The organism is Pseudomonas sp. GOM6 (assembly GCF_029537485.1).
Classification (GTDB): Bacteria; Pseudomonadota; Gammaproteobacteria; order Pseudomonadales; family Pseudomonadaceae; genus Aquipseudomonas.
In genome coordinates this window covers 171,329-279,774 of sequence record NZ_JARPUS010000004.1, presented here as the reverse complement: position 1 = coordinate 279,774, position 108,446 = coordinate 171,329, and the positions used below count along the sequence as shown (strand labels likewise).

Below are 108,446 nucleotides of genomic sequence, written 5' to 3'. Positions count from 1 at the left end.
CACTCATCTAACTCACTGATTAACAAGGAGTTTTCAGATCAGACTGCGCCGGAAGAGGCGCGCATTATAGGCCTTCGAACTTACCCGTCAATGGCTTTTTGAAAAGTTTTTGTCATCTTGGCCCCGGCAACCAACAAACGCCCTGCGAACGAAGGTAGGCGTAGCGACAGCAAGACAACTCCGCAAGCCGCATATAGAGACCATTCAGCAATATCTGAGCGGACAACCCACAACATATGTAGCAGCGCCAACCCAAGAATCACATAGACACTCTTGTGCAGCTGACGCCAGCGAGTCCCCAAGCGTCTCTGGCTATACCGATTTGACGTCAGCGCCAACACGGACAATCCCAGCAACGCTATCACCCCCACAATGATATAGGGGCGCTCACTCAAATCAGCCTGCAACCGCTCCATGTTCAGCCCAAGAATGAACAGCAGGTAGCCCGCCATATGCAGCAGGACATAAGCAAAGCACCACAAGCCCAACTGTCGACGAACAGCCAACCAGCCGGCCCAGCCAGTCAAACGCCGCAATGGCGTCATGCTCAGTGTGAACAACAGCAGAATCAACGCACCCTGCCCCAACCTATCCACAAGGACCTTGCCGGGATCCGGCCCCGTCAACTGCATCACTCCCTGGTAGAGCCAAAACAAAGGGAACGACAATGCCACCAAAAACACAGCCGCCCGCCAGAGCGAATAGCGCATCAGTAATACTTCCGTAAGTCGAGGTCGCCATAGAGTGATGCCACTTCGTCATAGCCATTGAACAGCCGAGTCGGCATTACATTGGGTTTGAACAGGCTATTGGGCAGGCGCCGCTCGGTCGCCTGACTCCAGCGCGGGTGATCCACCTGCGGATTGACGTTGGCATAGAAGCCGTACTCGTCGGGCGCGAGACTCTCCCAAGTCGTCCTGGGTTGCTCCGCCACAAGACTGATACGCACGATGGACTTGATACTCTTGAAGCCATATTTCCATGGCACCACCAAGCGCAACGGCGCACCATTCTGATTAGGCAGAACGCGACCATAGAGCCCCACAGCCATGATCGTCAGAGGGTGCATGGCTTCATCCATGCGCAGACCTTCGACATAAGGCCAGTCAATCAGCGAGAAGCCCGAGCGGACTCCGGCCATCTGCTCTGGCGCCACTCGCGTTTCGAAACGCACGTATTTCGCAGCGCCCGTAGGCTCGGCGTGCTTGATCAACTCGGCCAGCGGAAAGCCTAACCAGGGAATGACCATCGACCAAGCCTCGACACAACGCAATCGGTAGATCCGCTCCTCCAGGCGATGCGGCTGAACCAAATGCTCCAGAGAAACCACGCCCGGCTTGCCGACCTCACCATCGATCATTACCGACCACGGCTCCACCTCCAGCTTGCCTGCATAACGCGCAGGATCACCTTTGTTAGTGCCGAACTCGTAGAAGTTGTTGTAACGGGTAACGTCGGAATACGGCGTCAGCGCCTCGTCACCTGCAGTGACCGCCTGCCAGTGCACCTGGGGTAGCTTGCTGGCGAACCATGCGGGTGAAGCGCCTGCCTCGACATCGGCATAGCGCGACTCATCTGCATAGGCAGTCGTCGCCCCCGCAGCTAGCGCACCAGCAGCTGCAGACAGAAAACGGCGACGAGACAGATAAACAGCTTCGGGGGTGACTTCGGATTCGAGCGCAGCGGAGACGAGAGGAGTCTTGATGAGCATAGCGGGCTCCACAACCTTGACAACTGATGCGCCAATAGACTGCAGAGCCGGGGAAAAATTACATCACTCGACCGATTTGCGGCGACGCATTTGCAGCAGGTATTGCACCGGACCGGATACTGCATAGGCGAGGAAGATCAGCAGCAGGATACGGGGCGGATCGCTGAACACCACTGCAAAGACCAGCACAACCACCAGAATCGCCACGAAGGGTACGCGGCCTTTGAAGTCGAGATCCTTGAAACTGTAGAACTTGATATTGCTGACCATCAAGACACCCGCCATCGCCACCAGCAGCGCATAAAGCATGACCACCGGCACCGGCATATCCACGCCGTCGACACCAAAGTCCTTCAGCGCCCAAACCATGCCGGCCACCACACCAGCCGCCGCGGGACTGGCCAAGCCAACGAACCACTTCTTGTCGACCTTGCCGATCTGGGTATTGAAGCGAGCCAGACGCAGAGCTGCGCAAGCCGTGTAGATGAACGCTACGGTCAGACCGACATTACCGAGCTCGGACAACGCCCACTGGTATGCCAGCAATGCCGGAGCCAGGCCAAAAGCCACCATATCGGACAGCGAGTCGTACTCGGCGCCGAAGGCGCTCTGGGTATTGGTCAGGCGGGCAACTCGCCCGTCCAGACCATCCAGCACCATGGCAATGAAAACCGCGACAGCCGCATATTCGAACTTGCCGTTCATGGCGCTGACGATGGCAAAGAAACCGGCAAACAAATTGCCCGTGGTGAACAGGTTGGGTAGCAGGTAGATCCCCCGATGGCGCACTTTGCGGCCTTCGTCGTCATGCCCTTCTTCGACATGCTCATCGATAGGCAGCAGGCTTTCTTCTTCGGAGCTCTTGGCAGAGTCCTCGGGGCGTTCGTTCATGAGCAATACCTTGCAGCGGTTAAATACGATTACGACCGGCGCCAGCACTCGAGGTTCGCTGGCAACGCCGTTCAGCGAGAAGGCTTTATACCAGAAGCCACCCGACGCATAAAAAAACGCGGCCTAAGCCGCGTTCTTTTCGAGCGTCAGATGACCTTAGTTTTTGGTCTTGTCGACGATCTTGTTGGCAGAGATCCACGGCATCATGGCACGCAGCTTCTCACCGACCACTTCGATGCCGTGTGCGGCATTGTTGCGGCGGTAGGCGGTCATGGACGGGTAGTTGGCAGCGCCTTCGCTGATGAACATCTTGGCGTATTCGCCGTCCTGGATACGCTTCAGCGCGTTGCGCATGGCCTGGCGGGACTCGGCGTTGATCACTTCCGGGCCGGTCACGTACTCGCCGTACTCGGCGTTATTGGAGATCGAGTAGTTCATGTTGGCGATGCCGCCTTCGAACATCAGGTCGACGATCAGCTTCAGCTCGTGCAGGCACTCGAAGTAGGCCATTTCCGGGGCGTAACCGGCTTCGACCAGGGTATCGAAACCGGCCTTGACCAGCTCCACGCAACCACCACAGAGAACAGCCTGCTCACCGAACAGGTCGGTTTCGGTCTCGTCCTTGAAGGTAGTTTCGATGATGCCAGTACGGCCACCGCCGACGCCTGCGGCGTAGGACAGAGCAACGTTCTTGGCGTTGCCGGAAGCGTCCTGATAAACAGCGATCAGGTCAGGGATACCGCCACCCTTGACGAACTCGGAACGCACGGTGTGGCCCGGGGCCTTCGGCGCGATCATGATCACGTCGAGGTCGGCACGCGGAACAACCTGGTTGTAGTGGATGGAGAAGCCGTGGGAGAAGGCCAGGGTGGCGCCCTTCTTGATGTTCGGCTCGATCTCGTCCTTGTACAGGCGGCCCTGGAACTCGTCCGGGGTCAGGATCATGACCAGGTCAGCGTTGGCAACGGCAGTGGCCACGTCGGTGACTTTCAGGCCATGGGCCTCGGCCTTGGCAACGGTAGCGGAGCCTTTGCGCAGACCGATGGTGACGTCCACACCGGAGTCCTTCAGGTTGCACGCCTGGGCGTGGCCCTGGGAGCCGTAACCGATCACGGCGACTTTCTTACCCTGGATGATGGAGAGGTCGCAGTCTTTGTCGTAATAAACTTTCATGTTCTTGGCTCTTGTAGATCGAATGGGGTGAGGTGCACAGCACCGCTACAGAGGCACCTTAAGCGATCACACCTATTGCGTAAAATGATATATTTGCAACACAACATGCCGATATATGAAACACAATGGATAGCCACGCACTCAGACTTTTCCTCGCCCTGGCGGACAACCTGCACTTCGGCAAAACCAGTCGCGAGCAGCATGTCAGCCCTTCGGCGCTCAGCCGCAGCATCAAGCAGCTCGAAGACGAACTTGGCGCCAGGCTGTTTCTGCGCGACAACCGCTCGGTTCGCCTGACCCGGGAAGGGCAGCAGTTCCGCACATACGCCCAGGAAGTCATGAACGGCTGGCAAGCTATCCGTCAGACATTCAAGCAGGATCAGCTGATCCTGCACGGCGAGCTTTCCCTGTATTGCTCGGTCACGGCCAGCTACAGCTTCCTGTACGACATCCTCAGCAGCTTCCGGCAAAACTACCCGCGTATCGAAATGAAGCTGCACACCGGAGATCCGGAAAAGGCGGTTGAACGTGTACAGCAGGGATTGGAAGACCTCGCCATCGGCGCTCGCCCGGAAGCCCTGCCGGCCGACATCGAATTCCAACCCATAGCCCGCTCCGAGTTGCGCTTTATCGGCCCGCAGTCATCCCAACTGCTCAGCGACGAGCAGTTGAAACACCCCAGCGCGGAAAGCTGGCAGGACGTGCCAATGATCCTTTCCGAAGAGGGCCTGGCGCGGGCGCGCACCGACCGCTGGCTGAAGAGCCATAACATCAAGCCGCGTATCTACGCCCAGGTCAGCGGCAACGAGGCCATCGTCAGCATGGTCAGCCTGGGCTTCGGCATCGGCGTGGTACCGCAGATCGTGCTGGACAACAGCCCACTGACCGCACGCATCCGCCTCTACGATATCCAGCCGCCTCTGACCGCCTATGACATCGGCCTGTTTGCCCTACAGAAACGCCTAAAGGACCCGCTGATCGCCGCGTTCTGGAACCGCCAGAAATAAAAAGCCCCGCACTGGGCGGGGCTTTTTCACAACATGCCGATCAGATGCTCAGCACCTTGTCGCCACGCGCGATACCGGTGACACCACTGCGCACGGTTTCCAGAATCGACGCAGTGCCGATGGCCTGGATGAAGCTGTCCAGCTTGTCGCTGGTTCCGGCCAACTGGATGGTGTAGACACTGCTGGTCACGTCGACGATCTGCCCGCGGAAGATGTCGGTGGTTCGCTTGACCTCGGCGCGCTGGGCGCCGGTGGCCTTCACTTTCACCAGCATCAGTTCGCGCTCGATATGGGCACTCTCCGACAGGTTCACCAGCTTGACCACTTCGATCAGCTTGTTGAGGTTCTTGGTGATCTGCTCGATCACATCGTCATGGCCTACGGTGGTCAACGTCAGACGCGAGAGGGTCGGGTCTTCGGTCGGCGCCACGGTCAGGCTTTCGATGTTGTAATTACGCTGAGAGAACAGGCCAACGATGCGCGACAGTGCGCCCGGTTCGTTTTCCAGCAACAGGGAAATGATATGGCGCATGGTCAGGTCCGCTCCGTCTTGCTCAGCCACATGTCACGCATGGCACCGCCGCGAATCTGCATTGGGTACACGTGCTCACTGGTATCCACCGCGATATCGAGGAACACCAGACGGTTCTTCATGGCGAAGGCTTCTTCCATCTTCGGCTTGAGGTCTTTCAGGTCAGTGATGCGGATGCCCACATGACCATAGGCCTCGGCCAGCTTGACGAAGTCAGGCAGCGATTCCATGTAAGAGTGCGAATAACGGCTGCTGTACTGCATGTCCTGCCACTGGCGAACCATGCCCAGCGCGCCGTTGTTCAGGTTGATGATCTTCACCGGCAGGTCGTACTGCAGGCAGGTCGACAGTTCCTGAATGTTCATCTGGATACTGCCCTCACCGGTCACGCACGCCACGTCGGCATCCGGGAAGTTCAGCTTGACGCCCATGGCCGCCGGGAAACCGAAGCCCATGGTGCCCAGACCACCGGAGTTGATCCAGCGGTTAGGCTTGTTGAAGCGGTAATACTGCGCCGCGAACATCTGGTGCTGACCGACATCGGAGGTGATGAAGGCATCGCCCTTGGTCACTTCGCTCAGGGTCTCGATCACGGTTTGCGGCTTGATGATGCTGCCGTCACCCTCGTTGTAGGGGAACAGACGGCCACTGCCGCGCCACTCGTCGATCTGCTTCCACCAGCTGGCAACGGTGTCCTTGTTCGGGGTTTCACCGATTTCCTTGAGGATGGCGACCATCTCGGTCAGCACACTGTCGACCGGGCCAACAATCGGGATGTCGGCCTTGACCGTCTTGGAGATCGATGCCGGGTCGATATCGATGTGGATGATCTTGGCGTTCGGGCAGAACTTGGCACCGGTCTCACCGTTGATCACGCGGTCATCGAAGCGCGCGCCCACCGCCAGGATCACATCGGCGTGGTGCATGGCCAGGTTGGCCGTGTAGCTGCCGTGCATGCCGAGCATGCCAACGAACTGGCGGTCGGTGCCCGGGTAGGCGCCAAGGCCCATCAGGGTGTTGGTCACCGGGATATTGAGCATGCGCGCCAGTTCGGTGAGCTGCTCGGAAGCGCCGCCCATGACCACGCCACCGCCGGAATACATGACCGGGCGCTTGGCCGCCAGCAGCATCTCGGCAGCCTTGCGGATCTGCCCGGAATGGCCACGGGTGGCGGGGCTGTAGGAGCGCAGCTTGACCTTCTTCGGGTAGCTGTACTCGAACTTCTGGGTCGGATCACCCATGTCTTTGGGGATATCCACGACCACCGGACCGGGACGGCCGGACTGGGCGAGATAGAAAGCTTTCTTGATCACTTCGGGGATTTCCGAAGGATGCTTGATGATGAAACTGTGCTTCACGATCGGTCGGGAGATACCGACCATGTCGGTCTCCTGGAAGGCGTCGGTGCCGACCACGGTGCTGGGCACCTGACCGGAAATGACCACCATCGGAATCGAATCCATATAAGCGGTAGCGATGCCGGTGACGGCATTGGTCGCCCCCGGACCGGATGTCACCAGCACCACGCCGGCCTTGCCGGTGGCGCGGGCGTAGCCGTCCGCCATATGGGTAGCAGCCTGCTCGTGACGAACCAGGATGTGGGTCACTTCAGGCTCTTTGAACAGAGCATCGTAGATGTGCAGGAGGGCACCGCCCGGGTACCCGTAGATGTACTTCACGCCTTCGTCACGCAACGAGCGGACGACCATTTCAGCGCCGGATAAAAGCTCCACGTTGTTCACCTCTAAAACGCCAGATTACCACCCGACAACGAGTGGTCCTTGAAGTAGGTCTTACTGGTCGGCAGACGAGCGCGACTGTGGTCGCGAGTAGTGCAGGGGCCTGCTTGACGAGTAGCGGAACGGCCCAATCTTGCGGAGCCTTTCCTTCCCAGCGCGAGGTAACGCGTTGCGGGTGTAACGGGGGTCGGCACGGATAGCGCCTTTTTCCACTGAGCTGAAGGACGCTTGCGGCGGACTCCACTACAGCAGGAAGACGCGATTGTTCGGATTACTGAACGGCAAGTCAAGCTGTAACACGCAGTTTATTGCAATCGCGGCTTGTGACCTGGCGCAGGATGAAGATTCACGGGATTTGGTTATAGTAACCGGCAGGTTTTTGCTGCCGACATCAAGAAGGATATGACATGCGTCGCATGATTCTCGCGTGCAGTGTGCTGCTCGCCCTGAGCACCACCGTTAGTGCTGGCCAGATCTACAAGTGGGTGGACGCGCAGGGCAATGTTCACTTTGGTTCGCAGCCGCCAGAGGGCCAGAAGGCAGCTGAGGTGAACCCAAATATTTCCCAACCCAAGTCACCCGCCCCACAGGTAACCGCCACGCCAGCAGATAGCGAAGACGCCGTGCAAGAAAAGCTCGACCAGCAGGCGCGCGAGGACGCTGCCAAGAATGAAGCAGAGAGAAAAGTCTACTGCGAGCGCATCCGCAAGGACCTGGCACAGATGAAAGCCAACCCGCGGGTTCGCATCGAGGATGGTGGCGAGCTGCGCCGGCTGACCGAAGAAGAGCGCCAGGAACGCATCAGTAAGAGCGAAGCCTCCATCAAGGAAAACTGCCAGTAACCAACCGCTCTACTCAAGAGCGCTCAGTGAGCGCTCTTGATCAGACGATCAAACGTCTCCAGCTCGCGCAACAACCCCAGCACTTCCGCTTCACGACCGCGATAGCGCATATCGGCCATCTCGCGGATCCCCGAAGCCGTCGGCAGAGGGCCTCCCGACTCCAGCAACACCTTCATCCGCGGCAAAAACAGCCACTGCAGCCAGGCCTCGAAACTCATGGTATCGACGCAGAACGGCTGGACACTGGCTAGCGCCTCTGCACTGGGCGCCTCCACAGACCAGAACCCCAGTACACGCAGCTCCCGCTCGATCAGCAGTAACTGATCGGCGAGTGCAGACAGACGCGAGTCCATCAGAGATTGACCCGAGCGCGCTCGCGCGCTTGCGCAGCACCAGCAGGATCACCCTGGCGCTCTCGCGCCTGCGCGATCAGGTCCCACAGACCGGCCTGCAGAGCCGGACGGCCATTGGCGTAAGTCAGACCACGGCGAGCCAACTGCTCGGCCTGGGCGGCATCACCCTGAGCAAGGCGCACCTCGGCCAGACGATAGAGCACCTGGGGCTCACGCGGCGCGATGCGCTGAGCGCGCTCCAGGCTGGACGATGCACCGTCCAGATCACCGCTGCTCTGCTGTTGCTGGGCGCTGGTCAGCAGCGCCAGCACCGGACCATCGAGTTGCTCATCAGCAGCCAGCATGGTGCCACTGGGGATACCACTGGGCGCGCTGGGAGTCATCGGCTGCTGCTGGTAGACATCACCATTGCCAGGCAACGGCGCACTGCTCAGCGGAGCCGGCTCGAAAGTCGAGGGTGTGGCACTGCTGCCATCCGGAAAGGTCTGCAGGGGCGCCGAGCCCGCACCGCCCGGCACCATCACCACGACACCGGAGTCCTGCGGCAGATTCTGCGATTGTGCCTGCGCTGTCGGCGCGGCAGGCGAACCATAACCACCGCCCTGCTCGTCATCGAGCAGACGACCACTGGAGTCCACCACGGGAATGGAGCCCTGCTGCACGCCGGCACAACCCGTCAGCACCGCAGATGCCACTACTACCGCAACCCACCACTTAGCCATGCACATTCACTCCGCAATCAATTGAGCCAACCGCGCACCCAGTCCATGACCGAGTCCGCCGGGACACCCATACCGCAAGGGGCGCCCGCAGCGGGTTCGCTACCCCGTATGTAAGGAATTTGTACCGCATTCGGGCAACCCGCCGCAGAACCCTGGCCACTGGCTGCGTCCACCCAGGCCGACGTCACGTTATCCGGCATCGGCATGTCCAGCGGAAGCGGATCGGCCTTTTTCATGAAGCCGGTCCAAACCTGCAGCGCACCGGTGGCACCGGTCAACGGCGTCTTGCCGTTGTCATCACGACCGAGCCAGACCACCGCCAGCAAATCCTGACTGAAGCCGGCAAACCAGCTATCGCGCGAGTCGTTGCTGGTACCGGTCTTGCCCGCCAAGGTCAGATTGGACGACAACTGGCTGTAAACCGAGCGTCCGGTACCCTCGCGCATCACCCGCTGCATGGCGTTCTGCACCAGATAGATCGCACCAGGGTCGAAGCGCTGCTGAATGCGGAACTGATAGCGCTTCAGCGGCTCGCCTTCGGCGGCCAGCACATTGCGGATACCACGCAGCGGCGTATTGAAGCCACCATTGGCCAGGGTCTGGTACATGGTTGCCACTTCCATCGGGCTCAGGGCACCAGCCCCCAGCAGCATCGAGGGATAAGCCGGCCACTCGCGCTCGACACCCAGGCGCGCAAGGGTTTTGAGTACGTTGGGCACGCCCAGTTCCAGGCCGAGCTTGGCCGTCGACAAATTGTAGGAATTGGCCAGCCCCTGATAGAGATAAATGGTGCCGTGGGCCTTGCGGTCGTAGTTCTGCGGTCGCCAGACCTGGCCATCCTGACCCTTCACGGAGAACGGCGTGTCCTCCAGCCAGCTGGTCAGGGTGTACTGACTGGGTCGCTCCAGCGCTGTCAGATAGATCGCCGGCTTGATCAGCGAGCCGATGGGCCGATTGGCGTCCAGCGCCCGGTTGAAGCCGGCATAACGCGGTTGCCGACTGCCGATCAGCGCCTGCACTTCACCGGTTTCCGGATTGGTGACCACCATGGCCGCCTCGACCTCATCCACACCCTTGCGCCCCGACAAGCGCTTGAGGGTTTCGCCAAGTGCGGCTTCGGCCTTGAGCTGGATGATCGGGTCGAAACTGGTGAAGATACGCAGCCCCTCTTCGGTCAGGTCTTCCTCGCGATAGTCCTGGCGTAGCTGACGCTTGACCAGGTCGAGGAAGCCCGGGAAGGAGCTATCCGCCAGGCTGCCGCGCTTGGTCACGCCCAACGGCTTCTTCTTAGCGGCCTCGCCCTGCTCGGCACTGACCACACCCTGCTGCACCAGTAGATCAAGGACCAGGTTACGGCGCTCCAGCGCACGCTCCGGATTACGTCGTGGGTTGTAATAGGTCGGTCCCTTAACCATACCGACCAGCAACGCCACCTGCTCCAGCTTCAACTCGCCCAGCGGCTGACTGAAGAAATACTGGCTAGCCAGACCGAAGCCATGCACAGCACGCTGGCCATCCTGACCAAGGAACACCTCGTTGAGATAGGCCTCAAGAATTTCCTGCTTGTCGTAGTGCAGCTCCAGCAGCACCGCCATCATGGCCTCGGTGAGCTTACGGGTCAGGCTACGCTCGCTGGTGAGGTAGAAGTTCTTCACCAGCTGCTGCGTCAGGGTACTGCCACCCTGACGCAGCTGACCGGCAGTCGCGTTGATCCACACCGCGCGGGCGATGCCCTTGGGTGATACGCCGAAGTGGTTGAAGAACTCGCGATCCTCAACCGCAACCAGGGTTTCCACCAGGTAAGGCGGCGTCTGATCCAGCTTGATCAGGATGCGATCTTCGTGATGTGCCGGGTACAGACCGCCGATCAACAGCGGCTCCATACGCGCCACAGCCAGATTGCTGCCATTGCCCTGGGTCAGCCCGGCCACGTAGTCACCAGAGAATTTCACCCGCACTCGCTGCGCCGGCTCAACACCCTCATAGAACTGGAAACCGCGCGTATGCAGATCGACCAGGTTGCCGTTGACCGCCGCCGCGCCCGGGCCATTGGCCGCACCCTCGCGGCGATAGCCGAGGGCATCCAGTTCGGTGAGGAAGTCGGTCTTGCTCAGTTTCTGTCCGACGAAGAGTTCCAATGGCCGCGCATAGACCTTGGCCGGGACAGTCCAGCGCTTGCCGGAGAATTTCTCCTGCACCACGGCATCCAGATAAACGGCAAAGCCGGCCAGCAGCACCAGGCCGACCAGCGACAGTTTGAACAGCCAGCCCAGCCAGGAGCGGGAGCTGCCGGAGCGGCGCTTGGCGCCTTTACGGGGAGTACGGGATCGAGTCATGGCGCGGGATTATACGCACTTTGGCAAGCCCAGCCAGGCGCGCTCCGGCGGTTTGCAGAGTGCCGCACAGCGGCCATAATGCCGCCTCTTACCGACTTCAGAATGCAAGGAAAGACCGTGAGCCAAGCCCTGATTGCCGCCCTGCAGAACCCGGCCCTCTACCCCCACCCGGTGGAAGGCTTCCAGGTAATCGAGACGCACATCTCCTGGGTGCTGCTCACCGGCCCCTTCGCCTACAAGATCAAGAAACCGATGAACTTCGGCTTCCTCGACTTCACCACGCTGGAACAGCGCCAGCACTTCTGCGGCGAAGAGCTGCGCCTCAACCAGCGTCTCACCGAGGGGCTGTACCTCGATGTACTGCCGATCACCGGCAGCGAGAGCGCCCCGCAGCTGGGCGGCGACGGCACAACCATCGAGTACGCGCTGAAGATGCGCCAGTTCCCGCAGAGCCAGCTGCTCAGCGCCGTGCAGGCCCGCGGCGAACTGACCCCGGTGCACATCGACGCCCTGGCCCGGCAGATTGCTGACTTCCACGCCCGCACCCCAGCCGTGGCCGCGGATCATCCGCTGTGCTCGGCGCAGGCCATCGTCGCGCCGATGCGCCAGAACTTCGAACAGATCCGCCCACTGCTCAGCGACGCCGCCGACCTGCGCCAGGTCGACGCCCTGGAAGCCTGGACCGAGGCCAACATCACCCGCCTGGAGCCGCTGCTGGCACAGCGCGCCGCCAATGGTTCGATCCGCGAGTGCCACGGCGACATTCATCTGGGCAACGCCACTCTGCTCGACGGTTCCGTGGTGCTGTTCGACTGCATCGAGTTCAATGAGCCGTTCCGCCTGATCGACATCGCCTCGGACGCCGCCTTCCTCGCCATGGACCTGGAAGACCGCGGCCTCAAGGCGCTGTCGCGGCGCTTCGTCAGCGCCTGGCTGGAGCACAGCGGCGACTACGCGGCACTGGAGCTGTTCAACTTCTACAAAGCCTACCGCGCCTTGGTGCGGGCCAAGGTCGCGCTGTTCAGCCTGGCACACCAGAGCGATGCCGTGCAGAAAGCGGCCACCCTGCGCCAATACCGCAACTACGCCAACCTGGCGGAAAGCTACAGCGCCATCCCCTCACCCTTCATGGCCATCACCAGCGGCGTGTCCGCCGTTGGCAAGAGCCATGTTGCGCTGCGCCTGGTCGAGGCTCTGGGGGCTATCCGCATCCGCTCTGATATGGAGCGCAAGCGCCTGTTCGGCGAACAGGCGGAGGCTGACAAAGGCGCCCTGCGTGCCGGCATTTATAGCCCGGAGGCCACTACAGCTACTTACCAACACCTGCACCAACTGGCGGAAAGTGCTCTGCATGCAGGCTTCCCGGTGGTGCTGGACGCCGCCTACCTCAAGCATGCCCAGCGGGCCGCGGCCTGGCAGGTTGCCGAGCAAAACGGTGCACCTTTCCTGATTCTGGATTGCCAAGCCCCTCTGGACGTCATTACCGCCTGGTTGCAGCAGCGCCAGGCCGAGGGCAGCGACCCCTCCGATGCCACCCTGGAAGTGATCGAAGCCCAGCTGGCTGGCCGGGAAGAACTGAGCGCCGACGAACAGGCTCATAGCCGTCGCGTCGACACGCACCAGGCCTCCAGCCTGGACAGCCTGATCGACAGCATTCGCCAACGCCTGCCGGGGCTCTGAAACGTCCTCCCAGGGCCTGTCTATACTGCCGACAGGCCCTGAACGGAGGCACCCCATGAGCCAGCCCCAGCAACTGGATTCGCCGCTGTACCGCCTGCTGCGTAACGAGAAAGTCAGCGAGTTCAACCAGCAGAAGCCCAAGGACGGCAGCATCGACCTGCGCGGAGCAGATTTGCGTGGCCTCGATCTGCGCCAACTGGACGCCAGCCGCATCGACTTTACCGACGCCTATTTCCGCGGTGCCGACCTGCGTGGTCTGGATCTGCGCGAAGCCAATCTGCAGGGCGCGAGCATCGCCCATGCGCAGATCTCCGGGGCTTACTTCCCCGCACAGCTGGGCGCCGATGAAATCCTGCTCTCCATGCAGTTCGGCACGCGCATGCGCTATCGCCCCGCATGAGCGAAGTTGCCCGCCTGTTCGGCAATCGCGCCAGCGCCTACGCCAGTTTCCGCCCCAGCTACCCGGACGCGCTGTTCACCTGGCTAGCCAAGCACAGCCCCGGCCACCAACGCGTACTGGACATTGCCTGCGGCACCGGCCAAGCGACCCGACTGCTGCAGCGCCACTTCGACCGGGTATTGGCCTGCGACGCAAGCCTGGAACAACTGCGTGCCGCTGACCTACAAGGCATCGATAGCTTCGTGGCCGACGCCTGCAAGCAGCCACTGGAAGACAGCAGCCTCGATCTGATCGTCGTGGCCCAAGCCCTGCACTGGTTCGCCACACCCGCTTTTTTTACCGAGGTGCGTCGCCTGCTCAAACCCCACGGACTGTTCTGCGCCTGGTGCTACAACCTGCTACGCATAGATGAAACGCTCGACCCGCTGATTGACGACTTCTACTGGAACACACTCGGCGCCTACTGGCCGAGCGGCCGCGCCAGCGTGGATGCCGGCTACAGCGACATAGAACCACCCTTTGCGCGACTCAATCCACCTGAGCTCGCCATCGAACAGTACTGGAACCTCGATCAACTACTGGGCTACCTGAGCACCTGGTCGGCTGTGCAGAAACTGCACCACGCCAGCGGCCGCGCCCCACTGCAAGAGGTCGCGCCCAAACTGAGCAAGGCCTGGGGCGACGGGCAGCAGAGACGATTTATACGTTGGCCGCTACACTTCCTTGCAGGGACTCCCTGCACACCCATTCGTGACTGCGCAGCAATGCAAGGAAAGGAGGCGCAATGAATGATGAACTGCAACACCTGAGGAATCTGGGCAAGACATCGGCACAATGGTTACATGCCGTGGGTATCCACAACGCCAGCGACCTGCGGCGCCTCGGCTCGGTGGACGCCTACAGAGCGGTCCGCGCGCGAGGTTTTCGCGCCTCCAAGGTACTGCTTTACGCCATAGAGGGCGCGCTGCTCGATGTTCACTGGAACGAACTGTCGCCTGACCTCAAGGCCCAGCTCAATGGTCAACTGGACGAACAGCGGCCAGGCAACAAGAGCTAGCTCACAACCTCCGAGCGGCGGGATTTACCTGCATCGCGCCGCCGCCTATTGTTGCCACTAGCGACGTGCCTTATCGTCAGCCCAGCCAGTTCAAGGAACCAACGTCATGTACCTACTCGGGGAGCAACCGGCCTACGCCGATCAGCTGATCCAACGCCTGCAGAGCATTCCCACCCAGTTACTGGACGGGCTGCAGTCCAGCGGAGCACCGCTGCGCCTCGAGCAGGTTGAAGACCTGGCCAAGATACTGCCTGGCAACCAGCTGTACATCATCGAGAACGGCCTGCTGCATGCTCAGGTCGATGAGCGCCCGCTGTTCTACCTGCAGGAAGGTGACCTGGTCGGTCTGCGCCAGGGCATAGACCTGCCCAGCTGCCGCTACAGCAGCGAGGAACAACTGACCCTGATCCCCTACTCGCGCAGTGAAGTGTTCCAGCACATCTATGCCAGCGAGCAGCGCCAGGAGCTCTTCATCCAGTACCTGATCGGCCATACGGCCCTGCTCTCCGACGCGTTGGCCCGCCTCAAACAGCCGGAAATACGCCCGGCAACCGGTTTTCAACACTTCGCCACCGGTGAAGAGCTGATCCAGCAGGGCGACGATGCAGACCATGTATTCGTGATCATCGAGGGCCATGCCGATGCCTATGTGGATGGGCAAAAAGTCGGCGATGTGCAAAAAGACGAGATCTTCGGCGCCATGGCCGTGTTCACCCGCGAGAAACGCAGCGCCACAGTGATCGCCAGCGAGCCGTGCACTGTCATGGTCATCCCCAAGGATCAGTTCCTCAGCCTGATGCAGAGCAACCCGCGCATCGCTCACAGCCTGATCGAAAGCATGGCGCGCCGCATCGACCTGATGAACAAGGAAGTCACTCAGTTGCGTGCCCAGACGCAAGCGAACTGAGCTCCTGGTCCCGGAAAAACAAACCCCGGCCTGACGCCGGGGTTTGTTTTTGTAGCCGCCTCATCTTTTCGAAAATAATTCTCATCTAACCATTGACTCAAAAATGAGAATTGTTATTATTACCGCAACTGGTCGCGAGATCAGCCGGTAAGCTGAGAGGCCATTCAGTCGGACTCTTCAGATTATCTCCTCATCAGGCTAATCACGGTTATTGACCCGGCACTTTGCCGGGTCTTTTTTTGCCCGAAAGACAATGGCACCTGGCAGGGCATGAAGCCACCAGGTGCCGGAAGAGCTCTACCAACCCACGCCCAGACCAATCAGGTAGCGCCGCTCGTTGGTGTCGCCATACACGCTGGCGACCTTGTCCCACTCTGCCTTGAGGCTCAGTGCAGCCCAACTGTTGAGTTTGTAGCGAATACCCGCCTCGGTATCGATGATGTAATCGATCTCATCGACGAAAGGAGCCCCCACCTCGCCCTGGGTATACAGCTCGAAACTCTTGCCGATCAGGTAACGCTTGTAGTCCCACTCGAGGGCGGCCGAGTTGAAGTGCTCGCTGCTGCCATCGGCAAATACATAATCGTTGCGGTTGAACAACCCGGCCATGGAAAACGCGCCCAGCTCATTGTCCCAGAACTGGTAGCCAGGGCCGGTACCGACGGTGCGCTGGGTTTCCAGATCCTCGATACGGTCGTGGGTGTATTTCAGCTGCCCCTGCCAGAAGAATTGCTGGGTGAGGAAGTAGTCGAGGTCGTAGTTCAGCTCGACACGGTCGGTCTTGCGCTCGCCGTCCTTGGTCTCGTGGTCATACTCGGCCGCAATGCCGTGACGCCAGGCGCCGTGCCGAGCCTTGGTATCAAGGTCGATGTCATAGTCTTCGACATCGTTCTCGGCGCGCTTGTAGTCGGCGGAAAAATCCAGATTGCCCGTCCAGGTCAGGTCTTGTACCAGCGGCTTGGGCGGCAGCATCTGACTGATTGAGGTCAACGCCACCACCTTGGGCTCAGTGCCATTGACCAGTTCGACCTGCCCCTCACCCGCCGCCCGAATCGACTTGGCGTGCTCACCGACGAAGTCGTCCTGCTTGACCAGTAGCGCCTGCTCGCTTTCCAGCGTGGCAATCTTCTTCACATCCAGGGTGATGTTGCCGGCATAGTCGGTTTTGAGCAGCAGCTTGCCGCCATCAAAGAGCACAATGCTGCCAGTCAGTTTGTCACCATTCTTCAGCCAGACCGTATCGGCCAACGCAACAGAAGAGCTGGCGAGAAGCGCCAGATAGAGCAGGGAATGAGAGAATTTCATAGGCATCAGTGGGCTGGTTGCGAACAAAGGCGCGCATTATCCGGATGCGCACCTACGGAGCAAGCACAGACCCCCACACAGCCATGGAGTTCAGGCGATTCGCTTACCAGCCCACGCCAATACCGATCAAATAGTGTTTATCGGAGATAGTCGAACCCAAGCCGCGTAGCTGATTCAACTCATAGAGCAAAGACAGCCGCGCCCACTCGTTGACGCGATAACGCAGCCCCATCTCGCCATCGAGCACGTAGTCAATCTCCTCGATCTGCGGCACCTGCACCTCGGCATTGGTATAGAACTCCAGCCGCGAGCCCCACAGCAGCCGCTTATAGTCCCACTCCAGCGACCAACTATCGAACTCCAGCGCGTCGTAGGAGGTTTCGAGACGCACCCGATTGAGCTGGGTAACCAGGTCGAAGCGCCCCAGCTCGTCATCCCAGAAGCGATAACCGGGCCCGGTGCCAAGCACCCGCTGGCTATTGATCTCCTCGAACTGGTCATCGTGCTGTTCGTAGCCACCTCGCCAGAACCAGTGTTCGCTGAAGAACCGGTCGAGGTCGTATTCCAGCTCCCAGTTGTCCTCGGACTTCTCGCCATTCTCGGTTTCGCGCTCCAACTCACCACGCAACACATGTCGCCATCGACCATGCTCAACCCGAGTGTCGCCCTTGAGCCGCCACTCATCGGTGTGATCCTCGTTGCGCTCCATATCCAGCTTGGCATCCAGGTTGCCTTCCCAGTGTCGATCCTTGAGCACCGGACGCGGTGGCACCAGACGATCGATCTCCGCCATCGCCACCACCTGCTCGCGGCCATTGACCAGGCGAACCATGCCGGAGCCTGCCGGCTTGAGACGTTCGCTCTGCTCGCTGTCGAGGCCGTTGCGCCGTAGCATGAGGGGCTTGTCGGCACTCAGTGTCTCGATATCCTTCCAGTCGATCAGCACACGCCCGGCATACTTGGTTTTCAACACCAGCTTGCCGCCATCGAGCAACAGGATTTCGCCGCTCAGGCGGTCGCCATTGTTCAACCACACGGTATCGGCCTGCGCCGGAAGCCAGTGGGCCGACAACAACACCAGTAGCAGGATGCGCAAAGACATGAGCGGAGCACCACGTAGGCAGGCGAAAAATGAGCCTGAACATGCCCCAGCACTGCCCTCCACGGCAAGCGTCGAAGAGCGACGGGCCGCGCTCTACCTGGTGCTGGCGGCAATTCCGGAAGGCAAAGTGATCGCCTATGGCGAGCTGGCGTTGATGGCCGGCCTGGGCCGTGCCGCACGCTGGGTGGGGCGCACCCTCAGCCAGCTGCCGGAAGATACGCGCCTGCCCTGGCATCGTGTACTCGGCGCTGGCGGCCGCCTGAGCCTACCCGCCGGCAGCGCATCCGGCGCAGAGCAGCGCGCACGCCTGCGCAGTGAGGGGCTGACTATTAACAATGAGCGTGTCGATATGCGCCGCCACGGCTGGCGACCGCATGAGCCCGCAGACAAGTTGGAATAGCGACGACCCGCCCACACAGCTTGCGTAGCAATACCCACAGCCCCTAGAGTGCGCCCTTTGTCCGAGCCCGCAGCAGAACACGCCCATGCCTCGTAAAACCTGGCGCGCCGCCCTTGCCACCTATGCCCACCCGGCGGCCCTGGCCTTGCTGCTGCTCGGGTTCGCGGCCGGCCTACCCTACATGCTGGTGTTTTCCACCCTCTCGGTCTGGCTGCGTGAGGCCGGCGTGGCGCACCAGACCATCGGCTATGCCAGCCTGATCGGCCTGGCCTACGCGTTCAAATGGGTCTGGGCGCCCATGCTCGACCAGTGGCGCCTACCTGTCCTGGGTCGCCTTGGCCGGCGTCGCTCCTGGCTGGTGCTGTCGCAGGTACTGGTCGCCCTTGGCCTGATTGGCATGGCGCTGTGCAACCCGCAGGAACATCTATCCTGGCTGATCGCCGTAGCGGTGGTGGTTGCCTTTGCCTCGGCCACCCAGGACATTGCGGTAGACGCTTACCGTCTGGAAATCGTTGACGACAGCCGTCAGGCCGCCCTGGCCGCCAGCTATATGACTGGCTACCGCGTCGCGGCCCTGCTGGCCACGGCCGGCGCGCTGTATTTCGCTGGCTGGTTCGGCACGCCGGGAACCGGTTACCAGCATGGGGCCTGGGCCAGCACCTATCTGCTGTTTGCCCTGTTGATGCTGCCAGGGGTAATCACCACCCTGTGGATGCGCGAGCCGCCGGTGCCCATGCAGACCCAGATGGCGGCGGCGCGCTACGGCTTATACCGTCAGCTGGCGTCGGTACTGGTACTGATCGTGCTGCTGGTTTCGGTGCCTGCGATGTTCACCCAGCTCTTCCAGAGCGATGCATGGCTGACGCTGCAGGGTGAGACGGGGCTGGTCGAGCTGATTCGCGACGACCGCGCCTTCCTGCGCTTCCTGCTCTACCTGGTACTCACCAGCCTGTGCCTGTCGCGTATGGGCCGTCGCGGCCTGGCTCCGGTACTGACGCCGGTCAACGACTTCATCCTGCGCTACCGCTGGCAGGCGCTCTTGCTGCTGGGTCTGATCGCCACCTATCGCATGTCGGATACGGTGATGGGCGTCATGGCCAACGTGTTCTACATCGACATGGGCTTCGCCAAGAGCCAGATCGCCAGCGTCAGCAAACTGTTCGGCCTGGTGATGACCCTGCTCGGGGCGGCCCTCGGTGGCCTGCTGATCGTGCGCTTCGGCATCCTGCCGATTCTGCTGCTGGGCGGCGCGGCATCTGCGGCCACCAACCTGCTGTTCGCCAGCCTGTCCGGGTTAGGGGTCATCGCCGCCCCCCTCGACTACGCCGAACGCACGGCCTGGGAGCTGATCGAAGCCCTGGACCCGCACATGCTGATGCTGGTGCTGACCATCACCCTGGACAACCTCAGCTCGGGCCTGGCCACGGCGGCTTTCGTCGCCTATCTGTCGAGCCTGACCAACCTGAAGTTCTCCGCCACCCAGTACGCACTGCTCAGCTCCATCATGCTGCTGCTGCCACGCCTGGTCGGCGGATACTCCGGAGTGATGGTGGAAAAGCTGGGCTACGCGCAGTTCTTCCTCGCCACCGCCCTGCTCGGCATCCCCACCCTGCTGCTGATCATCCTGCAGTGGCGGCGCGGCGGCGCGCTGGTGAGCGAGCCGAGCAAGGTGTGATTCAGGCCGAAGCCTCGGAACTGATCATGCGCACCACCCGCTGCGGGAACGGAATGTCGATGCCCGCCTCACGCAGGCCATCGCGCACCCCCTCATTGAGCATGAACATGACGCCCCAATAGTCGCTGTTGTTGACCCACAGGCGCAGCGACAGGGTGATTGCGCTGTCGCCCAGCGAGGTCACCACCACTTCCGGCGCAGGCTCGGCCAGCACCCGCGAATCCCGCGCCAGGCCCAGCAGCACTTCGCGCGCGGCCTGCAGATCAGCGTCGTAGTCCACGCCGATATTGAAGATCACCTTGCGCGTGGCCTGGTGCGAGCTGTTGACGATCGCACCATTGCTCAGCGAACCGTTGGGCAGGATCACGGTCTTGTTATCCACGGTGCGCAGCACGGTGTGGAAGATCTGGATACTGTCGACCGTGCCCGCCACCCCCTGGGCCTCGATCCAGTCGCCAATGCGGAACGGACGGAACAGCAAAATCAGTACACCACCGGCGAAGTTCGCCAGGCTGCCCTGCAACGCCAGGCCGATGGCCAGGCCCGCCGCACCAATCACAGCAATGAAGGAGGCGGTCGAAATACCGATCATCGAGGCAACGCTGACCACCAGCAGCACCTTGAGGCCCATATTGGCCAGGCTGCCGATGAAACTGGTCAGCGCGGCATCCACCCGCCGTCCGCCCATCAAGGCCTGCAGCCTATGGGTCAAACGATTGATCAGCCACCAACCCAGCAGCAGCGTGAACAGCGCCAGAGTCAGCTTGCCGCTGTACTCCAGCACCACCGGCAGCCAGCTTTCGGACAGTTTGATCATCTCGTCGAGATTGAACTCCATGGGGGGTCACTCCTTTTTTCGGACAGCTAAAACGCCACCGCCATGGCGGGCCATGGCGGTGAAGGGTGTTCTATAGGGACGCCGGCAAGGCGTCAGGGTTCCGCCAGGCTGGCTTAGTCGCGGAAGTTGTTGTACTGCAGCGGCATGCCGAACTCCTTGCCACGCAGGGCTGCAATGGCCTCCTGCAGGTCATCGCGCTTCTTACCGGTGACGCGCACCTGCTCGCCCTGGATAGCCGCCTGAACCTTCAGCTTGCTGTCCTTGATATGGGCGACGATCTTCTTCGCCAGCTCCTTGTCGATGCCCTCGCGGAAGGTCACTTCCTGCTTCATCACCTTGCCGGAGGCATAGGCATCCTTGGTCTCCATACACTGGCAATCGATCTTGCGCTTGATCAGACAACTGCGCACGATGTCGAGCATCTGCTCCAGCATGAATTCGGCTTCGGCGGTCAGGGTCAGGCTCTTGTCCTTGCTTTCGATGCTGCACTTGCCGCGCAGGTCGAAGCGTCGTTCGAGCTCCTTGATGGCATTGTCGACCGCATTGGTCAGTTCGTGTTTGTCCAGTTCCGACACGACGTCGAACGAAGGCATGAGCTAGCTCCTGATGGACGGCGCGATCCTCCGCACGGAGTGAGCACGCCTGACTTGACGATAAAAATGGCGCGCCCATTATAACCAGTCTGATACGCACCGTTCGTCGCTGCGCCTTCCCCCTTCTATTTCAGTCGAGCTGCCAGCAATGCCCAACCCCCATCTCAGCATCCTGGTAGTGGACGATGCCAAGTTCTCCAGCGCCATGATCGGCCGCGCCCTGAGCCAGGCCGGCTACCAGGACGTACGCTTCGCCAACAGTGCCGCCGAGGCCCTGCGCCAGCTGGAGAAACGCCCCGCCAGCGTACTGCTGGCCGACTGGCTGATGCCGGAGATGGACGGCCTGGAGCTGACCGGACGCGTACGCCAGCTGGACGAAACCGCCGAGCACTACACCTACGTCATCCTGCTCACCGGCAAGGAAGGTGACAACGTACTGGCCGAGGCCTTCGACCGAGGTGTTGATGACTTCATCAGCAAATCCTCGATGAATGAGCAATTGATGCCCCGGGTGTATGCCGCCGACCGCCTGTGCAACAACCTGCAGCGCCTGCTCAACGAAAACCGCATGCTGACGCAGAACATCGCCAGCCTTGAGCAGCGCAACCTGGTCGACCCGCTGACCGGCCTCGGCAACCCGCGCTACCTGCAACAGAAGCTGGCAGACAGCCTGCGCCAGGTCGAGTCGCGTGGCGGCGCCCTGTGCTACCTGTTGATTGGCCTGCAGGAAGGCGACGCGCTGCGTCGCCAGCACGGCAACGGTTTCTGGAACGAAGTGCTGCATGGCGTCGCCCGGCGCCTGCAACAACTGGTACGGCCGCTGGACGTGCTGACCCGGGTGGACGAAAACCACTTCGGCATCGTCACCCTGATCGAAGACCTGCAGGAGTGCTCGCCAAGCAGCTTCAAGCGCATGCATGACGGCCTCAACCTCAAGGCGTTCAAGACCAGCGAAGGCTTCATCAGCCTCAAGGCCGGCATCGCCCTGGTCGGCCTCGACGCCAGGTCCCTGCCCGTCGAACCGCGCCAACTGTTTGCCGAGGCCACCCGCCTGCTGCCCGAGTCCTACGTCAGCGGCCGAGTCAGCGCGGCGCGCCTGCCGCTGCCACAGTGAATACCTGGTACATCCTCGGTGCCGGCAGCCTGGGTACACTCTGGGCCGCGCGCCTGGCCCGTGCAGGCCTGCCAGTCAAACTGCTCCTGCGTGACAGCACCAGCCTGAGCCGCTACCGCAGTGGCGGTGGCTTGAGCCTGGTGGAAAATAGCCAGACCAGCCTCTACCCCATCCCAGCGGAAACGGCCCAAGGCAGCACACCAATCGGCCGCGTGCTGCTGGCCTGCAAGGCCTACGATGCCGAAGAAGCGGCGGCCAGCCTCGCTCCGCGCCTGAGCCCGGGCGCCGAGATCATCCTGCTGCAGAATGGCCTCGGCAGCCAGCAGGCCGTCGCCGAGCGGCTGCCCAAGGCCCATTGCATCTTTGCCTCGAGCACCGAGGGCGCCTTTCGTGACGGCCCGTTTCGCACGGTTTTCGCCGGCCAGGGCCACACCTGGCTGGGGCAACCCGGCCAATCGGCGGAGCCTGCCTGGCTCAACGAACTGAGCCAGGCAGGCATCCCTCATCAGTGGACTGCGAACATCCTGGGCAAGCTATGGCGCAAGCTGGCGCTGAATTGCGCCATCAATCCACTGACCGTGCTGCACGGTTGCCAAAATGGCGGACTGCGCGACTTTCCCGAAGAAGTCGCCACTCTCTGCCGAGAGCTGAGCGAACTTTTACTGCGCGCGGGGCAGCCCGAGGCCGCCAGCGGCTTGCACGAGCAGGTGCAGGGCGTGATCGAGCACACCGCGGCCAACTACTCCTCCATGTATCAGGACGTTCAGGCTGGGCGGCGCACCGAGATCAGCTTCCTGCTTGGCTATGCCTGTCATGAAGGTGAACGCCTGGGCCTGAGCCTGCCGCAACTTAAGAGCCTGCAGCAGCGTCTGCTGGCCGCACTGCAGGCCCGCGGATTGCCCCTGACCTGAAGCGAGGCTAACCTGCCCTTCCCTCTTGCTTGGAAGCCGCACCCTTGAGCCGTCTTCGCCAGCGCCTCGACAACCTGCCGGTTGGCCGCAAGCTGCTTGCCGCGCTGCTGGTACTGCTGGCCACCGTCATGCTGGTGGCCAACCTGGCCTTCATCAGCGCGGCCTACTGGATCTCCCAGGAAAGTGTCGCACCGCAGGCTCTACAGACACTCGGCAGGCTGATCGCCACTTCGCACATCAGCAACGCCGCCCTGGCCTCGCCGGAGCAAGCCCGGCAACTGCTGGAACACCTGGACAGCTACACCCCACTGCGCGCCGCAGCCCTCTACAACAGCGCCGGCCAACGCCTGGCCGAACTACAACTGGGCAAGCCCCTGCAGTTGCCTGCGCACAGCGAAGATTTAGAGCACTGGCGCCAGGGCGAATTCCGCACCACCCAACTCATCGACCTGCCCCAGGCAGGCAAACCTCCCGGACGCCTGCTGCTGGTCGCCTCCAGCGAACTGCCGGGTGCCTTCTACACCGGCACGCTCACCGCCAGCGGCGTGATTCTGGTCATCAGCGTCATGCTCTGGGCGCTGATCGCGCGCCAGATCAAACGTCTGATCACCCGCCCCATCCGCCAGCTGGAAGAGCTCTCGCGCCAGGTCACCCGCGAGGAGAACTATGCGCTGCGCTCTGCCCGCGGCAACCAGGATGAGATCGGTAGCCTGGCGGACGCCTTCAACACCATGCTCAGCCGTATGGAGGCCCGCGAACAACAGCTCAAGCGTGCCCGTGACGATGCCGAGAGCGCCTTCGCCCAGGCCCAGAGCCTGGCCGAGGAAACTCGCCACTCCAATCGCAAGCTGGAACTGGAGGTGCAGGTACGCAGCAAGATCGAGAAAAAGCTCACCGGCTTCCAGAACTACCTCAACAACATCATCGACTCCATGCCCTCGGCGCTGATCGCCGTCGATGATCAGCTCTACGTCACCCAGTGGAACCAGGAGGCCAGCGCGCTCTCAGGCACGCCACTAAACGCGGCGCTGAACCAGCCGGTGTTTCTCGCCTTTCCACCGCTCAAGCCCTTTCTGCCACAACTCAAGCGAGCCGCCGAGCAGCATCAGGTAGAGAAGGTCGAACGCGTCACCTGGCTGCGTGGAGACGAACCCCATCACTACGCCCTGACCTTCTACCCGCTGATGGGGGCCAGTGGTCGCGGCGCGGTCATCCGTATCGACGACATCACCCAGCGCCTGTCCCTCGAGGAAATGATGGTGCAGTCGGAGAAGATGCTCTCGGTCGGCGGCCTGGCCGCCGGCATGGCCCATGAGATCAACAACCCCCTCGGCGCCATCCTGCACAACGTGCAGAACGTGCGCCGGCGCCTGTCCACCGAGCTGGCAAAGAACCAGGAACAGGCACGCGCCATAGGTATCGCCCTGGACGACGTCAACGCCTACCTGCAGGCGCGGGAGATTCCACAGCTGCTCGATGGCATTCAGCAGGCCGGCTCGCGGGCGGCGAAGATCGTCAGCCACATGCTCGCCTTCAGTCGGCGCAGCAATCGCCAGCTGGCGCCCTGCCAGCTGCCGCAGCTGATCGAGCAGGCCCTGGAAATCGCCGGCAACGACTTCGACCTCACGGAAAGTTTCGACTTCAAGGGGCTGACCATCGTCCGCGACTTCGACCCGCGCCTGGAGCCGGTGCCGGCCACCGCCAACGAACTGGAACAGGTCCTGCTCAACCTGCTGAAGAACGCCGCCCAGGCCATTCACCTGCGCGACGACGACCAGGAGCCGGGTCGCATCATCCTGCGTACCCGGCGCACCCCGCCCTGGGCCGAAATCCAGGTGGAAGACAACGGCGTGGGCATGCCGGAAAGCGTGCGCAAGCGTATCTTCGAGCCCTTCTTCACCACCAAGGAAGTGGGTCAGGGCACCGGCCTGGGCCTGTCCGTGTCGTATTTCATCGTCACCAACAACCACAAGGGCCAGCTGGAGGTGCATTCCACCCCTGGCCAGGGCACCTGCTTCACCCTGCGCCTGCCACTGGCGGCAGCGCCCGAACAGATGAGTCACTGAAATGGGTTACCGACTAAGCAAGATCTACACGAAAACCGGCGACAAGGGCGAGACCGGGCTGGCCGATGGCCGGCGGGTGAGCAAGGACCACCCGCGGATCGAGGCCATGGGCGAGCTGGACAACCTCAATAGCCAGATCGGCCTGCTGCTCGCCGAATTGGCCGAGAAACAGGTCACCTGTCCCGGCCTGGGCGAGATCATCGAAGTCCTGTCGCCCTGTCAGCACCGCCTGTTCGACCTCGGCGGCGAACTGGCGATGCCCGAGTATCAGGCGCTGCAGGAAGACGAGGTGGCGCGTCTGGAAGTGGCCATCGACCAGTGGAACGAGGAAGTCGGCCCGCTCACCAACTTCATCCTGCCCGGTGGTTCGCGACTGATCGCCCAGGCTCACGTCTGCCGCGGCCTGGCGCGCAGCGCCGAGCGCCGTTGCCAGCATCTCAATGCCGTGGAGCCGCTGCGCCCGGTGGGCATGGCTTACGTCAATCGTCTGTCCGACCTGCTGTTCGTCGCCGCGCGCCTGATCGCGCGCCGCCAGGGCATCGCAGAGGTCCTCTGGACGTCGGCAGAGAAGCCCTAGGTTGGGTCGGGCCACGGAGGTTGAGCGCAACGAAGCCCAACAAGCGAGCCAGCAGGTAACTCTGCTGCTGCGCTCAACCCAGCCGACACATCACCTTAAAGCGGCCAGAAGGCGCGGATACCGGCCACGCCCTGAGCGCCGATCTGCCAGGCGCGCTCGCGGTCGTCCGGCCCCACGCCACCCAGCAGATAGGCGGGAATATTGCTCTCGCGCAGCAATTTCGCCGCCTGCTCCCAGCCCAGCGGTGTCGCCTCGGGGTGAGTCTGCGTGGCCTGCAGCGGTGACAGGGTGACGAAGTCGACGCCCATGCGCGCCGCCAGCGCCAGCTCCTCCGCACCGTGACAGGACGCCGCCAGCCAGCGCTGGCCCGGAAAAGGCCGACCGTGGGGCGCGTACTTGCGCAGTTGTTCGGCGGTCAGGTGCCAGCCGGCGGCCGGAAAATCGCCGAGCCACTCCAGCGGCCCCTTGAGCATCAGCTGCGCCTTGCCGGCGCACAGGCCCTGTACGTCCACTGCCAGGTCACGGTACTGCGGGTCGAACATATTCGGCGCGCGCAGCTGGATCAGCTTCGCCCCCGCCGCCAGGGCGGCGCGCACGCCACGCAGCAGCTCGGCCGGCCCGAGGCCGTCCGGGGTAATCAGGTAACTGTCGGGCAGGCGCGCCGCAGCCACTATCGGCTGGTTGGCGGCCGGGAACTCATAGTCGAGCAGCTCACGCTCGCTGGCCCAGGCCAGCGGCTGCCCCTCGGCGCCATGAGGTTCACCGCTGAAGGCACTCACCTCCCAGACATCCAGCAGCACCTGCTTGTCCGGATAGTCGTGGTGCACCTGAATCAGCGGCCGGGCCGCTTCGACGCGAATACCCAGTTCCTCGTGCAGCTCGCGTGTCAGGGCATTGCGCACCTGCTCGCCGGCCTCCACCTTGCCTCCGGGAAACTCCCACAGGCCACCCTGGTGCTGGCTGGCAGCCCGTTTGGCGATCAGTACGCGGTCATCGGCGCCGCGGATCACCGCGGCAGCCACATGCACTCGCTTCATGCTTTGTTCTCCATTTCCTGCAAACCGGCCTGATACCAACGCTGAAAGGCCGACCATTGATAAATTGTCGTCACGTAGGCCTGCGCCTCCTGCGGCAGCACCACCCGGTAACTGCGCAGGCGCGCCGCCACGGGAGCGAAGAAGGCATCGGCGATGCTCGCTTGGCCGAACAGGAAGGCGCCGTCCTGACCGTACTGCTCGCGGCAGCTCTGCCACAGGGCGCAGATGCGCGCGATGTCCGCCTGCACCTCGGCTGGCACCTCGGCCAGGGCCTGATCACGGCTCAGATCCATCGGCAAATGGCTGCGCAGAGCGACGAAGCCGCTGTGCATCTCCGCGCACGCCGAGCGAGCCAGGGCACGGGCCGCCTGACCACGGGGCCACAGGTGCGCCTCGGGGAAACGCTCGGCCAGGTACTCGGCGATGGCCAGTGAGTCCCAGATCACCCCGTCTTCGCTTTTCAGTACCGGCACCTTGCCGGTAGGCGAATGCTGCAGCAAATGCTGCCGGCTCTCGGGGCCATACAGCGAGACCTGGACTTCCTCGTAGGGCGCGCCAGCCAGCTCCAGCGTCAACCAGGCGCGCAGCGACCAGGACGAGTAGTTCTTGTTGCCGATGACCAGGATCAGGGACATGGAGCTCTCCAAATCAGGTGGGTTGAACCGACCTTAAGAGCGCCACAGGCCAATAGCAAATTCCCGGTAGTCATGGGGCCATGACTACCGGGAATCCGGATACCACCCAGCGCTACGCGTGGATCAGGTGCGGTATTCCGCGTTGATCTTCACGTACTCGTGGGAAAGGTCGGTGGTCCAGATGGTTTCGCTGCAGGTGCCGCGACCCAGCTCGATACGGATGGTGATTTCCTCGCGCGCCATCACCGCCGCGCCCTGCGCCTCGGTGTAGGTGGAGGCGCGGCCGCCCTGGCTGGCGATGCACACCTCGCCGAGGAACACGTCGATCTTGCTCACGTCCAGGCTCGGCACGCCGGCATAGCCGACGGCGGCGAGGATGCGCCCCCAGTTGGGATCGGAGGCAAACAGTGCGGTCTTGATCAGCGGCGAGTGAGCCACGGCATAACCGACATCCAGGCACTCCTGGTGGGTGCCACCGCCATTGACCTGCACGGTGACGAACTTGGTCGCGCCCTCGCCATCACGGACGATGGCCTGCGCCACTTCCATGAACACCTCGAACACCGCCTGCTTGAGCTTGGCGAACAGCTCGCCGGAAGCGCTGGTGATTTCCGGCAGCGCCGCCTGGCCGGTGGCGATCAGCATGCAGCAATCGTTGGTCGAGGTATCGCCATCGATGGTGATGCGGTTGAACGACTTGTTCGCCGCATCGCGCACCAGGTCCTGCAGCACGCTGCGCGCCACCTTGGCATCGGTGGCGATGTAGCCGAGCATAGTGGCCATGTTCGGGCGGATCATGCCGGCGCCCTTGCTGATGCCGGTCACGGTCACGGTCACGCCGTCATGCACGAACTGACGGCTGGCGCCCTTGGGCAGGGTATCGGTAGTCATGATGCCGGTAGCCGCTTCGGCCCAATGATTCTCGTCCAGGTCATCCAGCGCGGCCTGCAGGGCGCCTTCGATCTTCTCCACCGGCAGCGGCTCGCCGATCACCCCGGTGGAGAACGGCAACACAGCGCCTTCGGGCACGCCGGTCAGCGCGGCCAGGGCGGCACAGGTGCGGCGGGCATTGGCCAGCCCGTCCGGGCCGGTACCGGCGTTGGCATTGCCGGTGTTGGTCAGCAGGTAACGCACTTCACCCTGCATACGCTCGCGGGTCACCAGCACCGGCGCCGCGCAGAAGGCATTGGTGGTGGTCACCCCGGCCACGCGCGAACCTTCGGCGCAGCGCATCACCACCACGTCCTTGCGCCCGGGGCGCTTGATGCCGGCAGAGGCAATACCGAGTTCGAAACCGGGAACCGGGTGCAGAGTAGGCAGGGGACCAAGACCGACGGCCATGTGGAACGCTCCTTCGAAGGCAGTGCAGATGCCGCGACACGCGGCTGAGGTTGGAAAAACGCCGCGAGCGGCAGAGCCGGTCGCGGCGTTGTCTATATAGCAGGCCCGGCCTGGATCAGCTCAGCTGACCGTGGCAGTGCTTGTACTTCTTGCCGGAGCCGCAGGGGCAGGGCTCGTTGCGACCGATCTTCGGCTCGCTACGTACCGCGCTGGCCACTGCCACGTCGCCCTCGGCCTCCGCTGCTTCGGCTCCTGGCATGGCCGAAGCTTCGGCATGCTGGAACTGCATGCGCTCGGCCATGGCTTCGGCCTCACGACGCAGACGCGCCTCTTCCTCGGCCGGATCCTCGCGACGCACCTGAACATGGGACAGTACGCGAATGGTGTCGCGCTTGATCGAGTCGAGCAGCTCCTGGAACAGGGTGAAGGACTCGCGCTTGTATTCCTGCTTGGGGTTCTTCTGCGCATAGCCGCGCAGGTGAATGCCGTGGCGCAGGTGGTCCATGGTCGCCAGGTGGTCTTTCCACAGGTCGTCGAGCACGCGCAGCAGCATCTGCTTCTCGAAGGTACGCAGGGCCTCGGCACCCGCCAGGGACTCCTTCTCGGCATAGGCGGTCAGCAGCTCCTGGAGAATGCGCTCGCGCAGGGTCTCCTCGTACAGCTTCTCGTCTTCATCGAGCCACTGCTGGATCGGCAGCTGGATGGCGAAATCGCTGTTCAGCGCCGCTTCCAGGCCCTGGATATCCCACTGCTCGGGCAACGACTGCGGAGGGATATGGGCGTCAATGGTGGCGGCCAGCGCTTCTTCGCGGAACTCGATGATGGTTTCGCCAACATCGCTGGACGCCAGTAGGCTGTTGCGCATGTGGTAGATCACCTTGCGCTGCTCGTTGGCCACATCGTCGTATTCGAGCAGTTGCTTGCGCATGTCGAAGTTACGTCCCTCGACCTTGCGCTGGGCCTTCTCGATGGCGTTGGTCACCATGCCGTGCTCGATGGCCTCGCCGGACTGCATACCCAGGGCCTTCATGAAGTTCTTCACCCGGTCGGAGGCGAAGATGCGCATGAGGTTGTCTTCCAGCGACAGGTAGAAGCGACTGGAGCCCGGGTCACCCTGGCGGCCAGCACGGCCACGCAGCTGGTTGTCGATACGGCGCGACTCGTGGCGCTCGGAAGCGATCACATGCAGACCGCCAGCTTCGATGACCTGCTGATGGCGCTTCTGCCACTCGGCCTTGATCTGTGCGATCTGCTCTTCACTCGGGTTCTCCAGGCTGGCCACCTCGGCCTCCCAGTTGCCGCCAAGGAGAATGTCGGTACCGCGGCCGGCCATGTTGGTAGCCAGTGTCACGGCACCTGGACGACCCGCCTGAGCGATGATCTCGGCTTCCTTCTCGTGGTACTTGGCGTTGAGCACCTTGTGCTCGATACCGGCCTGCTCCATGAGCTTGGACACGTACTCGGAAGTCTCGATGGACGCGGTACCGACCAGGATCGGCCGGCCCTGAGCCTGGCTTTCCTTGATGTCGGTGATGATCGCCTGGTACTTCTCTTCCTGGGTCAGGTAGACCAGGTCGTTGTAGTCCTTACGGGCAATCGGACGGTGCGTCGGAATCACCACCACGTCGAGACCATAAATCTGGCGGAACTCGAAAGCTTCGGTGTCGGCAGTACCGGTCATGCCGGCCAGCTTGTTGTACAGGCGGAAATAGTTCTGGAAGGTGGTCGAAGCCAGGGTCTGGCTCTCGGCCTGGATGTTCACACCTTCCTTGGCCTCGATGGCCTGGTGCAGGCCTTCGGACAGACGACGACCGGGCATGGTACGGCCGGTGTGTTCGTCGATCAGGATCACCTGGCCGTTCTGCACGATGTATTCGATATTGCGATGGAACAGCTTGTGCGCCCGTAGGCCGGCATAGACGTGGGTCAGCAGGCTGAGGTTGTGCGCGGAGTACAGGCTCTCGCCCTCGCCCAGCAGGCCGGAGGCGGTGAGCATTTCCTCGACGTACTGGTGGCCGGATTCGTTGAGTTCGACCTGGCGGGCCTTCTCATCGATCTTGTAGTGGCCTTCCTGAGTAACGACGCCCTCCTCTTCCTCGATGTGCTGGGTGAGGCGCGGGATCAGCTTGTTGATCTCCATGTACAGACGCGAACTGTCTTCGGCCTGCCCGGAGATGATCAGCGGGGTACGCGCTTCGTCGATGAGGATGGAGTCCACTTCGTCGACCACGGCGAAATTCAGCTCGCGCTGGAACTTGTCTTCCAGGCTGAACGCCATGTTGTCGCGCAGGTAGTCGAAACCGAATTCGTTGTTGGTACCGTAGGTGATGTCGCTGGCGTAGGCGGCACGTTTCTCTTCCGGCGGCTGGAACGGGGTGACCACGCCGACCGACAGGCCGAGGAACTCATACAGCGGACGCATCCAGTTGGCGTCACGGCGAGCCAGGTAGTCGTTCACCGTGACCACGTGCACCCCCTTGCCGGACAGTGCGTTGAGGTACACCGCCAGGGTGCCCACCAGGGTCTTGCCCTCACCGGTGCGCATCTCGGCGATCTTGCCTTCGTGCAGGGTCATGCCACCGATCAGCTGCACATCGAAGTGGCGCATACCCATCACGCGCTTGCCGGCCTCCCGCGCCACGGCGAACGCTTCCGGCAGCAGCTGATCAAGGGTTTCTCCCTTGGCCAGGCGCGCCTTGAACTCTTCAGTCTTGGCTTTGAGTTGCTCGTCGGAGAGCGACAGCAGCTGCTCTTCCAGGGCGTTGATCGCGGTCACTGTCTTGAGCATGCGTTTGACTTCACGCTCGTTCTTGCTTCCAAAAAGTTTCTTCAACAGTGGCGCAAACATATCGACGGATTCTTCCACGCTGGGGGATGGAGAGCGGTGCCTGAGCACGACCCGGCAGCCAGCTCGGCTGCGTGCGAAAGGGGGCATTCTACCCGGAAACGTTGGTGAGAAAAGGGCGAACTCCCACACCACTGCCGCATACTGCCAGCAGACCGTTCAACTCTATATGGGGACGAGCGCCGACAGCTGCAAGGGCCTTTGCTAAGATGGCGAACATCTCCATCGAGCCCAATCAATGAACCCGCGTCCACCTGTCGCCAAGACTCCCAGCACCCTGCTACGCGAGCACCGCCCGCTGCAGGCGTTGTTCAGCGCCGCCCAGCGTCTGGAAAAGCTACAGGCACTGGTGGAAACGCAGCTGGAACCCGCGGCGCGCGAGCATTGCCTGGTGGCCAGCTGGCAAGCCGGCTGCCTGTTGCTACTGACCAGCAACGGCCACTGGGCGACTCGCCTGCACTATCAGCAGCGCCGGCTACAGCGCGCTCTGCAGCAACTGCCGGAATTCGCTGAACTGCAGAAGATTCAGGTGAAGGTACGCCCCCCAAATACCCAGGTAGCCTACCAGGGGCACACGGTCGAGTTGTCCCAGTCTGCTGCCGAAAGTCTCAACTGCGCAGCCGAAGGCATCCGCGATCCGAAACTACGCGCAGCACTGGAACGCCTGGCCCGTAACGCCAAGTAACGAGAAACGAAAAGGCCACCCGAAGGTGGCCTTTTGGCTACGCGAAAGATACCTGCACTTAGCCGGCCGCAACCGGGCGCATGTAGGAAATCGGCGCAGTGCTGGCGTCATCGAACACCACCACTTCCCAGGCATCCTTCTGCTCCATCAGCGTACGCAACAGGCGGTTGTTCAGCGCGTGCCCGGACTTGAAGCCCTTGAACTCGCCGATCAGGCTGTTGCCCAGCAGATAGAGATCGCCGATGGCGTCGAGGATCTTGTGCTTGACGAACTCGTCCTCGTAACGGAGGCCGTCTTCGTTGAGCACGCGGAACTCGTCCACCACGATGGCGTTATCCACGCTACCACCCAGCGCCAGGTTGTTCGAGCGCAGGAATTCGATGTCGCGCATGAAACCGAAGGTGCGTGCGCGGCTGACTTCCTTGACGAAGGAGGTGCTGGAGAAATCGACGCTGGCGGTCTGGGTACGACCGCGGAACACCGGATGATCGAAATCGATCTCGAAACTCACCTTGAAGCCGTCGAAGGGCAGGAAGGTGGCGCGTTTATCGCCCTCCTCCACGCTCACTTCGCGCAGTACCCGGATGAACTTCTTGGGGGCGTCCTGCTCTTCCAGTCCGGCGGACTGAATCAGGAATACAAAGGGACCGGCGCTGCCGTCCATGATCGGAACTTCGGATGCCGAGAGCTCGACGTAGGCGTTATCGATGCCCAGGCCTGCCATGGCCGAAAGCAAGTGCTCAACGGTATCCACCTTGACGTCACCATTGACCAGCGTGGTCGACATGGTGGTCTCACCGACATTCTCGGCGCGGGCGGGGATTTCCACGACCGGATCCAGATCGGTGCGACGGAACACGATACCGGTATCCACAGGGGCTGGCTTGAGGGTCAGGTACACCTTCTCCCCAGAGTGCAGGCCAACACCGGTGGCGCGGATGATGTTCTTCAGGGTGCGTTGTCTGATCATGGTTTTGGCTGCTTGTGCGCTTGTTGCGAACTGTTTTCAACAATGGGCGGCGATAATAGCAGAACCGCCCTTTGCTGAACACCAATCACCGATATACTCCTGATAGACAGCATCAATCAGCCTGACGACGCAGGAAGGCCGGAATATCGAGATAGTCCAGGTCATCCTGAGTATTCAGCTTGGCTGCTGCGGCACTACCGGCAAGGCTCTGACGCTGAACAGTCGGGCGCTCGTAGTCCTTGTAGTTGACGGCCGGCTGCTCGGCAGCACGCGGTGCGGCAGCGTTCAGGGTAGCGGCGGCAGACGGTGCAGCAGCCTGCACGGTATTGTCGATAACCTTGACCGGCTTCTCGATTCGCGCACCCAGGCCAGTGGCCACCACGGTCACATGCAGTTCGTCGCGCATGTCCGGATCGATCACCGCACCGACCTTCACGGTGGCGGCCTCGGAGGCAAACGCCTCGATGATCTCACCTACGGCGGCGTACTCGCCCAGGGACAGATCCAGACCAGCGGTGATGTTGACCAGGATGCCGCGGGCGCCCTGCAGGTTGACGTCTTCCAGCAGCGGGTTGCGGATGGCCGCTTCGGTGGCTTCACGTGCACGGTTCGGGCCGCTGGCGGCGCCAGTGCCCATCATGGCCATGCCCATCTCGCCCATAACGGTCTTCACGTCAGCGAAGTCGACGTTCATCAGGCCCGGACGCTGCATGATGTCGGAGATACCGCGCACCGCGCCGGAGAGCACGTCGTCAGCCTTGGCGAAGGCGGACAGCAGGCTGGCGTCCTTGCCGAGAATGGTCAGCAGCTTCTCGTTGGGGATGGTGATCAGCGAGTCGACGCACTCGGACAGGGCACGGATACCCTCGTCGGCGACCTGCATGCGCTTGCGACCTTCGAAGGGGAACGGACGGGTCACCACCGCGACGGTGAGGATGCCCATTTCCTTGGCCACTTCGGCAATGATCGGCGCCGCGCCGGTACCGGTACCGCCGCCCATGCCGGTGGTGATGAAGACCATGTCCGCGCCTTGCAGCACTTCGGCGATGCGATCACGGTCTTCCATGGCGGCCTGACGGCCGATTTCCGGGTTGGTGCCGGCGCCCAGGCCCTTGGTCACGCCTGGACCGAGTTGCAGCACACTGCGCGCGCCGACGTTCTTCAACGCCTGCGCATCGGTGTTGGCGCAGATGAACTCCACGCCTTCGACGTTGTTCTTGATCATGTGGTTGACAGCGTTACCGCCGCCGCCGCCCACGCCGATCACCTTGATCACTGCACTTTGAGGCGCGTTATCTACGAGCTCGAACATATCCCCTCTCCTTCCTTTTTAGTTTTATCGCCTACAACTACCGCGGGTTACACATCAGAAATTGCCCTGGACCCAGCGTTTCAGCCGTTCCAGTACAGGTGTCTTGGGTTCATCGCCAAACTGAATACCGGGGGTGTGATAGCCGTCGGCCTGCTTTTGCAGCCCGTACATCAACAGCCCCACGCCAGTGGAATAGATCGGGTTGCGCACTACGTCGGTCAGACCCTTGACGCTGTGCGGCACACCCAGACGCACCGGCATATGGAAAATTTCTTCAGCCAGCTCTACGGCACCTTCCATCTTGGCGGTGCCACCGGTCAGCACGATGCCGGCCGGTATCATGTCTTCGTAGCCACTGCGACGCAGCTCGGCCTGGATCAGGGTGAACAGCTCGTCGTAGCGCGGTTCGACCACTTCGGCCAGGGACTGGCGCGACAGGTCGCGCGGCGCGCGCTCACCGACGCTGGGCACCTTGATGGTCTCGCCGGCGCCAGCCAGCTTGGCCAGGGCGCAGGCGTAACGGATCTTGATCTCTTCGGCGTACTGGGTCGGCGTACGCAGGGCCATGGCGATGTCGTTGGTGACCTGATCGCCGGCAATCGGAATCACCGCCGTATGGCGGATCGCGCCCTCGGTAAAGATGGCGATGTCGGTGGTGCCGCCGCCGATGTCGACCAGACACACGCCCAGTTCCTTCTCGTCCTCGGTCAGTACCGAGTAGGCCGAAGCCAGCTGTTCGAGAATAATGTCGTCCACTTCCAGGCCGCAGCGGCGCACGCACTTCTCGATGTTCTGCGCGGCATTGGTGGCGCAGGTGACCACATGCACCTTGGCCTCCAGGCGCACGCCGGACATGCCCATGGGCTCGCGCACGCCTTCCTGGTTATCGATCACGTAATCCTGCGGCAGGGTGTGCAGTACACGCTGGTCGGCCGGGATGGCCACCGCCTGGGCAGCATCCAGCACGCGCTCGAGGTCGGCCGGGCTGACTTCACGGTCGCGAATGGCAACGATGCCGTGGCTGTTCAGACTGCGGATATGGTTACCGGCAATACCGACGAAAGCGGAGTGGATGCGGCAGCCGGCCATCAGCTGCGCCTCTTCGATGGCGCGCTGGATCGACTGCACGGTGGACTCGATATTGACCACCACGCCTTTCTTCAGGCCGCGCGACGGGCTGGTGCCGATGCCGACGATATCCAGCTCGCCATCGGCCGTCACCTCGCCCACCAGCGCCACCACCTTGGAGGTGCCGATGTCGAGGCCGACGATCATCTTGCCGCTCTGCACGTTTGCCATGACTTAACGTTCTCCTTGATTCATTGTGCGGCCGCGGCAACCGCCGCCGCTGGCGCCACCGGCTCACGCCAGGCCACTGCAAGGCCGTTGGCGTAACGCAGGTCGATGCGCTCGATATTCGTCATCTGCTGCTTCAGCACCTTGTCGTGGATGGCGGCAAAGCGCCGCATCTTGTCCACCAGGTGATCCCGGCCGAGGAGAATCTCCACGCCCTGGGCAGTACTGAGAAACCAGCTACCGTGCTCACGCAGCTCCAGACGGGTGATGGAAAAGCCCATCGGCCGCAGGAGCTGGCTGAGCACCTGATACTGCTGCATCACCTGCTGCTGGGCGCGCTTAGGACCCGACAACAGGGGCAAGTGTTCATAATTGGCCGCCTCGCTCGGACCGAAGGCGCGGCCCTGGTTGTTGAGCAGCGCCTCGGTGCCCCAGCGCGCCACCGGCAACTGCTCCTGCAGGCTGATGGCCACCTGATCCGGCCACACACGACGTACTTCGGCGTGAGCGATCCACGGCATCTGCTCCAGCTCGGCACGCATGCCGGCCAGGTCGACGGTAAAGAAGCTGGCCGATACAAACGGCGCGATGCGTTCCTGTACCGCCTGCTGGCTGATGTAACTCAGTTCACCCTGCACACTGATACGGCTAATCGGACGGTCGGCATAGGGAATCAGGCGCTGTGCCAGCTCATAGGTTCCCATGCCCAGGCCGAGCAGCATCAGCGGCCACAGCAAGCGCTTGAGCCCACTGAAATCCGGCCGCGGCAGACGCGCAGACAGCGGCTGTTTGGGCACCATCCGGCTCGCCCCGCGCGCGGCAATGGGCTGACGCCGAGAAGCGCCTCCCATGGGCTGCGGGTGACGGACAGTGGCAACCATGCTTAACCCCTCGCCTCCACGCTATCGGCCAGGATCGCCAGCACCAGTTGCTGGAAGTCCAGACCCGCCGCACGCGCGGCCATCGGCACCAGGCTGTGATCGGTCATGCCCGGTACGGTGTTGACTTCCAGCAACCAGAACTTGCCGTCGGCATCCTGCATCACATCGGCCCGGGCCCAGCCTTGGGTGCCGACGGCCTCGCAGGCGCGCGCGGTCAATTCTTTCAGTTCAGTTTCCTTCTCGGCCGACAGGCCGCACGGCACGCGGTACTGGGTATCGCAGGCCAGGTACTTGGCGTCGTAGTCGTAGAAGGTGTGCGGTGTGCCCAGGCCGATGGGCGGCAGCACTTCGCCGCGCAGCATGGCGACGGTGTACTCGGGGCCATCGATCATCTGCTCGACCAGCACCTGCGAGTCGAACTGACTGGCGTCCTTCCAGGCAGCAATCAGTGCCTCCACATCGGTCACCTTGGCCATACCGATGCTCGAGCCCTCGTGCGCCGGCTTGACGAACAGCGGGAAGCCCAACTCGGCAGCTGCAGCCCGGCAGTCCTCTTCGCAGGCCAGGGTGGCATGGGCAGGCGTCGGCAAGCCCAGGCTCAGCCAGACGCGCTTGGTCCGCAGCTTGTCCATGGCCAGAGCAGACGCGAGGATACCGCTGCCGGTGTAAGGAATACCGGCGCACTCCAGCAGGCCCTGCATGGAGCCATCCTCACCGCCACGACCGTGCAGCACGATGAAGGCGCGGTCGATCTTCTCGGCGCTCAGGCGCTGCAGGAAGTCGTCTCCCACGTCGATGCCGAACGCGTCCACACCCGCCGCCTGCAAGGCTTCCAGTACGGCAGCGCCGGACTTCAGCGATACCGCACGCTCGGCGCTCTTGCCGCCGAACAGCACGGCAACACGGCCGAAGGCCTTGGGATCGAGGGTGGAATGCAGACTCATTTCGACTCACCTTGAACAGCAAACAGCGGGTGCTTGATCAGTTGCGGGGCCACGCCGCCGATATCGCCGGCGCCCTGGCACAGCAGGATGTCACCGGCGCGCAGCAGCGGCTTGATGATCGGGGCCAGATCGGCACCACGCTCGACGTAGATCGGATCGAGCTGGCCGCGCTGGCGGATGCTGTGGGCCAGCTGGCGGCTGTCGGCGCCGGGGATCGGCTCTTCGCCGGCCGGGTAGACCTCCATCAACAGCAACACGTTGGCGTCGCCCAGCACCTGGACGAAGTCGTCGTAAAGGTCGCGGGTACGACTGAAACGGTGCGGCTGGTACAGGATCACCAGGCGGCGCTCCGGCCAGCCGCCACGTACCGCCTTGATCACCGCTGCCACTTCGCGCGGGTGGTGACCGTAATCATCGACCAGCATCACGCTGCCACCGTCGACCGGCAGCTCGCCGTAGACCTGGAAGCGTCGGCCGACCCCCTGGAAGCCCGACAGGCCCTGGACGATGGCGGCATCTTCGATGCCTTCGTCGCTGGCGATGGCGATGGTGGCCAGCGCGTTCAACACGTTGTGATTGCCCGGCATGTTCACCGACACATCCAGCGGCTCACGGCCCGGACGCAGCACGGTGAAGAAGGTCTGCATGCCCTGCTGGCGCACGTTGATGGCGCGCACGTCGGCATCTTCGGCAAAACCGTAGGTCACGGTCGGGCGGGCCACCTGCGGCAGCAGCTCACGCACCACAGGGTCATCCACGCAGAGCACGGCCAGGCCGTAGAACGGCAGGTTGTGCAGGAATTCGATGAAGGTCTTCTTCAGGACGTTGAAGTCGCCGCCATAGGTGCTCATGTGGTCGGCGTCGATGTTGGTGACCACCGAGACCATCGGCTGCAGGTGCAGGAAGCTGGCGTCGCTCTCGTCGGCCTCGGCGATCAGGAAGCGGCTGCCACCCAGCTGGGCGTTGGTGCCGGCAGCGTTCAACCGGCCACCAATGACGAAGGTCGGGTCCAGGCCGCCAGCGGCGAATACTGAGGCCAGCAGGCTGGTGGTGGTGGTCTTGCCGTGGGTACCGGCAACGGCAATGCCGTGGCGGTAGCGCATCAGTTCGGCCAGCATCTCGGCGCGCGGCACCACCGGAATACGGCGTTCCAGGGCAGTAGCCACTTCCGGGTTGGCGGTGTTGATGGCGCTGGACACCACCAGCACGTCGGCCTGCTCGGCGTTCTCGGCACGGTGGCCAATGAAGATATGCGCGCCGAACTTTTCCAGACGCTCGGTCACGGCCGAGGCCTTGAGGTCAGAGCCGGACACTTCATAGCCCAGGTTGAGCAGCACCTCGGCGATGCCGCACATGCCGGCACCGCCGATACCGACGAAGTGGATGCGGCGAATCCGGCGCATACGGCGGATTTCGGAGCGGGCAGCAGCGGGAGACTTAGCCACGGGCCACCTCCAGGCAGATTTCCACCACCGTGCGGGTGGCATCGGGCTTGGCCAGGCTGCGCGCGGTGCGGCCCATGGCTTGGAGTTTTTCTGGGTGCATCAGAACCTCGGTCAACTGCGCGGCGAGTTTGTCCGCGTCAGTGGCATGTTGCGGCAGAAGGATGGCGGCGCCCTCCTTCGCCAGATAGTCGGCATTGCGGCTCTGGTGATCGTCGATCGCGTGCGGCAGCGGCACGAGGAAGGACGGCAGGCCGGCGGCGGCCAGTTCGCTGACGGTCAGCGCGCCAGCGCGGCAGATCACCAGATCGGCCCAAGCGTAAGCACGGGCCATGTCCTTGATGAAAGGTGCAACCTCGGCTTCGACCGCCACTTCGCGATAACGCTCCGCCGTGATCGCATCGTGTTGCTTGCCCGCCTGATGGAACACCTGCGGGCGCAGCTCGACCGGCAGCTTGGCCAGGGCGGCGGGGATCAACTTGTTCAACGGCTCGGCCCCCAGGCTGCCGCCCAGCACCAGCAGACGCGGCTTGCGGCCGGCCAGGGCGTCGCGCGGGGTTTCCAGGAACAGCTCCTCGCGCACCGGATTGCCAGTGGTGCGCAGCTTGGCGCGCCGGCCGAAGGTATTCGGGAAGGCTTCACAGACACGGGCGGCGAACGGCACCAGGCTGCGGTTGGCGGTGCCGGCCACGGCGTTCTGCTCGTGGATCACCAGCGGCGCGCCGTTCAGGCGTGCCGCCAGGCCACCCGGCCCGGTGACGAAACCGCCCATGCCCAGTACGCAGACCGGCTGCAGTTCGCGCATCACCCTGCGGGCCTGCCACAGAGCGCGTACCAGCTGGAACGGTGCCTTGAACAGGGCCAGCTTGCTCTTGCCACGCAGACCGGTCACCTGAATGTGGTGCAATGGCAGATCCGCTGCCGGCACCAATTCGTTCTCGATGCCGCGCGGCGTGCCCAGCCAGTGCACGGCATAGCCACGGGCCTTGAACTCGCGGGCACAAGCCAGTGCCGGGAACACGTGGCCGCCAGTGCCGCCAGCCATGATCAGGACGTTACCGCGCATGCTTGACCTCCTCGGTGTCGAAGAAGTCCGACTCGCTGAATTCGATTTCCTCGCTGCCCAGCGAGGTACGGCGCTCCCACTCGATGCGCAGGAGCATGGCCAGGGACACGCAGCAGATGATCAGCGAGCTGCCGCCGTAGCTGAGGAACGGCAGGGTCAGGCCCTTGGTCGGCAGCAGGCCGACGTTCACACCGATATTGATCAGCACCTGGCCGATCCACTGCATGGCGATGCCGTAGGCCACATAGGCCGAGAAGAACTGCTTGGCCTTCTCCGCCCACAAGCCGATGTACAGCGCGCGCACGGCAACGAACACGAACAGGCCGACGGTGACCAGCGCCCCGATCATGCCCAGCTCCTCGGCCAGCACGGCGAAGACGAAGTCGGTATGCGCTTCGGGCAGGTAGAACTGCTTCTGGATGCTGTTGCCCAGCCCCACGCCGAACCACTCGCCACGGCCGAAGGCGATCAGCGCCTGGCTCAGCTGGTAACCGGCACCGTACTGGTCGGCCCAGGGATCGACGAAGTTGGTCAGGCGCTCCAGGCGATAGGCCTGGCTGGTCATCACCAGGACACCAGCAGCCAGCACCACACCGACCAGAGGAATGAAGCGCAGCAGGTTGATGCCACCGAGGAACAACATGGCGATGCACGAGCCGACCAGCACCACAGTTGCGCCGAAGTCCGGCTCGGCCAGCAGCAGGGCGGCCATCGGACCGAGTACCAGCATTGGTTTGAGGAAGCCGGACAGCTTTTCGCGCACTTCTTCCTGGCGACGTACCAAGTAGCCGGCGATGAACAGTACAGTGAACAGCTTGGCCAGCTCGGAGGGCTGTACGTTGAACATACCGAAGCCGATCCAACGCTTGGCGCCGTTGACCTCACGACCGATCCCCGGGATCAGCACCATGATCAGCAGGGCGAAGGCGATCAACAGCAGGCTGGCGCCATAGCGCTGCCAGAAGGCCATGGGAATCATCAGCGTAACGACCGCCGCGCTGATGCCGATGGCCAGATAAATCAGATGGCGGATCATGTGATACAGCGGGTTGCCCGAGAGCATCGCGGCCACTTCCGAACTGGCCGAGGTGATCATCACCAGGCCCAGGCCGAGCAGGGCCAGACAGCCGGCCAGCAGCGGGAAGTCGAGGTCGACGCCGCGCGAGGTGCGCAGCGGCGACGGGGCGGCGAGCAAGCGGGCGATCAGGCTCATTGCAGGGCCTCCGCCGCCTGGGCGAACAGGCGCCCACGCTCTTCGAAATTCTTGAACATGTCCAGACTGGCGCAGGCTGGCGACAGCAGCACGGCGTCGCCCGATTCGGCCAACTCGGCACTGCGCTGCACGGCCTCGTCCAGGGTCTGCACCCGCAGCAGTGGCGCGGCATCGCCCAGGGCGGCGGCGAGCAGCTCGGCATCGCGCCCCAGCAGCACCACGGCGCGGCAGAACTTGGCCACCGGCGCCTTCAGCGCGGAGAAGTCGGCACCCTTGCCATCGCCGCCGGCGATCAGCACCAGCTTGCCGGCGATATCGGCGCCCAGGCCTTCGATCGCAGCCAGGGCGGCGCCGACGTTGGTGGCCTTGGAATCATCGTAGTAACTCACGCCACGCAGCTCGCGCACCCACTGGCAGCGGTGCGGCAGGCCGGCGAAACCGCGCAGGGTATCGAGCATGGCGGCAAAGGGCAGGCCGACGGCATGGCCCAGGGCCAGGGCCGCCAGGGCGTTGGACTGGTTGTGCGCGCCACGGATCTTCAGTTCGGCGGTCGGCATCAGCGCCTCGAACTGGAAGGCCAGCTGCTTCTCACCGTGCTCTTCGATCAGACCGAAACGTTTGAAGTCCGGCTTGCCCAGCCCGAAGCTCCAGCACGGCACCTGGTCGGCGATCAGCGGACGCGACAGGGCATCGTCGCGATTCACCACGACCTGACGGGCGCCGCGGAAGATGCGGTGCTTGGCCAGGTGGTACTGGGCCATGCCATCGTAGCGATCCATATGGTCTTCGCTGATATTCAGGCAGGTGGCGACCTCGGCGCCAAGGCGCTCGGTGGTCTCCAGCTGGAAGCTGGACAGTTCCAAGACGTACAGCTCAACTTCGTCGCTGAGCAGGTCCAGCGCCGGGGTGCCGATATTGCCACCGACCGCGACCTTCCTGCCGGCGGCTGCCGCCATCTCACCCAGCAGAGTGGTGACGGTGCTTTTGGCATTCGAGCCGGTGATGGCGACGATCGGCGCCTTAGCATGGCGGGTGAACAGGTCGATATCGCCGGACATCTTCACGCCACGCGCGGCGGCTTCACGCAGCGCCGGGGTGGCCAGGGCCAGGCCGGGGCTCACGTAGAGCTCCGAGGCGCGGCAGAGGAAATCGACGTCCAGCTCGCCGCAGCGCACTTCCACTTCGGGATAGTCGCGCTGCAGGGTCGCAAGCTCCGGCGGGTTCGCGCGCGTATCGGCCACGGCGAAGCGCACGCCCTGCTGCGCCAGGAAGCGCACCAGGGACATGCCGCTCTTGCCGAGGCCGACAACGATGCGGAACTGGTCGGAAGCGATCAGCGACACTCTCTATTACCTCAGCTTCAGGGTGGCCAGGCCAACCAGGACGAGAATTACGGTGATGATCCAGAAGCGCACGATCACGCGCGGCTCAGGCCAGCCTTTGAGTTCGAAGTGGTGGTGGATCGGCGCCATGCGGAACACACGCTTGCCGGTGAGCTTGAAGCTGGCGACCTGGATCATCACCGACAGGGTTTCCATGACGAACACGCCACCCATGATGAACAGCACGATTTCCTGGCGGACGATCACGGCGATGGTGCCCAGCGCGGCGCCGAGGGCCAGCGCGCCCACGTCGCCCATGAATACCTGGGCCGGATAGGTGTTGAACCAGAGGAAGCCCAGGCCGGCACCGACCAGCGCGGCGCAGAACACGATCAGCTCACCGGCGCCCGGCACGTAGGGAATCAGCAGGTACTGAGCGAAATTGATGTTGCCCGACAGGTAGCAGAAGATCGCCAGCGCGCCGGCCACCATCACGGTCGGCAGGATCGCCAGGCCGTCGAGGCCGTCGGTCAGGTTCACCGCGTTGCTGGTACCGACGATGACGAAGTAGGTCAGCACCACGAAGCCCACGCCCAGCGGCAGCGCCACGTCCTTGAGCAGCGGCACGATCAGGGTGGTTTCCACTGGGCTCTGTGCGGTCATGTAGAGGAAGACGGCGGCGGCCAGGCCGAACACCGATTGCCAGAAGTACTTCCAGCGGCTCGGCAGGCCACGCGAGTTCTTCTCGATCACCTTGCGGTAGTCATCGACCCAGCCGATGGCGCCGAACAGCAGGGTCACAGCCAGCACTGTCCAAACGTAGCGATTGCTCAGATCGGCCCAGAGCAGCGTACTGACGGCGATGGCGGTGAGGATCAGCGCGCCACCCATGGTCGGCGTGCCCTTCTTCGACAGGTGCGACTGCGGACCGTCATTGCGCACGGCCTGACCGATCTGGCGAATTTGCAGGGTGCGGATCATCCACGGGCCGAGCCACAGCGACAGGGCCAGGGCCGTGAGCACGCCGAGAATGCCGCGCAGGGTCAGGTACTGGAAGACCCCGAAGCCGGTGTGGAACTGTTGCAGGTACTCCGCCAGCAGCAGCAGCATGATTAGTGAGCCTCCCCGGATGCCCGTTGCAGCAAGGCGTCGGCGATGTTCTCCATCGCTGCGCTGCGCGAGCCTTTAATTAGAATGGTGGTTTCACCCGACTCGCCGCGAAGCGCTTCGATCAGGCTGGCTTGATCGGCAAAATGACGGCCATTTTCGCCGAAAGCCGCCACAGCATGTGCCATCAGCGGCCCTACGGCATACAGGGCATCGACCTTGCCGGCGGCGTGTGCGCCGACATCGCGATGGCCCTGCTCGGCCCACTCGCCCAACTCGCCCATATCTCCCAGCACCAGGACGGTGCGACCGGAGAAGGCGGCGAGTATATCGACTGCCGCGCACATGGAAAGCGGGTTGGCGTTGTAACTGTCATCGATTACCCGTACGCCGTTCGGCGCCAGGTCAGCCACGGCGCGGCCCTTGACTGGCTGCAAAGCTTCCAGACCAGCCTTGATCCCGACCAGCGGCACGCCAAGGGCATACGCGGCAGCCGCCGCAGCCAGGGCATTGGCCACGCTGTGCTCACCGAGCAGGTTGAGCTGGATACGCACCTCGCCAGCAACGCCGGCCAGGGCGAACCCGACGCAACCCCGCGCATCGCGCCAGAGTTCCTTGGCATGCACATCGGCCGACTGATCGTGCAGGGCGAAGCTCAGTACCCGGCGACCGCCGTTGCGTGCCTGCCAGGTGGCGAAGGCCTTGTCGTCGCGATTGAGCACGGCAATACCCTGCTCACCCAAGCCTTCGAGGATCTCGCCCTTGGCCTGGACGATCTTCTCCGGCCCGCCGAACTCGCCGACATGGGCCAGTCCGGCATTGGTGATGATGGCCACGTCCGGACGGGTCAGGCCGACGGTATAGGCGATCTCGCCGACATGGTTGGCACCCAGCTCGATGACCGCGCCAACATGCTCGGGCGCCAGTTCCAGCAGGGTCAGCGGCGCGCCGAGGTCATTGTTCAGGTTGCCACGGGTAGCCAGCACCGGACCGCCCAGGCCGGCGCGCAGGATGCTGGCGAGCATCTCCTTGACCGTGGTCTTGCCGCTGGAGCCGGTCACGGCGGCCAGCGGTTTGGTGAAAGCAGTGCGATTCAGTGCACCGAGCTGGCCGAGTGCGATACGGGTATCGGCCACCACCAACTGCGGCAACGGTGCGTCCGGCAGCTCACGCTGCACCAGCGCGGCGACCGCACCCTTGGCAGCAACGTCCACCAGGTAGTTGTGACCGTCGAAGTTCGGCCCGACCAAGGCGATGAACAGCTGGCCGGCCGCGATCTTGCGGCTGTCAGTGGACACCGCAGAAAACGCCACGTCGGCACCGACCAGGCGACCATGCACAGCGGCGCAGACTTCGCTCAAGAGCAGCGGCTTAAGCATGGGCGTCCTCCCAGGCCTGCAGGGCCTTGGCGGTCTCTTGCAGATCAGAGAACGGATGGCGCACGCCAGCGATCTCCTGATAATCCTCATGCCCCTTGCCAGCGAGCACCACCACATCGCCGACCTGAGCTTTGGCGATCAGCCGAGCGATGGCATCGGCGCGGCCATGCACGAACTCGACGACTTCGGGCTTAACAAACCCGGCGCGGATATCGGCGATGATTTGCGCCGGGTCTTCGCTACGCGGATTGTCGTCAGTGACCAGCACGGCGTCAGCCAGACGCTCGGCCACGGCTGCCATCAGGGGACGCTTGCCACGGTCGCGATCGCCACCACAGCCGAACAGGCACAGCAAGCGACCGGTCACGTGCGGCCGCAGCGCTTCCAGCACTTTTTCCAGAGCATCCGGGGTGTGCGCGTAGTCGACCACCACCAGCGGCAGGCCCTCGCCGCCGAAACGCTGCATGCGGCCCACCGGCCCTTGCAAACGCGGCATCACCGAGAGGATTTCATCCAGCGGATAACCCAAGCCCAGCAATGCACCGACCACGGCCAGTAAATTGCTCAGGTTGAAGCGACCCAGCAGCGGGCTGCGCAGCAGGCCTTCACCCTGTGGAGTGACCAGACGGGCCTGCACGCCGTGGTCGCCAAAACTGGCCTCGCGACAGAACAAATAGGCAGAGGCATCTTCCAGGCTGTAACCGATCAGGCGCGACTCGCGCGACTGCGTTGCCAGCTGGCGCCCAAACTCATCGTCCAGGTTGATCACCCGGCACTTCAGCTCCGGCCAGCTGAACAGTTTGGCCTTGGCCGCGCCGTAGGCCTCCATGGAGCCGTGGTAGTCCAGGTGATCACGAGACAGATTGGTGAACACCGCCACATCGAAGTCCAGCGCCGCCACACGACCCTGATCCAGACCATGGGAGGAAACCTCCATGGCCACGGCGCGGGCGCCGGCATGCTTGAGCTCCGCCAGGGTCGCCTGCACGGCGATAGGGTCTGGCGTGGTGTGCCGGCCACTCTGCAGGGCCTCGTAGAAACCGGTACCCAGGGTTCCGACAATGCCGCAGCGCTCACCCAACAGATCGAGGGCCTGCGCCACCAACTGACTGACGCTGGTCTTGCCGTTGGTACCGGTCACACCGACCAGTCGCAGGGCGCGGCTGGGTTCGCCATAGAAACGCCCGGCAATGGCCGACAGCTGACCGACCAGACCTTTGATCGGCACCAATTCGGCGCCTTTGGCGCTGACCACTGCGGCGCCCTCGGCTTCGTAGGCCACGGCGGATGCACCACGCGCGATGGCATCGGCGATGTGCGCGCGACCGTCCTGAGCCAGGCCGGGTACAGCGAGGAACAGATCGCCCGGACGCACCTTGCGGCTGTCCAGCGTCAATTCGCGGATCAGTACGGCACTGCTGGCCTGTACCAAGAGTTGGCTGAGGGGCATGGGCATCAGATTCGCCCTCCCGGAGTCGTGGCCGCAGTAACAGTTTGCGGCTGAGCAGCGGCCGGATCGACCGGCGGCGGCAGGTTGTCGGGGGTAATGTTCATCAGGCGCAGAGAGCCAGCCATCACCTTGCTGAAGACCGGAGCGGAGACCAGACCACCGAAGTAGCCATCCTTGCTCGGCTCATCGACCACGACGAACATGGCGATGCGCGGATTGGAGCTCGGCGCGAAACCGGCGAACATCGAGCGATAGGCGTTGGCGGTGTAGCCCTTGGTACCGACGCTGGCCTTGCGCGCGGTGCCACTCTTGCCAGACACGTGATAGCCAGGCACCTGGGCGCGGTAGACACCACGCGGCGCCTCGATCACCTGCTGCAACATACCTTGCAGGGTCTTGGCCACCTGCTCCGACACCACCTGGGCACCGACCGGCTGACGATCCACACGCGTCATCGACAGCGGCAGCGCCTTACCGTTGTTAGCCAGGGTGGCATAGGCATGAGCCATCTGAATGGCAGTCACCGAGACACCGTAGCCGTAGGAGAGAGTCGCAGTCTCGGCCTTGCGCCATTCGCGGTAACTAGGCAGCTCGCCAACGCGCTCGCCGGGGAAACCCAGGCCGGTATCACGGCCGAAGCCCAGCTTACTCATCATGTCGTGAATGCTTTCGCCACCGATGTCGAAGGCGATCTTGCTCATGCCGACGTTGGACGAGTTGATCAGAATGCCGGTCAGGTCCAGGACCGGCCCCTGGGTTCTGGACACGTCCCTGATGGTGTAGCGGCCGATCTGCAGCGAGCCCGGATAAACCTCGACCTTGTCTTCCGGCTTCCAGCGCCCGGTCCCCAGGGCCGCAGCCATGGACAGCGGCTTAACGGTCGAGCCTGGCTCGAACACGTCGATCATGGCGCGGTTGCGCATCGCCGCCGGCTGCAGGGTGCGACGGTTGTTCGGGTTGTAGGACGGTTGGTTGACCATGGCAAGAATTTCGCCGGTCTTCACGTCGATCATCACCAGACTGCCAGCCTTGGCGCCCTGCTCGATCAGCGCATTGCGCAGCTCGCGGTGGGCCAGGTACTGCAGGCGCAGATCGATAGATAGCGCCAGGGTCTTACCGGGCTTGGCGTTCTGGGTAACCTGTACATCCTTGATCAAACGGCCACGGCGATCCTTGAGCACCTGACGTTTGCCGGGCACACCGGCCAGCCACTCCTCGAAGGCCAGCTCGACACCTTCCCGCCCGCGATCATCGACGTCAGTGAAGCCCACGACATGCGCAGTGACCTCTCCCGCGGGATAGAAGCGACGGAACTCCTCCAAGCCGTACACGCCCGGCACCTTGAGATCGAGCACGCTCTGCCCCTGCTCCGGAGTCAGGCCACGCACCAGATACATGAACTCACGGGCCTGCGCCTGGGTCAGGCGCTTGGCGAAGGATTTGGGCTCCTGCCCCAGCGCTGCCGCCAGATCGGCCCAGCGATCCTGCGCCTTGAATAGCTCCTTGCCATTCGCCCACAAGGTGGTGACCGGAGTACTGACTGCCAGTGGCTCACCATTGCGATCAGTAATCAGGCCACGGTGCGCCGGAATCGGGATATGCCGCACGCTGCGCGCATCGCCATGCGCCTGCAGAAAGTCATGGTCGATTACATGCAGATCGACGATACGCCAGGCGATGGCGCCCACCATCAGGGCCAACAGGGCCAATACCAAGCGGAACCGCCAGGGATAGAGAGCGCCTTCGAGACCGATCATGGCGCCACCATCTGCACTTCGGCCGGCTCGGGGATACGCATGCGCAACTGCTCGGAAGCCAGAGCCTCGATACGGTTATGGGCAGTCCAGGTGCTCTGCTCCAGCACCAGACGCCCCCACTCGGCCTGCGCCTTATCGCGCACGCTCAGCTCGGCATACAGCGCATTGAGCAGCTGACGATTCCAGTGCGCACAGTAAGAGACGGCAATGGCCGACAGCAGCACGGCGCCGAACAACATCACCAGCAGCAGGCTGCCAGGCGGCATGGGTTTGGCGTAGAGGCGGCTCATCGCAGCTTCTCCGCCACACGCATCACCGCGCTGCGCGAGCGCGGGTTGGCCTTGAGCTCGGCTTCGCCGGCATAGATCGGCTTGCCGATCAACTTCAGGCGCGGCTCGAAGGCCTTGGGAATGATCGGCAGGTCACGCGGCAGGTTGTCCGCCTCACCTTTGGCCTGCCGTTTCATGAACTGCTTGACGATGCGGTCTTCCAGGGAGTGGAAGCTGATCACCACCAGACGCCCACCGACGGCCAGGGTCTCCAGCGCCGCCTCGAGGCCACGCTCAAGATCACCCAGCTCGTTGTTGACGTGAATGCGCAACCCCTGGAACGCCCGGGTCGCCGGGTTCTTGCCTTTTTCCCAGGCCGGATTGGCCTCGGTGAGCACGGCAGCCAGATCGGCGGTACGCTCGAACGGCTTGAGCGCGCGACGCTCCACTACGGCGCGCGCCATGCGCTTGGCGAAACGCTCCTCACCATACTCCTTGAATACACGGGCAATCTCGTCGGCGCTGGCGGTCGCGATAAATTCGGCAGCACTGATACCGGCATCCGGATTCATGCGCATATCCAGCGGGCCGTCATTGAGGAAGCTGAAGCCCCGCGCGGCATCATCGAGCTGCGGCGAGGACACGCCGAGATCCAGCAGAATGCCGTCGACCTTGCCCTGCAGCCCCCGCACCAGAGCCTCGTCGCCCAGCTCGGCAAAGCTGCGCTGCACAACGACGAAGCGGCCGTCTTCGGCCGCCAGTGCATTTCCGCTTGCGATTGCCAATGGATCCTTGTCGAACCCGAGCAACCGGCCGTTGCCCCCGAGGCTCTGCAGAATCAACCTGCTGTGCCCCCCCCTGCCAAAAGTGCCATCGAAGTAGCAGCCGTTCTCGCGCACGGCGAGAGCCTCGACAGCCTCGTCGAGCAGCACGGTGATATGGCGGAAGCTGCTGGTCATGGTCACAGGATCAGGTCACGGAGGTCGTCCGGCAGAGCACCGGGTTGTTTGATGGCAGCCAGGTCGGCATCGGCAAGCGCGTTCCAGGCATCTTCGTTCCACAGTTGGAATTTGTTCAGCTGACCGACCAGCATCGCGTGCTTGTCCAGGCCAGCGTGCGCACGCAGACGCGGAGGCACGAGAAAGCGACCACTGCCATCGAGTTCGATGTCCACGGCGTTACCAATCAACAGACGCTGCAGGCGGCGGGTTTCTTCACGCAGGGAAGGCAGGTCGCGGAGCTTGGCTTCGATCAGCTCCCACTCCGGCAGGGGGTACACGCACAGGCAGGGATCGACAGCGTCGATGGTGACGATGAGCTGCCCAGAGCAACGCGAAACGAGCTCGTCACGATACCGACTTGGCATCGCGAGTCGCCCTTTGGCGTCGAGACTGATGGCGTTAGCTCCACGAAACACGTCTGCGCTTCCCCACTCCGATTAGCTTTCCATGCCCTTCTGACCCACTTTTTTCCACTTTGTGCCACTTCGACACACTATAGGAATGCAGCCGCCTTAGCGTCAAGGCGCGCCAGAAGGGAAAAATCCTTACAGGACGGTGGTTTAGCGATTTAAAGGGGGGGGTTTAAGAAGGAAAACGAAGTTTTTCGAAAGGCGAATTTCAGCGAGCTCATGAAGCTGAACTTCGAACTTAAAGTAATTTCTCAAGAGTAAGATTTTTTCGGTATTGCGGAGGGGAACAGATAGAAGAGAAGAGAGGAGAGTCGATCTGTAAGCCGGGTTCTGTCGAGGACAGTCATTCCTCTACGACGCACATCACTGTACGCCTCTAGCAACCTACCCGGTTCCAGCGCGGGCCACGCCAATGGAACCCTATTTGGTCTTGCTCCGAGTGGGGTTTACCTAGCCACGAACTGTTACCAGCCGTGCGGTGCGCTCTTACCGCACCTTTTCACCCTTACCGGCGCCGAAACGCTTAGGCGGTTATTTTCTGTGGCACTTTCCGTAGGCTTGCGCCTCCCAGGCGTTACCTGGCACTCCGCCCTATGGAGCCCGGACTTTCCTCCCCCTTCTTACGAAGGCAGCGACTGTCCGATCGACTCTCCGCTGCCAAGGGTAACGAGACAACCCCCTCAGGACAAGCTCAAGCACCCTTTTGCCGATCAAGCGCCGCCTGATAGAGCAGATTCTTGCGCACCCCGGTGATCTCCGCAGCCAGTGCCGCAGCGCGCTTGAGCGGCAGCTCGGCCAAGAGCAGGTCAAGCACGCGCAGCGCTTCACCACTGACCGCATCCTCGCCTTCCGGCGCCTGCCAACCCGCGACCAGAATCACACATTCACCACGCCGCTGATTGCTATCGGCCGCCACCCACTCATACAGCTCACCCAACGGCAAGCCCTTGAGCGTCTCGAAAGTCTTGGTCAGCTCGCGCCCCAGCACGGCCAGGCGCTCGGGACCGAAAACATCACGCATGTCGGCAAGGGACTCCAGCAGGCGATGCGGCGCCTCGTAGTAAATAAGCGTGCGGGCATCTTCTCGGGCCTGCTCCAGCTTCGCCCGCCGCCCCACCGTCTTGGCCGGTAGAAAACCCTCGAAAGCAAAGCGATCCGAAGGCAAACCGGCAGCCGAGAGTGCAGCAACCAGTGCACAGGCACCTGGCACCGGCACAACGCGAATACCTGCTGCTCGCGCGGCCCGAACGAGATGGAAGCCGGGGTCGGAAATCAGCGGCGTGCCGGCATCGGAGATCAGCGCCACATCCTCACCCGCCTGCAGCCGCGCCAGAAAACGTCCACCCTGATCACGCTCGTTATGCTCGTGACAGGCTGCCAGGGCCGTCGAGATACCAAAATGCTGAAGCAAGCGCTGCGAGTGTCGCGTGTCTTCGGCAGCAATCAGCGCCACTTCGGCCAGCACACGCAAGGCCCGCGCACTGATGTCATCGAGGTTACCGATCGGCGTGGCGACCACATAAAGGGTGCCGGTAGCGGCTGGAGCAGCGGGAAGGCTCAAGAAAACACCTCGACAATTACGCAAAGCGCGCATTGTAGCCCGTTTCCCACCCCCGACATCGCACCCATCGCGGGGCGCAGGTACAATTGCACCTTCTTTACTGATCAGTACCGGGAACGTATCGATGATCGCTTGCTTGCGTCCGCTCTCTGCCCTCTGTTTCGCCGGCCTGCTGGCCGCCTGTGCCAGCTCGCCTTCGTCCAGTCTGGGCGAACTGCCACGCACGCCACAGGCCAGCATCGAGCAGTTACTGCAACAGGCCTCCAGCAGCGAACCCGAAGAAGCAGCGCTGCTGCGTCTATCCGCTGCCGACCTGGCCTACCGCCAGCAGGATGTGGCCCGCTCCATTCGCATTCTGGATACAGTGCCGCTGGCTGGACTGAAACCAGCCCAGCAGATCTATGCCAGCACGCTGCGCGCCGAGCTGGACATGACTCGTAACAAGCCCAAAAGCGCACTCAAGGCGTTGCAACATCCAAGCCTGCAGTACCTCGCCGAGCTGCCGGTGGAACAGCAGATCCGCACCCAGCTGGTCAGCGCCGGCGCACTTGAAGCCGACGGCCAGACCCTGGCCGCGGCACGCGAACGCGTCTTCATCGCCCCCCTGCTCAGCGGCGAAGCCGCCAAAGCCAATCACGAAACTATCTGGGCACTGGTCGCCAGCCTGCCCAAGAGCCAACTGAACGGCTCTGGCGACAGCGATCTCGACGGCTGGCTTGGCCTGGCTCTGGCTACCAAGAGCGCCGGCACCCCCGATCAGCAGCTGGCCGCTATCGACACGTGGAAGAACCAGCACCCGCAGCACCCCGCAGCCCAGCAATTACCAGAACCGCTGACCAAGCTCAAAGAGCTGGCCGGCCAACCGCTGCAGAAAATCGCCCTGCTGCTACCCCAAGAGGGCCAACTGGCATCCGTTTCCCGCGCACTGCGCGATGGCTTCCTCGCGGCCCACTATCAGGCCCAGCAGGCCGGCCAGAACCCTCCGGAAGTGCTGCTGTACGACAGCTCGCGCATGAGCTCGCTGGACGACTTCTACCGTCAGGCCCAAGCTGACGGCGTGCAGCTGGTGGTCGGCCCGCTGGAGAAACCGCTGGTCAAGCAACTCAGCGAGCGCCCGCAGTTGCCGCTGACCACCCTCGCCCTTAACTACAGCGACGCAGGCCGTGAGGCACCAGCGCAACTGTTCCAGTTCGGATTGGCCGCAGAGGACGAGGCCCGCGAAGTAGCACGCCGCGCATGGGCCGATGGCATGCGCAGCGCCGTAGCCCTGGTACCACGTGGCGACTGGGGCAACCGCGTGCTAGCCGCCTTCCAGCAGAGCTGGCAGGAAGCAGGCGGCTCGCTGATCGCCGCCGAACACGTCGACCAGCCCGTGGAACTCGCTCAACAGATCGCCGATCTGCTGCAGCTGCGCCAGAGTGAAGCACGCGCCAAGCGCCTGCAGAGCACCCTGGGCACGCAACTGGCCTCGCTGCCATCGCGCCGCCAGGACATCGACTTCATCTTCCTCGCTGCCACCCCGCAACAGGCACAGCAGATCAAGCCAACCCTGGCCTTCCAGTACGCGGGAGATCTGCCGGTCTACGCCACTTCGCACCTCTACACCGGCGGCCACAATCCGACCCAGTTCCAGGACCTTGAAGGCATCCGCTTCTGTGAAACCCCCTGGCTACTGGATGCCAACGACAACCTGCGCCAGCAGGTCGATCAGCAGTGGCCACAGGCCGCCAGCAGCCTCGGCCGTCTTTACGCCATGGGCGCCGATGCTTTCCGCCTGGCGCCACGCCTGAGCCAGCTCAAGGCGCTGCCCGACAGTCGCGTGGAAGGACTTTCCGGCAACCTCAGCCTTAACCAGGCGCAACGCATCGAGCGTCAACTGCCCTGGGCCGAATTCCGAGGCGGCCAGGTCCAGCGCCTGCCGGACAGCACCTATTAACAGTCGCCAGGACAGCGGCCGCGCTGCCGAAGATCAGGCCGAGACGCTGCTACAGCGCAGCGGCCTGCACCTGCTGGCTCGCAACTGGCGCTGCCGCGGCGGCGAGCTCGATCTGGTCATGCTGGACGGCGATACAGTAGTATTCGTCGAAGTTCGCTATCGCCGACACGCCGCATGGGGCGGCGCACTGGAAAGCGTCGACGCACGCAAGCGCCAGCGCCTGATCCTCGCCGCAGAACTGTTTCTGCAACGCGAAAGCCGTTGGGGGAGAAGCCCGTGTCGTTTCGACGTGGTCGCCCTGGCTCCCGGTCAGGAGCCCAACTGGCTGCGAAATGCGTTCGAAAGCTGAATGACCCCGATCAAGGATTTTTAGTCGACGCGCCAAGCACCCTCGGGTAAAACGCAAAACCCCGCGCAGGCAACTTCGCTTTTCCCTGGCTGTCTCAGCCAGCACACCTAAGGTCACACTCCATGGATATGCAATCCCGTATTCGCCAGATGTTCCAGGCCAGCATCGACACCAAGCAGCAAGCCATGGAAGTGCTGGTGCCATTCATCGAGCATGCCAGTCAGGTCATGGTTCACTCGCTGCTCAACGAAGGCAAGATCCTCGCCTGCGGCAACGGCGGTTCGGCCGGTGACTCACAGCACTTCTCCTCGGAGCTGCTCAACCGCTTTGAGCGCGAGCGTCCCAGCCTGCCGGCTATCGCGCTGACGACCGACAGCTCCACCATCACCTCGATCGCCAACGACTACAGCTACAACGAAGTCTTCTCCAAGCAGATTCGCGCCCTGGGTCGCCCCGGCGATGTACTCCTGGCCATCTCCACCAGCGGCAACTCGGCCAACGTGATCCAGGCCATCCAGGCAGCCCACGACCGTGAGATGGTGGTCGTCGCCCTTACCGGCCGTGACGGCGGCGGCATGGCTTCGCTGCTGCTGCCGGAAGACGTCGAAATTCGCGTGCCATCCAAGGTCACCGCACGCATTCAGGAAGTACATCTGCTGGCCATCCACTGCCTGTGCGACCTGATCGACCGCCAACTGTTCGGGAGTGAAGAATGATCCGCAAGCGCCTGATCCTTGCCACGATCGCCCTAAGCGTTGTGCTGGGCGGCTGCAGCAATCGCAGCATCGGCAACAAGATCGACGACCAGTTCCTGGAGCCCGCAGTCGCTAACAAGGTTGAGAAAAGCCACGCAGACCTCGCGTCACCTACCTCACACATCGTGGTGACCGCCTATAACGGCGTCATCCTGCTGGCTGGACAAACCCCGCGCAGCGACCTCAAGGACAAGGCTGGCGAGGTCGCCCGCAGCGTGCAGGGCGTCACCAAGGTGCACAATGAACTGCAGGTACTCAAGCCCAGCTCCCTAGCCGCCCGCAGCAACGACGCAGCCCTGACCACCAAGATTAAGACCCAAATGCTGTTCGACAGCGAAGTAGCCAGCGCCAGGGTCAAAGTGGTTACCGAAAACGGCATCGTCTACCTGATGGGACTGGTTACCCGTGCCGAAGGCAATAGTGCCAGCCGCGTGGTGCAGAACACCTCGGGCGTGCAAAAAATTGTCAAACTGTTCCAGTACACCGACTGACACAGACCAGATACAAAAAAGGCGATCCGAGGATCGCCTTTTTTATTACTTCACCACCTTCAAACTGGGTCGCCCACTGGGACGCGGAGGCTCATCACCACCCGGTCCGTCGTCATCCGGGCCATCTTCGCCCTCAACATCATCCACCGGCGGCTCCAGCTCGAAGACCATGCCCTGACCATTTTCGCGGGCATAGATGGCAAGCATCGCACCCGTCGGGATGTACAGTTGGTGGGCGACGCCCCCGAAGCGCCCCTCAAAACTCACCGCCTCATTGTCCATATGCAGGCTGCGCACTGCACTGGGGGACACATTGAGCACGATCTGGCCATCGTTGGCATAACCCGGCGGCACCCGAACGCTCGGGTATTCGGCATTGACCAAGAGGTGAGGCGTGCAGCCGTTATCGACGATCCACTCATAAAGTGCTCGCACCAGATAGGGTCGACTGGAATTCATGGCAGATACCTCCTGGCTCAACGCATGTTGCGTTCGACACTGGAAAGACTGGCCTGAAAGGCCTCGCGCGTGAACATCCGCTCCATATACTCCAGCAGCGGCTTGGCCGGGCGTGGCAACTCGATCCCCAACTGCGGCAGGCGCCAGAGAATCGGCAGCAAACAGCAATCGACCAGACTCAGTTCATCACTGAGAAAGAACGACTTGTCAGCAAACAGCGGCGATACGCCGGTCAGGCTCTCACGCAGCTCCTTGCGCGCCAGTGCTTTGTCCGCCTCCTTGCCGCGAGGTTCAAGAATACGATCGACCAGCTGACACCAGTCACGCTGTATCCGATGCATCAGCAGGCGGCTATTGGCCCTGGCCACAGGATAGACCGGTAGTAACGGTGGATGGGGGTAACGCTCGTCGAGGTATTCCATCACCACCGTGGACTCATACAGGACTAGATCGCGATCAATCAGTGTCGGCAGACTCGCATAGGGGTTCACTTCAGCCAGCTTTGCCGGACAGTGCCCAGCCTGGACATCGATGATGTCCACCTGTACACCCTTCTCAGCAAGAACCAGACGCACACGATGGGAATAATGATCAGCAGGGTCGGAATAGCAGGCCAGCTTGTTGGTCGCGGCCATGGCGCCCTCCTCACTTTCAGAATTGCAGGAACAGAAAAACGCACGCGCCCAGAAGGGCGCGTGCGTTTGCAGCAGTAACGCTATGTATCAGTGAACGTCCTTCCAGTATTCGCGCTTCAGCAGGTAGGCGAACACGAAGAAGAAAGCCAGGTACAACAGCACATAGGTACCAATACGCTGACTCTCCAGCTTTACCGGGTTAGCGGAGTAAGCCAGGAAGGTCACCAGGTTATGGATCTTCTCGTCGAACTCTTCTTCGGTCAGGCTGCCGGTCTTCGGCACGACGGTCAGCTGATCACAAGCTTCATGAGTGATAGGTGCACCGGTCAGCGGATCGTATTGTTTCTTGCCATCCTCGACCACCTGAACCTGCTTGCAACCGATGACCTGGCGCCCCTGCAGGCTAGCCAGGACGTTCGGCATACCGACGTTCGGGAAGACCTTGTTGTTGGCGCCCAGCGGACGACTCGGATCTTCATAGAAGGTACGCAGGTAGGTGTACAGCCAGTCGGTACCACGTACGCGGGCGACCAGCGTCAGGTCGGGCGGCGCGGCACCGAACCAGGCCTTGGCATCTTCCGGCTTCATGCCGATCTTCATGTGATCGCCAATCTTGGCGCCGGTGAATACCAGGTTCTCCAGCATCAGTTCGTGTGGAATGCCGATGTCATCGGCAACACGCTCATAACGCTGGAACTTGGCGCTGTGGCAACCCATGCAGTAGTTGGCGAAGGTACGCGCGCCGTCCTGCATGGCGGCCTTGTCAGTGAAATCGATATCCACCTTGTCCAGGGGATAACCGCTGCCGGCGGCAAAAGCCAGACCCGGCAGTACAGCGAGAATCAGTGCGGCAAAGTGCTTTTTCATCAGCCAGTCACCCTTTCCGGAACCGGTTTAGTCTTCTCCATCCGGGTGTAGAACGGCATCAGGATGAAGTAGGCGAAGTACAGCGCGGTGCAAATCTGCGACAGCAGGGTACGACCCGGAGTCGGAGCCAGCACGCCGAGCACGCCAAGGATCACGAAGGAGATGCAGAACACCACCAGCCAGATCTTGCTCATCCAGCCCTTGTAGCGCATGGACTTGACCGGACTGCGGTCGAGCCAAGGCAGCACGAACAGGATAGCGATGGCGGCGCCCATGGCGATTACACCCAGCAGCTTGTCCGGCACGGCGCGCAGGATGGCGTAGAAGGGCGTGAAGTACCAGACCGGAGCGATGTGCTCAGGAGTCTTGAACGGGTTGGCCTGCTCGAAGTTCGGCTTCTCGAGGAAGTAACCGCCCATCTCCGGGAAGAAGAACACCACGGCGCAGAAGACGAACAGGAAGACCACGACACCCACGATGTCCTTCACGGTGTAGTACGGGTGGAAGGCGATGCCATCCAGCGGTACGCCGCTCTCGTCTTTCTTCTTCTTGATGTCGACGCCGTCCGGGTTGTTCGAACCCACTTCGTGCAGCGCCAGGATGTGCAGCACAACCAGACCAAGCAGGACGATCGGCAGGGCGATCACGTGCAGGGCGAAGAAGCGGTTCAGAGTGATGCCCGAAATCAGGTAGTCACCACGGATCCACTGGGTCAGGTCATCGCCGATCACCGGAATGGCACCGAACAGCGAGATGATCACCTGGGCACCCCAGTAGGACATCTGGCCCCACGGCAGCAGGTAGCCCATGAAGGCCTCTGCCATCAGGCACAGGTAGATCAGCATGCCGAAGATCCAGACCAGCTCGCGCGGCTTCTGGTAGGAGCCGTATAGCAGACCGCGGAACATGTGCAGGTAGACCACCACGAAGAACGCGGAGGCACCCGTGGAATGCAGGTAGCGGATGATCCAGCCGTACTCCACGTCGCGCATGATGTACTCGACGGAGGCGAAAGCTTCCTCAGCGGACGGGGTGAAGCTCATGGTCAGCCAGATACCGGTAAGGATCTGGTTGACCAGCACCAGCAGGGCCAGCGAGCCAAAGAAATAGAAGAAGTTGAAGTTCTTCGGTGCGTAGTACTTGCTCAGATGGTCTTCCCACATCTTGGTGGCGGGGAAGCGCGCATCGATCCAGGCCATGAATTTTTCCATCATGCTTTCTCCTGGTCCACACCGACGATGATGACATCATCGGATTCATAGGAATGCGGCGGAACCGGCAGGTTCAGCGGCGCGGGCTGAGCCTTGTAGACACGCCCTGCAAGATCGTAGCGGGAGCCGTGGCAGGGACAGAAATAACCGCCTACCCAGTCCGGACCGAGGTCGGCCGGAGCCACTTCCGGGCGGAACGATGGTGCGCAGCCCAGGTGGGTGCACAGCCCGACCAGCACCAGAATTTCCGGCTTGATCGCGCGCGTCTTCTTGTCGACGTACTCCGGCTGTACCGAGGCAGCGGATTCGGGGTCAGCGACACTGCCTTCGATCTTGGTCAGGTTGGCCAGGATCTCCTCAGTGCGGCGCACGATGAACACCGGCTGACCGCGCCATTCGGCAACCATCTGCTGGCCAGGCTCGACCTTGGCGATATTCACTTTCACCGGTGCACCGGCCGCTTTGGCCTTGGCACTGGGGAACCATGACCCCACGAACGGAGTCGCAGCACCCACCGCTCCGGCAGCACCAACCACCGAAGTGGCCGCTACCAGGAAGCGACGCCGGCCTGCATTCACGCCGTCATTGCTCATTCAGTCGTCTCCCATCAGCTTCATGGCCTGTTGTTCAGGCCTCTACTAAGTAATAAATCGGGCCGCACAAAATTTGCAGAATGGTAAAGAAAAGCCCCTTTTCTGACAAGGTAATTACCGGATACAAAATGCTCGCAAGCCTTGCAAATCGGGCTTTCTACCAATGCGACAGGTTGTCGCAGAGATATTAAAGAACAATAAAAAACGCCCAGCTCCGTAAGGAACTGGGCGCTTTTGAACGCAGCAGCGAATTAACGCTTGGAGTACTGAGGACGCTTACGCGCCTTGCGCAGACCCACTTTCTTACGCTCAACTTCACGAGCATCACGAGTGACGTAGCCAGCCTTACGCAGCGGGCTGCGCAGACTCTCGTCGTACTCGATCAGGGCGCGAGTAATGCCATGACGAATAGCCCCGGCCTGACCGCTAACACCACCGCCAAGAACGGTAACGTAGACGTCGAACTTCTCGGTGGTCTCGGTCAGCTCCAGCGGCTGACGCACGACCATACGAGCAGTTTCGCGACCGAAGAAGTTATCCAGAGCGCGGTTGTTGATGGAGATCTTGCCAGTACCCGGGCGCAGGAATACGCGCGCGGTTGCAGTCTTGCGACGGCCAGTGCCGTAGTTTTGAGTCGCCGACATAATGAACTATTCCGTTAAATCTTCAGTTCTTGGGGCTGCTGAGCGGTGTGCGGGTGGCTGGCACCTTTGTACACCTTCAGCTTGCGATACATGTCGCGACCCAGCGGATTCTTCGGCAGCATGCCCTTGACCGCGGTCTCGATCACGCGCTCGGGAGCCTTGGCAATCAGCTTCTCGAAGCTGATTTCCTTGATGCCACCCGGGAAACCGGAGTGCGAGTAGTACATCTTGTCGCTGGTCTTGGCACCGGTGACACGCACCTGCTCGGCATTGATCACGACGATGTAGTCGCCGGTATCAACGTGCGGGGTGTATTCCGGCTTGTGCTTGCCGCGCAGACGGCTGGCGATTTCGGTGGCCAGACGACCCAGGGTCTGACCTGCAGCGTCGACGACGTACCAGTCGCGCTTAACAGTTTCCGGTTTTGCAGTAAAAGTCTTCATTCGCTATAGCCTCAGGGGCCGCCCTGAAAATAAGACGGCGGATCTTACTGAATAGTGCTTGCTTTGACAAGGTCAAAGACAGCCGGAAACAGACGCTATCGGGGGCTCGGGTCAGCGCGTCCGCTACGGCAGGGGTTCGGCGGGCTAGGCATCCCCACCTTCTTTCCGCGCAGGCTAGGCATCCCCGCTTGGAAAGCCGCGGAATTATGACGATTGCTGAAAAAATAGCAACCTGCTTTATCATCGCCCCTTTGCCGGGAACGAGGAGTCAGTTATGGAATACCGTCAACTGGGCCGCAGCGACCTGTGTGTCAGCGCCCTGTGCCTGGGCAGCATGACCTGGGGCCAGCAGAACGATGAAAACGAGGGTTTTGCCCAGATCGATCGCGCCAAGGCTTGCGGTATCAACTTTCTCGATACGGCGGAGATGTACCCGGTGCCGCCGCGCGCCGAGACCTACGGCGCCACCGAGCGCATCATCGGCAACTACTTCAAGGCCAGAGGCAATCGCGCCGACTGGATTCTTGCCAGCAAGATTGCCGGCCCGGGCAACGGCATCGACTACATCCGTGGCGGCAACCTCAAGCACAACCGCCAGCATATCGTCGCGGCCCTGAACGAAAGCCTGAAGCGTCTGCAAACCGACTGGATCGACCTCTACCAACTGCACTGGCCCGAGCGCAGCACCAACTTCTTCGGTCAGCTCGGCTATCGCCACCAGGAGCAGGAATTCACCGCCCTGCAGGAAACCCTTGAGGCGCTTGGTGAACAGGTCAAAGCTGGCAAGATCCGCCACATAGGCCTGTCCAACGAAACGCCCTGGGGCACCATGAAGTTCCTGCAACTGGCCGACAGCCTAGGCCTGCCACGAGTGGTCTCCATCCAGAACCCCTACAACCTGCTCAACCGCGGCTTCGAGGTGGGCCTGGCCGAGGTAGCGATGCGCGAACAATGTGGTTTGCTGGCCTACTCGCCACTGGCCTTCGGCATGCTGAGCGGCAAGTATGAGCATGGTGCTCGCCCGGCCAATGCGCGCATCACCCTGTTCAGCCGCTTCGCCCGCTACACCAATCCGCAGGCCATCGCCGCCTGCAGCCGCTATGTCGCCCTGGCTCGCCAACACGATCTGGATCCCGCGCAGATGGCCCTGGCCTTCGTCACCCGCCAGCCCTTCGTCACCAGCAACATCATCGGCGCAACCAACCTTGAGCAGCTGGAAAGCAATCTGGGCAGTGTTGAGCTGAAACTCAGCCAGGAGTTGCTGGAGGCCATCGAAGCCATTCATCGCGAACAGCCCAACCCCGCCCCCTGAGAACGAAAGAGCCCGGCAATGGCCGGGCTCTTGGTCTCTACGCGATCATCACAGTGCGCGACTGATGATCTCCTTCATGATCTCGTTGGTGCCGGCGTAGATCCGCTGCACCCGTGAGTCAGCCCAGGCGCGGGCAATCGGGTATTCCCACATGTAGCCGTAGCCGCCGTGCAGCTGCACGCATTCGTCGATCACCTTGCACTGCAGGTCGGTGCCCCAGTACTTGAGCATGGCCGCAGTCGGCACATCCAGCTTCTTCTGCAGGTGCAGCTCCAGGCAACGGTCGACAAACACGCGGCCAACCTGAATCTCGGTGGCCATCTCGGCCAGTTTGAAACGGGTATTCTGGAACTCCGCCACCGGCTTGCCGAAGGCCTTGCGCTCGCGCACGTAGTCCTTGGTCCATTGCAGCGCCGCTTCGGCTGAGGCAATGGCGCCCACGCCCACGGTCAGGCGTTCCTGCGGCAGCTCCTGCATCAGGTAGACAAAGCCCATCCCCTCCTTGCCCAGCATATTGGCCTTGGGAATGCGCACATCCTGGAAGAACAGCTCGGAGGTGTCCTGAGCCTTCATGCCAACCTTCTCCAGGCGCTTGCCCTTGGAGAAGCCCGGCGTGTTGGCCTCGACCAGGAACAGGCTGATGCCCTTGGCGCCGGCCTTGGCATCGGTCTTGGCGACAACGATCACCAGATCGGCCAGCCAGCCGTTGGTGATGAAGGTCTTGGAGCCGTTGATCACGTACTCGTCACCGTCCAGCACGGCGGTGGTCTTCACGCCCTGCAGGTCGGAGCCGGTGCCGGGCTCGGTCATGGCGATGGCGGTGACCAACTCGCCGCTCACCAGCTTGGGCAGGTAGTGGCGCTTCTGCTCTTCCGTGCCGTAGTGAAGGATGTAAGGGGCGACGATGTCCGAGTGCAAAGAGAAGCCCACGCCGGACAACCCCAGCCGCGACTGCTCCTCGATCACCACTGCACTGTAGAGAAAATCGACCCCCATCCCGCCGTACTCCTCGGGGACATGTGAGCAGAGCATGCCGGCCTCGCCTGCTGCGTTCCACAGTGCTCGATCAATGTGGCCATCCTTCTCCCACTGGGCATGGAAAGGCACGGCCTTCTGCTCGAAAAACTTGCGCACCGACTCGCGAAACTGCTCGTGCTCGTGGCTGAACAGGGTTCTTGGAATCATTGTTACACCTGTGTCTGAGTGGTCATGGGATGACCAACACTCTAGGCCAGCCCCTCAGGCCTGGGCACTGGACACATGCGCCAAAAAATAAGACGATCCAGCCAGACAATGACCGTTTAATCACTAAAAAGAACAACACATGTCCCCCATACGCATCGCCATACTGGCCATTGACGGCGTATTCGCTGCCACCCTGATGCAGGCTCGCGACTTCTTCCACATGGCCGGCATCCGCCATAGCAAACAGCAGGGGCTGGAACTCAAGTCAGTGTTTCAAACCCGCATTGTCAGCCCCGACGGTTTGGCGGTAACCAGCTTCAGCGAGGCGGTGATCAGCGTCGATGGGGAACTGGGCCCGGCCGACGTCATCATCCTGCCGGCGTTCTGGGGCGACTTCGATGAGCTGCGCACACAGCACCCGCACATCATCACCTGGCTGCGCGAGCAACATGCCGCCGGCGCGGTGATCTGCGGCGAAGCCACGGGCGTGTTTTGGATGGCTGAAACCGGTCTACTCGACGGCAAGGAAGCGACCACCTACTGGCGCTTCTTCCGCGAGTTCGCCGAGCGCTTCCCCAAGGTGCTGCTGAACCAGGAAAAGCACCTGTCGGACGCTGACAACCTGTATTGCGCCGGCGGCGTGACCTCGGCCTGCGACCTGTACATCTACCTGATCGAGCGCTTCTGTGGCGCGTCCATTGCCCAGGGTGTGTCCCGCGACATTCTCTACGAGACCCAGCGCAGCTACAGCCCGGGGCGTATCGGCTTCGGCGGGCAGAAACTGCACCAGGACGTGGCCATTCTGCAGGTTCAGCAGTGGCTGGAGGAGCATTTCGCCGAAAAATTCCGCATCGAAGATGTCGCCCGTCAGCACGGCATGAGCATCCGTAATTTCATGCGCCGCTTCCAGGCTGCCACCGGCGACAAGCCTTTGCATTACTTGCAGCGCCTGCGCATCGAAACCGCCAAGAGCCTGCTCAGCTCTACGCGCAAGAGCATCAAGACGATCAGCTACGAAGTGGGCTACGACGACGCCAGCTTCTTCGCCCGCCTGTTTCGCCAGCACGCCGGGCTATCGCCCAACCAGTACCGCCGCCAGTTCCAGCACAAGGAAAGCGCCTGAGCGCAGGCCGTCTGATCGCAGGCCGACTGAAATGCAAAAGGGCTGCCCATGGGCAGCCCTTCTGGTTCAAGCACGAGCCAATCAGGGCTTGTGCGGGCGCGAGAGGAACTCGTGCGACTGCATTTCCAGCAAGCGGCTCAGGGTACGCTGGAACTCGAAACTCAGTCGGCCTCCGGTGTACAGGTCCTTGAGCTCCACTTCGGCGGAGATGATCAGCTTGACGTTGCGGTCATAGAACTCGTCCACCAGATTGATGAAGCGCCGCGCCATATCGTCCTTGGCCACGCCCATCTGTTCGACATTGGCCAGTATCACCGCGTGATAGATCTTGCCCAACTCGATGTAGTCGTTCTGACTCCGCGGGCCATCACACAGCTCGCGAAACTCGAACCAGGCCACATCGTCGCCTTCCTTGCGCGCCACAATGGCCCGGTTCTCGACCATCAGCGCCTTGTTCTCTTCTACTTGGCAGTGCTCAGGCAGCAGGCTGCGGAAGCTCTTTTCCAGGCTGACCTCGGCCTCGGCATCCAGCGGCCAGTGGAACAGCTCGGCCTGCTCCAGCGCACGCAGACGGTAGTCGACGCCACTGTCGACGTTGACCACTTCGGTGTGCTCCTTGACCAGCGCAATGGCCGGCAGGAAACGCGCGCGCTGCAGGCCGTCCTTGTAGAGGCCATCCGGCACGATGTTGGAGGTGGCTACCAGGCTCACGCCGTTCTTGAACAGCTCGTCGAGCAGGGTGGCGAGGATCATGGCGTCGGTGATGTCGCTGACGAAGAATTCGTCGAAGCAGATCACCCGCGCCTCGGCAGCGAAACGCTTGCCGATGATGGTCAACGGGTTCTTCTCGCCCTTGAGGGTCTTCATTTCCTCATGCACGCGCTTCATGAAACGGTGAAAGTGCGTGCGCATCTTCTGCTCAAAGGGCAGCGCATCGAAGAAGGTATCAACCAGGTAGGTCTTGCCGCGCCCGACACCGCCCCAAAAGTAGATGCCCTTGACCGGCCCCTGCGGCTTCTTACCGAACAGTTTGCCGAGCAGGCCCGATTTGCCCGCGTCAGCGGCGATCAGGTCGTCATACAGGCGCTGTAGATGGCGCACGGCGTTTTCCTGTGCGGCATCGTGGAAAAAGTCCGGCCGTTTCAGATCGGCCTGATAACGCTCAAGAGGAGTCATGTTGGGAAATTCGGTAACAAAAACGGGGCGGTCACTTTAGCGACGCACCCCGTGCTTGGCAATCAGCCATTAGCCGGCGACCTTTATTCCTGTGGAGCCAGCGCCTCGTGCAGGCGGACGATGGCAGCGTCCAGGGCGGCGGCGTCAGCAAAGGCCGGACTTGCACCGATCGCCTCATCCGCCAACCAGACGCTGAAGGCCAGCCCCTCGACGCGCACATCCAGCTCGGCGCCGGACTGCAGGGCCTTGCTGGCCTGACCAGCGCCCTTGCCATCAGTGAAAGCCTTGGACAGCAGCAGCTGTTCGCCAGCGGCATCCAGCAGGCGGAAACGGAAGCTGCCATCGTCGTCACGGAAGCTGACAATACGCGCGCTCTTGGCGGCCTTCTTCTTCTCGCTACCGGCCACCTGCACCTGCTCACGGAACGAGCGCAGACCCACCGCTTCGCGCAGCTCGCCGAGGAAAGGGGTCGCGATCTTGCGCGCCTTGGCGGCACCCGCCAGTAGAATGTCTTCCAGGTCCGCAGGCTTGGCGATCAGCGCGTTGTAACGCTCGCGGGCCTCGCCCAACTCACCTTCCAGCAACTGGTACAGGCGATTCTTCGCCTCACCCCAGGCAAGTCCGCCCTCCAGCTCGGCGCGGAACTCGGCCTGCTGAGCCTGGCTGGCAAAGGCCTGGTACAGGGTGAACAGATGCGAGCCGTCGGCATCCTTGGGCTCACCCGGCAGTTTGGAGTCGGTGACGATGCGGGCGATGGCGTCCTTCAGCTGCTTGGCCGTACCAAACAACGGAATGGTGTTGTCGTAGCTCTTGCTCATCTTGCGGCCGTCGAGACCGGGCAGGGTCGCCACTTCTTCCTCGATCACTGCCTCGGGCAGGGTGAACAACTCCTTGCCGGCGCCAAACAGGTGGTTGAAGCGCTGCCCGATGTCGCGGGCCATTTCCACGTGCTGGATCTGATCACGACCGACCGGCACCTTGTGCGCGTTGAACATCAGGATGTCAGCGGCCATCAGCACGGGGTAGCTGAACAGCCCCATGGTCACGCCGGCATCCGGGTCTTCGCCCTGCTCGACGTTCTTGTCCACCGACGCCTTGTAGGCGTGAGCGCGGTTGAGCAGGCCCTTGCCGGCGACGCAGGTGAGAAGCCAGCACAATTCGGGGATTTCAGGGATGTCGGACTGGCGGTAAAAGGTCGCCTTGTTCACATCCAGGCCCAGCGCCAGCCAGGTCGCGGCAATTTCCAGGCGCGAGCGCTGGATTCGCGCCGGGTCGTCGCACTTGATCAGCGCGTGATAGTCGGCGAGGAAATAGAAGGAATCCGCCTCGGGCGAGCGACTGGCGACGATGGCCGGACGAATGGCACCGGCGTAATTGCCCAGGTGCGGAGTGCCGGTGGTGGTGATACCGGTGAGGATACGGGTGGTCATGATGGCTTCACTTATTGGAGTCGGGGCTGGACCAGCTCTTTCAGCTCGGGCAGCTTGCCGTGAAAAAAGTGGCCGCATTCTGCCACTTTCAGCAGTTCATGGGGACGCGCCAGCGTGGCCGACCAGGCGTAGACGGCGGCGGGCTGCACCACTTCGTCCTGCTCCGGCTGCACCACTACCAGATCACCGCTCTTCGGCAGATGCTCGGGCGCCTGCAGGCGATGCACGGCAGGCGCCACCATGAACAGCTTGGGAATACTGACGCCCTGATCCTCAAGACGCCCGGCCAGTGCGCCAGCAACAAAGCCGCCGAACGAGAAGCCGCAGAGGATCAACGGCAGATCAGGGTAACGGTCACCAAGCCAGCGGGCCACCGCCTCGGCGTCATCCACCTCACCACTCCCCATATCGTGGCTGCCGGCACTGGCGCCGACGCCACGATAGTTGAAGCGCAGGGTGTGGTAGCCCATGTCGCGCACGCTGCGCTGCAGGGTCGACACCACCTTGTTGAGCATGGTGCCACCCTGCATCGGGTTGGGATGACAGATCAGCGCAACGCCACGGGCATCGGGCACTTCACACAACAAGGCTTCGAGCGCGCCGCAAGGGCCGTCGAGGGAAAGAGGGGCTTCGCGGATCAACAGCAGGAACTCCGTGACCCCAGGCAGGGTCGACACGTCTTGGTTAGGCACTTCGCACAACAGGGCTTTGCCGCGGTATACAGCGCCGGCGAGAGCCGCTACCGTAAAACAAAGCCGCTTTCAGAGGAAGGACTCGTGGAACAATCGCTCACCCCCTGGCTGCTCCCTGCTATCGCCCTACTGGCCGGCGTCGCGATCGGTTTCCTGGTCGCCCGCCTGCTGCCCAACGCTGCCCCCAGCCGCACCCAGCGCCAACTGGACGAGATGCAGCAGCGCTTCGACAGCTACCAGAACGAGGTGGTCACCCACTTCAACACCACCGCCAGCCTGGTCCGCAAGCTGACCCAAAGCTACCAGGACGTGCAGGAGCACCTGTCCCAGGGCGCCAGCCGCCTCGCCGCCGACGAGCTGACCCGCCAACGCATGCTGGCGGCTCTGCACGCCGAGGACAGCAAGGCGCCGCGCGAGCGCCTGACACCACCGAAGAGCAACGAAGCCCCCAAGGACTACGCGCCCAAGTCGCCGGACCAGCCCGGCACCCTGGACGAGACCTTCGGCCTCAAACGCTGATTCGCTGACAACAAAAAGCCCCGCCATCGCGGGGCTTTTTGCTTTCCATGTGTCAGTGACCACAACGGGCGAACGACTTCAATTACGAATGGTGAGCTCGGCATCACCTGAATTCGCGGCCGAAGCGGTTTAACAGCAAGCACAACAGGAAGGACTGGGCAGCACGCTTATGTGCGACCTGAGCGCAGCCAAGGCCCCTGGCGGATGAACGATCCCAGATTCTGTGTGGGAGCGGCTTCAGCCGCGATGCAGGTAACACCACAGCCGCCCCTATCGCGGCTAAAGCCGCTCCCACAGTGCGGTACGCCAAGAACACTCTACTGGGGCATAGCCATAAAAAAGCCCCGCACCAGGCGGGGCTTTTCATGCAGCCAACAGGATCAGATCGCGCCGCGCGTGCGCAACAGATCCAGCACCTGCTTGACACCCTCTTCCACCGACAGCGCCTGGGTATCGATCACCAGATCGGCATCCAGCGGGATATCGTAGGGGAAGGATTCGCCCGGGATATTGTCACCGCCGGCGGCATACAGGCCCTGGGGATCACGCTCACGGCAGACCTGCGGCGAGGCCTGAACGTACACGGTGATCAGGCGCTCGGCACCGACCACGGCCTTGGCCTGTTCGCGGCCTTCGGCATCCGGGGCAACGAACGCAGCCAGGGTCAGCAGACCGGCCTCGTTGAACTGCTTGGCCACCTGGGCGGCGCGGCGCCAGTTTTCGGCACGACCGGCACGGTCCTGCGGCAGGCCCTTGTTCAGGTCATGGCGCAGGTTCTGGCCATCCAGTACATACACGGCACGGCCCATGTCGAACAGCTTGCGCTCCACGGCGTAGGCCAGAGTGCTCTTACCGGCGCCGGACAGGCCACTGAACAGCACGGTGGCCGGCTGCTGGCCGAAGCGGCTGGCACGTTCCTCGGTGGAAACATGGGTCAGCTGAGTGTGATGACCACCCGCACCAATTGGCGCGGCGATGATCATGCCGGCACCGACGGTTCCGTTGGTCAGGCGGTCGATGACGATGAAGGCACCGGTGGTGCGGTTCTGCTCGTAGCCATCCAGCGCAATCGAGGCATCCAGGGCAACCTTGACCTTGCCGATCTCGTTGAGCTGCAGGCTGCTCGCCGCGCCCTCTTCCAGGGTGTTCACGTCAACCCGGTGAGTAATGCTGGCAATCGAACCCGGCACGTAGCTGGTGGCGCGCTTGATGTCGTACTTCTTGCCCGGCAGCATCGGCTCTTCACCCATCCACACCAGCATGGCGTCGAAGCTGTCGACCACCTGCGGACGGTTGTCGGCGTGTACCAGCATGTCGCCGCGGGAGACGTCGATCTCATCTTCCAGGGTGATGGTGATGGCCTGACCCGGGCCGGCCTGCTCCAGTTCGCCTTCATAGGTGACGATGGACTTGACCTTGCTGCCCTTGCCCGACGGCAGCGCGACGACGTCGTCGCCCTTGCGCACGATGCCGCTGGCCAGGGTGCCGGCGAAGCCACGGAAGTTCAGGTTCGGACGGTTGACGTACTGCACCGGGAAGCGCAGGTCGTCGAAGTTGCGGTCACCGGCAACCTCTACGGTTTCCAGGATTTCCATCAGCGACTGGCCGGTGTACCAGGGCGAGCGCTCGGACTTGTTGACCACGTTGTCGCCCTTGAGCGCCGACATAGGCACGAACTCCAGGGTGGTCGGACGCAGGTTGATCTTGTCGGCGAAAGCCAGGTAATCGGCCTTGATCTGCTCGAACACGCCCTGATCGAAGTCCTTGAGGTCCATCTTGTTGACGGCGACGACGATGTGCTTGATGCCCAACAGGGAGGCGATGAAGCTGTGGCGCTTGGTCTGGGTCTGCACACCGTAGCGAGCGTCGATCAGAATGATCGCCAGGTCGCAGGTGGAAGCACCGGTCGCCATGTTGCGGGTGTACTGCTCATGGCCGGGGGTGTCGGCGATGATGAACTTGCGCTTCGAGGTGCTGAAGTAGCGGTAGGCCACGTCGATGGTGATGCCCTGCTCGCGCTCGGCCTGCAGGCCGTCGACCAGCAGTGCCAGGTCCACTTCATCGCCGGTGGTGCCGACTTTCTTCGAATCCTTGGTGATGGCTTCCAGATGGTCTTCGTAGATCATCTTGGAGTCGTGCAGCAGGCGCCCGATCAGGGTGCTCTTGCCGTCGTCGACGTTGCCGCAGGTGAGGAAGCGCAGCAGCTCTTTACGTTCGTGCTGGGCCAGGTAGGCGAGGATGTCCTCGCTGATCAGATCGGATTGATGACTCATGGCGCGAAATCCTTAGAAGTAACCCTGGCGTTTTTTCTCTTCCATCGACCCGGCCTGATCGTGGTCGATCACACGGCCCTGGCGCTCGGAAGTACGGGTCAGGAGCATCTCCTGGATGATTTCCGGCAAGGTGGTCGCGGTGGACTCCACGGCGCCGGTCAGCGGGTAGCAGCCGAGAGTACGGAAACGCACCATCTTCTTGGTGATGCGCGCCTTCTCTTCATCCGACAGGTGCTCAAGGATGCGATCGTCGTCGATCATGATCAGCGTACCGTTCTTCTCGATCACTTCGCGCTCGGCAGCGAAGTACAGCGGCACGATCGGGATTTGCTCCAGATAGATGTACTGCCAGATGTCCAGCTCGGTCCAGTTGGACAGCGGGAACACGCGGATCGACTCGCCCTTCTTGACCTTGCCGTTGTAGACGTTCCACAGCTCGGGACGCTGGTTTTTCGGGTCCCAGCGGTGCTTGCTGTCGCGGAAGGAGTACACACGCTCCTTGGCGCGGGACTTCTCTTCGTCGCGGCGCGCGCCACCGAAGGCTGCGTCGAAACCGTACTTGTCCAGCGCCTGCTTGAGACCCTCGGTCTTCATCACGTCGGTGTGCTTGGCACTGCCGTAGGTGAAGGGGTTCATGTCCTGCGCCACGCCATCGGGGTTGATGTGGGTGAGCAGGTCCAGGCCGTAATCGCTGACCATCTTCTCGCGGAAGCGGTACATCTCCTGGAACTTCCAGCGGGTATCAACATGCAGTACCGGGAACGGCAGCTTGCCAGGGAAGAAGGCCTTGCGCGCCAGATGCAGCATCACGGCGGAATCCTTGCCGATGGAATACAGCATCACCGGGTTGTCGAACTCGGCGGCCACTTCACGAATGATGTGGATACTTTCCGCTTCGAGCTGTTTCAGGTGCGTCAGTTTATCGAGCATGGCTAATCACAGTTCTGGGAATGAACGGCCGGCGGGCCGTGGACGAGGGCGCACTCTAGCACAGCACCCGCTTCTAATCAGGACAGCTATTAGACCGAAAAGATCTAGATATATGCCCGGTAGTCAGACCGGGTTGGGGCAGTCGATGAACAGGTGTTCAACGGCGAAACGCCGCGCCAGATAGTCGCCCAGCGCCTGTACTCCATAGCGCTCGGTGGCGTGGTGACCGGCCGCGACAAAGCTGACGCCATTCTCGCGCGCACTGTGATAGGTCTGCTCGGAAGCCTCGCCGGTGAGGAACAGATCGACGCCGGCAGCAATGGCGTTGTCGATATAGCCTTGGCCACCGCCGGTACACCAGCCAACCTTGCGCACCATGCCCTGACCTTCCACCAGCAGTGGTTCGCGCCCCAGCACCTCCTGCACACGGCGGGAGAAGTCACGGGCGCTCAGCGGCTCGGCCAGCGAACCGAGCAGGCCGACCACCTTGGGATTATTCGCATCGAGCGGCCCTTCAACGGTGATATCCAGCTGTTGTGCCAGCTGCACGTTGTTGCCCACCTCGGGATGCACGTCCAGCGGCAGGTGGTAGGCCAGCAGACTGATGTCATTGCTCAGCAAGGTGTGCAGCCGACGGCGCTTCATGCCGGTAATGCAGGCATCCTCGCCTTTCCAGAAGTAGCCGTGGTGCACCAGCACCACGTCCGCTTCGGCTTCCACCGCCGCGTCCAGCAGCGCCTGACTCGCGGTGACGCCGCTGACGATACGGCGTACCTGTGGCCGGCCTTCGACCTGCAGGCCATTGGGGCAGTAATCGGAGATACGCGCGGCATTGAGGTAGCGATCAGCTTCCTCGACCAGGGTACGAAGGGCGATAGCCATGGATATTCCTCACAAAGGGTTGCAGGCGCTGCCTTCTTGCCGGGCAGCCCTCTATAATGCCGCCACCTTAAGGGCCCATCCCGCCCCCCGCAACTCCAAGGACCGCACCTCGATGCTCAAGGCCCTGCGCGACTTCGGCTGGCCACTGCTGGCTGGCCTGCTGCTGGCACTGCTGCTGATCCAGAGCTTTCCCCAATGGGTAGGCCTGCCCAGCAATGAAGTACACCTGCAGCAGGCGCCACGCTACGGCATTGCCCAGGAAGGCCCGGTCTCCTACGCCAACGCGGTGAGTCGAGCAGCGCCGTCCGTGGCCAACCTGTACACCACCAAGATGGTCAACAAGGCCTCTGGCCACCCCCTGCTGGAAGACCCGGTATTCCGGCGCTTCTTCGGCGACAACCTGCCCAGGCAGCGGCGCATGGAGTCGAGCCTGGGCTCGGCGGTGATCATGAGCCCGGAAGGCTATCTGCTGACCAACAACCATGTCGTGGCCGGTGCCGACCAGATCGTGGTGGCGCTCAAGGATGGCCGCGAGACCCTGGCCCGCCTGATCGGCAGCGATCCGGAAACCGACCTGGCAGTGCTCAAGATCGACCTGAAGAACCTGCCGGCCATTACCCTGGGCCGCTCCGACCAGATCGCAATCGGCGACGTCACCCTGGCCATCGGCAATCCCTTCGGCGTTGGCCAGACCGTGACCATGGGCATCATCAGCGCCACCGGGCGCAACCAACTGGGTCTCAACACCTACGAAGACTTCATCCAGACCGACGCCGCGATCAACCCCGGCAACTCCGGCGGCGCCCTGGTCGATGCCCACGGCAACCTGATCGGCATCAATACGGCGATCTTCTCCAAATCCGGCGGCTCCCAGGGCATCGGCTTCGCCATCCCGGTCAAACTGGCACGCGACGTGATGAAGGCAATCATCGAGCATGGCCAGGTGATTCGCGGCTGGCTGGGTATCGAAGTGCAGCCGCTGACGCCAGAACTGGCCGAGTCCTTCAACCTGCAGGGGCGCGCCGGCATCCTGGTGGCCGGTATCTATCGTGGCGGCCCGGCGCAAAAAGCCGGCCTGCAGCCGGGCGACCTGATCATGAAGATCGGCGATGAAGAGGCCGTCGATGGCCGCCGCTCGATGAACCAGGTGGCACGTGCCAAGCCCGGCGATTCGATCAGCATCGAAGTGCTGCGCAATGGCGAACCCCTGACGCTGACGGCCGAGATCGGCGTGCGACCACCCGCCGAGATTCAGCAGCAGGAATGAAAAAAGGCGCCGCAAGGCGCCTTTTTTATTCAGCCAGCATTACAACACCTGCCCCAACGCATCCAGCAAGGCCTGATTCTGCTCCGGTGCGCCGATGGTGATACGCAGGAACTGGGCGATGCGCTGCTGCTTGAAGTGGCGCACGATCACGCCATGCTCGCGCAGGGCCGCCGCCAGTTCACCGGCATCCTTCTGCGAATGGCGAGCGAAGACGAAGTTGGCCGCCGACGGCAGCACTTCGAAGCCCAGACCAGCCAACGCCGCCACCAGCTGCTCGCGGCTGTCGATGACCTTCTGGCAGGTTTCGCGGAAATAGGCTTCGTCCTCGAAGGCCGCCGCCGCACCGACAATGGCCATGCGATCCAGCGGGTAGGAGTTGAAGCTGTTCTTGATTCGCTCCAGGGCCTCAATCAAATCCGGGTGCCCAACTGCGATACCGACCCGCAGGCCCGCCAGCGAGCGCGACTTGGACAGGGTCTGGGTCACCAGCAGGTTCGGGTAGCGATCCACCAGCTTGATCGCCGTCTCGCCGCCGAAGTCGATATAGGCCTCGTCCACCACCACCACACTGTCCGGGCTGGCCTTGAGCATCTGCTCGATGGCCTCCAGCGGCAGCAGGCAGCCGGTCGGCGCGTTGGGGTTAGGGAAGATGATGCCGCCATTGGGCCGTGCGTAGTCCTCGACGCGGATCTGGAACTGATCGTCCAGCGCCAGCGCCTCGTAGGGGATGCCGTACAGGCCGCAGTAGACCGGGTAGAAGCTGTAGGTCACGTCCGGGAACAGCAGCGGCTTACCGTTCTGGAACAGGCCATGGAAGGCATGTGCCAGGACCTCGTCAGAGCCGTTGCCAACGAACACCTGAGCGGTGCTCACGCCGTAGTAGTCGGCCACCGCCTGCTTGAGGCGGTCGCTGTTAGGGTCCGGATACAGGCGCAGGTTGTCATTCAGCTCGGCCTGCATGGCGGCCACCGCCTTGGGCGACGGGCCGTAGGGGTTCTCATTGGTGTTGAGCTTGACCAGTTTGGCCAGCTTCGGCTGCTCGCCCGGCACATAGGGCACCAGGTTCTTGACGAAGGGGCTCCAGAATTTGCTCATCTGCCCTTCTCTCCTCGATTTGATACTGGATTGAGGCGCGCACGGCACGCCTGCGGAAATCAGCGCTTGATCCGGTACTCGGCGCTGCGCGCGTGGGCAGTCAGCGACTCGCCACGGGCCAGCACGGACGCGACCTTGCCCAGCTCAGAAGCACCCTCGGCCGAGCAATGGATGATCGACGAGCGCTTCTGGAAGTCATACACGCCCAGCGGCGAGGAGAAGCGCGCGGTACCGGAGGTCGGCAGCACATGGTTGGGGCCGGCGCAGTAGTCGCCCAGCGCTTCCGCGGTGTAGCGGCCCATGAAGATCGCGCCGGCATGGCGGATCTGCGGCAGGTACTGCTCGGGATTTTCCACCGACAGCTCCAGGTGCTCCGGCGCGATTCGGTTGGCCACTTCGATGGCCTGGGCCATGTCGGCGACCTGGATCAGCGCACCACGGCCTTCCATGGAGGTTCGCGCGATAGTCTCGCGCTCCAGGGTCGGCAGCAGTTTGGCGATGCTCGCGGCGACCTTGTCGAGGAAATCCGCGTCCGGGCTGACCAAAATGGATTGCGCGTCCTCGTCGTGCTCGGCCTGGGAGAACAGATCCATGGCGATCCAGTCCGGATCGGTCTGGCCGTCGCAGACCACAAGGATCTCCGAAGGCCCGGCAATCATGTCGATGCCGACCTTGCCGAACACGTGGCGCTTGGCGGTGGCCACATAGATGTTGCCGGGGCCGACGATCTTGTCCACCGGCGGCACGCTCTCGGTACCGTAGGCCAGCGCAGCCACGGCCTGGGCGCCGCCGATGGTGAACACGCGGTCGACCCCGGCCACGCAGGCGGCGGCGAGGACGATCTCGTTGATCTCGCCACGCGGGGTCGGCACCACCATCACCACTTCCGGCACGCCGGCAACCTTGGCCGGGATGGCATTCATCAGCACCGACGAGGGGTAGGACGCCTTGCCGCCTGGCACATAGAGGCCGGCGCGGTCCAGCGGGGTGACCTTCTGGCCCAGCACGGTGCCGTCGGCCTCGGTGTAGGTCCAGGAGTCCTGGCGCTGGCGTTCATGGTACAGGCGCACGCGCTCGGCGGCCTTTTCCAGGGCGCTGCGCTGCTCCGTGCTGATGCGGGTCAGGGCCAGTTCCAGGCGCTCGCGCGGCAGGATAAGGTCAGCCATAGCGGCGACCTGCAGGCCGTCGAACTTCTCGGTGAACTCGACCAGGGCAGCGTCGCCACGCGCACGCACGGCGGCGATGATATCGAGCACGCGCTGATTGACCGCGTCGTCCGAAACGCTTTCCCAGCTCAGCAGATGATCCAGGTGTCGGGAAAAATCCTGGTCAGCGGCATTGAGTCGGCGGATGGCAACGGGAGCGGTCATAGCGGGCCTCATGTTTGGCTATTGCTCGGGCGTCGCTAGGCTACCAAGCCCACCGTATGGACGCCCGAGAAAAGTGGCTATGACACGGATAGGCAGGCGCGACCAATGGTCGCGCCGGAGTAGTGTCAGCTTTGGTGTCGTGCCTCAACGGCGCCGCGCAAAGTCTCGATCAGCGCCTGGATACGGCCGTGCTGCATCTTCATCGAGGCCTTGTTGACGATCAGGCGCGAGCTGATGTGGGCGATCAGCTCCTGCGGCTCCAGACCGTTGGCACGCAGGGTGTTGCCGGTATCGACCACGTCGATGATCTTGTCGGCCAAGCCGACCAGTGGCGCCAGCTCCATGGAACCGTAGAGCTTGATCACGTCGACCTGACGCCCCTGCTCGGCGTAGTAGCGCTTGGCTACATTGACAAACTTGGTAGCCACGCGCAGACGCCCCTTGGGCTCCGGCGCGCCAACCTTGCCGGCAGTCATCAGCTTGCAGTTGGCAATCTGCAGGTCCAGCGGCTCGTACAGGCCCTGGCCGCCGTACTCCATCAATACGTCCTTGCCGGCCACGCCGAGGTCGGCCGCACCATGCTCGACATAGGTCGGCACATCGGTGGCACGCACGATCAGCAGCTGAACGTCATCCTGAGTAGTCGGAATGATCAGCTTGCGGCTCTTCTCCGGATTCTCGGTCGGCTCGATGCCCGCTGCGGCAAGCAACGGCAGGGTGTCGTCGAGGATACGGCCCTTGGACAGCGCGATGGTCAGCATGAAACAAATTCCTTAGAACAATGGCCAGCCCGCATAGGCTGGCCCTTGGGCAGCGCTGGACTCAGCCCGGCACACGGCGAATCTTGGCGCCGAGCAGCTGCAGTTTTTCCTCGATGCACTCGTAGCCACGGTCGATGTGGTAGATGCGGTCGATCAGGGTCTCGCCCTCGGCCACCAGCGCGGCAATCACCAGACTCGCGGAAGCGCGCAGGTCGGTGGCCATCACCGGAGCGCCTTTGAGCGCAGGCACGCCAGTGACAATGGCGGTGTTGCCCTCAACCAGGATCTGCGCGCCCATGCGGTTCATTTCGTAGACGTGCATGAAGCGGTTCTCGAACACCGTCTCGATCACGGTACCGGTGCCTTCGGCAACGGCATTGAGGGAGATGAACTGCGCCTGCATATCGGTCGGGAAGGCCGGGTACGGCGCGGTGCGCACGTTGACCGCCTTGGGCTTCTTGCCCTTCATGTCCAGCTCGATCCAGTCCGGCCCGGTGGTAATCTCGGCGCCCGCCTCCTGCAACTTGGCCAGCACGGCTTCGAGGATGGTCGGATCGGTGTCCTTCAGCTTGACTCGGCCACCGGTGGCGGCAGCCGCCACCAGGTAGGTGCCGGTCTCGATACGGTCGGGCATCACGCTGTAACGACCGCCACCAAGGCGCTCGACGCCGTCGATGATGATGGTGTCGGTACCGGCACCGCTGACCTTGCCGCCCATGGCGTTGATGAAGTTGGCCAGGTCAACCACTTCCGGCTCGCGCGCGGCGTTTTCCAACACGGTGCGACCCTTGGCCAGGGCCGCAGCCATCATGATGTTTTCAGTACCGGTCACGCTGACGATATCGAAGAAGAAGTGCGCACCGCGCAGGCCGCCTTCCGGCGCCTTGGCCTTGATGTAGCCACCTTCCACGTCGATCTTGGCACCCATGGCTTCAAGACCGCGGATGTGCAGATCGACCGGACGTGAACCGATGGCACAGCCACCCGGCAGCGCCACTTCGGCCTCGCCGAAACGGGCAACCATGGGACCGAGCACCAGGATCGAGGCACGCATGGTCTTCACCAGCTCGTAGGGCGCGACCAGGGTCTTGATGGTGCTGGCGTCGACTTCGACACTGAGTTTCTCGTCGATGATCGGCTGCACGCCCATACGACCGAACAGCTCGATCATGGTGGTGATGTCGTGCAGGTGCGGCAGGTTGCACACGGTGACCGGGGTATCGGCCAGCAGGGTGGCAGCCAGAATCGGCAGGGCGGAGTTCTTCGCACCGGAAATGCGGATTTCGCCGTCGAGGCGGATACCGCCGGTGATAATCAGTTTGTCCATTCGCAATCTCGCTGCCCGCAGGCTCAGGAACGCTCGGCCCAGGCGGCCTGGCTGAAGAATTTCATGGTCACGGCGTGGATGGCGCCACTGGCGATCCACTCGTTGAGGTGGGCATAGATCTGTTGCTGACGCTTGACCGGGCTGAGCGCGGCCAATTCGTCGCTGATCAGGTTGAGCTGGAAGTTGCAGCCCTCGCCTTCCACCTCGACTCGGGTGTTGGCCAGCTTGGCCTCCAGGAGGTTCTTAACTTCTACGGCCTGCATGCTCAACCTCGATCAACGCAAAAACAATTCATGTACGAGCCGGCGCTCGCGGGTCGGCAATCATACAAAAAAGCCCCCCGCCTGCGAAGCCCGGCAGACGGAGGGCCTTGGATACATCACGCCGGGAGGTCGAGCAGCTCGTGCAAGCCTGACACCTTGGCGATCTCTCGCATGTCCTGAGGCAGGCCACGTACGATCAGGCGCTTGCCCGCCTTGTCGGCATCACGCAAATAAGCCAGCAGCAACGACAAGCCGACGCTGCTGGATTTTTCCACCACCGAACAATCCAGCACCAGCTCGGCAGCTACACTCGACTCAATCAGACGGCGGCCGGCTTCACGCAACACCGGACCACTGCGATAGTCGAGCACGCCACTGAGCACCAGCTCGCCGGCCGCGCCCACACGAATGGCCGTATCGCTCATTGACCGCCTGCCTGCTGACCTTCGGCACTGTCCTTGGCCTTGGCCACCACTTCGGCCCAGCCATCAATGGTTTTGTCCAGGTCATTGCCATTGCGCTGCATGCTGTCGGCGAACTGATCACGGAACAGCTTGCCGATATTGATGCCATTGATGATCACGTTGCGCAGTTTCCACTGACCGTCCAGCTGGACCATGGTGTAGGACACCGGATAGACGGTACCCTTGCTGTCCTTGACCTCCATACCAACGCTGGCACGCTCACTGCCTTCTGCCTTGGCAGGCAGGACACGGATGTCCTGGTTGTCGTACTCGAGCAGGGCATTACCGTAGAACTGCATCAGGCTGCGCTTGAAGTTATCCTCAAAACGCTTCATCTGCGCTTCACTGGCGCCGCGCGAGTACTTCACGGTCATGATGCTGCGCGAGATGCCTTCGCTGTCGACCACAGGCCCGAGAATACGCTCCAGACTGTCATAAAACGCCTGCGGGCTCTGCTGGTAACTGGCCTTATTGGCCTTCAGATCACCAAGCAACTGATCGGTAGTGCCCTTGACCACGTCATGGGCGGAAGGAGCAGCCACCGCCAGCAGCGGCAGACTGATCAAAGCGGCCAGCAGGCCGCGACGCAGAGTCGTGAAGAGGGTCATTTGCTTTCCTTATTCACAGAGTTCATCAGGAATTTGCCAATCAGGTCTTCGAGCACCAACGCCGACTGAGTGTCATGGATGGTCGAACCTTCTTTGAGCAGATCTTCCTCGCCACCGACGCTGATGCCGATGTACTTCTCGCCCAACAGGCCAGCGGTCAGGATGGACGCGGTGGAGTCCAGCGGCAGGTTGTTGACCCGCTTCTCGACCTCCATGGTCACACGACCGGTATAGCTGTCGCGATCCAGATCGATGGCCGTGACCTTGCCAATGGTGACACCGGCCATGGTGACCTTGGCCCTAACGGTAAGACCGGCAATATTGTCGAAGTTCGCGTACAGCTTGTAGGTTTCACCCGAGCTGGCAGGCGACAGCCCGCTTACGCGCAGGGCCAGCAACAGCAGGGCCAGCAATCCAGCCAGCAGGAACAGGCCGACGCCGATTTCCAGGGAGCGGCTTTGCATCAGAGATCTCCAAACATCAGGGCGGTCAGGATAAAGTCGAGGCCGAGTACGGCCAGGGAGGCATAAACCACAGTCTTGGTGGTGGCGCGGCTGATGCCTTCCGAAGTGGGCTCGCAGTCGTAGCCTTGGAACACGGCGATCCAGGTTGCCACGAAGGCGAACACCATGCTCTTGATCACGCCATTGAGCACGTCTTCGGTGAATTCCACACTGTTCTGCATGTTCGACCAGAACGAGCCTTCATAAACACCCAGCCAGTCCACGGCGACCATGGCGCCACCCCAAATGCCGACCACACTAAAGATGGCGGCGAGCAACGGCATGGAAATGAAGCCGGCCCACAGGCGTGGCGCAATGATGTACTTGAGCGGGTCGACGCCGATCATTTCCAGACTGGACAACTGCTCGGTGGACTTCATGTTGCCGATTTCGGCGGTCAGCGCCGAACCGGCACGTCCAGCGAACAGCAGGCCGGTCACCACCGGCCCCAGCTCACGCAGCAGCGTCAGGGCGACCATCTGCCCCACCGCCTGTTCCGAGCCATAGCTGGTCAGAATGTTGTAGCCCTGCAGAGCCAGCACCATGCCGATGAACAGTCCTGCGACGACAATGATCGGCAGCGACAGCACGCCTACCGAATACAGCTGCCGCACCAACAACTGGCCGCCGTTGCGCAAACCGCTGCGACCAAACAGGGAACTGAACAGGAACAGGGTCGAACGCCCCATCGCCTGCACCACATCGATACCGGCCTGCCCAAGCAGAGCAATACGGTCGAGAAGGGACTTCCTACGCATCAGCGCGCTCCCAACAGATCATCGAGATAATCCGGCGCCGGATAGTGGAAAGGCACCGGGCCATCCGGTATGCCTTTCATGAATTGCTGGATGCGCGGATTGTCCGAGCTCATCAGCTCTTCAGGGGTACCGTGCCCCAGCACCTGACCGTCGCCGACGACGTACAGATAGTCGGCAATGCTGGCGGTCTCGGCCAGATCATGGGAAACCACAACACTGGTGATGCCGAGCGCATCATTGAGCAGGCGAATCAAGCGCACCAGCACCCCCATGGCGATAGGGTCCTGGCCGACGAACGGCTCGTCGTACATGAGAATCTGCGGATCCAGAGCGATCGCCCGCGCCAGCGCCACACGCCGCTTCATACCACCGGACAGCTCGTCCGGCATCAACTCGACGGCGCCACGCAGACCGACAGCCTGCAGCTTCATCAGCACGATGTCGCGGATCATTTCATCCGGCAGGCGGGTATGCACACGCAGCGGAAAAGCAACGTTTTCGAACACATCGAGATCAGTGAACAGCGCACCACTCTGAAACAGCACGCCGAACTGCTTGCGCATATCGAACAGGTCTGAGCGAGATAACGTCGGCAGGTTCTGCCCATTGACCCACACCTCGCCGCCGGACGGCTTGAGCTGAGCGGCGATCAAACGCAGCAAGGTCGTCTTGCCACAGCCGGACGGCCCCATGATCCCGGTGACCTTGCCGCGCGGAATGCGAATATCGACATTATCGAAGATGTTGCGTGCGCCTCGCTTGAAGGTCAGCCCCTTCAACTCAACGGCATAGGCATTCTCGGCACTCATCCAAACTCCTTGTGATACGCCCCTTCCCTAGGCAGACGCAGCAGCCCGCTACAGGGACACTCACGCCCAGGTCAGGCCGAACAGGGCGCGAAATATAACATTGCCCACCCTGCGACCCAAGGCTCTGTACATTTTTCATTACAAGCGCCGCAACCCCGCACACAAGGCCAGGTGAGCCCCGATCGCTTTACCGGTATACTCTCTGCCTTTTTAGCCGAGCACTCTCCGACTGCCATGAATCGAATCAGCGACCTGACCCAGTCCGCGCAACGCACCATTCGCCTGGAAAGCGAAGCGGTATCCAGTCTACTGAGCCGCATTGACGCCGACTTCATTCGCGCCTGTGAGATGATTCTGGCGTGCAAGGGGCGCGTGGTTGTCGTGGGCATGGGCAAGTCCGGCCATATCGGCAACAAGATCGCCGCCACGCTGGCCAGCACAGGTACTCCGGCCTTCTTCGTCCACCCTGCCGAGGCCAGCCACGGCGACATGGGCATGATCACCAAGGACGACGTGGTACTGGCCCTGTCCAACTCTGGCTCCACTGCCGAGATCGTCACCCTGCTGCCATTGATCAAGCGTCTGGGTATCCAGCTGATCAGCATGACCGGCAACCCCGGTTCACCACTCGCCAAAGCGGCGGAGGTCAACCTGGACGCCAGCGTCGCCCAGGAGGCCTGCCCACTGAACCTGGCTCCCACTTCATCCACCACCGTATCGCTGGTATTGGGTGATGCCCTGGCCATCGCCCTACTCGAAGCTCGCGGCTTCACTGCCGAAGATTTCGCCTTCTCCCATCCGGGCGGAGCGCTCGGCCGCCGCCTGCTGCTCAAGGTGGAAAATGTGATGCATGCTGGTGATCGCCTCCCCCTGGTGGCGCGCGGCACCAGCCTGCGCGAGGCGTTGCTAGAAATGACCCGCAAGGGCCTAGGCATGACCGTCATCATCGAGGCCGACGGCAAACTCGCCGGCATCTTCACTGACGGTGACCTGCGCCGCACCCTGGACAAGGGCATCGACGTGCGCGAGGCCAGCATCGACCAGGTGATGACCGCCCACGGCAAGACCGCCCGCGCTGAGATGCTCGCCGCCGAAGCCCTGAAAATCATGGAAGACCACAAGATCAATGCACTGGTAGTAGTGGATGACGAGGACAAGCCCGTCGGCGCCCTCAACATGCACGACCTGCTGCGCGCCGGAGTTCTCTGATGAAAACTGACCTACTGCAACGCGCCAAAGCCGTGAAACTGGCCATTTTTGATGTGGACGGCGTACTGACCGACGGTCGCCTTTACTTCCTCACCGACGGCAGTGAATTCAAGACGTTCAATACACTGGATGGCCACGGCATCAAGATGCTGATCAACTCCGGTGTACGCACCGCCATCATCAGCGGTCGCAAGACCCCCGTAGTCGAGCGCCGCGCACAGAACCTGGGCATCCAGCACCTCTATCAAGGCCGCGAAGACAAACTGGTCGTGCTGGATGAACTGCTGGGCGAACTAGGCCTAAGCTATGAACAAGTCGCCTATCTGGGCGACGATCTGCCTGATCTACCCGTGATCCGCCGCGTCGGCCTGGGCATGGCCGTGGCCAGTGCCGACAGCTTCGTGCGCCAGCATGCGCACGGCGTGACCAGCGCCCGCGGCGGTGAAGGCGCGGCACGCGAATTCTGCGAGCTGATCATGCACGCCCAGGGCACCCTGGAGGCGGCGCAGGCCGCCTACCTCTAGGAGCACACCTTGAACGGCAAGCTACGCAACTACCTGATCGGCCTGCTGGTCGTCGCTCTGCTGACAGCAGTCGGCTACTGGAATGTTCGCCCGGAAAGCTTCATGGAAAAGAACACCGGCAAAGAGAGCGAAAACCCCATCGATTTCTATGTGGTAGGCGCCAGCACCCAGCAGTTTCAGGCAGACGGCAAGCTGCACTACGAGATGACCGCCAGCAAACTGGAGCACCTCAAGGCCAGCGACGTGACCCTGCTGGAAAAACCTGACCTGAACCTCTACCGAGGCACACAGTATCCCTGGCATGTGCGCAGCGACAAAGGCGAAGTGGCCCCTGAAGGCAAGCAGGTCGAACTGATCGACAACGTGCGGGTTGCGCGCACTGACGCCAAGGGGCGTCCGACCGTGATCACCAGCAGCCGCATGACCGTATTCCCCGACGAGGAATATGCGCAGACCCGGCAAGCCGTTAGAATCGAGGCCGCCAATGGGGTGACCACGGCACAGGGAATGAAAGCGTACATGAACGACGGCAAGATCAACTTGCTGTCCAACGTAAGAGGCCAGCATGAGGTTCGTTAAAACCCTCCCCCTACTGCTCTGCCTGGGCAGCGCGCTCGGAAGCGCCAGCGCCTGGGCCCTGCCCAGTGATCGCGACCAGCCGATCCGGGTACAAGCAGACAGCGCAGAACTGGATGATAAGCAAGGCGTAGCGGTCTACCGCGGCGGCGTGGTGATTACCCAAGGAACCCTGAAGATCACTGGCGACACCGTGACCATCACCCAGGATGCCAATGGCGACATCGACGTCTTCACCTCGGTCGGCAAACCGGCCTACTACGAGCAAAAGCCGGCGGCCGACAAGGACATCGTCAAGGCTTATGGCATGACCATCCAGTATTACGCGAGCAACGAGCGCATCGTACTGATCGACCAGGCCAAGGTGATCCAACAGGGCAATGTCTTCGAAGGCGAGAAGATCGTCTACGACACCCAGCGCCAGATCGTCAACGCAGGCCGCGCCACCGGCAGCAACGTATCGACCCCACGCCCGCGGATCGACATGATTCTGCAGCCGCGCAAGAAAGCAGGACAGCCGGAGCAAGCCCAGTAATGGCCATCCTCAAAGCCCAGCACCTGGCCAAGAGCTACAAGAGCCGCCAGGTGGTTCGTGATGTCAGCCTGTCCATAGAAAGTGGTCAGATCGTTGGCCTGCTCGGGCCCAACGGCGCCGGCAAGACCACCTGCTTCTACATGATCGTCGGCCTGGTACAGGCCGATCAGGGGCGCGTCCTGATCGACAATCAGGACATCAGCCACCAACCCATGCACGGCAGAGCCCGCGCCGGGATTGGCTACCTGCCGCAGGAAGCCTCGATCTTCCGCAAGCTGTCGGTAACCGACAACATCATGGCCATCCTTGAAACCCGCAAGGATCTCGACCGGACTGGCCGCGAGAAAGCGCTGGAAGCCCTGCTGCAGGAGTTCCACATTAGCCACATCCGCGACAGCCTGGGCATGAGCCTGTCCGGCGGCGAGCGTCGCCGCGTGGAGATTGCCCGCGCGCTGGCCACCGAGCCCAAGTTCATCCTGCTCGACGAACCGTTCGCCGGCGTCGATCCGATTTCGGTCGGCGATATCAAGCAGATCATCCACCACCTCAAGGCCAAGGGTATCGGCGTACTGATCACCGATCACAACGTGCGCGAAACCCTGGATATCTGCGAGACGGCCTATATCGTTAACGACGGGCAGCTGATCGCCGAGGGCGATGCCGAGACCATCCTGGCCAACCAACTGGTCAAGGAAGTCTACCTGGGTCACGAGTTCCGGCTGTAAAGCGTCCAACATGCAGGGGCTTGCGCAAACGGAAGGAATGATTCAAGGTCAGGCATACAAATTGCTTCCAAGGGCGGCCTTCCGCCCTGCAGTGGATGGCGCAGCGCGCCGGCAAGTGAACAAGGTAACCAGCCCCGCACCATGAAACCGTCGCTAGTCCTCAAGATGGGCCAGCAGCTGACGATGACCCCGCAGCTGCAACAGGCCATTCGACTTCTCCAGCTCTCCACTCTGGACCTGCAACAGGAAATCCAGGAAGCGCTGGAATCCAATCCCATGCTTGAGCGCCAGGAGGAAGGAGAAGACTTCGACAACTCCGACCCCATGGCCGACAACGCCGAGCAGGGCAACTCGGTCCAGCAGGACAGCTCCAGCTTCCAGGACAGCACCGTCGCGGTAAACAACAGCGACAACGCAGAAGACGGCGAATGGCACGACCGCATTCCCAGCGAGCTGCCAGTCGACACCGCCTGGGAAGACGTCTACCAGACCAGCGCCAGCAGCCTGCCAAGCAGCGATGATGACGAGTGGGACTTCACCACCCGCACCTCCGCCGGCGAGAGCCTGCAAAGTCACCTGCTGTGGCAGCTCAATCTTGTACCTATGTCCGATACCGACAAACTGATCGGCGTCACCATCATCGACTGCATCAACGATCAGGGCTACCTGGAAGAAAGTATCGAGGAGATCGTCGACTCCTTCGATCCGGAACTGGAAATCGAAGCCGACGAGGTCGAGGCGGTACTGCACCGCATCCAGCACTTCGAGCCAGCCGGCATCGGCGCCCGCGACCTGCGCGAGTGTCTGCTGCTGCAACTGCGCCAGCTGCCTGCCAACACCCCTTGGCTGACCGAGGCACAGCGCCTGGCCAACGATCATCTGGACATACTCGGCAGCCGCGACTACAGCCAGCTGATGCGACGCATGAAGCTCAAGGAAGACGAGCTGCGCCAGATCATCGAGCTGATCCAGAGCCTCAACCCGCGCCCAGGCTCGCAGATCGAAGCCAACGAACCGGAATACGTGGTGCCCGACGTCATCGTACGCAAGCACAACGATCGCTGGCTGGTGGAGCTGAATCAGGAAGCGGTACCGCGCCTGCGGGTCAACGCCCAGTATGCTGGCTTCGTCAAACGCGCCGACTCCAGCGCCGACAACACTTTCATGCGCAACCAGTTGCAGGAGGCGCGCTGGTTCATCAAGAGCCTGCAGAGCCGCAACGAAACCCTGATGAAAGTGGCGACGCAAATCGTCGAACACCAGCGCGGCTTCCTCGACTATGGCGACGAGGCGATGAAACCTCTTGTGCTGCATGACATCGCCGAGGCGGTAGGCATGCACGAGTCGACCATTTCCCGGGTGACCACGCAAAAATTCATGCACACCCCACGCGGCATCTACGAGTTGAAGTATTTCTTCTCCAGCCATGTCAGCACCGCCGAGGGTGGCGAATGCTCGTCCACCGCGATCCGCGCCATCATCAAGAAACTGGTGGCTGCGGAAAACGCGAAAAAGCCGTTGAGCGACAGCAAGATCGCTGGTTTACTGGAGGCACAGGGCATTCAGGTAGCCCGTCGCACAGTCGCCAAATACCGCGAATCTCTCGGCATCGCGCCATCCAGTGAGCGCAAGCGATTGATGTAAACGGCCCTGAACGGGGGATTTCTGCACTAGCGTATCGCGCCAGCCCTGCATCAGGGGGAGCTCGGCCAGTAGTGCATCAAACCTCCAGCCAACGTGTTACGGCGGCAGGCCCGATAGCCTGTCTCTTACACAAGGCAACAAGGAGATGCGTTATGCAAGTCAACATCAGTGGACATCAACTGGATGTGACCGACGCCCTGCGCGACTACGTCGGGGAAAAACTCAGCCGACTGGAGCGTCACTTCGACAGGATCACCAACGTTCAGGTGACCATGGAAGTGGAAAAGCTGAAACAGAAAATCGAAGCGACCCTACATATTGCCGGCGGTGAAGTCGTGGCCAACGCCGAACATGAAGACATGTACGCCGCCATCGACCTGCTCGCTGACAAACTCGACCGCCAACTGATCAAGCACAAGGAAAAGCAGCTGGACCGCATGCAAGGCGCGGCAGCTCGCTGATACTTACCCCTCACATGATCCGACTCGAAACCATACTGACTCCCGCACGTTCCCTGGTGAACGTGCCGGGAGGCAGCAAAAAGCGTGTACTCGAACAGATTGCTAACCTGGTCGCTCGCGATCTACCCGATCTGGATAGCCAGGACATCTTCGAAAACCTCATCGCCCGCGAGAAGCTCGGCTCTACCGGCTTCGGCAACGGCATTGCGATTCCTCACTGCCGTCTGCCCGGCTGCAACGCGCCGATCAGTGCCGTGCTGCACCTGGATGCGGCGGTGGACTTCGACGCCATCGACGGCGCTCCGGTCGACCTGCTGTTCGTTCTGCTGGTACCGGAAGCCGCGACCGACGAGCACCTGGAGCTGCTACGCCAGATCGCCAGCATGCTTGACCGCAGCGAGGTACGGGAACGGTTGCGCCAGGCGTCGAGCAACGAAAGCCTGTACCAGGTCGTGGTCGACGTACAGAACGGCCACTAAAAACGGGAGCCAGCGCCATGCGCCTGATCATCGTCAGCGGACGCTCCGGCTCGGGCAAGAGCACGACTCTCGATGTCCTTGAGGACAATGGTTTCTATTGCATCGACAACCTGCCTGCCGGGCTGCTGCCGGATCTGGCAGAGCGTGCCCTGCTGCAGACCGAACTGCTGCACCCGCAGGTCGCGGTATCGGTCGACGCCCGCAACCTGCCCAGCCAGCTCAAGCGCTTCCCCGAACTTCTCGATGAAGTGCGTAATCGACACATCCAGTGCGATGTGCTGTACCTGGACGCAGACGAAGAGACGCTGCTAAAGCGCTTCTCGGAAACGCGTCGACGCCACCCGCTGACCAACGAGAACCGCTCCCTGGCCGAAGCCATTCGCGATGAGGCCCAGCTACTGACGCCCATTACCGATCTGGCCGACCTGAAGATCGACACCACCCACCTCAACCTTTATCAGCTGCGCGACAGCATCAAGTTGCGCCTGCTCAACCGCCCGAGCCCCGGCACCGCCTTCCTGGTCGAGTCGTTCGGCTTCAAGCGCGGCATGCCGGTGGATGCGGATCTGGTATTCGATGTGCGCTGCCTGCCCAACCCTTACTGGAAACCGGATCTGCGCGACATGTCCGGCCTGGATCAGCCCGTGGCCGACTACCTGGCCGCCCAGCCAGACGTTGAGGAGATGTATCAGGACATCCTCGGCTATCTCAACAAGTGGCTGCCCCGCTTCGCCGCCAGCAATCGCGCCTATGTGACCATCGCCATCGGCTGCACGGGCGGCCACCACCGCTCGGTCTATCTGGCCAATCGCCTCGGCGAGACCCTGAAACCCATCCTGAACAACGTCCAGATACGCCACCGCGACCTGAGCTAAGGAACGCAATGCCCGCCCGCGAAATCACCATCATCAACAAGCTCGGCCTGCACGCGCGAGCGGCTGCCAAATTCGTCGGCGTAGCCAGCGCATTCCCCTGCCAGGTACGGGTCGGGCGCTCTCCGGAAAGCCAGGTAGACGGCAAAAGCATCATGGCGGTGATGATGCTGGCGGCCGGCAAGGGCACCAGCCTGCTCCTGTCCAGCGAGGGGGAACGTGACGAAGAGGCGCTTGATGCCCTGGTCGAACTGATCAACAACAGGTTCGACGAAGGCGAATAACCACCCATGAAAAAAGGGCCCTGAGGGCCCTTTTTTCATGTCAGCCAAGCTAGCTGCCGGCCACGGTCATTCTCTCGATCAGCACCGAGCCGGTGCGGATATTGCCGCGCAACTCAAGATCGCTGCCTACTGCGACAATCTGCCGGAACATGTCGCGCAGATTACCGGCGATCGTGACCTCCTGCACCGGGAACTGGATCTCGCCGTTCTCTACCCAAAAACCGGCGGCCCCTCGGGAATAGTCACCAGTGACCATGTTCAGGCCATGCCCCATCAACTCGGTCACCAGCAGCCCGCGCCCCATACGGCGCAGCAGTGCCTGCTGATCCTCGTCACCATGACTGACGAACAGATTGTGCACGCCACCGGAATTGGCCGTACTGGGCATGCCCAGCTTGCGCCCGGAGTAGGTGCCGAGGACGTAGGACACCAGCTCACCGCCGGCGACGAACGGTTTGGCATAGGTGGCAAGGCCATCACCATCGAAGGCCGCGCTGGCCATTGCCCGCGGAATATGAGGGCGCTCATCGAGGCTCAGCCACTCGGGGAACAGCTGCTGGCCCAGAGCCCCCTCCAGAAAGGATGAGTGCCGGTACAGGTTGCCGCCGGAGATGGCCCCCAGGAAGCTGCCGAACAGACCGGTGGCCAACTCGGCGGCGAACAGCACCGGCACCTCGCAGGTCGGTACCGGGCGTGCCCCCAGACGCGCCACGCTACGCTCGGCAGCCTTGCGCCCGATCAGCACAGGGTCGGCCAGCAGCTCCCCCTGGCGATTGACGTCATACCAGTAATCGCGCTGCATCTGCCCGTCGCCCTCGGCGATCATCACGCAGCTCAGACTGTGCCGCGAGCTGGCGTAGCCGCCGACGAAACCATGACTGTTGCCATATACGCGGCAGCCCAGATGGGTATTGAGCGTGGTGCCATCGGCATTGCTGATGCGCGGATCATGAGCGAAGGCGGCCTCCTCGCAACTCAGCGCCAGCTCCACCGCCCGCTCCGGCGCCAGATCCCAGGGGTGGTACAGATCCAGCTCCGGCAGCTCGCGAGCCATCAGCGCCGCATCGGCCAGGCCCGCACAGTCGTCCTCGGACGCATGCTGAGCAATGGCCAGTGCCGCCGCGACGGTCTCGCGGATAGCCGCCTCGCCGCTGGCCGAGGTACTGGCCGAGCCCTTGCGCTGCCCCACGTAGAGGGTGATGCCGAACCCCTGGTCACGGTTGAACTCGACCGTTTCCACCTCACCCTGACGCACCGTGGTGGACAAGCCCTGCTCTACCGATACCGCCACCTCGCAGGCGCTGGCACCCTGACGGCGAGCTTCGGCGATGATCGCCTCGACCTGGCCCTGCAATGTCGGCAGAGCCTGAGGCCCTACTGCTTCAATCGAACTCATGTTGCACTCCAAGATCGGGAGGCGCCATTCGGGACAGCCCTCCTCTGACTGGTTATCATGGCGACGTTTCCATCCGGACCGCCCCCATGGCTGATTCTTACGACGAAGACTTCTCCGGCGAGAAGAGCAAAACCCAGATCAAGCGCGAGCTGCATGCCCTGCAGGATCTCGGCGCTCGCCTGACCACCCTCAAACCCGAGCTGATCGCCAAACTGCCGTTGACCGACGGCCTGCGCAAAGCCCTAGCCGACGCGCCCAAGCACACGGCCAACGCGGCCAAGAAGCGCCACGTCCAGTTCATCGGCAAACTCATGCGCGAACAGGACATCGACGCCATCCTGGCCCTGATCGACCAGGTCGACAGCTCCACGCGCGAATACAACGAGCGCTTCCACAATCTCGAACGCTGGCGCGACCGCCTCATCGCGGGCGATGACAGCACCCTCGAAAGCTTCGTCGCCGACTACCCGGACACCGACCGCCAGCACCTGCGCAGCCTGATCCGTCATGCCCAGCACGAAGCGGCGCGGAACAAACCGCCAACCGCTGCGCGCAAAATCTTCAAATACATCCGCGACCTGGACGAAGTACAGCGCGGCCTGCGTTAAATCTTCATCCTCCGTAGGTTGGGCCGGGCCGCGTAGGCCCGGCCGCGCAGGCGAAGCCCAGCCTACCGTCCGCCCCACTTAAGCGCCCGTGCCGCCCACCGTGATCGCATCGATCTTCAGGGTCGGCTGGCCGACGCCGACAGGCACCGACTGACCGTCCTTGCCGCAGGTCCCCACACCGCTGTCCAAAGCCAGGTCGTTGCCGACCATGGACACCCGGCTCATCGCTTCCGGCCCGTTGCCGATCAGGGTGGCCCCCTTGACCGGCGCAGTGATCCTGCCGTCCTCGATCAGATAGGCCTCGCTGGTGGAGAACACGAACTTGCCACTGGTGATGTCCACCTGGCCACCGCCGAGGTTGGCGCAGTAGATGCCCTTCTTCACCGAACGGATGATTTCTTCCGGGTCGCTCTCGCCGGCCAGCATGTAGGTGTTGGTCATGCGCGGCATGGGCAGGTGTGCGTAGGACTCGCGCCGGCCGTTGCCAGTCGGTGCCATGCCCATCAGGCGAGCATTGAGCTTGTCCTGCATGTAGCCCTTGAGCACACCGTTCTCGATCAGCGTGGTGCAGTGGGTCGGCGTGCCTTCGTCGTCCAGGCTCAGCGAGCCACGGCGGCCACTGAGGGTGCCATCGTCGACGATGGTGCATAGGCTCGACGCCACTTTCTGGCCGATCTTGCCACTGTAGGCCGAGCTGCCCTTGCGGTTGAAGTCGCCCTCCAGACCATGGCCGACCGCCTCGTGCAGCAGCACACCGGACCAGCCAGCGCCCATCACCACCGGCAGGGTGCCGGCCGGCGCAGAGATCGCTTCCAGGTTGACCAGCGCCTGGCGCAGCGCCTCGCGGGCGTAGGCCATGGCGCGCTCTTCACCACTGCTGTCACGTTCGAGAAAGTAGCGATAGTCGCTGCGGCCGCCGCCACCATGCCCGCCACGCTCACGGCGGCCATTCTGCTCGACGATCACGCTGACATTGAAACGCACCAGCGGACGAATATCGGCGCCCAGGCTGCCATCGCTGGCCGCCACCAGCACATGGTCCCAGACCCCGGCGAGGCTCACCGTGACCTGCTTGATACGGGGGTCCAGTGCTCGCGTGGCCAGGTCGATGCGCTTGAGCAGCTCGACCTTTTCGGCGCGCTGCAACACTTCCAGTGGGTTGTCCTGAGCGTAGAGTGCCGTCACTTGAGGGCTGACGAACGCCTGTACACGGCCCTGTTGGCCGGCACGGGAAATCGAGCGAGCGGCCTGGGCGGCCTGGTTCAACGCCTCGGCATGAATGGCATTGCTGTAGGCGAATCCGGTCTTCTCACCAGACTGGGCACGCACGCCCACGCCCTGATCGAGATTGAAACTGCCTTCCTTGACGATGCCATCCTCCAGCACCCAGGTCTCGGAAACCTGGCTCTGGAAATAAAGGTCGGCCGCATCGATGCCGGGACCTGCCAAGTTGCCGAGAATCGCCGGTAGCTGCTCGATGCCAAGGTTGCCAGGAGCCAGCAGATGGTTGCTGACCCGGTCGAGGATAGTGCTCATAACTGCTCCGTGGGCGCCGCCCCGGGTTGGGCCGGCGCAATGAATCGTCTGTGTTGAGCCACCGGCATGCGCTGACGAATGGCTGCCTGCTCGCCGGCATCAGGTTCGGCCAGCAGCACCGCCTCGCCGCTGGCCTGTTCGGCCAGCACGCGCCCCCAGGGGTCGATAATGGCCGAGTGGCCGAAGGTCTCGCGCCCACCCGGATGAATGCCACCCTGCCCCGCCGCCAACAGGTAGCACTGGGTCTCGATGGCGCGGGCGCGGGTCAGCACCTGCCAGTGAGCGGCGCCGGTAACGGCAGTGAAGGCGGCCGGGGCCGTGATCAGCTCGGCGCCAGCCTCGCGCAGGCGGCTGTATAGCTCGGGGAAGCGCAGGTCATAGCAGACGCTAAGGCCCAGGCGCCCGAACGGGGTATCGGCCACCACCACCTGCCCGCCGAAGGCATAGTCGTCGGACTCGCGATAGCGACCGCGGGCATCGGCGACATCCACGTCGAACAGGTGCAGCTTGTCGTAACGAGCAACACGCTGGCCCTGATCGTCAATCAGCAGCGAGCAAGCATGCGCCTTGGCCTGCGGCTGATCGTCGGGGGGCAAGGGAATGGTACCGGCCACCAGCCAGAGGCCAAGATCGCGGGCAGTCTGGCGCAGCCAAGGCAGGATCGGCCCCTCGCCCAGCGCTTCGGCACGCCCCAAGGCGGCCAGGTCGCGCCGCCCCATGGCGGCGAAATTTTCCGGCAACACCGCCAGGCGCGCGCCACGCTCGGCCGCCTGCTGCAGCAGGCGACGAGCAGCACCCAGGTTGGCCAGGACATCGTCCTGGCTGACCATCTGGATCACGGCTAGGGACATGGCTACTTCCGTCCGGTTCATGCCTGCATGCTACCCCATGTGGCCAAGGCAGGCTTCACCGGGGTTTTTCGAAAGGTTTATCAAAGGTGATCTCGGGGTTCATCCAGGGCCCCTGGACCTTGTATTGCACGCTGGCGAAGCGCGCTACACGCTCGCCCAGCAGCTTGTCGACCACGAACAGCGCGCCACCAATGGCCGGCGCACCGACGATCAATGCCGCCAGCGGCAGATTGTTGGAGACCGGCAGGGTTACCAAGAGCGTGGCGTCGATACGTTCATCGGCCATGTCCATCGTGCCGTTCAGCTCCAGGGTGCTGGAAGGCCCTTCCACCTTGAGCGGCTCCTGGGTCTTGAACACGCCACGGTCACCCACCAGCAACGCCTTGGTGCGATCGTAACTGAGCCCCTTGCCGAGCAGGTCGGAGAAATCCAGGCGCAGACGACGACCAATGGAGTTGAAGTTGAGCAGACCGAAGACTCGCAGGGCGGAAGCCGAGCCCTGCACCTCGACGAACTGACCTTTGCGCAGGCTCGCATCGAGAGTGCCGCTGTAGCGTTTGAGGCTGAGCGCGGCCGGTGAGCCAGGCCAGCGCCCGTCGGCATCCAGACGAAAACGTTCGCTGGTGGCGCTGGGCGCAAAGCCCCAGGCCTTGAGCACGTCCGCCAGATTCTCACCTTCTATGCGCCCTTTGTACCGGGTGCTGGCGGCGTTACCCGCTCCTTCCCAGGTAGCACTGCCACCCACCCGCAAACCCTTGAGATTCAACGCCAGCTCGCTGAACTGCACCCCCTGAGGTGTCGGCCGGGCCTTGAACGACCAGGCGCCGAACGGGTCATCGCCTTGCAAGACCTGATCGATCTGCACATCCAGCGCCGGAATCTGCCGCGGGTCGACCTGGGCCAGTGGGTCGGGTTTATCTTCTTCACTGGCCGTCACGGGCTGGGCAGCCGGTAAAGTCAGGTGCGCCAGAGATACCCCAATGGGCGCGCCCGCGGCATCCGGCAGACTGACCTGGCCGTCGAGCAGGGCGCTGGCCAACCCCAACTGCCAGCCGGCCGCGTCTCGCGCCAGTTTGACGGCAAGATTGTCGGCCTCGGCGCCAAAGCCCCGGAAACGACCGATGGTGACATCCGCCCCGCGGAAGAACTGGCGACTCTGATCGCCCCCGGCCACGCCGACATAGGGCTTGATGGCCTCCTGCCAGGCGCTCCAGTCCAGCTCTGCAATACGGCCACGCACCAGCAAACCTTTGGCGGCCGGCAACAGGGCCGGATCGCCGCCCAGGCGCAACAGGCCACGCCCCTCGAGCATCTGCCCGGGCGGTGCGGCGAAGGCCAGGCTGGCCAGCTGGGCGTAGTCCAGCCAGTAACGCCGCTCATTACCCTGCAGGGTCATGCGGAAACTGGCCTGGCGCGACTCGTCTGCCTTTTTCGCGAAGGGGGCCGGCAACGCCACAGCCAGCCCCTTGAGATCGGAGTCGACGCGCAGCTGACTGTCAGCCCCGTCCAGGGTCAGGCTGAGTTTGTAGGGCAGCTCTCCAGACAACGGCAGCGGCTGGGTGGCGCCCAGCCAAGCGGTCAGACTGCCCAGTGGCATGCGGCCGCTGGCCTCGATGCGCGTACGCGAATTGCCACGAACACCCTCAGCCAGGGCACGGCCACGTACGGCATGACCGAGCACCTGAGCGCGGATGTCGGGCGAGCTGAGCCCACTGGCCGTATTGAAGCGGAATGCGCCCTTGAGCTGGGTCAGCTCCAGCACCGGATTGACCAGTTTGAGCGTCGCGCCCTCGGTGGCAAAGTCGACCTGCACTTGCGGCGGCGTGCTCTTGGCCAGTGGAATATCGAGCTTCAGCTTGCCACTCAGCGGCCCCTGGCCCTGCCAGCCGGCAAAAGTCTCGGCGGTGCCGATGGGCGCTTCCTGAAGAATCTTCAGGGCATCGACCAGGCTGCTCTCAACGTCGCCTTCCAGGGTCAGGCGCGACACCTGTCCGGCCGGCACGCGGGGGATAGCAGCCTGCACATTGAGCACCCGGCTATCCAGCAAACGTCCCTGGGACACCCGCACATCGACACCGTCGTCCTCGATCAGCACTTCACCCTGTGCCTCACGCAGCACCGGCCAGCCTGGCTGAAAGGCCAGTTCGGCATCACGCACGCGGAAATACAGGCTGATGCTGCGCGCCGCCTCTTCCGCGCCTTTGGCCAGGGAGCCCTGGTACTGAAACCAGCCCTCATCTATACGGCCGCCGTGAATGGCCGTACGCAGCCATTCATCCAGCGCCGGGCTGAAGCCCGGGGAGCGGCTGGGCAGGTACTTGCCGGCCTTGCTCGCATCACCATCGGCCAGGCCGACGCGCAGATCCATGTAGTCCTCTTCCTCCGGGGCCTTGCGCAGGCGTACCAGGAAGTCGCCGGCGATACGCCCCTCTTCACCCACCACTTGCAGGTAGGGGCTATTCAGAGTCAGGTTGCCGTCCTCCAGCTGCCACTCAAGGCGTGCACCGGCCTGGCGGTACTGCCAGGGCTCGGGGAACAGGTTGGGAAAGTGCAGACTGAAGTGCTCGCTGGCGACCAGTGCCTCGCCACCACTCAGATCGCCACGCACGCTGCCACTGGCATTCTCCACGGCAGGAATACCATTCCAGGCACCAATGCCTGCCTGCTGAAGATTGGCGAAAAACTGCAGGCGCGTGCCGTCGGTCAGCTGCGGGCGGTACTCCACACGCAGGTTATGCACGGTGCCATGTGGCGCCAGGGCGGCCAGCGCCTCGTCGGCCTGCGCCGGCAACGGTGCCAGGGCGCGCACCACAGGCACCAGCGGTGTCAGATCGAGACGGTCGGCATCCAGCTGCCACAGCGCGGGCTGACCGGCGGCATCCAGGCGCTGGCGCACGGCCAGAGCGACCTCGCCCCAGCGGGTCTCGCCCAGGTTCATGGCTAGCCCATTGAGCAGCCATTGCTGGCTATCTGCCTTGCGCTCGTAATAGGCCTGCAGACCCAGGTCGGAAATCTGCACCGGCTTTTTCCCGGCATGGCTACCACTGAGTTCTGGCATATGCAGACGTGCCGCACCACGCTGCACCCGCCCCTGGCCCCATACCAGCCACAGCTCACCGCCGGCCTGTGCCTTGTCCAGAGCCCAGGCCCCGGTCAGCTCCCCTGGCAGCCAGGCAGCCCAGTCACTTTGCGGCAGACTCAGATAGACCTCGGCATTGCTCTGCTGCCAGTCCTGTTCATGCAACTTGACGCGCAGGCGCATGGCCAAAGGCTGGCCATCCGGTAAACGCATGCGCAGATCCAGGCGCTGGCGCACCCGACCACTGCGCAAGGTCGTTTCGATGTAGGTGAGGCTGAGCGGTTCACGTCCCTGCAACTCAAGCGTCAGCTGGCTGTCCAGCAGAGATACCTTGCTGACATGCTCAAGCAACCTGATCACCTGCTGTGGCTGCAGAGGCTGCCTGTTTTCCTGCACGGGCAGCCCCTCGACCGCCCACTGACCATTCTCGTCCTGGCGCAGGCTCAGTTGCAGACCTTCCACCTGCAGGTTGGCCAAACGCAACTGGCGCGCCAGCAGGCTGCCGAATACATCCGGGACCAGGCGTACCTGATCCAGGCGCACCGCACTGGCACCTTCGCCCAGCTGGACGTCATGGGCCGTCAGAACAGGATCAAAGCCACTCCAGCCGCCTTCAAGGCTGCCGATGGACAGTGGCATGCCCAGGGCTTCACGCGCCTTGTCCTGCACTTCATCGCGGTACTCCGCCAACAGCGGCGCCAACTGCCGGCCCAGACTGACGTACAGCGCAGCCAGCACCAGCAGCAGGGCACAGAATCCCAGCACCCAACGCAGCAGCCGCATCAGCAGGCCCATTCAGAGCAGCACCACGTCGTACTGCTCCTGGGAATACATACTCTCGACCTGGAACTTGATGGGGCGGCCGATAAAGGCTTCCAGCTCGCCCACATTGCCCGACTCCTCGTCGAGCAGGCGGTCGATCACCTTCTGGTTGGCAAGCACCAGATAGCCCTCGGCCTGGTAGGCGCGCGCCTCGCGCAGGATTTCACGGAAAATCTCGTAGCAGATGGTTTCCGCGGTGCGCAGCTTGCCGCGCCCCTGGCAGGCCGCGCAGGGCTCGCACAGCACCTGTTCCAGGCTCTCGCGAGTGCGCTTGCGGGTCATCTGCACCAGGCCCAGTTCGGTGATGCCGATGATGTTGGTCTTGGCGTGATCGCGCTCCAGCTGCTTTTCCAGGGTGCGCAGCACCTGGCGCTGGTGCTCTTCATCTTCCATGTCGATGAAGTCGATGATGATGATCCCGCCCAGGTTGCGCAGGCGCATCTGCCGGGCGATGGCGGTGGCGGCCTCGAGGTTGGTCTTGAAGATGGTTTCCTCGAGGGTACGGTGGCCGACGAAGGCGCCGGTGTTGACGTCGATGGTGGTCATCGCCTCGGCCGGGTCGACCACCAGGTAACCACCGGACTTGAGCGGCACCTTGCGCTCCATGGCGCGCTGGATTTCGTCCTCGACGCCGTACAGGTCGAAGATCGGCCGTTCGCCGGGGTAATGTTCGAGGCGGTCGGCCACTTCCGGCATCAGCTCGTCGACGAACTGAGTGATCTTGCCGAAGGTTTCCCGCGAGTCGATGCGGATCTTCTCGATCTTCGGGTTGACCAGATCGCGCAGGGTGCGCAGGGCCAGGGACAGGTCTTCGTAGATCACCGAAGGCGTCTTGGCCGTCTGCATCTGCCCGGCGATCTGTTCCCACAGGCGGCGCAGATAGCGGATATCGGCCAGGATCTCGTCGCGACCGGCGCCCTCGGCAGCCGTACGCAGGATGAAACCACCAGCCTCCTCGATGCCTTCGGCGGCCACGCAATCGGCCACCACCTGCTTGAGGCGCTCGCGCTCGGCTTCATCCTCGATCTTCAAGGAGATACCGACATGCGCGGTTTTCGGCATGTACACCAGGTAGCGCGAAGGAATCGACAGCTGCGTAGTCAGGCGTGCGCCCTTGGTACCAATCGGGTCCTTGGTCACCTGCACCACCAGGCTCTGCCCCTCATGCACCAGGGCGCCAATGGGTTCTACCGCACTGCCTTCACGGCTGGAGATTTCCGCCGCATGGATGAAGGCCGCACGATCCAGGCCAATGTCGATGAACGCCGCCTGCATGCCCGGCAGCACCCGCACCACCTTGCCCTTGTAGATATTGCCGACGATGCCACGCTTCTGCGTGCGCTCGACATGCACTTCCTGCAGTACGCCGTTCTCCACCACGGCCACGCGCGACTCCATCGGCGTGATATTGATCAGGATCTCTTCGCTCATGCGTCCTACTCTGCGCGTCGCGGTAGCTGGCCAGGGGCCGCCACCTCCTATTGTGGGCTGCCAGGCACGGCCTGCCAGCACGGAATCCCGAATGCCTCCAGCATCTGCGCGGTTTCGCACAGGGGCAGTCCGACGACTGCCGAATAACTGCCCTGCAACTGGCTGACGAACACCGCCGCCAGCCCCTGAATACCATAACCGCCGGCCTTGTCTTGGGGCTCGCCACTGGCCCAGTAGGCTTCGGCCTCACCCGCCCGCAGAGCACGGAAAAGCACCCGACTGGTGACCACCTGCGACTCGATGCGCCCGGCCGCGGCCAGCGCCACGGCGGTCAGCACCTGATGCTCGCGCCCCGCCAGGGCAGCCAGCATGCTCAACCCTTCTGCGCGATCCGCAGGCTTGCCCAGGATACGTCCGTCCAGCACCACCGCCGTATCGGCGCCCAGCACCACAGCAGCGCTGGTCTGCTCAAGCGTAGCCAATCCGGCCAGCGCCTTCTCCCGCGCCAGGCGCTCTACATAGCCATGTGCAGGCTCGTCGGGCAAAGGAGTTTCGTCTATGGAGGCGATCAGCGGAGTGAAAGAAACACCGATCTGTGCCAGCAGTTCACGCCGGCGGGGGGAACCCGAGGCCAGGTAAAGCGTGGCCATGCAGACATCTCCCTGTCGAGGAATGGAGGAGCGGCCTTGTCAGTTGACCGCAAAGCGTTGCTGCAGCCCACGCAGAATGGCGAACACCCAGGGCCAGAGCAAGGCGCTGATCAGTGCCGGCAACACAAACAGAAGTGTGGGCAGGCGGTTTCCAGTCAGCGCGTTAAGCCACAACTGCACCAGTTGGGCCAAACCGAATACCACCAGCAGCACCAGACTCTGCTGCCACATGGGAAACATGCGCAAGCGGCGCTGCAGGGACAGCACCAGGAACACGATCAGGGTCAGGATCAGGGCGTTCTGGCCGAACAAAGAGCCGTACAGCACATCCTCCACCAGGCCCAGCCCCCAGGCACTGGCCATGCCCAGGCGGTGCGGCAGAGCCAGTACCCAGTAGCTCAGCACCAGCGCCAGCCACAGCGGGCGACCGACCTCCATAAACTGCGGCATGGGCGCCACGCTGAGCAGCAGCGCCAGCAACAGACTGCACCAGATTACCCAGCCATTGCGCGAGCGGGCCACCATCACTGACTCTCCTGTGTGGTTGCCGGCACGGCAGGCTCATCACGCCCCGGCACCGGTGCAACTTCACCCGGCGTCACGGCCGGCACTGCCGCATCGATTGCCTCTTGGGCCTCGGCGGCCTCGGTGGCGCGTTCTTCAGGGCTGCGCGCATCGGTGAACACCAGCAGCATGTAGCGGCTGCGATTGAGCGCCGCCGTGGGAATGGCGCGCACAATGGCGAAGGGCTGACCAGAGTCATGAACCACCTCGCTCACCGATGCCACCGGATAACCGGCCGGGAAACGCTGCCCCATACCGGAGCTGACCAGCAGATCGCCTTCCTTGATATCCGCCGTGTCGGCCACATGGCGCAGCTCCAGGCGCTCCGGGTTGCCGGTGCCAGCAGCTATGGCGCGCAGGCCATTGCGATTCACCTGCACCGGAATGCTGTGGTTGGTATCGGTCAGCAGCAACACGCGCGCGGTGTAGGGCATCACTTCGACCACCTGGCCCATCAGGCCGCGGGCATCGAGCACCGGCTGACCAAGGAACACACCATCCTTCTCGCCCTTGTCGATCAGGATGCGGTGGGTAAAGGGATTGGGATCGACGCCGATCAGTTCGGTGACCAGCACCTTTTCATCAACCAGGGCCGCCGAGTTGAGCAGCTCGCGCAAGCGCACGTTCTGCTCGGTGAGGGTCGCCAGCTTCTGCAGGCGACCCTGCATCAGCAGCCCCTCGGCCTTGAGCCTCTCGTTTTCCGCCAGCAGTTCGCTGCGACTGCTGAACTGCTGCGCCACACCTTCCCACAGGGTCAGCGGCAAACGGGCGACCTGATAAGCCGGTGCGGTGATCACCCCCAGCTGAGCGCGCAAAGGCTGCAGCACATCGAGCCGCGCATCCACCACCATCAGCACGGCCGATAGCACGACCAGCACCAGCAGTCGTACGCCCAGCGAGGGCCCCTTGGCGAATAGCGGTTTGATAGCGCGTCCCCTTATGCAACGGCGGAAAGTGCGACAGCCAGAAAACAGAAAGCCGGAAGAAAGAGCTTCCGGCTTCCACAGCTTACCTCAGGCTCACTCGGTGGAGAGCAGGTCCATGGAATGACGATCCATCATCTCCAGGGCACGGCCACCACCACGGGCGACACAGGTCAGCGGGTCTTCGGCCACGATCACCGGCAGGCCGGTTTCCTGGGCCAGCAGCTTGTCCAGATCGCGCAGCAGGGCGCCACCACCGGTTAGTACCAGGCCGCGCTCGGCGATATCGGAGGCCAGTTCCGGCGGAGACTGCTCCAGGGCGCTCTTCACGGCCTGAACGATGGTCGCCAGCGACTCCTGCAGAGCCTCCAGCACTTCATTGGAGTTCAGGGTAAAGCTGCGCGGCACACCTTCAGCCAGGTTACGACCGCGTACATCGACTTCACGTATTTCGCCGCCGGCATAGGCGGTGCCGATTTCCTGCTTGATGCGCTCGGCAGTGGATTCGCCGATCAGCGAACCGTAATTGCGGCGCACGTAGGTAATGATGGCTTCGTCGAAGCGGTCACCACCGACACGCACGGATTCGGCGTAGACCACGCCGTTCAGCGAGATCAGGGCGATTTCGGTGGTGCCGCCACCGATGTCGACGACCATCGAGCCGCGGGCCTCTTCGACTGGCAACCCGGCACCGATGGCGGCCGCCATCGGCTCTTCGATCAGAAACACTTCGCGGGCACCGGCGCCCAGCGCGGATTCACGGATGGCACGGCGCTCGACCTGGGTCGACTTGCACGGTACGCAGATCAGCACGCGCGGCGACGGCTGCAGGAAGCTGTTCTCGTGAACCTTGTTGATGAAGTACTGCAGCATCTTTTCGCAGACGCTGAAGTCGGCGATCACGCCATCTTTCATCGGGCGGATCGCGGAGATGTTGCCCGGGGTACGACCCAGCATGCGCTTGGCCTCGGTACCCACGGCAACCACGCTCTTCTGGTTGTTGCCGCTGGTACGAATGGCGACCACGGATGGTTCATTGAGGACGATGCCGCGCTCGCGCACATAAATCAGGGTATTGGCAGTGCCCAGGTCGATCGACAGATCGCTGGAAAACATGCCACGCAGTTTCTTGAACATGGGGAGAAAACCCTAGACAGAGCGTGGTGAAAAACGCTGGGTAAAAAAGTGCGGCAAACTCTAACAACGAGCAGCCTTTTGGGCAAGGCGGCGGTTGTGCTAAATTGCCCGCTTTTCCGGGCCTTATAGGCCCAAAAATCGCGGCCTTTGACCACCTCAAGCGGCATCCGTTCCCGCCCGCTCCCGCCCGGTCACCGCTCGTCCCTGGAGAATCACGATGGCGCTCGAACGCTCCGACGTGGAAAAAATCGCCCATCTGGCCCGCCTGGGCCTGACCGAGGCGGAAATTCCGCAGACCACCGCCACCCTCAACAACATCCTCGGCCTGATCGACGCCATGCAGGCGGTCGACACCACGGGTATCGAGCCGCTGGCCCATCCGCTGGAGGCCACCCAGCGCCTGCGTGCCGACGCCGTCACCGAGCAGAATCAGCGCGATGCCTACCAGGCCATCGCCCCGGCCGTGGAAAGCGGCCTGTTCCTCGTGCCGAAAGTCATCGAATAAAAGGAAAGGGTTTCCCATGCATCAACTGACCCTGGCCGAGATCGCCCGCGGCCTGAAGGACAAGACCTTCTCTTCCGTCGAGCTGACCGAGAGCCTGCTGGCCCGCATCGCCCAGCTCGACCCACAGCTCAACAGCTTTATTACCGTCACCGCCGACCTGGCACGCGAGCAGGCCAAGGCCGCTGATGCGCGCCGCGCGGCGGGTGAAGACGGCGCCCTGCTCGGTGCGCCGATCGGCCACAAGGACCTGTTCTGCACCCAGGGCGTGCTGACCAGCTGCGCCTCGAAGATCCTCACCGGCTTCAAGGCGCCCTACAACGCCACCGTGGTCGAGAAGCTGGCCGCCGCCGGCAGCGTGACCCTCGGCAAGCTGAACATGGACGAGTTCGCCATGGGCTCGGCCAACGAATCCAGCCACTACGGTGCGGTGAAGAACCCCTGGGACCTGACCCGCGTGCCGGGCGGCTCCTCCGGCGGTAGCGCTGCGGCCGTCGCCGCCCGCCTGCTGCCGGCCGCCACCGGCACCGACACCGGCGGCTCGATTCGCCAGCCAGCGGCGCTGACCAACCTCACCGGTATCAAGCCGACTTACGGCCGCGTCTCCCGCTGGGGCATGATCGCCTACGCCTCCAGCCTCGATCAGGGCGGCCCGTTGGCGCGCACCGCCGAGGACTGCGCGCTGCTGCTCGGTGCCATGGCCGGTTTCGATCCGAAGGATTCGACCAGCGTCGATCAACCGGTCGACGACTACCTGGCCAGCCTGAGCCAGCCGCTGGCCGGCCTGCGCATCGGCCTGCCCAAGGAATACTTCGGCGCCGGCCTCGACGCGCGCATCGGCGAGAAGGTCATGGCCGTGGTCGAGGAACTGAAAAAGCTCGGCGCCACCGTCAAGGACATCAGCCTGCCGAACATGCAGCACGCCATCCCGGCTTACTACGTGATCGCCCCGGCCGAGGCCAGCTCCAACCTGTCGCGCTTCGACGGCGTGCGCTTCGGCTACCGCTGCGAGAACCCGAAAGACCTGCAGGACCTGTACAAGCGCTCGCGCGGCGAAGGCTTCGGCGCGGAAGTGAAGCGCCGCATCATGGTCGGCACCTATGCGCTGTCCGCCGGCTACTACGACGCCTACTACATCAAGGCCCAGCAGATTCGCCGCCTGATCAAGAACGACTTCGTCGCCGCCTTCAACGACGTCGACGTGATCCTCGGCCCGACCACGCCCAACCCGGCCTGGAAGCTCGGCGAGAAGAGCGCCGACCCGGTCTCGGCCTACCTGGAAGACATCTACACCATCACCGCCAACCTGGCCGGCATCCCGGGCCTGTCCATGCCCGCCGGCTTCGTCGACGGCCTGCCGGTCGGCGTGCAGCTGCTGGGTAACTACTTCCAGGAAGCACGCCTGCTCAACGTTGCCCATCAGTACCAACAGGTCACTGACTGGCACACCCAAGCACCGACTGGTTTCTGAGGAATAGACAGATGCAATGGGAAACCGTGATCGGGCTGGAAATCCACGCCCAGCTCAGCACCCAATCGAAGATTTTCTCCGGCAGCGCCACCACCTTCGGCGCCGAGCCCAACACCCAGGCCAGCCTGGTTGACCTGGGCATGCCCGGCACCCTGCCGGTGCTGAATGCCGAAGCCGTGCGCATGGCCTGCAAATTCGGCCTGGCCATCGACGCGCACATCGCGCCGAAGAACATTTTCGCCCGCAAGAACTACTTCTACCCGGACCTGCCCAAGGGCTACCAGACCAGCCAGATGGACGACCCCATCGTCGGCAAGGGCCACCTGGACATCACCCTGGAAGACGGCACCACCAAGCGCATCGGCATCACCCGCGCACACCTGGAAGAGGACGCCGGCAAGAGCCTGCACGAAGACTTCCACGGCATGAGCGGCATCGACCTCAACCGTGCCGGCACGCCGCTGCTGGAGATCGTCTCCGAGCCGGATATCCGCTCGGCCAAGGAAGCCGTGGCCTATGTGAAGGCCATCCACGCCCTGGTGCGTTACCTCGGCATCTGCGACGGCAACATGGCCGAAGGCTCGCTGCGCTGCGACTGCAACGTCTCGGTACGGCCGAAAGGCCAGGCCGAGTTCGGCACCCGCGCCGAGATCAAGAACGTCAACTCCTTCCGCTTCATCGAGAAAGCCATCAACCATGAAGTGCAGCGCCAGATCGAGCTGATCGAGGACGGCGGCAAGGTGGTGCAGGAAACCCGCCTGTACGACCCGAACAAGGACCAGACCCGCTCCATGCGCAGCAAGGAAGAAGCCAACGACTACCGTTACTTCCCCTGCCCCGACCTGTTGCCGGTGGTGATCGAGCAGAGCTTCCTCGACGAAGTGCGCGCCAGCCTGCCGGAGCTGCCGGTACAGAAGCGCGAGCGCTTCGAGGCGCAGTTCGGCCTGTCCAGCTACGACGCCACCGTACTGGCCGCCAGCCGCGAGCTGGCCGACTACTTCGAGGCGGTCAACGCCGTGTGCGGCGACGCCAAGCTGGCCGCCAACTGGGTGATGGGCGAGCTGTCCAGCCTGCTCAACAAGGACAACCTGGAAATCGAGCAGTCGCCGGTGTCGGCCGAACAGCTGGGCGGCATGATCCTGCGCATCAAGGACAACACCATCAGCGGCAAGATCGCCAAGATGGTGTTCGAGGCCCTGGCCGCCGGCGAAGGTGCAACGGCCGACGAGGTGATCGAGAAGAAGGGCCTCAAGCAGGTCACCGACTCCGGCGCCATCGAAGCCATGCTCGACGAAGTGCTGGCGGCCAACGCCGAGCAGGTCGAGCAATACCGCGCCAGCGACGAAGCCAAGCGCGGCAAGATGTTCGGCTTCTTCGTCGGCCAGGCGATGAAGGCCTCGAAAGGCAAGGCCAACCCCGGTCAGGTGAACGAACTGCTGAAAAAGAAGCTCGAATCCTGAGTCACACACAACGCCGGGCCTGCCCGGCGTTGTGTCATCTACCGCCAGGGAATGCTTATGCACCGTGTTCTGCTCCCCCTCGCCATCCTGCTGCTGAGCGGTTGCGCCAGCCAGGGCCAGATCGATCCTCACGGCTACCGCGCCGAAGGCCAGGCCTCCTGGTACGGAGCCCAGCACCAGGGCAAGCCCACCGCCAGCGGCGAGCGTTTCGACCAGAATGCCCTGACCGCCGCCCACCGCCAGTTGCCGTTCGGCACCTATGTGAGGGTTACCCACCTGGGTAATGGCCGTCAGGTCACGGTACGCATCAACGACCGAGGCCCGTTTACCAAGGGCCGCCTCATCGACCTGTCGCGCCGTGCTGCCGAGCAGCTGGGCATGCTGCGCCAGGGTGTAGCCCCCGTGCGCATCGAAGCCCTCGCCGACTGACACAAAGCGATACACCCGGCGCTGGCGCCGCCGGAACCAATGAATAAGCTATGCCGACTTTTTTTGGAGCCTCAGCATGACCCTGATGACCTTTGTCTACCTGATCGCCGGCCTGGTGTTGCTGGTCGCCGGTGCCGAGGTGCTGGTACGTGGCGCCGCCAAGCTGGCCGCCCAGTTCGGCATCCCGCCGCTGATCATCGGCCTCACCGTGGTCGCTTTCGGCACCAGCGCGCCGGAAACCGCAGTCAGCGTCCAGGCAGCCTGGAACGGCAGCGGCGACCTGGCCATTGGCAACGTGATCGGCAGCAACATCGCCAACGTCCTGCTGATCCTCGGTGTCACCGCCCTGGTCGCGCCGCTGCTGGTGTCGCGCCAGCTGATCCGCCTGGACGTGCCGATCATGATCGGCGCCAGCCTGGTGACCTATGCCCTGGCCTATGACGGCCAACTCAGCCGCCTGGACGGCGCCCTGCTGTTCGCTGGCGTGGTGTTCTATACCGCCTTCCTGATCATCAGCAGCCGCCGCGAGAAGAAAGCCGAAGGCGCCGACGAGTTCGAAGACGAGTACGGTCTGCACGAGCCCGCCAAGCCCCATGCCTGGGCCATCAACCTGGGTCTGGTGATCGCCGGCCTGGTGCTGCTGGTCAGCGGCTCCAACTTTCTGGTCGAAGGGGCGGTGCAGCTGGCACGTGCCCTGGGCATGTCCGAGCTGGTCATCGGCCTGACCGTGGTCGCCATCGGCACCTCGCTGCCGGAGCTGGCCACCTCGGTGATGGCCGCCTTCAAGGGCGAACGCGATATCGCCGTGGGCAACATCGTCGGCAGCAACCTCTTCAACCTGCTCTGCGTCCTGGGCCTCGCCTCGCTGGTGGCGCCCAGCGCCATCCCGGTAGCGGCCAATGCCCTGGCCTTCGACTTCCCGGTGATGATCGCCGTGGCCATCGCCTGCCTGCCGATCTTCTTCAATGGCTACAGCATCAACCGCTGGGAGGGCGCGCTGTTCGTCGTCTACTACGCCATCTACACCACCTACCTGATTGCCAACAGCAATGAAGCGCCCTGGCTCGACGCCTTCCAGCAAGCCATGCTGACCTTCGTCCTGCCGCTGACCGCCATCACCCTGATGGTGATCGGTGCCCGCGCCTGGCACAAACAACGCTAAGGAGAACGCCGCATGTCCGACCATGCCAAACAAGGTGAGCAGGTTCGCCGCGAAGTGATGGGTGACGCCTTCGTCGATCGTGCCCTGAACAACGCCACCGAATTCACCCAGCCGCTGCAGGACTTCGTCAACGAACATGCCTGGGGCGGCGTCTGGACGCGCGGCGTGCTGGAACGCAAGACCCGCAGCCTGATTACCCTGGCCGCGCTGACGGCGCTGAAGTGCCCACAGGAACTCAAGGGCCATGTACGTGGCGCGCTGAACAACGGCTGCAGCGTGGAAGAGATCCGCGAGGCCCTGCTGCACTGCGCCGTGTACGCCGGCGTACCGGCCTGCATCGACGCCTTCCGCGCCGCTCAGGAGGTGATCGACGCCTGGCAGGCCGAGCAGGCGTAAACCGCAGGCAAAGTTAGACTTCGCCCGCCAGCGCCTCGCTGTTCTGCGCCGGGCTCGGCAGCTCTAGCCGCTGCGCCGGGTCGTCCAGCCGGGTCAAGGTGCCCTCCACCAGGGCACCGTTCTCCATGCTCAGCTGGCGATAACAGATATTGCCGCGCACCCGCGCATTGGAATGCAACTCCAACAGGTGCTCGACCACCAGGTCGCCGACGATGCTGCCGTCGATCAGCGCATCGTGACTGCTGACATTACCTTCGATACAACCGCCTGCACTCAGCGCCAGCAGGCTGGCGGTGCCCGGTTTGTGCCGTACATTGCCGCGCACCTTGCCGCTGACCTTGAGACCGCCCTCGAACTCCAGATCGCCATTCAGCGCCAGGTTGTCGGAAATCAGACTGGAAAATTTGTCGACGGACACCCGCGGTGCCGCTTTCTTGCTGTTAAACATCCCAAAACTCCCGGATGGTGATTAACGCTCTTGCTGCTTCCGGAAGAACGCCAGATCGGTTTTCAGTTTTTTCACTTGCGCCGCCAGGTCGCCATTGCGCCGCACCAGCTGCTGCTGAATGCCCACGGCCTCGCGCTGCTGCATGTCGAGTTGTGCCAGACGGGCCTTGAGTTGCTGGTTTTCCTCCTGCACGGCCTCCAGGCGCCGCAGCTGCTCACTGTCCTGGCGCAGGTGCAGACTGAAAGCCAGCCCCAGAAAAGCCAGCAACAGCAGGAAGAGCAAGGCACTGCGCCAGCGCCCACGACCATGCCCAATCTGCAGGCGGTGTTCGCCGCGCAACAGCTCACGGGTCGAAAGTGCCTTAGTCATGCGCCTGCGCATTGCTGTCGTAAGGCATGTCGGCCAGTGCCAGGAAACGTTGCGGATCGACGAAACGGCCATGGCGCAGCACTTCGAAATGCAGGTGCGGCCCGGTAGAGCGCCCGGTGGAGCCGACCGCTGCGATGCGCTGGCCCGGGGTAACCACGTCGCCGGCCTTCACATAGAAACGCGACAGGTGCGCGTAGCGGGTGACCAGACCATTGCCGTGGTCGATTTCCAGCAGCTTGCCGTAACCGTTGTGCCATTGCGCGGAGCGCACCCGCCCACCTGCGGCAGCTAGCACCCGGGTGCCGCTCGCTACAGAGAAATCCAGGCCGGAGTGGAAAGCCAGACGCTTGTTGAACGGATCGACCCGGTTGCCGAAGGATGAGCCCAGGCGTGCACCATCCACCGGGCGATGCGAGGGAATCGCCATCAGCGCCGCATTACGGTTGGCGACCCGCTCCAGCAGATGATCGAGCGCACCACGCAGGCAGCGGGCAGTTGTCTCGCTGCGCCGCAGGTCTTCCAGGGACTGGCTGTCTCGCGGCAGACTGGCCGCGGCACAGCCGCGCGGCGGCAACAGCACCCCCCCCTTGCCACCGGCAGGAATGGCCGGCGCCAGCTCAGGCATCAATGCCGGATCGAGCGCGGAGACCTGTTCGCTCAGGCTCTTGTGCTCGATCAGCATGCGGCGCAGCAGCAAAGCATCCGCCTCCAGGGAACGCAGACGCCCCACCAGCTCCCCCACGCGGGCCAGGGCAAAGCGCTCCTCGGCTGGCGCCGCAGCACTCACCGCGCCATCCGCATGGACCTCAGGCACGCCAAGGCCCTGCCCCAGCCAGACGCCACCGGCAAACGCACCGATATTGCACAACAGCAGCAGCGCCAGCCCCGGCAGCAGCAGGCGGCGCGGGTTGACGACCCG

Annotated in this window: 109 protein-coding genes and 1 other RNA gene (1 of these 110 cut by a window edge); 39 read left to right on the top strand and 71 right to left on the bottom strand. The window is 62.8% G+C overall.

From position 1 onward, the window contains the following. Nucleotides 1–80: 80 nt before the first annotated feature. The 4 genes from msrQ to ilvC all read right to left on the bottom strand — a co-directional run bounded on the left by msrQ (nucleotide 81) and on the right by ilvC (nucleotide 3,775). Nucleotides 81–710, bottom strand: coding sequence for a protein-methionine-sulfoxide reductase heme-binding subunit MsrQ (gene msrQ / locus P7A97_RS07225; RefSeq protein WP_277689238.1), 630 nt, complete (start codon nucleotides 708–710; stop codon nucleotides 81–83). Further along, nucleotides 710–1,711, bottom strand: coding sequence for a protein-methionine-sulfoxide reductase catalytic subunit MsrP (msrP, locus tag P7A97_RS07220; protein ID WP_277689237.1), 1,002 nt, complete (start codon nucleotides 1,709–1,711; stop codon nucleotides 710–712). The genes msrQ and msrP overlap by 1 nt, the downstream gene beginning before the upstream one ends. 63 nt (nucleotides 1,712–1,774) lie before the next feature. Continuing rightward, nucleotides 1,775–2,602, bottom strand: coding sequence for a CDP-diacylglycerol--serine O-phosphatidyltransferase (pssA, locus tag P7A97_RS07215; RefSeq protein WP_277689236.1), 828 nt, complete (start codon nucleotides 2,600–2,602; stop codon nucleotides 1,775–1,777). 156 nt (nucleotides 2,603–2,758) lie between these two features. Further along, nucleotides 2,759–3,775, bottom strand: coding sequence for a ketol-acid reductoisomerase (gene ilvC, locus P7A97_RS07210; protein ID WP_277689235.1), 1,017 nt, complete (start codon nucleotides 3,773–3,775; stop codon nucleotides 2,759–2,761). Nucleotides 3,776–3,900: 125 nt separating this feature from the next. Between ilvC and ilvY the strand changes: the two genes are divergently transcribed. Then, the gene (gene ilvY, locus P7A97_RS07205; RefSeq protein WP_277689234.1) at nucleotides 3,901–4,782 is read left to right on the top strand and encodes an HTH-type transcriptional activator IlvY; all 882 of its coding nucleotides are present in this window, start codon (nucleotides 3,901–3,903) and stop codon (nucleotides 4,780–4,782) included. A 40-nt stretch (nucleotides 4,783–4,822) separates the two neighbouring features. Here ilvY and ilvN read toward each other — a convergent pair whose 3' ends face one another. Together ilvN and P7A97_RS07195 are read right to left on the bottom strand one after the other, a co-directional pair. Then, nucleotides 4,823–5,314: an acetolactate synthase small subunit gene (ilvN, locus tag P7A97_RS07200; RefSeq protein WP_068829612.1), complete on the bottom strand. Its 492-nt coding sequence runs from the start codon at nucleotides 5,312–5,314 to the stop codon at nucleotides 4,823–4,825. 2 nt (nucleotides 5,315–5,316) lie between these two features. Next, nucleotides 5,317–7,047, bottom strand: a complete 1,731-nt coding sequence (locus P7A97_RS07195; protein WP_277689233.1) for an acetolactate synthase 3 large subunit — start codon at nucleotides 7,045–7,047, stop codon at nucleotides 5,317–5,319. 413 nt (nucleotides 7,048–7,460) lie between these two features. Between P7A97_RS07195 and P7A97_RS07190 the strand changes: the two genes are divergently transcribed. Beyond that, nucleotides 7,461–7,895, top strand: a complete 435-nt coding sequence (locus tag P7A97_RS07190; RefSeq protein WP_277689232.1) for a DUF4124 domain-containing protein — start codon at nucleotides 7,461–7,463, stop codon at nucleotides 7,893–7,895. Between the two features lie 23 nt (nucleotides 7,896–7,918). Here the strand turns inward: P7A97_RS07190 and P7A97_RS07185 are convergent, their stop codons facing one another. Genes P7A97_RS07185 through mrcB form a run of 3 tightly spaced genes read right to left on the bottom strand, consistent with a single transcriptional unit; the run spans nucleotide 7,919 to nucleotide 11,306 of the window. After that, on the bottom strand, nucleotides 7,919–8,248 hold the full coding sequence (locus P7A97_RS07185) for a YqcC family protein (protein WP_277689231.1): 330 nt from the start codon (nucleotides 8,246–8,248) through the stop codon (nucleotides 7,919–7,921). Further along, nucleotides 8,248–8,970: a tetratricopeptide repeat protein gene (locus P7A97_RS07180; protein WP_277689229.1), complete on the bottom strand. Its 723-nt coding sequence runs from the start codon at nucleotides 8,968–8,970 to the stop codon at nucleotides 8,248–8,250. Before P7A97_RS07180 ends, P7A97_RS07185 begins: the two co-directional genes overlap by 1 nt. A gap of 17 nt (nucleotides 8,971–8,987) precedes the next feature. After that, entirely contained in the window at nucleotides 8,988–11,306 is a 2,319-nt protein-coding gene (gene mrcB / locus P7A97_RS07175) for a penicillin-binding protein 1B (protein ID WP_277689227.1), read from the bottom strand. A gap of 117 nt (nucleotides 11,307–11,423) precedes the next feature. Here mrcB and P7A97_RS07170 point away from each other — a divergent pair, with 117 nt between their 5' ends. The 5 genes from P7A97_RS07170 to P7A97_RS07150 all read left to right on the top strand — a co-directional run bounded on the left by P7A97_RS07170 (nucleotide 11,424) and on the right by P7A97_RS07150 (nucleotide 15,350). Next, nucleotides 11,424–12,986 (top strand): bifunctional aminoglycoside phosphotransferase/ATP-binding protein, encoded by a 1,563-nt coding sequence (locus tag P7A97_RS07170; RefSeq protein ID WP_277689226.1) that lies wholly within the window; start codon nucleotides 11,424–11,426, stop codon nucleotides 12,984–12,986. Between the two features lie 55 nt (nucleotides 12,987–13,041). Further along, nucleotides 13,042–13,386 carry a pentapeptide repeat-containing protein gene (locus P7A97_RS07165; protein ID WP_277689225.1) on the top strand — a complete coding sequence of 115 codons (345 nt, stop codon included), beginning with the start codon at nucleotides 13,042–13,044 and terminating at the stop codon, nucleotides 13,384–13,386. Next, nucleotides 13,383–14,174 (top strand): class I SAM-dependent methyltransferase, encoded by a 792-nt coding sequence (locus tag P7A97_RS07160; RefSeq protein ID WP_277689224.1) that lies wholly within the window; start codon nucleotides 13,383–13,385, stop codon nucleotides 14,172–14,174. Before P7A97_RS07165 ends, P7A97_RS07160 begins: the two co-directional genes overlap by 4 nt. Further along, nucleotides 14,171–14,443 (top strand): TfoX/Sxy family protein, encoded by a 273-nt coding sequence (locus tag P7A97_RS07155; protein ID WP_277689223.1) that lies wholly within the window; start codon nucleotides 14,171–14,173, stop codon nucleotides 14,441–14,443. Before P7A97_RS07160 ends, P7A97_RS07155 begins: the two co-directional genes overlap by 4 nt. A 106-nt stretch (nucleotides 14,444–14,549) precedes the next feature. Next, the gene (locus tag P7A97_RS07150; RefSeq protein ID WP_277689222.1) at nucleotides 14,550–15,350 is read left to right on the top strand and encodes a cyclic nucleotide-binding domain-containing protein; all 801 of its coding nucleotides are present in this window, start codon (nucleotides 14,550–14,552) and stop codon (nucleotides 15,348–15,350) included. Nucleotides 15,351–15,647: 297 nt separating this feature from the next. On the opposite strand, the gene P7A97_RS07145 is transcribed toward P7A97_RS07150, so the two are convergent. Beyond that, nucleotides 15,648–16,655, bottom strand: coding sequence for a DUF481 domain-containing protein (locus P7A97_RS07145; RefSeq protein WP_277689221.1), 1,008 nt, complete (start codon nucleotides 16,653–16,655; stop codon nucleotides 15,648–15,650). Nucleotides 16,656–16,758: 103 nt separating this feature from the next. Next, entirely contained in the window at nucleotides 16,759–17,757 is a 999-nt protein-coding gene (locus P7A97_RS07140; protein WP_277689220.1) for a DUF481 domain-containing protein, read from the bottom strand. Between P7A97_RS07140 and P7A97_RS07135 the strand changes: the two genes are divergently transcribed. Continuing rightward, nucleotides 17,756–18,157: an MGMT family protein gene (locus tag P7A97_RS07135; RefSeq protein ID WP_277689219.1), complete on the top strand. Its 402-nt coding sequence runs from the start codon at nucleotides 17,756–17,758 to the stop codon at nucleotides 18,155–18,157. The two genes, P7A97_RS07140 and P7A97_RS07135, sit on opposite strands and share 2 nt — an antisense overlap. Before the next feature lie 85 nt (nucleotides 18,158–18,242). Continuing rightward, entirely contained in the window at nucleotides 18,243–19,832 is a 1,590-nt protein-coding gene (locus P7A97_RS07130) for an AmpG family muropeptide MFS transporter (protein WP_277689218.1), read from the top strand. A gap of 1 nt (nucleotide 19,833) precedes the next feature. Here P7A97_RS07130 and P7A97_RS07125 read toward each other — a convergent pair whose 3' ends face one another. After that, complete coding sequence (locus P7A97_RS07125; protein WP_277689217.1) at nucleotides 19,834–20,670, bottom strand: mechanosensitive ion channel domain-containing protein; 837 nt, start codon at nucleotides 20,668–20,670, stop codon at nucleotides 19,834–19,836. 113 nt (nucleotides 20,671–20,783) lie between these two features. Further along, on the bottom strand, nucleotides 20,784–21,263 hold the full coding sequence (locus tag P7A97_RS07120; protein ID WP_277689216.1) for a YajQ family cyclic di-GMP-binding protein: 480 nt from the start codon (nucleotides 21,261–21,263) through the stop codon (nucleotides 20,784–20,786). Between the two features lie 148 nt (nucleotides 21,264–21,411). On the opposite strand from P7A97_RS07120, the gene P7A97_RS07115 reads away from it, so the two are divergent. From P7A97_RS07115 to P7A97_RS07100, 4 genes are read left to right on the top strand one after another with little or no spacing between them, the layout of a single operon-like run. Beyond that, nucleotides 21,412–22,377: a response regulator gene (locus P7A97_RS07115; protein ID WP_277689215.1), complete on the top strand. Its 966-nt coding sequence runs from the start codon at nucleotides 21,412–21,414 to the stop codon at nucleotides 22,375–22,377. After that, on the top strand, nucleotides 22,374–23,288 hold the full coding sequence (locus P7A97_RS07110) for a putative 2-dehydropantoate 2-reductase (RefSeq protein ID WP_277689214.1): 915 nt from the start codon (nucleotides 22,374–22,376) through the stop codon (nucleotides 23,286–23,288). The genes P7A97_RS07115 and P7A97_RS07110 overlap by 4 nt, the downstream gene beginning before the upstream one ends. Nucleotides 23,289–23,332: 44 nt before the next feature. After that, on the top strand, nucleotides 23,333–25,354 hold the full coding sequence (locus tag P7A97_RS07105) for an ATP-binding protein (RefSeq protein ID WP_277689213.1): 2,022 nt from the start codon (nucleotides 23,333–23,335) through the stop codon (nucleotides 25,352–25,354). A gap of 1 nt (nucleotide 25,355) precedes the next feature. Beyond that, nucleotides 25,356–25,931, top strand: coding sequence for a cob(I)yrinic acid a,c-diamide adenosyltransferase (locus tag P7A97_RS07100; protein ID WP_277689212.1), 576 nt, complete (start codon nucleotides 25,356–25,358; stop codon nucleotides 25,929–25,931). Nucleotides 25,932–26,026: 95 nt separating this feature from the next. Here the strand turns inward: P7A97_RS07100 and P7A97_RS07095 are convergent, their stop codons facing one another. From P7A97_RS07095 to secA, 4 genes are all read right to left on the bottom strand, one after another. Next, entirely contained in the window at nucleotides 26,027–26,968 is a 942-nt protein-coding gene (locus tag P7A97_RS07095; protein WP_277689211.1) for a Nudix family hydrolase, read from the bottom strand. Beyond that, nucleotides 26,965–27,603, bottom strand: coding sequence for a glutathione S-transferase family protein (locus P7A97_RS07090; protein WP_277689210.1), 639 nt, complete (start codon nucleotides 27,601–27,603; stop codon nucleotides 26,965–26,967). Before P7A97_RS07090 ends, P7A97_RS07095 begins: the two co-directional genes overlap by 4 nt. A 123-nt stretch (nucleotides 27,604–27,726) precedes the next feature. Further along, complete coding sequence (argJ, locus tag P7A97_RS07085; protein WP_277689209.1) at nucleotides 27,727–28,944, bottom strand: bifunctional glutamate N-acetyltransferase/amino-acid acetyltransferase ArgJ; 1,218 nt, start codon at nucleotides 28,942–28,944, stop codon at nucleotides 27,727–27,729. Nucleotides 28,945–29,059: 115 nt separating this feature from the next. Continuing rightward, the gene (gene secA, locus P7A97_RS07080) at nucleotides 29,060–31,792 is read right to left on the bottom strand and encodes a preprotein translocase subunit SecA (RefSeq protein ID WP_277689208.1); all 2,733 of its coding nucleotides are present in this window, start codon (nucleotides 31,790–31,792) and stop codon (nucleotides 29,060–29,062) included. Between the two features lie 235 nt (nucleotides 31,793–32,027). On the opposite strand from secA, the gene P7A97_RS07075 reads away from it, so the two are divergent. Continuing rightward, nucleotides 32,028–32,474 carry a DciA family protein gene (locus tag P7A97_RS07075; RefSeq protein ID WP_277689207.1) on the top strand — a complete coding sequence of 149 codons (447 nt, stop codon included), beginning with the start codon at nucleotides 32,028–32,030 and terminating at the stop codon, nucleotides 32,472–32,474. A 58-nt stretch (nucleotides 32,475–32,532) separates the two neighbouring features. On the opposite strand, the gene lpxC is transcribed toward P7A97_RS07075, so the two are convergent. From lpxC to rsmI, 18 genes are all read right to left on the bottom strand, one after another. Further along, the gene (lpxC, locus tag P7A97_RS07070) at nucleotides 32,533–33,444 is read right to left on the bottom strand and encodes a UDP-3-O-acyl-N-acetylglucosamine deacetylase (RefSeq protein WP_277689206.1); all 912 of its coding nucleotides are present in this window, start codon (nucleotides 33,442–33,444) and stop codon (nucleotides 32,533–32,535) included. Between the two features lie 112 nt (nucleotides 33,445–33,556). Continuing rightward, on the bottom strand, nucleotides 33,557–34,756 hold the full coding sequence (ftsZ, locus tag P7A97_RS07065; protein ID WP_277689205.1) for a cell division protein FtsZ: 1,200 nt from the start codon (nucleotides 34,754–34,756) through the stop codon (nucleotides 33,557–33,559). A gap of 54 nt (nucleotides 34,757–34,810) precedes the next feature. Then, entirely contained in the window at nucleotides 34,811–36,055 is a 1,245-nt protein-coding gene (ftsA, locus tag P7A97_RS07060; RefSeq protein WP_277689204.1) for a cell division protein FtsA, read from the bottom strand. Between the two features lie 20 nt (nucleotides 36,056–36,075). After that, nucleotides 36,076–36,933, bottom strand: a complete 858-nt coding sequence (locus tag P7A97_RS07055; RefSeq protein ID WP_277689203.1) for a cell division protein FtsQ/DivIB — start codon at nucleotides 36,931–36,933, stop codon at nucleotides 36,076–36,078. A gap of 2 nt (nucleotides 36,934–36,935) precedes the next feature. Continuing rightward, nucleotides 36,936–37,877 (bottom strand): D-alanine--D-alanine ligase, encoded by a 942-nt coding sequence (locus P7A97_RS07050; protein WP_277689202.1) that lies wholly within the window; start codon nucleotides 37,875–37,877, stop codon nucleotides 36,936–36,938. Next, nucleotides 37,874–39,280: a UDP-N-acetylmuramate--L-alanine ligase gene (gene murC, locus P7A97_RS07045; protein WP_277689250.1), complete on the bottom strand. Its 1,407-nt coding sequence runs from the start codon at nucleotides 39,278–39,280 to the stop codon at nucleotides 37,874–37,876. Before murC ends, P7A97_RS07050 begins: the two co-directional genes overlap by 4 nt. A 34-nt stretch (nucleotides 39,281–39,314) precedes the next feature. Next, nucleotides 39,315–40,385, bottom strand: coding sequence for an undecaprenyldiphospho-muramoylpentapeptide beta-N-acetylglucosaminyltransferase (gene murG / locus P7A97_RS07040; protein WP_277689201.1), 1,071 nt, complete (start codon nucleotides 40,383–40,385; stop codon nucleotides 39,315–39,317). Continuing rightward, nucleotides 40,375–41,598, bottom strand: a complete 1,224-nt coding sequence (gene ftsW, locus P7A97_RS07035) for a putative lipid II flippase FtsW (RefSeq protein WP_277689200.1) — start codon at nucleotides 41,596–41,598, stop codon at nucleotides 40,375–40,377. Before ftsW ends, murG begins: the two co-directional genes overlap by 11 nt. Beyond that, a complete protein-coding gene (gene murD, locus P7A97_RS07030; protein ID WP_277689199.1) occupies nucleotides 41,595–42,941 on the bottom strand; it encodes a UDP-N-acetylmuramoyl-L-alanine--D-glutamate ligase in 1,347 nt (448 codons plus the stop codon). Before murD ends, ftsW begins: the two co-directional genes overlap by 4 nt. Before the next feature lie 6 nt (nucleotides 42,942–42,947). Beyond that, nucleotides 42,948–44,030: a phospho-N-acetylmuramoyl-pentapeptide-transferase gene (mraY, locus tag P7A97_RS07025; RefSeq protein WP_277689198.1), complete on the bottom strand. Its 1,083-nt coding sequence runs from the start codon at nucleotides 44,028–44,030 to the stop codon at nucleotides 42,948–42,950. Nucleotides 44,031–44,032: 2 nt separating this feature from the next. Further along, the gene (gene murF, locus P7A97_RS07020) at nucleotides 44,033–45,406 is read right to left on the bottom strand and encodes a UDP-N-acetylmuramoyl-tripeptide--D-alanyl-D-alanine ligase (protein ID WP_277689197.1); all 1,374 of its coding nucleotides are present in this window, start codon (nucleotides 45,404–45,406) and stop codon (nucleotides 44,033–44,035) included. Further along, nucleotides 45,399–46,862, bottom strand: coding sequence for a UDP-N-acetylmuramoyl-L-alanyl-D-glutamate--2,6-diaminopimelate ligase (gene murE, locus P7A97_RS07015; RefSeq protein ID WP_277689196.1), 1,464 nt, complete (start codon nucleotides 46,860–46,862; stop codon nucleotides 45,399–45,401). The genes murF and murE overlap by 8 nt, the downstream gene beginning before the upstream one ends. Continuing rightward, on the bottom strand, nucleotides 46,862–48,613 hold the full coding sequence (locus tag P7A97_RS07010) for a penicillin-binding protein 2 (RefSeq protein ID WP_277689195.1): 1,752 nt from the start codon (nucleotides 48,611–48,613) through the stop codon (nucleotides 46,862–46,864). Before P7A97_RS07010 ends, murE begins: the two co-directional genes overlap by 1 nt. Beyond that, nucleotides 48,610–48,903, bottom strand: a complete 294-nt coding sequence (gene ftsL, locus P7A97_RS07005) for a cell division protein FtsL (RefSeq protein WP_277689194.1) — start codon at nucleotides 48,901–48,903, stop codon at nucleotides 48,610–48,612. Before ftsL ends, P7A97_RS07010 begins: the two co-directional genes overlap by 4 nt. Continuing rightward, entirely contained in the window at nucleotides 48,900–49,841 is a 942-nt protein-coding gene (gene rsmH / locus P7A97_RS07000; protein WP_277689193.1) for a 16S rRNA (cytosine(1402)-N(4))-methyltransferase RsmH, read from the bottom strand. Before rsmH ends, ftsL begins: the two co-directional genes overlap by 4 nt. A 2-nt stretch (nucleotides 49,842–49,843) precedes the next feature. After that, entirely contained in the window at nucleotides 49,844–50,299 is a 456-nt protein-coding gene (gene mraZ / locus P7A97_RS06995) for a division/cell wall cluster transcriptional repressor MraZ (protein ID WP_043309109.1), read from the bottom strand. A 297-nt stretch (nucleotides 50,300–50,596) separates the two neighbouring features. Then, nucleotides 50,597–50,944, bottom strand: an RNA gene (gene rnpB, locus P7A97_RS06990) — RNase P RNA component class A. Nucleotides 50,945–50,984: 40 nt separating this feature from the next. After that, a complete protein-coding gene (gene rsmI, locus P7A97_RS06985; RefSeq protein WP_277689192.1) occupies nucleotides 50,985–51,887 on the bottom strand; it encodes a 16S rRNA (cytidine(1402)-2'-O)-methyltransferase in 903 nt (300 codons plus the stop codon). A 91-nt stretch (nucleotides 51,888–51,978) separates the two neighbouring features. Here rsmI and P7A97_RS06980 point away from each other — a divergent pair, with 91 nt between their 5' ends. The 4 genes from P7A97_RS06980 (at nucleotide 51,979) to P7A97_RS06965 (ending at nucleotide 55,385) form a co-directional block, all read left to right on the top strand. Continuing rightward, entirely contained in the window at nucleotides 51,979–53,790 is a 1,812-nt protein-coding gene (locus tag P7A97_RS06980) for a penicillin-binding protein activator (RefSeq protein WP_277689191.1), read from the top strand. Then, nucleotides 53,786–54,139: a YraN family protein gene (locus P7A97_RS06975; protein ID WP_277689249.1), complete on the top strand. Its 354-nt coding sequence runs from the start codon at nucleotides 53,786–53,788 to the stop codon at nucleotides 54,137–54,139. Before P7A97_RS06980 ends, P7A97_RS06975 begins: the two co-directional genes overlap by 5 nt. A gap of 122 nt (nucleotides 54,140–54,261) precedes the next feature. Beyond that, complete coding sequence (locus P7A97_RS06970) at nucleotides 54,262–54,855, top strand: phosphoheptose isomerase (protein WP_277689190.1); 594 nt, start codon at nucleotides 54,262–54,264, stop codon at nucleotides 54,853–54,855. Further along, nucleotides 54,852–55,385, top strand: a complete 534-nt coding sequence (locus P7A97_RS06965; protein WP_277689189.1) for a BON domain-containing protein — start codon at nucleotides 54,852–54,854, stop codon at nucleotides 55,383–55,385. Before P7A97_RS06970 ends, P7A97_RS06965 begins: the two co-directional genes overlap by 4 nt. Before the next feature lie 45 nt (nucleotides 55,386–55,430). Here the strand turns inward: P7A97_RS06965 and P7A97_RS06960 are convergent, their stop codons facing one another. From P7A97_RS06960 to rplM, 7 genes are all read right to left on the bottom strand, one after another. Further along, nucleotides 55,431–55,844 (bottom strand): ClpXP protease specificity-enhancing factor, encoded by a 414-nt coding sequence (locus tag P7A97_RS06960; protein ID WP_277689188.1) that lies wholly within the window; start codon nucleotides 55,842–55,844, stop codon nucleotides 55,431–55,433. A gap of 17 nt (nucleotides 55,845–55,861) precedes the next feature. Continuing rightward, on the bottom strand, nucleotides 55,862–56,479 hold the full coding sequence (locus P7A97_RS06955) for a glutathione S-transferase N-terminal domain-containing protein (RefSeq protein WP_277689187.1): 618 nt from the start codon (nucleotides 56,477–56,479) through the stop codon (nucleotides 55,862–55,864). An 87-nt stretch (nucleotides 56,480–56,566) separates the two neighbouring features. Next, a complete protein-coding gene (locus P7A97_RS06950; protein ID WP_277689186.1) occupies nucleotides 56,567–57,346 on the bottom strand; it encodes a cytochrome c1 in 780 nt (259 codons plus the stop codon). Next, entirely contained in the window at nucleotides 57,346–58,557 is a 1,212-nt protein-coding gene (locus P7A97_RS06945; RefSeq protein ID WP_277689248.1) for a cytochrome bc complex cytochrome b subunit, read from the bottom strand. Before P7A97_RS06945 ends, P7A97_RS06950 begins: the two co-directional genes overlap by 1 nt. Then, the gene (gene petA / locus P7A97_RS06940; RefSeq protein ID WP_277689185.1) at nucleotides 58,557–59,150 is read right to left on the bottom strand and encodes a ubiquinol-cytochrome c reductase iron-sulfur subunit; all 594 of its coding nucleotides are present in this window, start codon (nucleotides 59,148–59,150) and stop codon (nucleotides 58,557–58,559) included. Before petA ends, P7A97_RS06945 begins: the two co-directional genes overlap by 1 nt. Nucleotides 59,151–59,401: 251 nt before the next feature. Continuing rightward, complete coding sequence (gene rpsI / locus P7A97_RS06935; RefSeq protein ID WP_277689184.1) at nucleotides 59,402–59,794, bottom strand: 30S ribosomal protein S9; 393 nt, start codon at nucleotides 59,792–59,794, stop codon at nucleotides 59,402–59,404. Nucleotides 59,795–59,808: 14 nt separating this feature from the next. Then, nucleotides 59,809–60,237, bottom strand: a complete 429-nt coding sequence (gene rplM / locus P7A97_RS06930) for a 50S ribosomal protein L13 (protein WP_068829562.1) — start codon at nucleotides 60,235–60,237, stop codon at nucleotides 59,809–59,811. Nucleotides 60,238–60,511: 274 nt separating this feature from the next. On the opposite strand from rplM, the gene P7A97_RS06925 reads away from it, so the two are divergent. Then, a complete protein-coding gene (locus P7A97_RS06925; RefSeq protein WP_277689183.1) occupies nucleotides 60,512–61,549 on the top strand; it encodes an NADP(H)-dependent aldo-keto reductase in 1,038 nt (345 codons plus the stop codon). Nucleotides 61,550–61,597: 48 nt separating this feature from the next. Here P7A97_RS06925 and P7A97_RS06920 read toward each other — a convergent pair whose 3' ends face one another. Then, entirely contained in the window at nucleotides 61,598–62,734 is a 1,137-nt protein-coding gene (locus tag P7A97_RS06920) for an acyl-CoA dehydrogenase family protein (RefSeq protein WP_277689182.1), read from the bottom strand. Between the two features lie 220 nt (nucleotides 62,735–62,954). On the opposite strand from P7A97_RS06920, the gene P7A97_RS06915 reads away from it, so the two are divergent. Continuing rightward, nucleotides 62,955–63,857: a GlxA family transcriptional regulator gene (locus P7A97_RS06915; RefSeq protein ID WP_277689247.1), complete on the top strand. Its 903-nt coding sequence runs from the start codon at nucleotides 62,955–62,957 to the stop codon at nucleotides 63,855–63,857. 81 nt (nucleotides 63,858–63,938) lie between these two features. Here P7A97_RS06915 and zapE read toward each other — a convergent pair whose 3' ends face one another. From zapE to P7A97_RS06900, 3 genes are all read right to left on the bottom strand, one after another. Then, nucleotides 63,939–65,033, bottom strand: coding sequence for a cell division protein ZapE (gene zapE / locus P7A97_RS06910; protein WP_277689181.1), 1,095 nt, complete (start codon nucleotides 65,031–65,033; stop codon nucleotides 63,939–63,941). A gap of 83 nt (nucleotides 65,034–65,116) precedes the next feature. Continuing rightward, a complete protein-coding gene (locus P7A97_RS06905) occupies nucleotides 65,117–66,463 on the bottom strand; it encodes a tryptophan--tRNA ligase (protein WP_277689180.1) in 1,347 nt (448 codons plus the stop codon). An 11-nt stretch (nucleotides 66,464–66,474) separates the two neighbouring features. After that, entirely contained in the window at nucleotides 66,475–67,107 is a 633-nt protein-coding gene (locus P7A97_RS06900; RefSeq protein ID WP_277689246.1) for an alpha/beta fold hydrolase, read from the bottom strand. 132 nt (nucleotides 67,108–67,239) lie between these two features. Between P7A97_RS06900 and P7A97_RS06895 the strand changes: the two genes are divergently transcribed. Next, on the top strand, nucleotides 67,240–67,674 hold the full coding sequence (locus P7A97_RS06895; protein WP_277689179.1) for a DUF1043 family protein: 435 nt from the start codon (nucleotides 67,240–67,242) through the stop codon (nucleotides 67,672–67,674). A gap of 380 nt (nucleotides 67,675–68,054) precedes the next feature. Here the strand turns inward: P7A97_RS06895 and cysN are convergent, their stop codons facing one another. The 3 genes from cysN to P7A97_RS06880 all read right to left on the bottom strand — a co-directional run bounded on the left by cysN (nucleotide 68,055) and on the right by P7A97_RS06880 (nucleotide 71,759). Continuing rightward, complete coding sequence (cysN, locus tag P7A97_RS06890; protein WP_277689178.1) at nucleotides 68,055–69,947, bottom strand: sulfate adenylyltransferase subunit CysN; 1,893 nt, start codon at nucleotides 69,945–69,947, stop codon at nucleotides 68,055–68,057. A gap of 12 nt (nucleotides 69,948–69,959) precedes the next feature. After that, nucleotides 69,960–70,877, bottom strand: coding sequence for a sulfate adenylyltransferase subunit CysD (cysD, locus tag P7A97_RS06885; protein ID WP_277689177.1), 918 nt, complete (start codon nucleotides 70,875–70,877; stop codon nucleotides 69,960–69,962). 123 nt (nucleotides 70,878–71,000) lie between these two features. Next, a complete protein-coding gene (locus P7A97_RS06880; protein WP_277689176.1) occupies nucleotides 71,001–71,759 on the bottom strand; it encodes a Nif3-like dinuclear metal center hexameric protein in 759 nt (252 codons plus the stop codon). 112 nt (nucleotides 71,760–71,871) lie between these two features. On the opposite strand from P7A97_RS06880, the gene algW reads away from it, so the two are divergent. Then, entirely contained in the window at nucleotides 71,872–73,026 is a 1,155-nt protein-coding gene (gene algW, locus P7A97_RS06875; RefSeq protein WP_277689175.1) for a Do family serine endopeptidase AlgW, read from the top strand. A gap of 39 nt (nucleotides 73,027–73,065) precedes the next feature. Here the strand turns inward: algW and hisC are convergent, their stop codons facing one another. The 10 genes from hisC to P7A97_RS06825 all read right to left on the bottom strand — a co-directional run bounded on the left by hisC (nucleotide 73,066) and on the right by P7A97_RS06825 (nucleotide 80,984). Beyond that, nucleotides 73,066–74,121, bottom strand: coding sequence for a histidinol-phosphate transaminase (gene hisC, locus P7A97_RS06870; protein ID WP_277689174.1), 1,056 nt, complete (start codon nucleotides 74,119–74,121; stop codon nucleotides 73,066–73,068). A gap of 59 nt (nucleotides 74,122–74,180) precedes the next feature. Beyond that, nucleotides 74,181–75,491: a histidinol dehydrogenase gene (hisD, locus tag P7A97_RS06865; RefSeq protein ID WP_277689173.1), complete on the bottom strand. Its 1,311-nt coding sequence runs from the start codon at nucleotides 75,489–75,491 to the stop codon at nucleotides 74,181–74,183. Between the two features lie 125 nt (nucleotides 75,492–75,616). After that, nucleotides 75,617–76,252, bottom strand: coding sequence for an ATP phosphoribosyltransferase (gene hisG, locus P7A97_RS06860; RefSeq protein WP_043309132.1), 636 nt, complete (start codon nucleotides 76,250–76,252; stop codon nucleotides 75,617–75,619). A 61-nt stretch (nucleotides 76,253–76,313) separates the two neighbouring features. Further along, nucleotides 76,314–77,579 (bottom strand): UDP-N-acetylglucosamine 1-carboxyvinyltransferase, encoded by a 1,266-nt coding sequence (gene murA, locus P7A97_RS06855; protein ID WP_277689172.1) that lies wholly within the window; start codon nucleotides 77,577–77,579, stop codon nucleotides 76,314–76,316. A 23-nt stretch (nucleotides 77,580–77,602) separates the two neighbouring features. Beyond that, nucleotides 77,603–77,842 carry a BolA family protein gene (locus P7A97_RS06850; protein ID WP_068829547.1) on the bottom strand — a complete coding sequence of 80 codons (240 nt, stop codon included), beginning with the start codon at nucleotides 77,840–77,842 and terminating at the stop codon, nucleotides 77,603–77,605. A 116-nt stretch (nucleotides 77,843–77,958) separates the two neighbouring features. Further along, nucleotides 77,959–78,267, bottom strand: coding sequence for an STAS domain-containing protein (locus P7A97_RS06845; RefSeq protein WP_277689170.1), 309 nt, complete (start codon nucleotides 78,265–78,267; stop codon nucleotides 77,959–77,961). Beyond that, nucleotides 78,264–78,914 carry an ABC transporter substrate-binding protein gene (locus tag P7A97_RS06840; protein WP_277689169.1) on the bottom strand — a complete coding sequence of 217 codons (651 nt, stop codon included), beginning with the start codon at nucleotides 78,912–78,914 and terminating at the stop codon, nucleotides 78,264–78,266. The genes P7A97_RS06845 and P7A97_RS06840 overlap by 4 nt, the downstream gene beginning before the upstream one ends. Then, on the bottom strand, nucleotides 78,911–79,378 hold the full coding sequence (gene mlaD, locus P7A97_RS06835) for an outer membrane lipid asymmetry maintenance protein MlaD (protein ID WP_277689168.1): 468 nt from the start codon (nucleotides 79,376–79,378) through the stop codon (nucleotides 78,911–78,913). Before mlaD ends, P7A97_RS06840 begins: the two co-directional genes overlap by 4 nt. Further along, complete coding sequence (gene mlaE, locus P7A97_RS06830) at nucleotides 79,378–80,175, bottom strand: lipid asymmetry maintenance ABC transporter permease subunit MlaE (RefSeq protein ID WP_277689167.1); 798 nt, start codon at nucleotides 80,173–80,175, stop codon at nucleotides 79,378–79,380. Before mlaE ends, mlaD begins: the two co-directional genes overlap by 1 nt. Further along, nucleotides 80,175–80,984 carry an ABC transporter ATP-binding protein gene (locus P7A97_RS06825; protein WP_277689166.1) on the bottom strand — a complete coding sequence of 270 codons (810 nt, stop codon included), beginning with the start codon at nucleotides 80,982–80,984 and terminating at the stop codon, nucleotides 80,175–80,177. Before P7A97_RS06825 ends, mlaE begins: the two co-directional genes overlap by 1 nt. A 234-nt stretch (nucleotides 80,985–81,218) precedes the next feature. On the opposite strand from P7A97_RS06825, the gene P7A97_RS06820 reads away from it, so the two are divergent. The 10 genes from P7A97_RS06820 to P7A97_RS06775 all read left to right on the top strand — a co-directional run bounded on the left by P7A97_RS06820 (nucleotide 81,219) and on the right by P7A97_RS06775 (nucleotide 88,293). Continuing rightward, nucleotides 81,219–82,193: a KpsF/GutQ family sugar-phosphate isomerase gene (locus P7A97_RS06820; protein ID WP_277689165.1), complete on the top strand. Its 975-nt coding sequence runs from the start codon at nucleotides 81,219–81,221 to the stop codon at nucleotides 82,191–82,193. Further along, a complete protein-coding gene (locus P7A97_RS06815) occupies nucleotides 82,193–82,717 on the top strand; it encodes an HAD family hydrolase (protein ID WP_277689164.1) in 525 nt (174 codons plus the stop codon). Before P7A97_RS06820 ends, P7A97_RS06815 begins: the two co-directional genes overlap by 1 nt. A gap of 9 nt (nucleotides 82,718–82,726) precedes the next feature. Continuing rightward, a complete protein-coding gene (gene lptC, locus P7A97_RS06810) occupies nucleotides 82,727–83,296 on the top strand; it encodes an LPS export ABC transporter periplasmic protein LptC (RefSeq protein WP_277689163.1) in 570 nt (189 codons plus the stop codon). Beyond that, nucleotides 83,283–83,828 carry a lipopolysaccharide transport periplasmic protein LptA gene (lptA, locus tag P7A97_RS06805; protein ID WP_277689162.1) on the top strand — a complete coding sequence of 182 codons (546 nt, stop codon included), beginning with the start codon at nucleotides 83,283–83,285 and terminating at the stop codon, nucleotides 83,826–83,828. Before lptC ends, lptA begins: the two co-directional genes overlap by 14 nt. Beyond that, on the top strand, nucleotides 83,828–84,553 hold the full coding sequence (gene lptB, locus P7A97_RS06800) for an LPS export ABC transporter ATP-binding protein (protein WP_277689161.1): 726 nt from the start codon (nucleotides 83,828–83,830) through the stop codon (nucleotides 84,551–84,553). Before lptA ends, lptB begins: the two co-directional genes overlap by 1 nt. A 141-nt stretch (nucleotides 84,554–84,694) precedes the next feature. Continuing rightward, on the top strand, nucleotides 84,695–86,197 hold the full coding sequence (locus tag P7A97_RS06795; protein WP_277689160.1) for an RNA polymerase factor sigma-54: 1,503 nt from the start codon (nucleotides 84,695–84,697) through the stop codon (nucleotides 86,195–86,197). Between the two features lie 152 nt (nucleotides 86,198–86,349). Next, nucleotides 86,350–86,658 (top strand): ribosome-associated translation inhibitor RaiA, encoded by a 309-nt coding sequence (raiA, locus tag P7A97_RS06790; RefSeq protein WP_277689159.1) that lies wholly within the window; start codon nucleotides 86,350–86,352, stop codon nucleotides 86,656–86,658. A 14-nt stretch (nucleotides 86,659–86,672) separates the two neighbouring features. Continuing rightward, the gene (gene ptsN / locus P7A97_RS06785) at nucleotides 86,673–87,137 is read left to right on the top strand and encodes a PTS IIA-like nitrogen regulatory protein PtsN (RefSeq protein WP_277689158.1); all 465 of its coding nucleotides are present in this window, start codon (nucleotides 86,673–86,675) and stop codon (nucleotides 87,135–87,137) included. A gap of 17 nt (nucleotides 87,138–87,154) precedes the next feature. Then, complete coding sequence (gene rapZ, locus P7A97_RS06780; protein ID WP_277689157.1) at nucleotides 87,155–88,012, top strand: RNase adapter RapZ; 858 nt, start codon at nucleotides 87,155–87,157, stop codon at nucleotides 88,010–88,012. Nucleotides 88,013–88,020: 8 nt separating this feature from the next. After that, the gene (locus tag P7A97_RS06775; protein WP_277689156.1) at nucleotides 88,021–88,293 is read left to right on the top strand and encodes an HPr family phosphocarrier protein; all 273 of its coding nucleotides are present in this window, start codon (nucleotides 88,021–88,023) and stop codon (nucleotides 88,291–88,293) included. A 49-nt stretch (nucleotides 88,294–88,342) separates the two neighbouring features. Here P7A97_RS06775 and pmbA read toward each other — a convergent pair whose 3' ends face one another. Continuing rightward, nucleotides 88,343–89,689, bottom strand: a complete 1,347-nt coding sequence (gene pmbA / locus P7A97_RS06770; RefSeq protein WP_277689155.1) for a metalloprotease PmbA — start codon at nucleotides 89,687–89,689, stop codon at nucleotides 88,343–88,345. A gap of 86 nt (nucleotides 89,690–89,775) precedes the next feature. Between pmbA and yjgA the strand changes: the two genes are divergently transcribed. Then, a complete protein-coding gene (gene yjgA / locus P7A97_RS06765; RefSeq protein ID WP_277689154.1) occupies nucleotides 89,776–90,297 on the top strand; it encodes a ribosome biogenesis factor YjgA in 522 nt (173 codons plus the stop codon). A gap of 78 nt (nucleotides 90,298–90,375) precedes the next feature. Here the strand turns inward: yjgA and tldD are convergent, their stop codons facing one another. From tldD to mreB, 8 genes are all read right to left on the bottom strand, one after another. Beyond that, the gene (tldD, locus tag P7A97_RS06760) at nucleotides 90,376–91,833 is read right to left on the bottom strand and encodes a metalloprotease TldD (protein WP_277689153.1); all 1,458 of its coding nucleotides are present in this window, start codon (nucleotides 91,831–91,833) and stop codon (nucleotides 90,376–90,378) included. Continuing rightward, complete coding sequence (locus P7A97_RS06755; protein WP_277689152.1) at nucleotides 91,830–92,684, bottom strand: carbon-nitrogen hydrolase family protein; 855 nt, start codon at nucleotides 92,682–92,684, stop codon at nucleotides 91,830–91,832. Before P7A97_RS06755 ends, tldD begins: the two co-directional genes overlap by 4 nt. 55 nt (nucleotides 92,685–92,739) lie before the next feature. Further along, nucleotides 92,740–96,558 carry a YhdP family protein gene (locus tag P7A97_RS06750; RefSeq protein ID WP_277689151.1) on the bottom strand — a complete coding sequence of 1,273 codons (3,819 nt, stop codon included), beginning with the start codon at nucleotides 96,556–96,558 and terminating at the stop codon, nucleotides 92,740–92,742. Then, nucleotides 96,559–98,016: a ribonuclease G gene (gene rng / locus P7A97_RS06745; protein WP_277689150.1), complete on the bottom strand. Its 1,458-nt coding sequence runs from the start codon at nucleotides 98,014–98,016 to the stop codon at nucleotides 96,559–96,561. Nucleotides 98,017–98,063: 47 nt separating this feature from the next. Further along, the gene (locus tag P7A97_RS06740; RefSeq protein WP_277689149.1) at nucleotides 98,064–98,666 is read right to left on the bottom strand and encodes a Maf family protein; all 603 of its coding nucleotides are present in this window, start codon (nucleotides 98,664–98,666) and stop codon (nucleotides 98,064–98,066) included. Nucleotides 98,667–98,705: 39 nt separating this feature from the next. Further along, entirely contained in the window at nucleotides 98,706–99,191 is a 486-nt protein-coding gene (mreD, locus tag P7A97_RS06735; protein WP_277689148.1) for a rod shape-determining protein MreD, read from the bottom strand. After that, the gene (mreC, locus tag P7A97_RS06730; RefSeq protein ID WP_277689245.1) at nucleotides 99,191–100,156 is read right to left on the bottom strand and encodes a rod shape-determining protein MreC; all 966 of its coding nucleotides are present in this window, start codon (nucleotides 100,154–100,156) and stop codon (nucleotides 99,191–99,193) included. The genes mreD and mreC overlap by 1 nt, the downstream gene beginning before the upstream one ends. 93 nt (nucleotides 100,157–100,249) lie before the next feature. Continuing rightward, complete coding sequence (gene mreB, locus P7A97_RS06725; RefSeq protein ID WP_277689147.1) at nucleotides 100,250–101,290, bottom strand: rod shape-determining protein MreB; 1,041 nt, start codon at nucleotides 101,288–101,290, stop codon at nucleotides 100,250–100,252. Nucleotides 101,291–101,507: 217 nt separating this feature from the next. Here mreB and gatC point away from each other — a divergent pair, with 217 nt between their 5' ends. The 6 genes from gatC (at nucleotide 101,508) to P7A97_RS06695 (ending at nucleotide 106,710) form a co-directional block, all read left to right on the top strand. Further along, nucleotides 101,508–101,795: an Asp-tRNA(Asn)/Glu-tRNA(Gln) amidotransferase subunit GatC gene (gene gatC / locus P7A97_RS06720; protein WP_277689146.1), complete on the top strand. Its 288-nt coding sequence runs from the start codon at nucleotides 101,508–101,510 to the stop codon at nucleotides 101,793–101,795. A gap of 16 nt (nucleotides 101,796–101,811) precedes the next feature. Next, nucleotides 101,812–103,263, top strand: coding sequence for an Asp-tRNA(Asn)/Glu-tRNA(Gln) amidotransferase subunit GatA (gene gatA / locus P7A97_RS06715; protein WP_277689145.1), 1,452 nt, complete (start codon nucleotides 101,812–101,814; stop codon nucleotides 103,261–103,263). Nucleotides 103,264–103,274: 11 nt separating this feature from the next. Continuing rightward, nucleotides 103,275–104,723 (top strand): Asp-tRNA(Asn)/Glu-tRNA(Gln) amidotransferase subunit GatB, encoded by a 1,449-nt coding sequence (gene gatB / locus P7A97_RS06710; protein ID WP_277689144.1) that lies wholly within the window; start codon nucleotides 103,275–103,277, stop codon nucleotides 104,721–104,723. A gap of 57 nt (nucleotides 104,724–104,780) precedes the next feature. After that, entirely contained in the window at nucleotides 104,781–105,152 is a 372-nt protein-coding gene (locus P7A97_RS06705) for a septal ring lytic transglycosylase RlpA family protein (protein WP_277689143.1), read from the top strand. A 76-nt stretch (nucleotides 105,153–105,228) separates the two neighbouring features. Then, nucleotides 105,229–106,314, top strand: coding sequence for a calcium/sodium antiporter (locus P7A97_RS06700; RefSeq protein ID WP_277689142.1), 1,086 nt, complete (start codon nucleotides 105,229–105,231; stop codon nucleotides 106,312–106,314). A 12-nt stretch (nucleotides 106,315–106,326) separates the two neighbouring features. Beyond that, nucleotides 106,327–106,710, top strand: a complete 384-nt coding sequence (locus P7A97_RS06695; RefSeq protein ID WP_277689141.1) for a carboxymuconolactone decarboxylase family protein — start codon at nucleotides 106,327–106,329, stop codon at nucleotides 106,708–106,710. A gap of 13 nt (nucleotides 106,711–106,723) precedes the next feature. On the opposite strand, the gene P7A97_RS06690 is transcribed toward P7A97_RS06695, so the two are convergent. The 3 genes in view from P7A97_RS06690 to P7A97_RS06680 are tightly spaced (at most 21 nt apart) and all read right to left on the bottom strand, a layout consistent with a single transcriptional unit that may run on beyond the window. Continuing rightward, a complete protein-coding gene (locus tag P7A97_RS06690; RefSeq protein ID WP_277689140.1) occupies nucleotides 106,724–107,158 on the bottom strand; it encodes a polymer-forming cytoskeletal protein in 435 nt (144 codons plus the stop codon). A gap of 21 nt (nucleotides 107,159–107,179) precedes the next feature. Next, nucleotides 107,180–107,527 carry a hypothetical protein gene (locus tag P7A97_RS06685; RefSeq protein ID WP_277689139.1) on the bottom strand — a complete coding sequence of 116 codons (348 nt, stop codon included), beginning with the start codon at nucleotides 107,525–107,527 and terminating at the stop codon, nucleotides 107,180–107,182. Next, a protein-coding gene (locus P7A97_RS06680; RefSeq protein ID WP_277689138.1) for a M23 family metallopeptidase crosses the window boundary here: on the bottom strand, nucleotides 107,520–108,446 show its 3' portion. Its footprint extends 48 nt past the window's final position; the window shows 927 of its 975 coding nt (coding positions 49–975); its start codon lies beyond the right edge, outside the window; the stop codon is at nucleotides 107,520–107,522. Before P7A97_RS06680 ends, P7A97_RS06685 begins: the two co-directional genes overlap by 8 nt.

Excerpts from the sequence above, each read along its gene's own strand:
- msrQ (WP_277689238.1), bottom strand. The coding sequence starts at position 710 with ATGCGCTATTCGCTCTGGCGGGCGGCTGTGTTTTTGGTGGCATTGTCG.
- msrP (WP_277689237.1), bottom strand. The coding sequence starts at position 1,711 with ATGCTCATCAAGACTCCTCTCGTCTCCGCTGCGCTCGAATCCGAAGTC.
- pssA (WP_277689236.1), bottom strand. The coding sequence starts at position 2,602 with ATGAACGAACGCCCCGAGGACTCTGCCAAGAGCTCCGAAGAAGAAAGC.
- ilvC (WP_277689235.1), bottom strand. The coding sequence starts at position 3,775 with ATGAAAGTTTATTACGACAAAGACTGCGACCTCTCCATCATCCAGGGT.
- ilvY (WP_277689234.1), top strand. The coding sequence starts at position 3,901 with ATGGATAGCCACGCACTCAGACTTTTCCTCGCCCTGGCGGACAACCTG.
- ilvN (WP_068829612.1), bottom strand. The coding sequence starts at position 5,314 with ATGCGCCATATCATTTCCCTGTTGCTGGAAAACGAACCGGGCGCACTG.
- P7A97_RS07190 (WP_277689232.1), top strand. The coding sequence starts at position 7,461 with ATGCGTCGCATGATTCTCGCGTGCAGTGTGCTGCTCGCCCTGAGCACC.
- P7A97_RS07185 (WP_277689231.1), bottom strand. The coding sequence starts at position 8,248 with ATGGACTCGCGTCTGTCTGCACTCGCCGATCAGTTACTGCTGATCGAG.
- P7A97_RS07180 (WP_277689229.1), bottom strand. The coding sequence starts at position 8,970 with ATGGCTAAGTGGTGGGTTGCGGTAGTAGTGGCATCTGCGGTGCTGACG.
- mrcB (WP_277689227.1), bottom strand. The coding sequence starts at position 11,306 with ATGACTCGATCCCGTACTCCCCGTAAAGGCGCCAAGCGCCGCTCCGGC.
- P7A97_RS07165 (WP_277689225.1), top strand. The coding sequence starts at position 13,042 with ATGAGCCAGCCCCAGCAACTGGATTCGCCGCTGTACCGCCTGCTGCGT.
- P7A97_RS07160 (WP_277689224.1), top strand. The coding sequence starts at position 13,383 with ATGAGCGAAGTTGCCCGCCTGTTCGGCAATCGCGCCAGCGCCTACGCC.
- P7A97_RS07155 (WP_277689223.1), top strand. The coding sequence starts at position 14,171 with ATGAATGATGAACTGCAACACCTGAGGAATCTGGGCAAGACATCGGCA.
- P7A97_RS07150 (WP_277689222.1), top strand. The coding sequence starts at position 14,550 with ATGTACCTACTCGGGGAGCAACCGGCCTACGCCGATCAGCTGATCCAA.
- P7A97_RS07145 (WP_277689221.1), bottom strand. The coding sequence starts at position 16,655 with ATGAAATTCTCTCATTCCCTGCTCTATCTGGCGCTTCTCGCCAGCTCT.
- P7A97_RS07135 (WP_277689219.1), top strand. The coding sequence starts at position 17,756 with ATGAGCGGAGCACCACGTAGGCAGGCGAAAAATGAGCCTGAACATGCC.
- P7A97_RS07140 (WP_277689220.1), bottom strand. The coding sequence starts at position 17,757 with ATGTCTTTGCGCATCCTGCTACTGGTGTTGTTGTCGGCCCACTGGCTT.
- P7A97_RS07130 (WP_277689218.1), top strand. The coding sequence starts at position 18,243 with ATGCCTCGTAAAACCTGGCGCGCCGCCCTTGCCACCTATGCCCACCCG.
- P7A97_RS07125 (WP_277689217.1), bottom strand. The coding sequence starts at position 20,670 with ATGGAGTTCAATCTCGACGAGATGATCAAACTGTCCGAAAGCTGGCTG.
- P7A97_RS07120 (WP_277689216.1), bottom strand. The coding sequence starts at position 21,263 with ATGCCTTCGTTCGACGTCGTGTCGGAACTGGACAAACACGAACTGACC.
- P7A97_RS07115 (WP_277689215.1), top strand. The coding sequence starts at position 21,412 with ATGCCCAACCCCCATCTCAGCATCCTGGTAGTGGACGATGCCAAGTTC.
- P7A97_RS07100 (WP_277689212.1), top strand. The coding sequence starts at position 25,356 with ATGGGTTACCGACTAAGCAAGATCTACACGAAAACCGGCGACAAGGGC.
- P7A97_RS07095 (WP_277689211.1), bottom strand. The coding sequence starts at position 26,968 with ATGAAGCGAGTGCATGTGGCTGCCGCGGTGATCCGCGGCGCCGATGAC.
- P7A97_RS07090 (WP_277689210.1), bottom strand. The coding sequence starts at position 27,603 with ATGTCCCTGATCCTGGTCATCGGCAACAAGAACTACTCGTCCTGGTCG.
- argJ (WP_277689209.1), bottom strand. The coding sequence starts at position 28,944 with ATGGCCGTCGGTCTTGGTCCCCTGCCTACTCTGCACCCGGTTCCCGGT.
- secA (WP_277689208.1), bottom strand. The coding sequence starts at position 31,792 with ATGTTTGCGCCACTGTTGAAGAAACTTTTTGGAAGCAAGAACGAGCGT.
- P7A97_RS07075 (WP_277689207.1), top strand. The coding sequence starts at position 32,028 with ATGAACCCGCGTCCACCTGTCGCCAAGACTCCCAGCACCCTGCTACGC.
- lpxC (WP_277689206.1), bottom strand. The coding sequence starts at position 33,444 with ATGATCAGACAACGCACCCTGAAGAACATCATCCGCGCCACCGGTGTT.
- ftsZ (WP_277689205.1), bottom strand. The coding sequence starts at position 34,756 with ATGTTCGAGCTCGTAGATAACGCGCCTCAAAGTGCAGTGATCAAGGTG.
- ftsA (WP_277689204.1), bottom strand. The coding sequence starts at position 36,055 with ATGGCAAACGTGCAGAGCGGCAAGATGATCGTCGGCCTCGACATCGGC.
- P7A97_RS07055 (WP_277689203.1), bottom strand. The coding sequence starts at position 36,933 with ATGGTTGCCACTGTCCGTCACCCGCAGCCCATGGGAGGCGCTTCTCGG.
- P7A97_RS07050 (WP_277689202.1), bottom strand. The coding sequence starts at position 37,877 with ATGAGTCTGCATTCCACCCTCGATCCCAAGGCCTTCGGCCGTGTTGCC.
- murC (WP_277689250.1), bottom strand. The coding sequence starts at position 39,280 with ATGCGCCGGATTCGCCGCATCCACTTCGTCGGTATCGGCGGTGCCGGC.
- murG (WP_277689201.1), bottom strand. The coding sequence starts at position 40,385 with ATGCGCGGTAACGTCCTGATCATGGCTGGCGGCACTGGCGGCCACGTG.
- ftsW (WP_277689200.1), bottom strand. The coding sequence starts at position 41,598 with ATGAGCCTGATCGCCCGCTTGCTCGCCGCCCCGTCGCCGCTGCGCACC.
- mraY (WP_277689198.1), bottom strand. The coding sequence starts at position 44,030 with ATGCTGCTGCTGCTGGCGGAGTACCTGCAACAGTTCCACACCGGCTTC.
- murF (WP_277689197.1), bottom strand. The coding sequence starts at position 45,406 with ATGCTTAAGCCGCTGCTCTTGAGCGAAGTCTGCGCCGCTGTGCATGGT.
- murE (WP_277689196.1), bottom strand. The coding sequence starts at position 46,862 with ATGCCCATGCCCCTCAGCCAACTCTTGGTACAGGCCAGCAGTGCCGTA.
- P7A97_RS07010 (WP_277689195.1), bottom strand. The coding sequence starts at position 48,613 with ATGATCGGTCTCGAAGGCGCTCTCTATCCCTGGCGGTTCCGCTTGGTA.
- ftsL (WP_277689194.1), bottom strand. The coding sequence starts at position 48,903 with ATGAGCCGCCTCTACGCCAAACCCATGCCGCCTGGCAGCCTGCTGCTG.
- rsmH (WP_277689193.1), bottom strand. The coding sequence starts at position 49,841 with ATGACCAGCAGCTTCCGCCATATCACCGTGCTGCTCGACGAGGCTGTC.
- rsmI (WP_277689192.1), bottom strand. The coding sequence starts at position 51,887 with ATGCGCGCTTTGCGTAATTGTCGAGGTGTTTTCTTGAGCCTTCCCGCT.
- P7A97_RS06980 (WP_277689191.1), top strand. The coding sequence starts at position 51,979 with ATGATCGCTTGCTTGCGTCCGCTCTCTGCCCTCTGTTTCGCCGGCCTG.
- P7A97_RS06970 (WP_277689190.1), top strand. The coding sequence starts at position 54,262 with ATGGATATGCAATCCCGTATTCGCCAGATGTTCCAGGCCAGCATCGAC.
- P7A97_RS06965 (WP_277689189.1), top strand. The coding sequence starts at position 54,852 with ATGATCCGCAAGCGCCTGATCCTTGCCACGATCGCCCTAAGCGTTGTG.
- P7A97_RS06960 (WP_277689188.1), bottom strand. The coding sequence starts at position 55,844 with ATGAATTCCAGTCGACCCTATCTGGTGCGAGCACTTTATGAGTGGATC.
- P7A97_RS06955 (WP_277689187.1), bottom strand. The coding sequence starts at position 56,479 with ATGGCCGCGACCAACAAGCTGGCCTGCTATTCCGACCCTGCTGATCAT.
- P7A97_RS06950 (WP_277689186.1), bottom strand. The coding sequence starts at position 57,346 with ATGAAAAAGCACTTTGCCGCACTGATTCTCGCTGTACTGCCGGGTCTG.
- P7A97_RS06945 (WP_277689248.1), bottom strand. The coding sequence starts at position 58,557 with ATGGAAAAATTCATGGCCTGGATCGATGCGCGCTTCCCCGCCACCAAG.
- petA (WP_277689185.1), bottom strand. The coding sequence starts at position 59,150 with ATGAGCAATGACGGCGTGAATGCAGGCCGGCGTCGCTTCCTGGTAGCG.
- rpsI (WP_277689184.1), bottom strand. The coding sequence starts at position 59,794 with ATGTCGGCGACTCAAAACTACGGCACTGGCCGTCGCAAGACTGCAACC.
- rplM (WP_068829562.1), bottom strand. The coding sequence starts at position 60,237 with ATGAAGACTTTTACTGCAAAACCGGAAACTGTTAAGCGCGACTGGTAC.
- P7A97_RS06925 (WP_277689183.1), top strand. The coding sequence starts at position 60,512 with ATGGAATACCGTCAACTGGGCCGCAGCGACCTGTGTGTCAGCGCCCTG.
- P7A97_RS06920 (WP_277689182.1), bottom strand. The coding sequence starts at position 62,734 with ATGATTCCAAGAACCCTGTTCAGCCACGAGCACGAGCAGTTTCGCGAG.
- P7A97_RS06915 (WP_277689247.1), top strand. The coding sequence starts at position 62,955 with ATGGCCGGCATCCGCCATAGCAAACAGCAGGGGCTGGAACTCAAGTCA.
- zapE (WP_277689181.1), bottom strand. The coding sequence starts at position 65,033 with ATGACTCCTCTTGAGCGTTATCAGGCCGATCTGAAACGGCCGGACTTT.
- P7A97_RS06905 (WP_277689180.1), bottom strand. The coding sequence starts at position 66,463 with ATGACCACCCGTATCCTCACCGGTATCACCACCACCGGCACTCCGCAC.
- cysN (WP_277689178.1), bottom strand. The coding sequence starts at position 69,947 with ATGAGTCATCAATCCGATCTGATCAGCGAGGACATCCTCGCCTACCTG.
- cysD (WP_277689177.1), bottom strand. The coding sequence starts at position 70,877 with ATGCTCGATAAACTGACGCACCTGAAACAGCTCGAAGCGGAAAGTATC.
- P7A97_RS06880 (WP_277689176.1), bottom strand. The coding sequence starts at position 71,759 with ATGGCTATCGCCCTTCGTACCCTGGTCGAGGAAGCTGATCGCTACCTC.
- algW (WP_277689175.1), top strand. The coding sequence starts at position 71,872 with ATGCTCAAGGCCCTGCGCGACTTCGGCTGGCCACTGCTGGCTGGCCTG.
- hisC (WP_277689174.1), bottom strand. The coding sequence starts at position 74,121 with ATGAGCAAATTCTGGAGCCCCTTCGTCAAGAACCTGGTGCCCTATGTG.
- hisD (WP_277689173.1), bottom strand. The coding sequence starts at position 75,491 with ATGACCGCTCCCGTTGCCATCCGCCGACTCAATGCCGCTGACCAGGAT.
- hisG (WP_043309132.1), bottom strand. The coding sequence starts at position 76,252 with ATGCTGACCATCGCGCTGTCCAAGGGCCGTATCCTCGACGACACCCTG.
- murA (WP_277689172.1), bottom strand. The coding sequence starts at position 77,579 with ATGGACAAACTGATTATCACCGGCGGTATCCGCCTCGACGGCGAAATC.
- P7A97_RS06850 (WP_068829547.1), bottom strand. The coding sequence starts at position 77,842 with ATGCAGGCCGTAGAAGTTAAGAACCTCCTGGAGGCCAAGCTGGCCAAC.
- P7A97_RS06845 (WP_277689170.1), bottom strand. The coding sequence starts at position 78,267 with ATGAGCGATACGGCCATTCGTGTGGGCGCGGCCGGCGAGCTGGTGCTC.
- P7A97_RS06840 (WP_277689169.1), bottom strand. The coding sequence starts at position 78,914 with ATGACCCTCTTCACGACTCTGCGTCGCGGCCTGCTGGCCGCTTTGATC.
- mlaD (WP_277689168.1), bottom strand. The coding sequence starts at position 79,378 with ATGCAAAGCCGCTCCCTGGAAATCGGCGTCGGCCTGTTCCTGCTGGCT.
- mlaE (WP_277689167.1), bottom strand. The coding sequence starts at position 80,175 with ATGCGTAGGAAGTCCCTTCTCGACCGTATTGCTCTGCTTGGGCAGGCC.
- P7A97_RS06825 (WP_277689166.1), bottom strand. The coding sequence starts at position 80,984 with ATGAGTGCCGAGAATGCCTATGCCGTTGAGTTGAAGGGGCTGACCTTC.
- P7A97_RS06820 (WP_277689165.1), top strand. The coding sequence starts at position 81,219 with ATGAATCGAATCAGCGACCTGACCCAGTCCGCGCAACGCACCATTCGC.
- P7A97_RS06815 (WP_277689164.1), top strand. The coding sequence starts at position 82,193 with ATGAAAACTGACCTACTGCAACGCGCCAAAGCCGTGAAACTGGCCATT.
- lptA (WP_277689162.1), top strand. The coding sequence starts at position 83,283 with ATGAGGTTCGTTAAAACCCTCCCCCTACTGCTCTGCCTGGGCAGCGCG.
- lptB (WP_277689161.1), top strand. The coding sequence starts at position 83,828 with ATGGCCATCCTCAAAGCCCAGCACCTGGCCAAGAGCTACAAGAGCCGC.
- P7A97_RS06795 (WP_277689160.1), top strand. The coding sequence starts at position 84,695 with ATGAAACCGTCGCTAGTCCTCAAGATGGGCCAGCAGCTGACGATGACC.
- raiA (WP_277689159.1), top strand. The coding sequence starts at position 86,350 with ATGCAAGTCAACATCAGTGGACATCAACTGGATGTGACCGACGCCCTG.
- ptsN (WP_277689158.1), top strand. The coding sequence starts at position 86,673 with ATGATCCGACTCGAAACCATACTGACTCCCGCACGTTCCCTGGTGAAC.
- rapZ (WP_277689157.1), top strand. The coding sequence starts at position 87,155 with ATGCGCCTGATCATCGTCAGCGGACGCTCCGGCTCGGGCAAGAGCACG.
- P7A97_RS06775 (WP_277689156.1), top strand. The coding sequence starts at position 88,021 with ATGCCCGCCCGCGAAATCACCATCATCAACAAGCTCGGCCTGCACGCG.
- pmbA (WP_277689155.1), bottom strand. The coding sequence starts at position 89,689 with ATGAGTTCGATTGAAGCAGTAGGGCCTCAGGCTCTGCCGACATTGCAG.
- yjgA (WP_277689154.1), top strand. The coding sequence starts at position 89,776 with ATGGCTGATTCTTACGACGAAGACTTCTCCGGCGAGAAGAGCAAAACC.
- tldD (WP_277689153.1), bottom strand. The coding sequence starts at position 91,833 with ATGAGCACTATCCTCGACCGGGTCAGCAACCATCTGCTGGCTCCTGGC.
- P7A97_RS06755 (WP_277689152.1), bottom strand. The coding sequence starts at position 92,684 with ATGTCCCTAGCCGTGATCCAGATGGTCAGCCAGGACGATGTCCTGGCC.
- P7A97_RS06750 (WP_277689151.1), bottom strand. The coding sequence starts at position 96,558 with ATGGGCCTGCTGATGCGGCTGCTGCGTTGGGTGCTGGGATTCTGTGCC.
- rng (WP_277689150.1), bottom strand. The coding sequence starts at position 98,016 with ATGAGCGAAGAGATCCTGATCAATATCACGCCGATGGAGTCGCGCGTG.
- P7A97_RS06740 (WP_277689149.1), bottom strand. The coding sequence starts at position 98,666 with ATGGCCACGCTTTACCTGGCCTCGGGTTCCCCCCGCCGGCGTGAACTG.
- mreD (WP_277689148.1), bottom strand. The coding sequence starts at position 99,191 with ATGGTGGCCCGCTCGCGCAATGGCTGGGTAATCTGGTGCAGTCTGTTG.
- mreB (WP_277689147.1), bottom strand. The coding sequence starts at position 101,290 with ATGTTCAAGAAACTGCGTGGCATGTTTTCCAGCGATCTGTCGATCGAC.
- gatC (WP_277689146.1), top strand. The coding sequence starts at position 101,508 with ATGGCGCTCGAACGCTCCGACGTGGAAAAAATCGCCCATCTGGCCCGC.
- gatA (WP_277689145.1), top strand. The coding sequence starts at position 101,812 with ATGCATCAACTGACCCTGGCCGAGATCGCCCGCGGCCTGAAGGACAAG.
- gatB (WP_277689144.1), top strand. The coding sequence starts at position 103,275 with ATGCAATGGGAAACCGTGATCGGGCTGGAAATCCACGCCCAGCTCAGC.
- P7A97_RS06705 (WP_277689143.1), top strand. The coding sequence starts at position 104,781 with ATGCACCGTGTTCTGCTCCCCCTCGCCATCCTGCTGCTGAGCGGTTGC.
- P7A97_RS06700 (WP_277689142.1), top strand. The coding sequence starts at position 105,229 with ATGACCCTGATGACCTTTGTCTACCTGATCGCCGGCCTGGTGTTGCTG.
- P7A97_RS06695 (WP_277689141.1), top strand. The coding sequence starts at position 106,327 with ATGTCCGACCATGCCAAACAAGGTGAGCAGGTTCGCCGCGAAGTGATG.
- P7A97_RS06690 (WP_277689140.1), bottom strand. The coding sequence starts at position 107,158 with ATGTTTAACAGCAAGAAAGCGGCACCGCGGGTGTCCGTCGACAAATTT.
- P7A97_RS06685 (WP_277689139.1), bottom strand. The coding sequence starts at position 107,527 with ATGACTAAGGCACTTTCGACCCGTGAGCTGTTGCGCGGCGAACACCGC.